This is a genomic window from Chloroflexus sp. (genome assembly GCF_049970315.1).
Taxonomy (GTDB): Bacteria; Chloroflexota; Chloroflexia; order Chloroflexales; family Chloroflexaceae; genus Chloroflexus.
In genome coordinates, this window is record NZ_JBMFNE010000002.1 from 130,622 (window position 1) to 245,964 (window position 115,343).

At 54.5% G+C, this 115,343-nt stretch carries 90 protein-coding genes, 1 tRNA gene and 1 pseudogene (1 of these 92 cut by a window edge); 43 read left to right on the forward strand and 49 right to left on the reverse strand.

Going from position 1 to position 115,343, the window contains the following annotated elements; translation table 11 throughout:
* Positions 1 to 4: 4 nt before the first annotated feature.
* From ACP5OT_RS01860 to cmr1, 6 genes are read right to left on the reverse strand one after another with little or no spacing between them, the layout of a single operon-like run.
* Complete coding sequence (locus ACP5OT_RS01860; protein ID WP_428131157.1) at positions 5 to 841, reverse strand: hypothetical protein; 837 nt, start codon at positions 839 to 841, stop codon at positions 5 to 7.
* A gap of 11 nt (positions 842 to 852) precedes the next feature.
* Positions 853 to 1,308 (reverse strand): hypothetical protein, encoded by a 456-nt coding sequence (locus tag ACP5OT_RS01865; protein WP_428131159.1) that lies wholly within the window; start codon positions 1,306 to 1,308, stop codon positions 853 to 855.
* Positions 1,298 to 2,290 (reverse strand): type III-B CRISPR module RAMP protein Cmr4, encoded by a 993-nt coding sequence (cmr4, locus tag ACP5OT_RS01870; protein ID WP_428112775.1) that lies wholly within the window; start codon positions 2,288 to 2,290, stop codon positions 1,298 to 1,300. Before cmr4 ends, ACP5OT_RS01865 begins: the two co-directional genes overlap by 11 nt.
* 10 nt (positions 2,291 to 2,300) lie before the next feature.
* Entirely contained in the window at positions 2,301 to 5,189 is a 2,889-nt protein-coding gene (locus tag ACP5OT_RS01875) for a CRISPR-associated protein Csx11 (protein WP_428131162.1), read from the reverse strand.
* On the reverse strand, positions 5,186 to 6,490 hold the full coding sequence (locus ACP5OT_RS01880; protein WP_428131164.1) for an RAMP superfamily CRISPR-associated protein: 1,305 nt from the start codon (positions 6,488 to 6,490) through the stop codon (positions 5,186 to 5,188). Before ACP5OT_RS01880 ends, ACP5OT_RS01875 begins: the two co-directional genes overlap by 4 nt.
* An 11-nt stretch (positions 6,491 to 6,501) precedes the next feature.
* Complete coding sequence (cmr1, locus tag ACP5OT_RS01885) at positions 6,502 to 7,569, reverse strand: type III-B CRISPR module RAMP protein Cmr1 (RefSeq protein ID WP_428131167.1); 1,068 nt, start codon at positions 7,567 to 7,569, stop codon at positions 6,502 to 6,504.
* Between the two features lie 327 nt (positions 7,570 to 7,896).
* Here cmr1 and puhE point away from each other — a divergent pair, with 327 nt between their 5' ends.
* The 10 genes from puhE to ACP5OT_RS01935 all read left to right on the forward strand — a co-directional run bounded on the left by puhE (position 7,897) and on the right by ACP5OT_RS01935 (position 16,996).
* Entirely contained in the window at positions 7,897 to 8,652 is a 756-nt protein-coding gene (gene puhE / locus ACP5OT_RS01890) for a putative photosynthetic complex assembly protein PuhE (protein WP_424676841.1), read from the forward strand.
* A 276-nt stretch (positions 8,653 to 8,928) separates the two neighbouring features.
* A complete protein-coding gene (gene acs / locus ACP5OT_RS01895; RefSeq protein WP_424676842.1) occupies positions 8,929 to 11,019 on the forward strand; it encodes an acetate--CoA ligase alpha subunit in 2,091 nt (696 codons plus the stop codon).
* Between the two features lie 11 nt (positions 11,020 to 11,030).
* Positions 11,031 to 12,101: a phosphotransacetylase family protein gene (locus tag ACP5OT_RS01900; protein ID WP_428111296.1), complete on the forward strand. Its 1,071-nt coding sequence runs from the start codon at positions 11,031 to 11,033 to the stop codon at positions 12,099 to 12,101.
* An 8-nt stretch (positions 12,102 to 12,109) separates the two neighbouring features.
* Entirely contained in the window at positions 12,110 to 12,460 is a 351-nt protein-coding gene (locus tag ACP5OT_RS01905; protein ID WP_424676843.1) for a hypothetical protein, read from the forward strand.
* Positions 12,447 to 13,538 carry a quinone-dependent dihydroorotate dehydrogenase gene (locus ACP5OT_RS01910; protein WP_424676844.1) on the forward strand — a complete coding sequence of 364 codons (1,092 nt, stop codon included), beginning with the start codon at positions 12,447 to 12,449 and terminating at the stop codon, positions 13,536 to 13,538. Before ACP5OT_RS01905 ends, ACP5OT_RS01910 begins: the two co-directional genes overlap by 14 nt.
* Positions 13,535 to 13,972: a hypothetical protein gene (locus ACP5OT_RS01915; RefSeq protein WP_424676845.1), complete on the forward strand. Its 438-nt coding sequence runs from the start codon at positions 13,535 to 13,537 to the stop codon at positions 13,970 to 13,972. The genes ACP5OT_RS01910 and ACP5OT_RS01915 overlap by 4 nt, the downstream gene beginning before the upstream one ends.
* 176 nt (positions 13,973 to 14,148) lie before the next feature.
* Positions 14,149 to 14,889: an orotidine-5'-phosphate decarboxylase gene (gene pyrF / locus ACP5OT_RS01920; protein ID WP_424676846.1), complete on the forward strand. Its 741-nt coding sequence runs from the start codon at positions 14,149 to 14,151 to the stop codon at positions 14,887 to 14,889.
* Positions 14,886 to 15,536 carry a phosphoribosyltransferase family protein gene (locus tag ACP5OT_RS01925; protein ID WP_428131170.1) on the forward strand — a complete coding sequence of 217 codons (651 nt, stop codon included), beginning with the start codon at positions 14,886 to 14,888 and terminating at the stop codon, positions 15,534 to 15,536. Before pyrF ends, ACP5OT_RS01925 begins: the two co-directional genes overlap by 4 nt.
* 16 nt (positions 15,537 to 15,552) lie before the next feature.
* On the forward strand, positions 15,553 to 16,254 hold the full coding sequence (locus tag ACP5OT_RS01930) for a YIP1 family protein (RefSeq protein ID WP_428111301.1): 702 nt from the start codon (positions 15,553 to 15,555) through the stop codon (positions 16,252 to 16,254).
* Position 16,255: 1 nt separating this feature from the next.
* Entirely contained in the window at positions 16,256 to 16,996 is a 741-nt protein-coding gene (locus ACP5OT_RS01935) for a YIP1 family protein (RefSeq protein ID WP_428111303.1), read from the forward strand.
* A 48-nt stretch (positions 16,997 to 17,044) separates the two neighbouring features.
* Here the strand turns inward: ACP5OT_RS01935 and ACP5OT_RS01940 are convergent, their stop codons facing one another.
* Genes ACP5OT_RS01940 through ACP5OT_RS01950 form a run of 3 tightly spaced genes read right to left on the reverse strand, consistent with a single transcriptional unit; the run spans position 17,045 to position 18,992 of the window.
* A complete protein-coding gene (locus ACP5OT_RS01940; RefSeq protein WP_424676850.1) occupies positions 17,045 to 17,992 on the reverse strand; it encodes a polymer-forming cytoskeletal protein in 948 nt (315 codons plus the stop codon).
* A complete protein-coding gene (locus ACP5OT_RS01945) occupies positions 17,992 to 18,438 on the reverse strand; it encodes a hypothetical protein (RefSeq protein ID WP_424676851.1) in 447 nt (148 codons plus the stop codon). The genes ACP5OT_RS01940 and ACP5OT_RS01945 overlap by 1 nt, the downstream gene beginning before the upstream one ends.
* Complete coding sequence (locus ACP5OT_RS01950; RefSeq protein ID WP_424676852.1) at positions 18,435 to 18,992, reverse strand: RNA polymerase sigma factor; 558 nt, start codon at positions 18,990 to 18,992, stop codon at positions 18,435 to 18,437. Before ACP5OT_RS01950 ends, ACP5OT_RS01945 begins: the two co-directional genes overlap by 4 nt.
* A 143-nt stretch (positions 18,993 to 19,135) precedes the next feature.
* On the opposite strand from ACP5OT_RS01950, the gene ACP5OT_RS01955 reads away from it, so the two are divergent.
* Complete coding sequence (locus tag ACP5OT_RS01955; protein ID WP_015942526.1) at positions 19,136 to 19,390, forward strand: UPF0158 family protein; 255 nt, start codon at positions 19,136 to 19,138, stop codon at positions 19,388 to 19,390.
* A gap of 219 nt (positions 19,391 to 19,609) precedes the next feature.
* On the opposite strand, the gene ACP5OT_RS01960 is transcribed toward ACP5OT_RS01955, so the two are convergent.
* Positions 19,610 to 20,887 carry an ABC transporter permease gene (locus ACP5OT_RS01960; RefSeq protein WP_428111306.1) on the reverse strand — a complete coding sequence of 426 codons (1,278 nt, stop codon included), beginning with the start codon at positions 20,885 to 20,887 and terminating at the stop codon, positions 19,610 to 19,612.
* Positions 20,888 to 20,977: 90 nt separating this feature from the next.
* Between ACP5OT_RS01960 and scpB the strand changes: the two genes are divergently transcribed.
* Positions 20,978 to 21,547 (forward strand): SMC-Scp complex subunit ScpB, encoded by a 570-nt coding sequence (gene scpB, locus ACP5OT_RS01965; RefSeq protein ID WP_424676854.1) that lies wholly within the window; start codon positions 20,978 to 20,980, stop codon positions 21,545 to 21,547.
* A gap of 449 nt (positions 21,548 to 21,996) precedes the next feature.
* Positions 21,997 to 23,433, forward strand: a complete 1,437-nt coding sequence (dnaA, locus tag ACP5OT_RS01970) for a chromosomal replication initiator protein DnaA (protein ID WP_424676855.1) — start codon at positions 21,997 to 21,999, stop codon at positions 23,431 to 23,433.
* Between the two features lie 50 nt (positions 23,434 to 23,483).
* On the opposite strand, the gene ACP5OT_RS01975 is transcribed toward dnaA, so the two are convergent.
* A complete protein-coding gene (locus ACP5OT_RS01975; protein ID WP_424676856.1) occupies positions 23,484 to 24,875 on the reverse strand; it encodes a S41 family peptidase in 1,392 nt (463 codons plus the stop codon).
* Positions 24,876 to 24,995: 120 nt separating this feature from the next.
* Between ACP5OT_RS01975 and ACP5OT_RS01980 the strand changes: the two genes are divergently transcribed.
* The 3 genes from ACP5OT_RS01980 (at position 24,996) to ACP5OT_RS01990 (ending at position 28,686) form a co-directional block, all read left to right on the forward strand.
* Positions 24,996 to 26,132, forward strand: coding sequence for a PLP-dependent aminotransferase family protein (locus ACP5OT_RS01980; protein ID WP_424676857.1), 1,137 nt, complete (start codon positions 24,996 to 24,998; stop codon positions 26,130 to 26,132).
* Between the two features lie 7 nt (positions 26,133 to 26,139).
* Positions 26,140 to 27,063, forward strand: a complete 924-nt coding sequence (locus ACP5OT_RS01985; protein WP_424676858.1) for an RluA family pseudouridine synthase — start codon at positions 26,140 to 26,142, stop codon at positions 27,061 to 27,063.
* A gap of 93 nt (positions 27,064 to 27,156) precedes the next feature.
* On the forward strand, positions 27,157 to 28,686 hold the full coding sequence (locus ACP5OT_RS01990; RefSeq protein WP_424676859.1) for a hypothetical protein: 1,530 nt from the start codon (positions 27,157 to 27,159) through the stop codon (positions 28,684 to 28,686).
* 4 nt (positions 28,687 to 28,690) lie between these two features.
* On the opposite strand, the gene ACP5OT_RS01995 is transcribed toward ACP5OT_RS01990, so the two are convergent.
* The 4 genes from ACP5OT_RS01995 to ACP5OT_RS02010 all read right to left on the reverse strand — a co-directional run bounded on the left by ACP5OT_RS01995 (position 28,691) and on the right by ACP5OT_RS02010 (position 30,785).
* Positions 28,691 to 29,074: a TIGR04086 family membrane protein gene (locus ACP5OT_RS01995; protein WP_424676860.1), complete on the reverse strand. Its 384-nt coding sequence runs from the start codon at positions 29,072 to 29,074 to the stop codon at positions 28,691 to 28,693.
* A gap of 32 nt (positions 29,075 to 29,106) precedes the next feature.
* Positions 29,107 to 29,364, reverse strand: coding sequence for a hypothetical protein (locus ACP5OT_RS02000; RefSeq protein ID WP_424676861.1), 258 nt, complete (start codon positions 29,362 to 29,364; stop codon positions 29,107 to 29,109).
* A 300-nt stretch (positions 29,365 to 29,664) separates the two neighbouring features.
* The gene (locus ACP5OT_RS02005; RefSeq protein WP_424676862.1) at positions 29,665 to 29,982 is read right to left on the reverse strand and encodes a hypothetical protein; all 318 of its coding nucleotides are present in this window, start codon (positions 29,980 to 29,982) and stop codon (positions 29,665 to 29,667) included.
* A 77-nt stretch (positions 29,983 to 30,059) separates the two neighbouring features.
* Positions 30,060 to 30,785 carry an ABC transporter ATP-binding protein gene (locus ACP5OT_RS02010; protein WP_424676863.1) on the reverse strand — a complete coding sequence of 242 codons (726 nt, stop codon included), beginning with the start codon at positions 30,783 to 30,785 and terminating at the stop codon, positions 30,060 to 30,062.
* Between the two features lie 201 nt (positions 30,786 to 30,986).
* Here ACP5OT_RS02010 and ACP5OT_RS02015 point away from each other — a divergent pair, with 201 nt between their 5' ends.
* Positions 30,987 to 33,755, forward strand: a complete 2,769-nt coding sequence (locus ACP5OT_RS02015; RefSeq protein ID WP_428131173.1) for a valine--tRNA ligase — start codon at positions 30,987 to 30,989, stop codon at positions 33,753 to 33,755.
* Between the two features lie 69 nt (positions 33,756 to 33,824).
* Here ACP5OT_RS02015 and ACP5OT_RS02020 read toward each other — a convergent pair whose 3' ends face one another.
* The 9 genes and pseudogenes from ACP5OT_RS02020 to ACP5OT_RS02060 all read right to left on the reverse strand — a co-directional run bounded on the left by ACP5OT_RS02020 (position 33,825) and on the right by ACP5OT_RS02060 (position 51,209).
* Positions 33,825 to 34,661 (reverse strand): alpha/beta fold hydrolase, encoded by an 837-nt coding sequence (locus ACP5OT_RS02020; protein WP_428131175.1) that lies wholly within the window; start codon positions 34,659 to 34,661, stop codon positions 33,825 to 33,827.
* On the reverse strand, positions 34,658 to 43,009 hold the full coding sequence (locus ACP5OT_RS02025; protein ID WP_428131177.1) for a GAF domain-containing protein: 8,352 nt from the start codon (positions 43,007 to 43,009) through the stop codon (positions 34,658 to 34,660). Before ACP5OT_RS02025 ends, ACP5OT_RS02020 begins: the two co-directional genes overlap by 4 nt.
* A gap of 95 nt (positions 43,010 to 43,104) precedes the next feature.
* Entirely contained in the window at positions 43,105 to 44,049 is a 945-nt protein-coding gene (locus ACP5OT_RS02030; protein ID WP_428131179.1) for a response regulator, read from the reverse strand.
* Between the two features lie 26 nt (positions 44,050 to 44,075).
* The gene (locus ACP5OT_RS02035; RefSeq protein ID WP_428131181.1) at positions 44,076 to 45,572 is read right to left on the reverse strand and encodes a multidrug transporter; all 1,497 of its coding nucleotides are present in this window, start codon (positions 45,570 to 45,572) and stop codon (positions 44,076 to 44,078) included.
* A gap of 113 nt (positions 45,573 to 45,685) precedes the next feature.
* Positions 45,686 to 48,540 (reverse strand): annotated as a pseudogene (uvrA, locus tag ACP5OT_RS02040) (excinuclease ABC subunit UvrA).
* A gap of 150 nt (positions 48,541 to 48,690) precedes the next feature.
* A tRNA-Thr gene (locus tag ACP5OT_RS02045) sits at positions 48,691 to 48,766 on the reverse strand.
* Between the two features lie 106 nt (positions 48,767 to 48,872).
* Positions 48,873 to 49,568 (reverse strand): SDR family NAD(P)-dependent oxidoreductase, encoded by a 696-nt coding sequence (locus tag ACP5OT_RS02050; protein WP_424674674.1) that lies wholly within the window; start codon positions 49,566 to 49,568, stop codon positions 48,873 to 48,875.
* 68 nt (positions 49,569 to 49,636) lie between these two features.
* The gene (gene folE / locus ACP5OT_RS02055) at positions 49,637 to 50,317 is read right to left on the reverse strand and encodes a GTP cyclohydrolase I FolE (protein WP_424674675.1); all 681 of its coding nucleotides are present in this window, start codon (positions 50,315 to 50,317) and stop codon (positions 49,637 to 49,639) included.
* 67 nt (positions 50,318 to 50,384) lie between these two features.
* A complete protein-coding gene (locus ACP5OT_RS02060; protein WP_424674676.1) occupies positions 50,385 to 51,209 on the reverse strand; it encodes a 6-carboxytetrahydropterin synthase in 825 nt (274 codons plus the stop codon).
* 255 nt (positions 51,210 to 51,464) lie between these two features.
* Between ACP5OT_RS02060 and dnaN the strand changes: the two genes are divergently transcribed.
* The 3 genes from dnaN to ACP5OT_RS02075 all read left to right on the forward strand — a co-directional run bounded on the left by dnaN (position 51,465) and on the right by ACP5OT_RS02075 (position 55,494).
* The gene (gene dnaN / locus ACP5OT_RS02065) at positions 51,465 to 52,601 is read left to right on the forward strand and encodes a DNA polymerase III subunit beta (protein WP_424674677.1); all 1,137 of its coding nucleotides are present in this window, start codon (positions 51,465 to 51,467) and stop codon (positions 52,599 to 52,601) included.
* Between the two features lie 89 nt (positions 52,602 to 52,690).
* Complete coding sequence (locus ACP5OT_RS02070) at positions 52,691 to 53,380, forward strand: LuxR C-terminal-related transcriptional regulator (RefSeq protein WP_424674678.1); 690 nt, start codon at positions 52,691 to 52,693, stop codon at positions 53,378 to 53,380.
* 59 nt (positions 53,381 to 53,439) lie between these two features.
* Complete coding sequence (locus ACP5OT_RS02075) at positions 53,440 to 55,494, forward strand: hypothetical protein (RefSeq protein WP_424674679.1); 2,055 nt, start codon at positions 53,440 to 53,442, stop codon at positions 55,492 to 55,494.
* Positions 55,495 to 55,646: 152 nt separating this feature from the next.
* Here the strand turns inward: ACP5OT_RS02075 and ACP5OT_RS02080 are convergent, their stop codons facing one another.
* The 11 genes from ACP5OT_RS02080 to ACP5OT_RS02130 form a co-directional block, all read right to left on the reverse strand.
* Positions 55,647 to 56,354, reverse strand: coding sequence for a hypothetical protein (locus ACP5OT_RS02080; RefSeq protein WP_424674680.1), 708 nt, complete (start codon positions 56,352 to 56,354; stop codon positions 55,647 to 55,649).
* 196 nt (positions 56,355 to 56,550) lie between these two features.
* The gene (locus ACP5OT_RS02085; RefSeq protein ID WP_428131184.1) at positions 56,551 to 59,583 is read right to left on the reverse strand and encodes a S8 family serine peptidase; all 3,033 of its coding nucleotides are present in this window, start codon (positions 59,581 to 59,583) and stop codon (positions 56,551 to 56,553) included.
* A 96-nt stretch (positions 59,584 to 59,679) separates the two neighbouring features.
* The gene (locus ACP5OT_RS02090; RefSeq protein WP_424674682.1) at positions 59,680 to 60,180 is read right to left on the reverse strand and encodes a hypothetical protein; all 501 of its coding nucleotides are present in this window, start codon (positions 60,178 to 60,180) and stop codon (positions 59,680 to 59,682) included.
* Between the two features lie 234 nt (positions 60,181 to 60,414).
* Positions 60,415 to 62,133, reverse strand: a complete 1,719-nt coding sequence (locus ACP5OT_RS02095; protein WP_428131187.1) for a formate--tetrahydrofolate ligase — start codon at positions 62,131 to 62,133, stop codon at positions 60,415 to 60,417.
* Between the two features lie 6 nt (positions 62,134 to 62,139).
* Entirely contained in the window at positions 62,140 to 62,520 is a 381-nt protein-coding gene (locus tag ACP5OT_RS02100) for a M20/M25/M40 family metallo-hydrolase (protein WP_428131189.1), read from the reverse strand.
* Positions 62,471 to 63,400 carry a M20/M25/M40 family metallo-hydrolase gene (locus tag ACP5OT_RS02105; protein WP_428131191.1) on the reverse strand — a complete coding sequence of 310 codons (930 nt, stop codon included), beginning with the start codon at positions 63,398 to 63,400 and terminating at the stop codon, positions 62,471 to 62,473. The genes ACP5OT_RS02100 and ACP5OT_RS02105 overlap by 50 nt, the downstream gene beginning before the upstream one ends.
* A gap of 9 nt (positions 63,401 to 63,409) precedes the next feature.
* Positions 63,410 to 64,474 (reverse strand): dipeptidase, encoded by a 1,065-nt coding sequence (locus ACP5OT_RS02110; RefSeq protein WP_424674685.1) that lies wholly within the window; start codon positions 64,472 to 64,474, stop codon positions 63,410 to 63,412.
* A gap of 164 nt (positions 64,475 to 64,638) precedes the next feature.
* Positions 64,639 to 65,673 (reverse strand): NAD(P)/FAD-dependent oxidoreductase, encoded by a 1,035-nt coding sequence (locus ACP5OT_RS02115; protein ID WP_428111380.1) that lies wholly within the window; start codon positions 65,671 to 65,673, stop codon positions 64,639 to 64,641.
* Between the two features lie 8 nt (positions 65,674 to 65,681).
* Positions 65,682 to 66,953, reverse strand: a complete 1,272-nt coding sequence (locus ACP5OT_RS02120) for a M16 family metallopeptidase (RefSeq protein ID WP_424674686.1) — start codon at positions 66,951 to 66,953, stop codon at positions 65,682 to 65,684.
* Positions 66,954 to 66,983: 30 nt separating this feature from the next.
* Positions 66,984 to 68,483, reverse strand: coding sequence for a GAF domain-containing protein (locus ACP5OT_RS02125; RefSeq protein ID WP_428131193.1), 1,500 nt, complete (start codon positions 68,481 to 68,483; stop codon positions 66,984 to 66,986).
* A gap of 135 nt (positions 68,484 to 68,618) precedes the next feature.
* A complete protein-coding gene (locus ACP5OT_RS02130) occupies positions 68,619 to 69,332 on the reverse strand; it encodes a cysteine hydrolase family protein (protein ID WP_428111341.1) in 714 nt (237 codons plus the stop codon).
* A 237-nt stretch (positions 69,333 to 69,569) separates the two neighbouring features.
* Here ACP5OT_RS02130 and phoU point away from each other — a divergent pair, with 237 nt between their 5' ends.
* The 3 genes from phoU to ACP5OT_RS02145 all read left to right on the forward strand — a co-directional run bounded on the left by phoU (position 69,570) and on the right by ACP5OT_RS02145 (position 76,045).
* Positions 69,570 to 70,229 carry a phosphate signaling complex protein PhoU gene (gene phoU, locus ACP5OT_RS02135; protein ID WP_424674689.1) on the forward strand — a complete coding sequence of 220 codons (660 nt, stop codon included), beginning with the start codon at positions 69,570 to 69,572 and terminating at the stop codon, positions 70,227 to 70,229.
* Between the two features lie 139 nt (positions 70,230 to 70,368).
* Complete coding sequence (metH, locus tag ACP5OT_RS02140; protein WP_424674690.1) at positions 70,369 to 73,959, forward strand: methionine synthase; 3,591 nt, start codon at positions 70,369 to 70,371, stop codon at positions 73,957 to 73,959.
* Positions 73,960 to 74,269: 310 nt separating this feature from the next.
* A complete protein-coding gene (locus ACP5OT_RS02145) occupies positions 74,270 to 76,045 on the forward strand; it encodes a choice-of-anchor Q domain-containing protein (RefSeq protein WP_424674691.1) in 1,776 nt (591 codons plus the stop codon).
* Here ACP5OT_RS02145 and ACP5OT_RS02150 read toward each other — a convergent pair.
* Positions 76,019 to 78,175, reverse strand: coding sequence for a sensor domain-containing diguanylate cyclase (locus ACP5OT_RS02150; RefSeq protein WP_428111346.1), 2,157 nt, complete (start codon positions 78,173 to 78,175; stop codon positions 76,019 to 76,021). The genes ACP5OT_RS02145 and ACP5OT_RS02150 overlap by 27 nt on opposite strands.
* A 135-nt stretch (positions 78,176 to 78,310) precedes the next feature.
* Positions 78,311 to 79,717 (reverse strand): murein biosynthesis integral membrane protein MurJ, encoded by a 1,407-nt coding sequence (gene murJ, locus ACP5OT_RS02155; protein ID WP_424674694.1) that lies wholly within the window; start codon positions 79,715 to 79,717, stop codon positions 78,311 to 78,313.
* Positions 79,718 to 79,922: 205 nt separating this feature from the next.
* Between murJ and ACP5OT_RS02160 the strand changes: the two genes are divergently transcribed.
* Complete coding sequence (locus ACP5OT_RS02160; RefSeq protein ID WP_428131196.1) at positions 79,923 to 81,236, forward strand: DUF58 domain-containing protein; 1,314 nt, start codon at positions 79,923 to 79,925, stop codon at positions 81,234 to 81,236.
* A gap of 6 nt (positions 81,237 to 81,242) precedes the next feature.
* Entirely contained in the window at positions 81,243 to 82,544 is a 1,302-nt protein-coding gene (locus ACP5OT_RS02165; RefSeq protein WP_424674696.1) for a M14 family metallopeptidase, read from the forward strand.
* 35 nt (positions 82,545 to 82,579) lie between these two features.
* On the opposite strand, the gene ACP5OT_RS02170 is transcribed toward ACP5OT_RS02165, so the two are convergent.
* The 4 genes from ACP5OT_RS02170 to ACP5OT_RS02185 all read right to left on the reverse strand — a co-directional run bounded on the left by ACP5OT_RS02170 (position 82,580) and on the right by ACP5OT_RS02185 (position 85,723).
* Positions 82,580 to 83,170 (reverse strand): acyltransferase, encoded by a 591-nt coding sequence (locus ACP5OT_RS02170; RefSeq protein ID WP_424674697.1) that lies wholly within the window; start codon positions 83,168 to 83,170, stop codon positions 82,580 to 82,582.
* Between the two features lie 46 nt (positions 83,171 to 83,216).
* Positions 83,217 to 83,786 carry an AAA family ATPase gene (locus ACP5OT_RS02175; protein ID WP_428111353.1) on the reverse strand — a complete coding sequence of 190 codons (570 nt, stop codon included), beginning with the start codon at positions 83,784 to 83,786 and terminating at the stop codon, positions 83,217 to 83,219.
* A 225-nt stretch (positions 83,787 to 84,011) separates the two neighbouring features.
* Positions 84,012 to 85,286, reverse strand: a complete 1,275-nt coding sequence (aceA, locus tag ACP5OT_RS02180) for an isocitrate lyase (RefSeq protein WP_424674699.1) — start codon at positions 85,284 to 85,286, stop codon at positions 84,012 to 84,014.
* A 128-nt stretch (positions 85,287 to 85,414) separates the two neighbouring features.
* Positions 85,415 to 85,723, reverse strand: a complete 309-nt coding sequence (locus ACP5OT_RS02185; RefSeq protein WP_424674700.1) for a nucleotide pyrophosphohydrolase — start codon at positions 85,721 to 85,723, stop codon at positions 85,415 to 85,417.
* Between the two features lie 96 nt (positions 85,724 to 85,819).
* On the opposite strand from ACP5OT_RS02185, the gene ACP5OT_RS02190 reads away from it, so the two are divergent.
* From ACP5OT_RS02190 to ACP5OT_RS02200, 3 genes are all read left to right on the forward strand, one after another.
* Positions 85,820 to 86,035, forward strand: coding sequence for a hypothetical protein (locus ACP5OT_RS02190; protein WP_424674701.1), 216 nt, complete (start codon positions 85,820 to 85,822; stop codon positions 86,033 to 86,035).
* Positions 86,036 to 86,338: 303 nt separating this feature from the next.
* Positions 86,339 to 87,574, forward strand: coding sequence for a threonine ammonia-lyase (gene ilvA, locus ACP5OT_RS02195; protein ID WP_424674702.1), 1,236 nt, complete (start codon positions 86,339 to 86,341; stop codon positions 87,572 to 87,574).
* A gap of 75 nt (positions 87,575 to 87,649) precedes the next feature.
* Positions 87,650 to 89,068 (forward strand): FtsW/RodA/SpoVE family cell cycle protein, encoded by a 1,419-nt coding sequence (locus tag ACP5OT_RS02200; RefSeq protein ID WP_424674703.1) that lies wholly within the window; start codon positions 87,650 to 87,652, stop codon positions 89,066 to 89,068.
* A gap of 87 nt (positions 89,069 to 89,155) precedes the next feature.
* On the opposite strand, the gene ACP5OT_RS02205 is transcribed toward ACP5OT_RS02200, so the two are convergent.
* The 3 genes from ACP5OT_RS02205 to ACP5OT_RS02215 form a co-directional block, all read right to left on the reverse strand.
* Positions 89,156 to 90,346, reverse strand: a complete 1,191-nt coding sequence (locus ACP5OT_RS02205) for an NAD(P)/FAD-dependent oxidoreductase (RefSeq protein ID WP_424674704.1) — start codon at positions 90,344 to 90,346, stop codon at positions 89,156 to 89,158.
* Between the two features lie 68 nt (positions 90,347 to 90,414).
* Entirely contained in the window at positions 90,415 to 91,110 is a 696-nt protein-coding gene (locus ACP5OT_RS02210; RefSeq protein WP_424674705.1) for a DUF1641 domain-containing protein, read from the reverse strand.
* 121 nt (positions 91,111 to 91,231) lie between these two features.
* Positions 91,232 to 92,632 (reverse strand): MBL fold metallo-hydrolase, encoded by a 1,401-nt coding sequence (locus ACP5OT_RS02215; protein WP_424674706.1) that lies wholly within the window; start codon positions 92,630 to 92,632, stop codon positions 91,232 to 91,234.
* Positions 92,633 to 92,904: 272 nt separating this feature from the next.
* Between ACP5OT_RS02215 and ACP5OT_RS02220 the strand changes: the two genes are divergently transcribed.
* Complete coding sequence (locus ACP5OT_RS02220) at positions 92,905 to 93,801, forward strand: LysR family transcriptional regulator (RefSeq protein ID WP_424674707.1); 897 nt, start codon at positions 92,905 to 92,907, stop codon at positions 93,799 to 93,801.
* Here ACP5OT_RS02220 and ACP5OT_RS02225 read toward each other — a convergent pair.
* The 4 genes from ACP5OT_RS02225 to ACP5OT_RS02240 form a co-directional block, all read right to left on the reverse strand.
* The gene (locus ACP5OT_RS02225) at positions 93,798 to 94,058 is read right to left on the reverse strand and encodes an anti-sigma factor family protein (RefSeq protein WP_424674708.1); all 261 of its coding nucleotides are present in this window, start codon (positions 94,056 to 94,058) and stop codon (positions 93,798 to 93,800) included. The two genes, ACP5OT_RS02220 and ACP5OT_RS02225, sit on opposite strands and share 4 nt — an antisense overlap.
* Before the next feature lie 28 nt (positions 94,059 to 94,086).
* A complete protein-coding gene (locus tag ACP5OT_RS02230) occupies positions 94,087 to 94,707 on the reverse strand; it encodes an RNA polymerase sigma factor (RefSeq protein WP_424674709.1) in 621 nt (206 codons plus the stop codon).
* A 90-nt stretch (positions 94,708 to 94,797) separates the two neighbouring features.
* Positions 94,798 to 95,460, reverse strand: a complete 663-nt coding sequence (gene pdo / locus ACP5OT_RS02235; protein ID WP_424674710.1) for a protein disulfide oxidoreductase — start codon at positions 95,458 to 95,460, stop codon at positions 94,798 to 94,800.
* Between the two features lie 159 nt (positions 95,461 to 95,619).
* On the reverse strand, positions 95,620 to 96,804 hold the full coding sequence (locus ACP5OT_RS02240; RefSeq protein WP_424674711.1) for an MFS transporter: 1,185 nt from the start codon (positions 96,802 to 96,804) through the stop codon (positions 95,620 to 95,622).
* Positions 96,805 to 96,950: 146 nt separating this feature from the next.
* Between ACP5OT_RS02240 and ACP5OT_RS02245 the strand changes: the two genes are divergently transcribed.
* The 14 genes from ACP5OT_RS02245 to ACP5OT_RS02310 all read left to right on the forward strand — a co-directional run bounded on the left by ACP5OT_RS02245 (position 96,951) and on the right by ACP5OT_RS02310 (position 114,450).
* Positions 96,951 to 97,667 (forward strand): esterase family protein, encoded by a 717-nt coding sequence (locus ACP5OT_RS02245; protein WP_424674712.1) that lies wholly within the window; start codon positions 96,951 to 96,953, stop codon positions 97,665 to 97,667.
* 124 nt (positions 97,668 to 97,791) lie between these two features.
* Positions 97,792 to 98,370: a TadE family protein gene (locus ACP5OT_RS02250; protein ID WP_424674713.1), complete on the forward strand. Its 579-nt coding sequence runs from the start codon at positions 97,792 to 97,794 to the stop codon at positions 98,368 to 98,370.
* Positions 98,371 to 98,382: 12 nt separating this feature from the next.
* Positions 98,383 to 98,982, forward strand: a complete 600-nt coding sequence (locus tag ACP5OT_RS02255; protein WP_428111360.1) for a TadE/TadG family type IV pilus assembly protein — start codon at positions 98,383 to 98,385, stop codon at positions 98,980 to 98,982.
* A 47-nt stretch (positions 98,983 to 99,029) separates the two neighbouring features.
* Positions 99,030 to 101,573 carry a pilus assembly protein TadG-related protein gene (locus tag ACP5OT_RS02260; RefSeq protein WP_428131198.1) on the forward strand — a complete coding sequence of 848 codons (2,544 nt, stop codon included), beginning with the start codon at positions 99,030 to 99,032 and terminating at the stop codon, positions 101,571 to 101,573.
* 107 nt (positions 101,574 to 101,680) lie between these two features.
* Positions 101,681 to 104,290, forward strand: coding sequence for a hypothetical protein (locus ACP5OT_RS02265; protein ID WP_428131200.1), 2,610 nt, complete (start codon positions 101,681 to 101,683; stop codon positions 104,288 to 104,290).
* Positions 104,291 to 104,451: 161 nt separating this feature from the next.
* Positions 104,452 to 107,184 carry a phosphoenolpyruvate carboxylase gene (locus ACP5OT_RS02270; protein ID WP_424674717.1) on the forward strand — a complete coding sequence of 911 codons (2,733 nt, stop codon included), beginning with the start codon at positions 104,452 to 104,454 and terminating at the stop codon, positions 107,182 to 107,184.
* Between the two features lie 136 nt (positions 107,185 to 107,320).
* The gene (locus ACP5OT_RS02275; protein WP_424674718.1) at positions 107,321 to 107,959 is read left to right on the forward strand and encodes a cyclodeaminase/cyclohydrolase family protein; all 639 of its coding nucleotides are present in this window, start codon (positions 107,321 to 107,323) and stop codon (positions 107,957 to 107,959) included.
* Positions 107,956 to 108,813, forward strand: a complete 858-nt coding sequence (locus ACP5OT_RS02280; RefSeq protein ID WP_424674719.1) for a bifunctional 5,10-methylenetetrahydrofolate dehydrogenase/5,10-methenyltetrahydrofolate cyclohydrolase — start codon at positions 107,956 to 107,958, stop codon at positions 108,811 to 108,813. Before ACP5OT_RS02275 ends, ACP5OT_RS02280 begins: the two co-directional genes overlap by 4 nt.
* A gap of 63 nt (positions 108,814 to 108,876) precedes the next feature.
* Positions 108,877 to 110,178: a phosphoribosylamine--glycine ligase gene (locus ACP5OT_RS02285; protein ID WP_424674720.1), complete on the forward strand. Its 1,302-nt coding sequence runs from the start codon at positions 108,877 to 108,879 to the stop codon at positions 110,176 to 110,178.
* An 11-nt stretch (positions 110,179 to 110,189) separates the two neighbouring features.
* A complete protein-coding gene (locus ACP5OT_RS02290) occupies positions 110,190 to 110,651 on the forward strand; it encodes a GNAT family N-acetyltransferase (RefSeq protein WP_424674721.1) in 462 nt (153 codons plus the stop codon).
* 156 nt (positions 110,652 to 110,807) lie between these two features.
* Positions 110,808 to 111,287 carry a phasin family protein gene (locus tag ACP5OT_RS02295; RefSeq protein ID WP_012615382.1) on the forward strand — a complete coding sequence of 160 codons (480 nt, stop codon included), beginning with the start codon at positions 110,808 to 110,810 and terminating at the stop codon, positions 111,285 to 111,287.
* 158 nt (positions 111,288 to 111,445) lie between these two features.
* Entirely contained in the window at positions 111,446 to 111,973 is a 528-nt protein-coding gene (locus tag ACP5OT_RS02300) for a polyhydroxyalkanoate synthesis regulator DNA-binding domain-containing protein (RefSeq protein WP_428111369.1), read from the forward strand.
* A 46-nt stretch (positions 111,974 to 112,019) separates the two neighbouring features.
* Positions 112,020 to 113,237 (forward strand): patatin family protein, encoded by a 1,218-nt coding sequence (locus ACP5OT_RS02305; protein WP_424674723.1) that lies wholly within the window; start codon positions 112,020 to 112,022, stop codon positions 113,235 to 113,237.
* A gap of 1 nt (position 113,238) precedes the next feature.
* Positions 113,239 to 114,450: a glycosyltransferase gene (locus ACP5OT_RS02310; RefSeq protein WP_424674724.1), complete on the forward strand. Its 1,212-nt coding sequence runs from the start codon at positions 113,239 to 113,241 to the stop codon at positions 114,448 to 114,450.
* 33 nt (positions 114,451 to 114,483) lie between these two features.
* Here the strand turns inward: ACP5OT_RS02310 and ACP5OT_RS02315 are convergent, their stop codons facing one another.
* Positions 114,484 to 115,343, reverse strand: the 3' portion of a protein-coding gene (locus ACP5OT_RS02315; RefSeq protein WP_424674725.1) for a WD40 repeat domain-containing serine/threonine protein kinase. 1,009 nt of this gene lie beyond the right edge of the window; the window shows 860 of its 1,869 coding nt (coding positions 1,010-1,869); its start codon lies beyond the right edge, outside the window; its stop codon occupies positions 114,484 to 114,486.

The window sequence follows — 115,343 nt, forward strand, 5'->3', positions numbered from 1 at the left end:
CCCCTCACGCTTCCCACACCCCAAACTCCTTTACCGTAAAATGCTGTTGTGCGGTGACCACACTGCCGGGGCTGAAGCAGACACCGCTGAACGCGATGCGCTGACCGGCATACCCATCGGATCGCCATTCGCGGCCAACCAACGGTTCGAGGTTACCAATAATGGCTGCGTTGTCGGCTTTGGTGTGCGCTAGCAAACGCCCGTCTTTTGGTAAGGAAATCGTGAAACTGTTATTACTTTGCTGAAACTGTGCGACACCGCCAAAAAGTTGATCGTCCTTACACGGAGAAATTTGTACTAATTCGGTGGCTCCCCACCCATACCCGCGCTCGCCGCCAATGTGTAGGCGTTTGAGCGCCGATTGCCAAGCCAACGTACACTCTGCTTTTGCAAAGATGTAGCCTTTCAAGTAGACCGGCTGACCGGTATCCAGCGTATAAGGGGCGATGTATTCGACTTCGTGTAGCATGCCCTCAGCGGCTGCATGCTGCGGGTACGTCAAGGCGGTGCTCTGATAACTGCTGAGAAAGCGACGGCGGAACAGGGTTTCGTTGTCCCAGGGCCAGACGACCTTATAGTCATTCCCTGAATTCAGCGCCGGGTAGAAGTAAGTGAAGGCGAGATTCCGGTGAACTTGCTGCCCGATTGCGTCGTACTGGTGGGAGTCGCTGGCTGGCCCACTCCCCTGAGCAGCATCGCGTGTCAGGCGCATCGTCAGGGCGCCCCACAGCGCCCGGCCGGTGACGTAGGGGCGGGTGCGTTGGACGTTGCCCACTTTGCTGTAGCCGATGTGTAAGGGTGCACGGAGGCGCAAGATCACGTGATAGACCTGCCAGGTCATTGCCACCTCCCCTATTCCCGTGCCTTCGCGCCGTAGCGGGCGTAGATCAGCATCTGTTCGAGCGTCTCTTTGGCAAGCAGCAGGCGCTCCAGATCGGTTGTTACCTTTTCGGTGATATGCTTCAGAACCACGTCAGAACTCAGGTCTGACTGCCCATTTCTCATCGGTTTTTCCCATTCAGAGAATAGACCTCCTAGTAAGCTCAGCATCTCGTCCACCACTACGCTGCCGTTCTCTTTCTCGCGCGCCAACAGGTAGAGGAAGCAGGCATAGACGCCGTTTTCTTGCAGGACGCCCAGTGCTTTGGTGATGGTGTTGTCTATGCTCGTAGCCAGTTGCTGCTTGCTTTTCTTCTCATTTTCTCGTTTATTCTTTTGAGTTTCTTCTTCATCGACCACACGGCGAATGATTGCCTGCGCGCACTCCGCCGCCAGCCGATCCAGGTTGAGTTGGGTGTTATTGCTCATTGCCACGCTCCTCGCCGTATTTTTGCTCCAGCGGTTCACCGACGATAACCAGCCGGCCAAAACCGCGCGTGCCCATGCCGCCTACTCCCAGCCACTCGATCATGTGCAGACCGGCTTTGACCACATCCAGCGGCCCATGCCATGGGTCACCGGGCAGCGGGTTGTTCTTGTCAGTCTTTCCTGCGCCACATTTATCTTTGGGAAACGCCTCCCGATAATCGTCCAGCACCACCTCTGTCGTCAGGAAGGTCGCGCGCGGCAGCGCTTCGTAAGTGAAGAGCGCCTTATCCTCCGCTGCACCGCGTTCCGGGTCAATCGCTACCGACGTGCGCACTTCGAGATTGCTGTTGACCACGTGGCTGAAGAGGGATTCGCTCACCAGCACGATGTGATCGTTGATTGCCTGCCAACGTTGTTCCTTTTGCCATTCGACGGGAGCCTCGACGGAAATCTGCGCCTTTACCTCAACCATCAACCAACCGAGGTTCAGGGCATGTTGCCGCGCCCAGGTAAGCAAGACCGTGCCGGTCTGGGGTTCGGTAGCAAGATCGGCGCCGTTGTGCTTCACGGTAAAACCGGCCTCGCGCAGCCGTCCTGGAGTAGTGACCCACACCGGCCCGGTCATCGAATAGACCGGGAAAAGCAGCACGTGGGCGTCAAAGATGTTGACGACGCCGGAGTAGGCTTTCACATCGTTGCCGTTGTTTGTCTTTTTGATGTAGCCGAAGGTGTAGCAGACCGGATTCTGGTCGGGATTCTGCACCTTGTCCTGGCTTTGCCCGGCGGCTTCGGGCGTCTCGTAGAGTTGCGCGGCATATGAACGGGCCGCGCCGTGCAGGCTGGTGCCGGGGATTTTGGGCACGCGGGTGCCCGGCTCACGCACGATGCTGTTGTCCACCCGACCGAGCCGGTACCCGCCGGCGCCGATGTGAACCGGATCAACCGTCATCAACAGATATCGTTGTCGTTGGTAGGTTGCCATCTGGGTCTCCTCACTCTTTCAAGATTTCCATATGCAGTTCGGCTACATCCGCCAGCTCACCGCGCACACCGGCCTGGATGAGCTTTTTCCGCCATTCCTCGTCAATGCTGCACCACGGCTGGCCTTTTGGCCATGCTGCACCGGCTAGTGTGTCGGCGACGAATTGCTCGAATACCTTGTCGGTTGTTGATTGACCATTGTCGTCTGGGCCATACCACGCCTCGCGGGTGGCTTCGATAGTGCGGATCACCTGATGGCGTTGGGTTTTGGTCAGGCGCGTCATATAGCGCCAGAGTTCCTCCAACCGATCCAGGTCTTCGAGGTAGAAGGGGCGGGTACGGCGCGGACGGCGGCCGTGCGCGTCATAGGAGATCTCGAAGCGGCGGGCTGTGGTGTCGAGGAATTCAAAGTCGAAACGGGAAGGAAGGATCCATGTCTTCCAACCCTTATTCGATGGTATTCTAGGGTTTCTTACCCGCAGATCATTCACGTGCTTTGATTGTTTGTTCCCCCAATTGTCGCCCTCGTATGGTCTGGGATACCATTCATCTTTGATTTTGCAATCACCCGTCAAAATAGATATTCGCCAGGTGATCCCATTATCAAAGACCAACTCACATTCAGCGGAATTGGATGAGTTTTTTTTCATTAGTCGCCAACCTTCCCATCCTTTCCCGGTATTCATATCAAACGGACCGGCCATATCCATCATCGAATAGCCGGCTTCCAACACTGCGCGGATGGGGGTGCGGCGCTGGCAAAAGACCAGACCCAAACATAGGGGTAACCGGTCGCGTACCTTGCCCATTTGCTTCTCATACTCGCGCTTCACACCGTGGGCTAGTTCAAGTGCCTTATCGGCCGGGACCACGACCATACAAATGCTCGGCTCGGCCAGCAGGGGAATATACGGATGGTAGCCCTGTAGGGTCTCTAAGCTCTTAATCTGCACTTTAAGTAGCGATCGCCCTGGTCGTCCGTATTCGGAAGGTTCCCGAATATCAAACTCTTGCCCTTTCAAACTGGTATATGGTGCGTTCAGGCTTTTTCCCCAGCGTTGGGCAAAATAGCTCAAGTTCTCAGCGGTCAGAAAGCGCCCGTTCGGTTCATCCCACACCACACTCAAGGCGATGCCGTCTATATCGAGTTCATAAGCGTGAAATGCACCTAGATCGGGCAGATTATTGCTTGGAGGGTACAAGGCCAGACGAAATGGGCGCTGCCCAACACTAGCAGGTGTCAGGTTATCGCGCACTCCCTCCCAGAAAGCGCGGGCGGTTTCGGCAATACGATACAGCCGAGCCGACGATGGAGTTTTAGTGGCATTGCTTGTAACCTGGACGGTATCCAACAACGTCCCGTCTAACCAGCCTTCCAGTCCCAGTTTGCCGACAAACAAGGCCAGACGTCCGTTATCATCGGCTACCTCATCCGTCCAGATTGTGCCGTGTACACCGTGTTCGATCCATTCCTGAGCACGGCGACCACGCCGATCCAGGCAGACGCGACAGATGTTGCGTTGTGCAGCCTTTTCCTGCGTTGCCCAAGGTGCCAGCTCTTGCTCTATGGCCGGAACAGTTCCTTTGCGGGGATAGCCCACCGGTCGGACGCCGCAGACGGTGCAGATTTCGGCGTTGTCCGGCCGCCCTTTGCTCCATTCACCTTCAAACAGGTAAAGATTGTTGTTGGCGCTCACAGGGTGCTCTTGTAGCGCATACTGTCGCGGTTCGGCCACCAGTTTTCTTGACAGCTTTTTGTTGTTGTCCAATTCGCCTGCTGTAACTTGTTCGCACCAATGGACTTGGGGACGCAAATCTGGCGGAAATTGGGCCTGGATCGCCTGGCGCAGTGCGGCCATTTCATTGTCGTTATATCCCAGGTCGGCGAAGAGGTAGTAAGCACCAGTTTCATCATGGTAGAAGCAGTTTCCCAGGGCATAGGTCTCTTCAAGTAACTCCTGCACTTTTTCAAAGGCATCATCGAGCACCTGGCGCACGCCCAACAGGTCGGTGATCTTGTCGCTGCGGGCATAACGTTCCAGCCTGTTTATATTGATGCGCAGGGTGCGAAAAGGTAGGTCAGTAAGGTTCGCTGGCCAGCCGTTCTTGTAAATGTAGGCCGCGGCGGCTTTGGTCATAGTAGCTACGGTATAGCCCCAGTCCCACAAAGATACTTCGTTGTGCGGTCGCCGGTTATCGGCCAGGCCACGGCGCATTCCGGCTCTCATTTTCGCAAGCCAATTCCGTCGCTGAGCCGTGGTAATTTGCTCTATGTCGGCCAGAGGCAAAGCCTTGAGCGCGTCGGTTAATTCCGTCGTCGTTCCGGTCTCTATCCGTTCCTCTCGGCCAAACGGTGAAGCGCGGAACACGTCACTGTAGAGCTGCTTGTACTGTTGAGGGTCGCCTTCCTTCTCGATATGCGCCACACCGTGGAGCGCACCAATCAGCAATCCCGGCTGCATTTCCTTGCCAAGCACCTGGCGCCAGTCAGAAGAAGAGACGGCATTTTGCCCCCAAGCGAGACTTGGCTTTGCCACCAGCGGTGTCAACTCGGCAAATGTATATGCTGTTCCCGTCCAATCGGTGAATTGAACCTGGTTCAAAATGGTAGTAAGATCAGCCCGCTCACCAAAAGCACAACATATGTTGGCTGCCTCATACAACCACTCTTGTACCTGGCTTGTGGCCTGGCTATTTGGAACGGCGGTAACGTTTTTGTAAATCGCAATGCAGCGGGGATCGACCAGGAGATTGTGATTATAAGCGAAAGTAGCGGAGGGTTCCTGGCTTCGTAAAAAAGTATCACTTAGTTTGCCCAGGTCGTGGATCAGTCCCAACGCTTCCAAAAGCAAAATCGTGCGTCGCTGTTCGTCGGATGGTCGCCAGAAGGAACTGCTCATACTTCACCACTCTCTCGCAACTGTTTCGCCACGCGCTGCGCCACATCACCGAGTTCGCTCAGCGTCCGAAACGTGAAGGTTGTGACCGGTGAGGATTCCGGCGGGGCAGGCTCAGGCGTCGGTGTAGGTGTCTGCTGGGCCAACGCCTGCCCTTCCCGCTCCCACCACTTTTCTGCTTTGTCGTACAGTTGTTTTTCCTGCTTGCCGTACTTTCGTCCTTGACTCTCGATGAAGCGCCGGTACTCCGCTTCAGATTTCAGGGTACCATCTTCACGGCGCAGGTCGGGGTGTAGCCGGGTCGGTGATTCGAGGTAGCGAGCTAGTTCGGGTTGCTGTGGCGCTGGCGGAGCAACAGCGGGGGCAGCCTCACCGGCCAGTTTAGCGCGGAGGACGAGTTTGCCCTCGCCGGCTAAGGGTTCTTCGGCGATACCAAACCCGCTGCTGGTCTTGGCGCCAAAGCCGTAGACGGTGAGCATCACGCGTACACTCTCGGCCACTACGTGCAGATCGTCCGCTATCTCGGCGCGTCTGTGGTCGCCAGATTGTTCGAATGGACCGAACGGCACGTAGAGCACGAAGAGATCGCCGCGCGCGCCCTGCGGTACGCATTCCAGCAAGATCGGCCCCCGCGCCCCGACGCCGGTGGTGCGGTCGTGGGGATTGATCACCTCTAGGCCGACCTTGTCAAAGAAGGTTGGAAAAAAGGTGAGGCGGCCGGCAACAAAGTCGCTTTCGGCTGCTCTGACATTACCGAACAACCGTATCATTTGCATATCCTTGGCTTCATCATTGAGCGTGGTGTATCTGCGTTGTTGACGCATAGCGGAACGCAGCGCGCCTTTCCAGCTTGTGGATGCCATCATCGGCGTCTGAAAAACCTTCTCCCGGCGCAAGGGGTTTTCGAGCAGATAAAAATCACGCTCATCTTTGCTGTGGTAGGGTTTGTGCAATTTGAAGGGGATGTGCAGCAGAAAACTGAGCGAAGGCAAATGGGCAACAGCCGATAGGTCTGGGGTAAAGTGAAAAGCCTGTGGGATAGCACTGGCCTTCAAAGACTTCTGCCAAGCATCGCGGATGGAGTTGTCAAGTTCAGAGTCATGGGCTTCAAACCAGAGGTAAGCCAGGTGAGGCTCAATGCTCACTGCTCCGCTGGCGACCTGTTTCATTTGGCTCTCGGCTTTGTCGCGAGCGTTTTTGTCTTTTGCCTGTTTCGCGTTCTCAAGGTCCTTAACCGCTTGTTCAAGGTCATTTAAGCTGCTATTTAGCTCTACTCGTTTGAAAGCATAATAATCTCGCTGCATGGTCTTCCTCCTTACAGCAAACTACGTAGGAACTCACATGTATCGCTAAGGTCCGGCTTTACGCTGTCTCGCGCCGAGTTCATCTCGCGCCAGACCGTCAGGGTGTAATTCGTTCTCAAGTGCTGGTAAATGGCATCTACAACGCTGTCTCGGTTCCAAGAATTTTGATATACGTCTGCCTCTTCAGGAATCCATCCCCATACGCGCATTTCTTGATCATCGCTTTGACCCATGTTGTATGGCCGCGACATCTTGACCTTGGCCGCGATCCGTTGGTCTTTGATCGTGCCCATGATGAAATGGCGCAAGGCTTGGTCATTGGCAAATAACCGGCGCAAGTCGTATTTGAGGTTGAAGGTGTCCTGATCGCTGAATGTTCCGCCATTCTTGGGTGAGATACGCGCCAGAAAGATGTTTTTCAGCGAAGGCAAGCGAGGGTACGCCTCAGTGCCAGCCGCGGCGACGACCTGGTTGTAGAAGGGTGTTGTGTCAATGCGCCGTTCTAGCTTAATCACGCCAAAGCCCATTTGCGCCCTTGCCCCGATGGCGGCCCAGTCGGCGATGAACTGGACCAGGCCGGCGATGATTTCAGGTTGAAAGTTTGGCGCCAGACTTTGGATGCGAAGGGTGAAGGTGCCTGAACGTGGTTGATCGTTTTGATTATTTGGGAAATACCATGTTGGGGTAATTTGCTTTTTATTGCGGGTGTATGTACGATTGACTTGAATTTTGGCCCGGATTGCAGGATCCGGTTGGGTTTTGTCTGCGACAACGGCCAGCCGAAACCGTCGTCGCCACCCCGTTGCGCCGAAGAGTTGGCACACATCGCACAGCCCGGCATCGCGCAGGCGCTGGCGCTCATCAGTTGCCGTGCTCTTCTTGTGTTTCTCGTATTTCTCGGCATCGAAACGGCATTCGCCCTTGCTCGGATCGCAGGCCCTGCCACCTAACCCGCGCACGATGGCTTCGTACCACCAGCGCAGTGAGCCGAGTATGCCGGTTTCGTGGATGCGGTCAACCTTTCCCGTTTCTATGCCGCCGGTCCATAGTGGGGTGAGGGTGCTGATGGTTAGTTCCATACGTTTTGTGCTAGTTTCTATCGGTTCGACGCGGTCGATCTTCAGGTGTTGCCTACGAGGTACGTTGATAATATCACAGTTCACAATCGGACGATGTACTGATATTGTGCCATATCTGCCTGCGGTATGACAACGTGTACCGACCTCACAGGAACGCAAAGGCGCAAAGGCGCAAAGGCGCAAAGGCGCAAAGGCGCAAAGGCGCAAAGAGCGCGAAGAGCGCGAAGAGCGCAACGGGGAGGTGTGCCCACTCTTCACGGATTCCTGCATTTCGTGTACAATTATGACATTAGTGTAACAACATCGAAAGCACCGGCTATGAACTTCATGGAAATTACCCTGTACTACCTGTTGCCACTTTTCACCGTCGTCACGTTGTGGCTTGGCCTCACTTTCGGTCTGATCTGGCTCAACCGACGCGGGCAATGGGTGGCAGGGTGGGCGGTGTTCCTCAGTTTGCCGCTGCTTATCGTTGCGCACAGCGAATTGCTGGTGACCCGCCACGATCTCAGTGCTCTCGGTGCGTACCGGGCGTTTACCGCCGGTCTCGTGGTGTGGGCGTGGCACGAACTGGCCTTCTACAGCGGGTTACTGGCCGGGCCGCGCCGGAAACCTTGCCCACCAGACGCACGTGGGGTGCAGCGCTTCTTCTACGCCCTCGGCACTCACTTCTACCACCAGCTCGCCTTCTTGCTTGAGATGGGTTTGCTGATCTGGCTGTTGCAAGACGCCAGCCATTGGCTTGGCCCGCTCACCTTTGGGCTAAGCTGGGCCTTGCAGCAGAGCGCCAAGCTCAATGTGCTCTACGGAGTGCGGGCGCTGCAAGTCGAACTCTTCCCGGCACACCTTGCCTTTCTCGCCAGCTACTGGCGACCCGGCCCGCCGAGCGCGTTTTTTCGCCCTAGTGTTTCCGTCGCTACGTTGCTCGCGATTATGCTTTGGTTTAGCATTGGGGCGCATCTTGGCGATCCGGCGGCCATTCGCTTGGCCCTGCTCGCTAGTCTGTTTACCCTTGGTGCGCTCGAACACTGGCTTCTGCTGCTCCCTGCTCTTGCTCCCACCACCGCCCCGGCCACCGATTAACCGCGCCGTGTAGCCGCGCTTGTAACCTTGCGTGCTACTCTGCATGCAGGGAGCTGCATGCTCCTTGGTCGTGTGTGCGATACGCTGGAATTGCCGGCAATCCTGCAACCTTCCCCGCATGCCGGTCGCATACTCGTCTGCACTACAGCAATTCACGATCGTCATATTTGCGCACCCTTGCATCATTGCGGTAGTTGCACGAAACATCGCTTGTCGCAATATCGCGTATCGGTTATGATGAATGAGCAAGGTGTGCGGAAAAGGAGCATCCGCGCTATGTTAGAGGCCATTTTTGACCCTCAGTCGGTAGCTGTGCTTGGCGCGTCGCCTGAACCGGCGCGTCTCGGTCATCGTGTTCTGAAAAATATTATCGATCACGGCTATCAGGGTCGTATCTACCCGATCCATCCGCGCGCCACCGAAGTGCTTGGCTTGCGCGCCTATCGCTCGGTGCTTGATGTGCCTGATCCGATCGACTTGGCGGTGATCGTTATTCCACCCCAACACGTCAACGCTGCGGTTGATGAGTGCGGTCGCAAAGGGATTCGTGGCTTGGTCGTGATTACCGCCGGTTTTAAAGAGGTAGGCGGTGCTGGGCGTGAGCTTGAGCGCGAGTTGTTGGCAATCGTGCGTCGTTATGGCATGCGTATGATCGGCCCTAATTCACTCGGCATTATCGATACGATCAGCCAGCTCAATGCCTCGTTCGCCAATGCGATGCCGTTGCCCGGCAATATTGCGCTCATGTCGCAATCAGGTGCGATCTGTACGGCTATTCTCGATTGGAGCTATCAGCAAGGGATCGGCTTTTCGCGTTTCGTCAGTCTCGGCAATAAGGCCGATGTTGATGAGGTGGTGCTGCTTGAAGTGTGGAATCGTGACGAGCATAGCAAGGTAATTTTGGCCTATTTGGAAGCAATTGATGACGGTCCCGGCTTCATTCGCGTTGCGCGCGAGGTGACCAAGTGTACGCCGGTGGTGGCGATTAAGAGCGGTACTACTGTCGCCGGCATCCGTGCTGCCTCGTCCCATACCGGTTCGCTGGCCGGTTCTGAAACGGCGTATGAGGCCGCTTTTGCCCAGAGTGGAATTTTGCGTGCCCGCACGATGAATGAGTTGTTCGATCTAGCCCTTGTCTTTGCCTACCAACCGATGATCCGGGGGAATCGGGTAGCAATCGTGACAAACGCCGGCGGTCCCGGTATCATCGCTACCGATGCCGTTGAACGCAGCGGCTTGGCAATGGCCGAGTTTACCCCCGAAACCATCCGCTGCTTGCAAGAGAAGTTGCCGCCTAATGCGAATTTTTTTAACCCAATTGATGTTATTGGTGATGCGACACCGGATCGCTACGCTTGGGCGATGAAAGCGGCACTGGCCGATCCGAATGTCGATGGCTTGATCGTCCTTTTTACGCCTCAAGCCGTCTCTGATCCGGTAGTAACGGCACGCTTGATCGTCGATCTGACCAAGCAATCCACCAAGCCGGTTGTTACGAGTTTTATGGGTGGGTCGAGTATTAGTGAAGCGGTGCGTGTGCTGAACGAAGCCCGCATTCCCAATTATCTCTTTCCCGAACGGGCCGTTCAGTCTTTGGCTGCAATGTATCGTCAATCGCTCTGGCAGCAGCGTCCGGCTCCGACCTACCGCTATTTTGAAGTGGATCGCGCGCGTGTGGCCCAATTGTTTGCCGATGTGCGTGCTGCCGGTCGCGTGGAGTTGGGTGAGGTCGAAGCCCGACAGGTGATGGAAGCCTACGGAATGCGGTTGCCCAAGAGCCGCCTGGCTCATACCCCGGAAGAAGCGGTTGCGATTGCCAATGAGTTTGGCTATCCGGTGGTGATGAAGATTTCTAGTCCTGATATTCTGCACAAGAGCGATATCGGCGGTGTGCGCGTTGGGTTGTCAGATGCAGCCGCTGTTCGTGATGCATTTGAACTGATCGAATACCGTGCGCGAAAGTATGTGCCTGCGGCACGCATTTGGGGTATACTCGTGCAAGAAATGGTGCGCAAAGGGCGTGAGGTGTTAGTCGGTGTCAGCCGCGATCCACAATTTGGGCCGCTAATCGCCGTTGGTATGGGAGGCATTTATGTCGAAGTGTTGAAGGATGTTGCTTTCCGGCTCGCACCACTGAGTGTCGAGGAGGTACAAGAGCAGATTCGGTCGATCCGCGCCTACCCTCTGTTGCGTGGTGTTCGCGGTGAACCGCCGGCCGATATTGCCGCCCTCGAAGAGACAGTGCTGCGGGTAAGCCAACTGGTCACCGACTTTCCAGAAATTGTCGAGATGGATATTAATCCGCTCGTTGTCCATTATGAGGGCGAGGGCGCTGTTGTCCTCGATGCCCGGATCATCCTCAACTAGTGGAGGCAATGATGGCAACACTGTATGTCGCCTCAACTGAGACCTATGTTGGTAAGAGTGCCGTGTGCGTGGGTTTGTTGCGCCGAATGCAACAAGACGGCTACCGTGTCGGTTATATGAAACCGGTAAGCGTTTCGGTCACCCACACACCCGATGCGGTGCTTGATGAGGATGCCGCTTTTATCCGCCAGACCATTGGTCTTGACGCACCGATGGAGCAGGTTGCGCCGGTGCTCATTACACCGGGCGTTATCGAGTCGATCTTGCGCGGGCAACCCCATTCATTTGCGAAGACCTTGCGCGATGCCTATCTGGCCGTATCACGCCAGAAAGATGTGATGGTGTTAGAGGGAACCAATACGTGGGCCGAGGGCGCGCTGGTCGATCTGACGGCCGATCAAGTGACCGATATGTTGCAAGCGCCCGGCTTGCTCGTGTGTCGCTACACTTCGACACTGTCGGTTGATACCATTCTCAGTGTCCAACGGTACGTCGGGGATCGTTTGTTGGGGGTGTTGATTAATCAGGTAGAAGAGCCGCACCGTGAGTTTGTCCGGAATCGCGTGACTCCGTTCCTCGAGGGACGTGGCATTCCGGTGTTAGGTGTTCTTCCCCGCGATCGTTTGCTGTCAGGAGTGACGGTCAACGAACTGGCTCAGCATCTCGGCGGACAAATAATCGGTCGCCCTGAGTGGGGTGAGAAGATGCTCGATTCCCTGATGATCGGTGCAATGGGTGCCGAAGCTAGTCTCTCATTCTTTCGCCGGCGCGCGAATAAGGCGGTGATTACCGGTGGCGACCGGAGCGATTTGCAGTTGATTGCCCTGCAAACGAGCACGAATGCGCTGGTACTTACCGGCAATATCCGACCAACGATGCAGGTGATGGATCGTGCTGCCGAATTGGATGTGCCGATTATTCTCGTCGCCGATGATACGCTCAGCACCGTTGATCGAGCAGAGAAACTGTTTGGTCGGGTTCGGTTTCATCAAGAAGCCAAGTTGCGCCGTTTCACCGAGTTACTTGATACACACTTTGATTTTGATCGTTTGTATCGCCTCTTAGGACTAAAGATTCATTAGGAAAGGCTATGTCGACCGATCCGTTGCCCGAACAGGCTGAAGTGATTGGGCCGTTGGTGTTTGTTCCCAATCCCGATTACCCTTATCCCTTTCCGGTCCCCCGTCCCCCGCGGTTTTGGATGGAGGAGACAACCGGGCGATTAGCTGCTGCCGTTGAGCATTACATGCAGGGTGAACCACTGACGGCGGATGAGTTAGAGGTAATCAAGATTTATCTGACCCAGTATCTGGAACGGGCAGTGATCGAGGGGAGTGCCGACCGGAAGCGGTTGTTGAGCCGGATTCCGCGACTCCGTACCACCCGCGATATCGAACGTTTTGCTGATGAATTGTCTGAGGTGGGCGTTGAACCGTTCTGAGCTGACGATCTACCGCGTGTTGTTGCGCCCGATCTTGTTTCGGTTGGGTGGAGGTGATGCCGAGACGGCGCACGAACGTACCTTGCATCTGTTGGCGTTGCTGAGCCGTTTACGTCCGTTGTGCCGCACGCTGGAGCTACTGACGACCATTCGAGATCAACGACTGTCACGTACCGTCTTCGGAGTTCAGTTTCCCAATCCGGTCGGTTTAGCTGCTGGTATGGATAAGGATGGTGTGGCGTTGCCGGTATGGGCAGCGCTTGGCTTTGGCTTTGTCGAGGTGGGGACTGTGACGCACCATCCGCAGCCCGGTAACCCCCGCCCTCGTCTGTTTCGGTTACCGACCCACGAGGCATTGATCAACCGTATGGGGTTCAATAATGCCGGTGCAGCCGCCCTTGCCCATCGGTTGGCATCTTTGCAGCCGGCGCCTGTCCCGGTTGGTGTCTCGATTGGTAAGTCGAAAGTGATACCACTCGAACACGCCATTGATGATTATTGCGCTTCGTTTCGCGTGTTGTTTCCCTATGCCGCATATGTGGCGATTAACGTAAGCTCGCCGAATACGCCCGGTCTCCGCCAATTGCAAGATGCCGATCATTTGCGCGCATTGTTGTCAGCTCTGCAAGATATCAACACCGAGTTGGGGCGTACCCATCTGCGCGGGCCGCGCCCGTTATTGGTAAAGATTGCGCCCGATCTCAGTGAACCGGCGTTGGATGAACTCTTGACTGTTTGTGCCGACCATGCCGTTGCTGGGATTATTGCGACCAATACGACGATTAGTCGTCACGGTTTGGCCGGTGCTGACCCGGTGTTGGTTGTCGAGACCGGTGGCCTCAGTGGGCGACCACTGACGTTACGTGCCCGGCAGGTAGTACAGTATATTGCCCGTGCAACCGGTGGTCGGTTGCCGATTATCGGGGTCGGTGGCATTCATTCACCGGACGATGCACTGCGTATGTTCGAGGCCGGAGCGACGTTGATCCAACTCTACACCGGGTTGGTATATCACGGGCCGCTACTGCCGCGGCGGATCAACCAAGCTCTGCTGTCGTATCGTAAGAGAGCTTCATGACCGGTTTTCTTGGCACAAAAGCTACCTTTGCTCAAGATGTCTCGTTAGTAGGCAGCATTGTTGTTGCGATTGCTATGACGATCGGTGCGTATCTTGTGGTACGGGGCTACTATACTGCCCATCGCTGGGTGCAAACCGGTGCTGTCGCAGCGAATCTGATACTGGTGTTTGGCGTCATGATCCCATCGTTACTGTCAGTAACGCCCGATGAAAATCTGAACTTGCCGACAGCCGCGTTTGTGGCGATGCCCGCTCACGAAGTCGTCGGTACGGTGGCGATGCTGTTTGGGGTGTATGTGGTGTTGGTCGGGAATAGGTGGCTACCGGTCCGCTGGCGCTTTAACAACTACAAGCCATTTATGCGGCTGGCGTTTGCATTATATCTGGTCGCTACTATTGTTGGTGTGGTGGTATATTGGTTGATCCATACCTAAGCTGGCTGACAACGATGTGGTAGAATTGGGGAGTATTGTGAGTAGAATAATATTCGGTGCAATCTCTCGCTATCGTTGGTTTGTGGAATGAAAAGGGCCGTTGCATCGCAACGGCTCTTCTCACGAAACTTGTCCAAGTCGGTAAGATGTAACACCGGTTTGTGATCATCAAGCCTATGTCTATCTCGGCTCGTGAACGAATCTTCGTAGCACTCGATACCCCTGAGGTAGCCAAGGCAATAGCCCTGGCCTCCCGGCTACGCGGGTTGGTTGGCGGTTTCAAAGTGGGGTTGGAGATTTGTACAGCAGTAGGTGCTCCACAGGTAGTACAGGCGTTGGCCGATGTTGGCGGAAGCGTGTTTCTCGATCTTAAATTGCACGATATTCCCAATACGGTAGCCGGTGCTGTGCGGGCAGTTTGTGCATTGGGGCCTGCGGTGCGTATGCTCACCCTTCACTGCACCGGTGGCAGCGCAATGTTGCGTGCCGCAGTTGCCGCTGCTCAATCGATGCCACAGCGCCCGTTGTTACTCGGCGTTACGGTACTGACCAGCCTCGATGCAGAGGCGTTGTCCGGCGAATTACGAGTTGTACCCTCAGTGACCGAGTATGTGGTACATTTAGCCCGGATGGCGCAGACTTGTGGTCTCGATGGAGTTGTTGCTTCACCACACGAGGTAGGCGCGATCCGAGCTGCTTGCCCTGATATACTCATTGTTACGCCGGGTATCCGGCCGCAGTGGGCTACTGAGGGCGATCAACGACGGATCATGACGCCGGCTGATGCGCTACGTGCCGGGGCTGATTATCTGGTTATTGGCCGCCCGATTACAAACCCGCCACCGACAATCGGTGATTCGGTGGTGGCAGTTGACCGGCTCTTAGCTGAGATTGAACCAGCGAGTACAATGCAATGAATAGTCACGAACCCGATCTCTTGACCATGCTACACCAATTGGGTGCTATTGTGACGAACGATCACATAGTCTATACCTCAGGCCGACACGGTAGCAGCTACGTCAATAAGGACGCACTCTACCCACACACGACGGCAGCAAGTACGGTCGGTGCGGCGTTAGCGCGCCATTTCGCCGAACTCGATGTGGAGACGGTAGCCGGTCCGACGGTTGGTGGTGTGATTATGGCCCAGTGGACGGCCTACCATCTTTCGCAGCTTTGTGGGCGAGAGGTGTTGGCAGTGTACGCCGAAGAAGAACATACCGACGCCGGCAAACAGCGCGTATTCCGGCGCGGCTATGATGCCTTGCTTGCAGGCAAGCGCGTGCTGGTGGTAGAAGATGTCATGACAACCGGTGGTTCAGCCCGCTTGGTCGTTGAGGCTGTCCGTGCAGCAAGTGGAACCGTTGTTGGGGTAGGTGCGCTCTGTAATCGTGGTGGAATTACTGCTGTTGACCTGAAGGTGCCGATTCTTGTTGCTCTGACCGAACTACCGCTCGAAAGTTATCCTGCCGATGCATGCCCACTCTGTGCCGCCGGTATTCCGATCAATTCTCGCTTAGGCAAGGGGGCGGCTTACTTGCGTCAACACGCAGATCAGTTGTAAATGGTTGGGAAACGCGATGGAGTCACTGAACTATTTCTTGCGATTAAGTACTGCCGGACTGTTGCTCGATGTCGAGAGCTTTCGGATGCAGCGTGATAATCCGAGTACGCTACGCGATGGCTTTGTCGTGGTTCTGCTCATCGGTGTGCTGGTCGGAGTTGCTAGTATCATTGGTAATCTGCTGAGTATGCTGGCAATGCCTGATCCGCAGGCGTTTCTCGATGTGATCAAGAGTCATCTCGAACGTGCAGCATTTGTGACCGAATTGCAGCGCGGGAATCCGGGTTTCAGTCTTGATCCGGTTTTTGACCAACTGACAAGTCTCGTTGATATCTTACGCTGGAGTGGTCTGATCGGTGCTGTGATGACGCCGGTTGTCTATCTCATCAGTTGGCTCGTCTATGGTACTGTTGCCCATGTGGCAGCACGTATGTTGGGTGGTGAAGGGTCATTTGCACAGACCTTGGGTTGCACTGCGCTTGCCAGTGGCGCCAATTGGTTGGCGGTGGTGCAGATTGTGCCATTCGCGCAAGTCGCCGGTACGACGCTGCTTGGCTTAATCGGGTGTTATCTTGGTTTGCGGGCAGCGCATCATCTGCCGGCGTGGCGAGCGTTTTGGGCAACGCTCATCGGGCCGATCTTCCTCGGTCTGTTGCTGATCGTACTCGGCTGTGCAGCGTTGGCAGTGTTGATCGCGGTCGGTCAAGGGGGGCGCTAACATGTCGGTGATTGATACGTTCAACAAAACCTTGATGCTCAACCAGAGTGTCTTTATCGAAATGCGCGATGCTCGTGATGGCGTCCAGCGCGGGCTACTGCTGATTTTAATGGTCGGCTTGCTCGTAGGTGCAATCCAGAGCATTAATGGACTCATCGCATCTATGAATCCCGAACGGGTTGTACAAGATATCTTAACAAGCTATCGCCAAACGATTGAACAGCAACGCGCGGCTGCTACGACACCTGAACAGCACGAAGCCATCAGGATACTCGAAGAGAGCGAAACGTTCATTGCCGATCTCGTGCGCGATCTCCTAAGCTTGCCGTCAACGTTACCGCGACCGGTTGCATTGCTCTTGCAAGTCCTTGGTCAAACCGTCTCAGCGCCGCTAAGCTATCTGGGTGACATGCTGTTGGCAGTGGTATTGACGCATGTTGCAGCGCGTCAGTTGGGTGGTCAAGGCGGTATTCGCGCTATGGTTGCCGTTGGTTCATTGTCGGTAGCACCGCACGCGCTCGATGCACTGACCTTCATCCCTATTCTCAGTTTTCCCTTAGGAGTGATTGCTTGGGGATGGGGATTGATTATCTTAATCAACGGTACGGCGGTGGTGCATCGGTTTGATACCGGTAGAGCAACGTTGGCCGTGCTTCTTTATCCAAGTTTGTTGATCGTACTCGGCATTCTATTCAGTTGTTTGCTCATCGTCCTGCTGACGACGTTGGTAGCGACGGTATAGCGTAAGCGAAGAGAGGTGGGCGCCTCGTCCCACCTCTGTTGATTATGCCTAATCACTACGCCCGTACTCATATACGAGGCGATCTTGCCAAATCGGCAATGCCCCACCACGACTGATCAGCGCTGCCCCTAGCCCCCAACTTGCCACCGCATAGCCTATCGCTAGTGCAACGGTAGGTGCAACCGTACTTACGACAACGAGCGGTGTGATAATGATGAGTGTACCAACTGCGGCAGCCAGTGGTGGTCTGAGTGCCCATGTCGGCGGCCAAGCAGCCGTAAGTGCGCGGGCAACACCGGTAAAGCCAATCGCATATGGGACGTGCAGAAGGAGGCTAAGTGGGAGAAAGAGGATTGGCCCGATCAGGGTTAGCGTCAGGAGGCCAACGACAAACGGTAATGCCGCGAGTATGAGCACGGTCGAGAGAAAACCGACCAGCGCACTGCGCAGTGGTGCGGCACGCAATGCGCGACCAATGCCTGCGGTCCGCCGTGGCCAGATCAGCGTCAAACCTACCGTAAGCAGGATAGTGATAGTTGCACCGATAATACCGCTTATTCCTGTGGGGAGAAAGCGGCGACTTTGCGGTTGACCACGCAGTGCATTGATCAATGCAGTCGTAACCGTTGAACCGGCAAGCGGTTCGATCCCGATCACAGCACCGTTGGCTTCAGCTCCACTCTTCATCTGCACACCACCGGTGAGAGAGAGAACATTCCCTTCCACCACTGCACCGCTGTCTAGCTCAATTGAACCGGTATAACTGACAATATCACCCCGAACGACACCTCGTACCGTGATCGAACCAAACCAGCTCGTTATATCGCCATCAACCTCGCCGAGCACGAGCACCGGTTGATCGAAGGTAGCAATATCACCGTGATACAGCTCATCGACGGCAATTACCAACGGTGCTGGCTCTTGGGCAGCAGCCGATGTTGGCACGGCAACCCACGTCAAGATGATGATAAAAAGAACAAGCCGACGTCGTTTCATCACTCAACCTCAGCTAATGGCGCGTCAATGATCAATGTACGCCAAAGCCAACCACCGCCGATCAAGAGGAAGAGACTTGGAATGAGCCACCAGGCTGTTGTAAACCACAGATTCCAGATCGGTTTAGCGATCAACGTTAGCGTGACAAGCAACCGTCCGGTGTCCGTCTCCAGACCACCGACGAGCAGAGCCGGGCCGGTACTATCAATCCATAGGCCCCACGCGCCAATTGCCAGTAATACGAGTGGTAATACCGGCCAAAGTTGCCACCATGGTCGACGGTATGTCGGCGTCGGCGTTACGCCAAAAAGCTGTCGTACTACCCGTGCCGACAGATCGGGTGGCGGTGGAGCCATCTGTGGCTCACCCCAGCGGGCTAGTAACGCGCGGGTTTCGGCTTCAATTTGAGCCATCTCTTCGTCGGTGAACTCATCAGACCCTCTCATAGCTCCTCCTCCATCGCGAGGGCCTCTTGCAACATTTTACGTGCTCGGTGTAGCCGTGTTTTGACGGTCGCTTCGGTAAGACCGAGGATGGTACCGATTTCTTCATACGATAAATCGTGCCAGTAGCGCAAGACGGTAACACTCCGGTACATTTCGGGCAAACGCTGCAAAGCGCGCTGAATAATTTCCCGACTAGACTGCTGTAGCGCGCTCCGTTCTGGTCCTAGCTGCGTGCTTGGCAACCAAAAGGCGACGTCATCGAGTGTGATCCAGTGAAACCGTCGTCTTCGTAGGCGGTCGATACAGTAGTTTGAGCCGATGGCAAGGAGCCAAGTCGCCAACCGGCGTGACGGATCATAACTCTTCAGATTACGAAACGCGCGCAGGAATATCTCCTGTACTGCATCTTCCGCCTCGAATGCGTCACCGAGCATACGATACGCTTGATTATACAAAACTCCGGTGTAACGCTGTACAATCAGCGCGCAAGCCGATTGATCGCCGGCGCATGCTCGGTTAACGAGGTCAACTTCATCACATTGTGGATCGCTCACACGCGCTCCTCATCGCAATCATGTACGTATTAGTTTACGAAAGGTTACCGTCAGCACGAACTTGCAAGACAACGCAGGTTCGTGTACCATCTTCGTGATGCGGCGGTCTGCCGTCAACCGTTGTCGATCCACTGGAGGAAGTTGTGGCTGCTCATATTAATCGTGAACAAATTCGCGCCGCACTGGCTGAAACCGATCCGGCTGTTAGCTTTTACCTTGATTTGAATTCCGGTGAGGTGTTGCGCGTCCCCGACACCGATCCGAGTGCCGAAGCTGAAGCGCTGCGCAATCAGGTGATGGAAGGGTATGGGGATCGATACCGCTACATTCCGGGCGGAAAAACCAACCCGACCGATAGCGATGTGCAGCTCTGGCTCGAGGCAGAGGGATTAGCCTAAACGCCGGATACCGGCAAAGTGAAGGATCGTACTGCTCCTGGGATACGTCGTACTTCATCCCCTATTCCATCTGGATGGGCGGACATTGGTTTCCGCCCGCTATTGCTTGTACGCTTGCTTTGAACGATATTCAACGGAACCGAACCGCTTCGTCTGTTCACAGAACGTTTACGTATACAGTAGGTAGAGCTAAGGAACTTTCCGGCGATGATGCGTGAATTATTGTTTTTCGTAAGGCTTACCCACTGCCGCCGGTCCAACGGCTCGCCCGATCAGTCCGGCTAGCACGATCATCGTGACCACATAGGGGATCACTTGCAAGAACTGCACCGGTACCGGTCCACCCAAAACTTGTAACTGCAAGATTTGGAAGCGTGTTCCTAACGCCTCGGCGAACCCGAACAGCATCGCACCACCAAATGCGCCAAATGGCATCCATTTTCCGAAGATCATTGCCGCCAGCGCGATAAAGCCCTTACCGGCTGTCATCCCATCGTCAAATTGACCAACGGTCTCGATTGAAAACCACGCACCTCCCAACCCGGCAATACATCCGCTAATGAATACATTGATGTAGCGCATCCGATTGACGGCGATGCCTACCGTATCTGCCGCTTTCGGATTCTCGCCGACGGCTCGTGTCCGTAAGCCCCAGCGGGTCTGAAAGAGGATGATATGGGTGATGACCACCAGCAGAAGCATTGCAAAAAAGATCGGTTTGCCACCAAAGACTAAGGGGCCAATGATGGGGATCGAATCCAGCGAGCGGGCCAGATCGGGAAACCCGGCATTGGCGATCATTGCCGAAAGCGAAGGTAATGTTACCCGTCCACCACCTTCAACGACGATGTACTGACGGCGGAGATAGCCGGTAATGCCAATGGCTAAGATATTAACGACCGTACCGCTAATGATCTGGTCGGTGCGAAACGAGATTGAGAGTACGCCGTGCAGTAATGCCATCATCCCGCCGATAATGACGGCGCCAACCACACCAAGCCAGATATTACCGGTAAAGATGAAAATGGCAAAGCCGAAGGCCGCACCCATTAACATCATCCCTTCAATGGCGATGTTAATGACCCCCGAACGTTCGGCCCAGATGCCAGCTAATGCACCAAGTGCCAACGGTGTGCCCAGGCGCAACGACTCACTTAGCATGACGGTCGCGTTAGTTTGCTTACCGGCAGCGGCCCAGATTAAAATCGCCGGGAACAGGAGCACGGCACCGATCCAAAGCAAGCTATCAGTCCAACGCGAGACGAGATTGCTCAGCCCAAGTACCCCGGCTACCGTTGCAATGAGACCGATCACGCTTAAGCTCCACGCCGTTGGAAAATTGATAATCGGCTGTGGCACGGCCAAGGCAATGCGACTCACTACGTCATCACCTGCCAGTGCCGGCGGAAGATAGTTAAACAACATCAACAAGCCTAATAAGGTAAAAAAGCCAGCGATAATGTGCTGGCGAGTAATGCCACGACGGCTTTTGCTCATTGACAACGTCCTTTCCTGTTCACACTTGCAGCCGATATGATACCATAAGCAGCAAGCTTCTGAATAGATCCTATGGGGGAATGACTAACAATGAGCGATTCGGAACAGCTTTCATCTGTTTCTGATCAACCACCTCTGTTTCCACCTTTACCCACACCCTCATTACTGCAACTTATCGAAGCTGTACTGTTCGTAGCCGGTGAGCCGGTTACACTTGAGCAGTTGGCTCGCGTACTTGAAGTTTCACCAGAGCAGATTGAAGCCGCTATTGAGGAATTGAGTGCGAGCTATGCGCAGCGCGGTATTCGCCTCCAACGCCATGGCGATCAGTTGATGTTGGTGAGTGCCCCAGAGGCAGCCTCGGTGATTCGTCGGTTTCTTGGTAGTCAAAACGGCCAGCGTCTTTCCCATGCAGCACTCGAAACCTTAGCAATTATCGCGTACCGACAACCGATCACGCGCGCTCAGATTGAATCCATTCGTGGTGTTGATAGTAGCGCTGCTCTCCGTGCGTTGCTCGCACGCGATCTTATCTGTGAGGTCGGTCGTCTGGAGACGTTGGGTCGCCCTATCCTCTATGCTACTACTCCGACGTTCCTCCAACAATTCGGTTTAACCAGTTTGGCCGATCTGCCACCGGTTGATCTCCCAGAATCGTAATTGCCTGGTATGTCTATCCACCATCTTCTCCCTATCTGTCCACCCGTTATCCACAAGCGAGGGGTGACAATTCAGCGAGCGTGCGTAGCGGTAATAGGCGCACTCTGATGCGATCAAACGCTGTTGTCTTAAGAAGTGAACTGTCATGTTATCCACATTTTTCCACAGTTCACTCTCAACATAATACGTTCTGTGCTAGATTACGTTCGCAAGAAACTCTCCACGACCATAACTTATCACTATAAGAAACGTTTATAGATTACCCGCGTTATGTTGCTTGAAATATGAGAACAGATCGAGTATGATGGCGCTACATCAATTGAAAACTTGCTGCCCGCGCTGACCACAAGCGCACCGCGCAGACTCAGGTATGGCAACCGATCCCGCGTTTTGGCGCGGGTCGTTCATTGTGTGCGGAGAGGTTGGCGTGGCTTGCAAGGAGGCGCAGCGTGAACCTAACTCAAGTTTGGAAAACAACACTTTCCGCTCTACAATCGCAAACCTCTCGTCACGACTACGAGGCATTATTGCGACCGGCAATGTTGTTGTCGCTCGACAACGGCATAGCTCGGATTGGGGTCTCCTCACCAAGCCAGAAGGAGGTGTTGGAGAATCGATTATTGATGCCGCTGCGCAATGCACTAACCCGTGTGGTTGGCTATCCGGTGCAAGTACAGGTACTGATCGCTAATCAAGCGTTGCGACCCGAAATGACAGCGGCGCCCCGCAACGGTACGCATGTAGCATTGGAGCCAGAACCATTGGTGACCGCGTCACCGACGTCAGCCTTCACATCCGTTAATGGCAACAGTGAACGTGCGGTACAGCTCGATCTCGCCAGTGCAATGCGTTCAGGCATGCTTAACCCGCGCTATACCTTTGCCAGCTTTATTGTCGGTTCGAGCAACCGGCTCGCTCACGCCGCTTGTCTTGCTGTTGCCGATAACCCCGGTCAGGCTTACAATCCGCTCTTCCTTTATGGCGGTGTTGGTTTGGGTAAAACCCACTTGCTGCACGCGATCGGTAATCGCGTGCTCGATCGCGATCCCGAAATTAATGTGCTGTATGTCTCGTCAGAAAAGTTTACCAACGATTTGATTAATGCGATCCGTCGCCAGCAGACCGAAGAGTTTCGGATGCGTTACCGGAATATCGATGTGCTGCTGATCGATGATATTCAATTTATCGCCGGCAAAGATGCAACGCAGGAAGAGTTTTTTCACACGTTTAATACGCTTCATTCCGCAGCTAAACATATTGTGATAAGTTCCGATCGTCCACCGAAGGCTATTTTGACCCTCGAAGAACGGTTACGCTCACGATTTGAATGGGGGTTGATTGTTGATGTCCAGCCACCCGATCTCGAAACGCGCACTGCTATTTTGCGCGCTAAAGCCGAGCAGATGAGCGTGAATGTGCCTGACGAAGTGATCGATTTTCTGGCGCACAAGATTCAGAGCAATATCCGTGAGCTTGAGGGTAGTCTTAATCGAGTGGCTGCCTACGCCGAACTCAATCGGTTGCCGATAACGATTGATACCGCGACGGCGGCACTCGCCGATCTGCTCGGTAATCAGCGACGCCGGCGGATTAGCGCTGAAGCGATTTTACAGATCGTAAGTGAACATTACGGGATTGAGGTGGAACAATTGCGCGCCCGTAACCGTTCACGTCACGTAGTCGTACCACGCCAGGTGGCGATGTATCTGTTGCGTGAAGAGACCGAAAGTTCGTTGGTCGACATCGGCAACCTGCTTGGTGGACGCGACCATACCACCGTTATGTACGGCTGCGAGAAGATCGCCGAGGAAATCAATACCGATAGTCATTTGCGCAGCGAGGTAATGACCATCCGTGAACGCATCCAAATGATGCGTGGCCTGTAACGCCGCACGGCGCGCGGCACACGCCGTGCGGTCCCCACAACAATGCAGGTCTACGATGGTCGAATGCGGGCTAGTGCGGCTTGCAGTTGTGGGTCTTGTTCACGCGGGAAGCGCCACCAATCTACTGCGATCAAGACATCAGGGACAACACCGGTTCCCTCGATCAGAGTACCGTCGGGGAGCTGGTAGGCGACTTCAGCCAGGAGAAGCCGTGAGCCATCATCGAAGTTGTAGCCGTACAGGTTTTCGGTATTCCCCGCCGAGGGCACACCAACAATCATCGCTTGACGCAAAACCCGCATCCCCGCGGCAAACATCTCGGCGGCGCTTGCCGTCTCCTCACTGATAAGTACCACAATCGGGATGTCGGTCAGACCGGCGATAGTTTGTCCACGTGGAATGCGCTGTTCTTCACGCTCGTTACGACCTACCGACGCGCCAATACTGCCTCCGTCGTGAAAGAGGGCGATAATGTTGCGCATGATATGAATATAGCCGCCACTGTTATCACGGACATCAATAATCATCCCGCGGACCGGCCCCTCTGCTAACAGATTAGTCAGGGCGTCGCGCGCTTGGCTGTCGGCATTGTCGACGTAGAAGCTCGGGATGGTGAGCAAGCCAACGTCACCGGCGAGCCGTTCGGCAGTAACTCGATTGAACACGGCAATGTCGATCACCGCTCGGACAACTTCAACCTCTCGTAACGGCTCGTTGCCGCGCTTTATTGCCAGCCGGACACTCGTACCGGGAATGCCACGAACTGCCCCAATTGCACCATCTGGGCCGAATGCGTCGGGATCGTTGAACGGAATCCCATTAACGGCCACAATAATATCGCGCGCAAGAATACCGGCTTGGTCTGCCGGTCCACCGGGCACCACGCGGGTGATGAGGCCGCCTTCATCAATGGTTCGCACACTCACACCAATGCCGCCGTATTGTAGTTGACCACTAGCCTCAGCAAGCTGGGCAGCAACTTCTTGCGGAGACTCGAAGCGTGAGTGGTCGTCACCTAAGCGATTGATCATGTCGCGCACAATCCCATAGAATGCTTCCGGTGTAGTGGCAGCTTCAACTTTTGGTTGTAGTTCTTCCCGAATTGCCTGCCAGTCTAATCCGTTGTAGTCAGGGTATACATACTTGTCACGTACCGTTTCCCAGACTTGCTGAAAGATCTGCAGACGTTGGTCACGACTGAGTGGAGCTAGTGTTGGAGTAGGGGCAATCGTTGCAATCGGTTCGGTAGGGGTTGGTGTTGGTGTTCGCGCGAGATCTGATTCACCGGTAGGAGCTGGCGTGGTGCTTGGTAAAGGAATCCGGGTTGCCGGTGCTGCCGGTCGAGCACCGGTGAAGGTAGGGTCTGCGGTGTGCTGCCCAAAGGTACAGCCGCTCATAATGATCGCGGCCAGCAGTATGAGAAGAATATATCGATGGCGCATAGTTTGTCTGATATGTTCGGTATGTCGGCTACTGTTTAACTGTATGATACCATTAGCACAGTCTTACCACGGTGAGAGCTTGCTGAGGAATTGACACCTTTCCATCAAAGAGCAGACCATATGCTACCGGACATCCAATTTTTCCAACGACCGGGCATGATCGAATTCGGTTGGGGCCATCTAGCAGCCGATCTTCTGCCAAGTGATGAGCTGTTGCGGGCTGTAACGCATACGTTAGTGCATGATGCACCGGCGGCATTGACCTACGGCTTTGCACAAGGGCCGGGGCGGTTGCTGCACCTACTCGCTACCCGGCTATCTGTTTCAGAGGCCGAGATAATGATTACCGGTGGCACCTCGCAAGCACTCGATATGCTGTGTAAGTTGTTGACCAAGCCGGGTGATGTCGTACTCGTTGAAGCGCCTACGTACCATTTGGCACTCCGGATCTTTCGTGATTACGGCTTACGCTTTGTCACGGTGCCAAGTGATCAGCAGGGATTGCACGTCACGGCGGTAGCAACGTTAGTTAAGTTGCTACGTAATCGGGGGGAGCGGATTGCCTTTCTCTATCTCGTTCCTACCTACAACAATCCAAATGGAGTCACCTTACATGCCGAGCGTCGGGCCGAATTAGCACGATTGGCAACAGCCCTCGAGCTAACTGTGATTGAAGATGAAGCTTATGCTGAGTTGTGGTACGATGCGCCGCCTCCACCACCGATTACCAGTTTTGCCCCCGGTGGTCCGCTCATCCGCTTGGGAAGTTTTTCTAAGGTATTAGCCCCCGGTCTGCGTATAGGATGGATGCAAGCGCCGGCTGCCATTGTGCAACGTTGTACGCAAACCGGTATGCTCGATAGCGGTGGCGGCGTCAATCATTTCACCGCTCATGTCGTGTTGGCTCTGTTACAGGCCGGTGATTTTGAACCACACCTGCTTCGTCTCCGTGCGGCATTGCGTGAGCGACGCGATACGCTACTGTCGGCGTTAGCACGGGCGATGCCGGCAGGGGTGACGTGGCGGCCACCGCTCGGTGGTTTTTTTGTCTGGCTCCGTACTCCACCCGATGTCGATACTACGGCTTTGCTCGCCCAAGCCGAAGCTGCCGGTGTCTCGTTTATTCCCGGTGCACGGTTCTACGCCAATGGCGGTGGTCGAAATGAGTTGCGCTTGGCGTTCTCGCTCTTACCCGAGGCTGAACTGATCGAAGGCGCGCGCCGATTGGGTCGGGTGGTAAAGCAGGTGATTGGGTAATACGTTCGTGTCATCAGCGATTATCTCACTTGTCATCACTGAATACGAGGCCGGCCAATCACTTGGCGCCATTGTCGCCAATCGGCTCGGTGAACGTGGTCGTCAGGCAGCAATCCGTGGTGGGTTATGGCAACATGGCCGCCGCGTAACTGCCGACACTCCAGCACGTGCCGGTGAGACCCTCTTGGTGCGTTTGCCGCCGGCCGGTGGCTACCGCGATGCTCCCCTCACCTTGAACCATATCATCTACGAAGACGATGATTTGCTCGTGATCAATAAACCACCTGCCTGTTACACTGGCGACACACCGTGGGATACGCAAGGCAGTGTATTGGCCGTGGCAAGGCGTCTGCTTGCCGAGCGTGATGGTCTGGTGCCTACGTTGCATCTCGCTCACCAACTCGATGCCGGTACCTCAGGGATATTGGTCATCAGTAAACATCCACGCGCAAACGCACCTCTGCAAGCCGCTTTCAATAACGGACAAGTAGCCAAACGTTACCTTGCCCTCTGTGCCGGGCATCCGCCGACGGTAACTGAGCTGATTACCGGTCATGGCCGTGCTGCCGCCGGGCGCTGGCGACTGTACGATCAGACTGAGATCGGAAAGGTGTTACCCAACGGTCAGCGGGTCAAACGCGCTCATACCCAGATCGAGTTACGCCGTCAGTATGGCGATATTGCTCTGGTATGGGCTAGGCCACTTACCGGTCGCACCCATCAAATTCGTTTGCACCTCGCCGCCCTCGGCTGCCCATTGCTTGGCGATGAACGTTATGGTGGACCAACAACAGTCGCCGGTATGAAGATACCGCATCCGCTCCTCCACGCCGCCGAGTTGACCCTTCCTCATCCACGCAGTGGTCGGTTACTTAACATCTTCTGTCCTCCACCATCAATATTTGCCATTGTACTGAAGTGTTTTGTCTAGTATTCTGCATTACAAAAGCCGAACGTAAGGTTGAAGTCTGCTTATCATGGTATAATTGTTAAGAATGCTTCAAGCGAGTGACGTTCTACGCAAATGCACAACGATTCCCAACTAATCGCCGCTATTACTGCCATCGTAACTGCGTTGCAGAATCAGGCCCAGGTCGATGCTTCCTTACGTCATCATCTGCGGGTTCTCGGTGAAGCACTGCTGGCAATAGCCGACGATGCGTCGGCCACAGCGGTGTCCGAGCCGGTACAGCCTGACTACGACGAGCCATCTGCATCTGAGACAGTTGCCGGCGAGGAAGAGGTCGTCGCTGCATCTGCATTATCACAGGCTACCTTGCCACGGGCTACTGAAGCAGATGTATTACGCTTAATCGATCACTTTTCCGGGAAGAAAACGTATTTATCTCCACCTACACCAATCCCGAAGTTGGTACCCAATGTTGTTAATGAAGTAGAGTTTCTCACCAGCCTTAGTACCTGTTTATTTAACAAGGCAGCTTATATCAGGCAAGCGCTTGATGAACCGGGATCGGTACCCGACAAAACTGAACCGTGTACGGAGTGGATTGCCAATCAACTTACACAAACACTTACAACACAACGCGACGATTGGGAGGTGTTGGCCGGTTCGTGCGAAGTGGCAGCCATCGTTGTCGACACTCTAAGTGAAATCGTTGACAATCCATCCTTCAAAAAAGAGTTGAAAGAAGGGTTATCCCTTGCCGCTGAAGCTCAATCAGCGCTCTTTGGAGCAGTTCAACGGTTGCGCAAGACGCCCGATCCAACGCAATTACAGCTCTTTGAGTGGTTGCAACGGCGTACCAAGCAAGATGGTATCTACCTTGCTCGCTATATGCGGCGTGCCGATCAGGCCGATCCGAGCCAATGGCAGACACGGCGAGCACAGGTGGAAGAATGGCGTGCGGCTCTTGATCAAGTGATCTACCGCCGTCGACGGCAACGTAAACTCCTAGACAAATTGCGTTATCAGCTCGATCAAGTTCAACTTGGTGACGATGAGCAGTGGCCTAAGGCGCTCCAAACAATTATCGCTTTGATCGATCTTGGCATACCGCCGAGTGATCGTACTCTGCGCCGCTTACTCCTCCCGTTTCGTGAACGACTACACACGGTAAGCGAGGAGGCGCGTCAGTTGGCGTGGGTTGTGCGTGAGTTAGACCGTGCCGCGCTGACGTTACCTGATGGTAAAGAGGTATCAGTTATCGAAGAGGTGCGTGATAACCCATTGGTGAAGCAGGTGGCTGGGCTGTTGCAGAACAAAAGTGTGGTCTTGATCGGTGGTGATGAGCGCCCGCAGATCAAACAGATGATCGAGGAAGAGTTCAAGCTACGTGAACTGATCTGGTGTGATACGCGACCGCATCACAGTTATGTCTTCACCGAACCATTCATTGCCCGGCCAGAAGTTGTCGTGGTTTTGCTTGCCATCCGCTGGGCCAGTCACGGGTTAGGTGCCGTCAAAGACTTTTGTGATCGATACAATAAACCACTGGTCCGCCTACCGGCCGGCTACAGTGTGAGTCAGGTTGCCTACCAAATCTGGGAACAAGCGAGTAGCCGACTCCGCGATAGTTCAGGCGCAGATGAATAATACGTTAACCGATTTTTGATATCTTGTGCATCCGTCCCGCTATTGCCCCACCTAACGCACCGAGGATGCAGCCAAGCACCTGTCCTAGCAGAAGCAATTGTGGTACCTCAATGCCCACATTGGCCAATGCAGCCACCAAAATCCCGACGACCCCCACCAGCAGCCCGTGAATGGCGAACGCATTGTCGGTCAGCCAACCGGCGACAAAGCCACCTAGACCGGTAAGGCTAGCGCCACAGAGGATTAGCAGCACATGGATCGGATTTTGCCACGATGGCTCGGTAAATACAGCACTTTGGCCGGCAGCGATAATTATCACCTGTAAGATGATGGTCAGCGCGAAATCGGCCATAAACCCGGAAATAACCGCCGTCCAACGAATGTTCACGCCGATACCTTATCTACATCGAGTGCAGTTTCTCAGCCGGCCATGTGCCACACAAAGAGGAAGACCAGCAGTGACACTTGTAATGCGTGGGCCACATCATACCGCGCCGTGTTCCAGAACTCCTCTTGACCAAGCCACCACCAAATCCGGTTCAGGCCAGAACGCACTCGAATGTTGCTCTCCCACCGATGAAGATGAGAGACCCGTGCCAAGCGCATTAGACGACGAAAACCGTTGATGAGCGTAAACATCCACGCTCCCGCAACTAATAGTTGCAGTAGCACCTCCATGTAACGTGCTCCTTCGATGAATGTGATGATGAGAAGATGGGTTTATGAGCGCCGGCGCTGGCGCGGAGTGACAGTATGATCACCCCTTTTATAGTATGCACCGAGTTTGCTCGAAAGCGCAAGGGTGGAGTATGAAAAATTTCCCAACGACGAAGTGAAGTATCTCCCAATCAGCGATACTTCTCTCGTTCGTTGCATTCTCGTATATTAGAGCGAGACCGACAGATAAGGCGGGGTTTGCGGCAGATGAACACGATGAATTAACGTCGTCTACATGACGACCTCATCGCGACCTGTCCCTCACCGATCATCATCGTCGCCGGCGATTCGTCGCATCTGCGCGGCAATCGCTGCTGCACCGAGCAAGGCCAGCGTTGAACTGCACACTATCAGCATGAGCCAGGTTGCATAGCGACTCAGCAACGCGCTGATCAGCCCCATCAGCGACGGCGCCGGTTCTTGAACGAGGCGAGCCAAGGATGTATCGGTAATCGTCCATGACGTGTAATGAGGTGGCACAGATGATACACAGGCGTTGACTACGCCGGTTGGTGTGATGAAGACCATCACGGCGATAGTGCTGACGAGCAGAACATGGCTCAGATAATATTGCAACATACCGTAGAATCCCCCGCGTAGCAGTTCTACGGACCTATGATACCATGTTCAGCTCGCCAGGCGATCACAGCTCACACTCATCCTGTTGCCAGCTCACGCCACGCAATCGTGCGGTTCGTTACCGGTCGGTCGTCGGCAATCAGACCATCTCGCACGCTAATAATCCGCTCGGCATGTTGGGCTACATCGTGCTCGTGTGTCACGAGAATGACGGTGATGCCCTGTTCAGCATTGAGCCGCTGAAAAATACCCATGATCTCGGCACCGGTATGTGAGTCAAGCGCACCGGTCGGCTCATCGGCCATAATGATCCGCGGCTCATTGACCAATGCTCGCGCAATCGCCACGCGCTGTTGTTGCCCGCCCGACAGCTCATTAGGCCGGTGGTGCAGTCGGTCTCCCATACCCACCGCTTCCAAAGCGCGCCGTGCCCGCTTTTGTCGATCTGGCCGTCCCCGTCCGTACAGCATCGGCAGCTCGACATTCCGCAAAGCGGTAGTTCGTTGTAACAGCATGTACTGCTGAAACACAAAGCCGATCTTCTCATTACGGATGATCGCCAGCTCATCGTCACTCAGTTCACCAACATTCACCCCTTCCAGTAAGTATTCACCTGACGTTGGCCGGTCGAGACAGCCGATGATGTTCATCAACGTACTCTTGCCGCTCCCCGACGGTCCCATGATCGCTACCATCTCCCCTTGGTTGATGGTAAGCGATATGCCGCGTAAAGCGTGTACTTCCGTCTCGCCCATGACGTAGACTTTCGTAATATTGTTCAGTTGAATCAGAGGTGGTGTCATCGCCGGTTTATTCCTTTTATACGGTCAAAGCTGCTCGTTTATACTAACCTGCTCAACGTTGATTCGGTTACCCTATCACTGTACATACCTCATAATCATTGTACCTGACATTCATCTGCTTACTCCGCCATCATTGCACCAAAAAGACTGGTATAATAGTGCAGATATGACGTTCGTTTGTGTGATTTTGTTGAGGAATCTATGACCGATCCGACTGCTGCCCGCCCACTTGAGATGGCCAAAGCCTATGAACATCGCCTCGTCGAGCAGCGGCTTTACGATTGGTGGGAACGTAGTGGCCTTTTCGCGCCGCGTGATGATGCTCCCCGACCACCGTTTGTTATCTCGATACCACCCCCCAACGTCACCGGTGAGTTGCATCTTGGCCACGCGATGTTTGTCGCGATTGAGGATCTCATGATCCGCTGGCGTCGTATGCAAGGCTATCAGACGCTATGGGTGCCTGGTACTGACCACGCCGGGATTGCGACCCAGATGCAGGTCGAAAAGCTGCTCGAACGCGAAGGTACATCGCGGCAGGCAGTAGGGCGTGAAGAGTTTCTACGCCGCACGTGGCAGTGGAAAGAGAAGTACGGTGGCGAGATTACTCGTCAGTTACGTCGGCTGGGGGCGTCGTGTGATTGGTCACGCGAACGCTTTACTCTTGACCCCGGCCTCTCGCGTGCGGTCCATACCGCTTTTAAGCGCCTGTATGACGATGGCCTGATCTATCGTGGTACGTATCTCGTTAATTGGTCGCCAAAGCTGCAAACGGCGGTGAGCGACCTTGAGGTCGAATACGAGGAACGTAACGTCTCAATTTGGTATGTGCGCTACCCGATCCGTACCGCTACGTGGACCGGTCCAACTGCGCCGTGGGGGTCGGGTCAGTGGGCTGCCGGTGCTACCGAGTTTATTACTGTTGCCACTACTCGCCCTGAAACGATTTTAGGCGATACCGCGGTGGCTGTCTCACCCGGTGATGCACGCTACGCCCATCTTGTCGGCAAAGAAGCGATCTTGCCGGCTTTGGGCCGTCCTATTCCAATTATCACCGATGAATATGTCGATCCGGAGTTCGGTTCGGGTGCGGTCAAGATTACGCCCGGTCACGACAAGAATGATTATGAGGTCGGCAAACGCCATAATTTGCCGATGATTAACATCATGAACCCCGATGCGACCATTAACGAAGCGGGTGGTCCTTACGTCGGGCTCGATCGCTTTGCGTGTCGTAAGGCGATTCTGGCCGATCTTGAGCGAGAAGGTTTGCTGGTTAAGACCGAACCACACAAGATGAACATCGGGATTAGTCAGCGTGGTGGTGAAGTCATCGAACCGCTTCTCTCCGAGCAGTGGTTTGTTCGGACTAAGCCGCTCGCCGAGTTGGCTATCGCTGCGGTACGGGATGGTCGTGTGCGAATCGTTCCTGAACGATTCGAGAAGGTCTATTTTCACTGGCTCGAACATATCGAAGACTGGTGTATTTCGCGCCAGCTCTGGTGGGGCCATCGGATTCCGGTTTGGTATCTCCCCGATAGCTCTATCGTGGTGCCCGGCCCCGATGAGCCACCGCCTGCCGATGGTGTCCAAGACCCCGATGTGCTCGATACATGGTTCAGCTCCGGTCTGTGGCCGTTTAGTACGCTCGGTTGGCCTGACGATACCGAAGATTACCGCCGGTTCTATCCGACCAGCGTGATGGAGACCGGCTATGATATCTTGTTCTTCTGGGTGGCGCGGATGATGATGATGGGTTGCTACCTTACCGGTCAACCACCATTCCACACCGTCTATCTGCACGGCCTCGTGCGTGACGAACACGGACGCAAGATGTCGAAGTCGTTCGGGAACGTCATCAATCCGCTTGAGGTCGTCGAGCAGCACGGCTCCGATGCGCTGCGCTACACCCTGGTAACGAGTGGTACGCCTGGCCAAGATGTTAATCTCAACCCACAGCGGATTGAAGCGGCGCGTAATTTTGCTAACAAGATTTGGAATATTACGCGGTTTGTGATCGGTAAATTGGGCGATCTGCCCCGTACCGACAGTGTGAAGATTACGCCAGAGATGCTGCACCGCGAGGAGTTTACCCTTGCCGATCGCTGGATTCTCTCGCGCTATGCCTATCTGGTAGCCGAGGTGGATCGGTTAATGGAAGGGTACAACTTCGGTGAAGCCGGTCGTCAAATTCACGACTTCCTGTGGGGTGAGTTTGCCGACTGGTATGTCGAGGTTGCTAAGGTGCAGCTTGAAGGTGATGCCCAACGGGTTAACCTCACCCGGCGCGTGCTCTTTACCGTGCTTGATGGTAGCTTACGACTGCTCCATCCCTTTATGCCCTTCGTGACCGAAGAGGTGTGGCAATATCTCACCGAAGCCTACCAACAGCCCGATCCTACTCCCACCACGCCCTATGCCGAATTGGGTCGGCGTACCCTGAGCTATGCAGCTTATCCAACACCGCTTGCAGGAATGCGCGACGAGGCGGTTGAGGACGATTGGGCGTTGGTGCAAGAGCTGATTGTGGCCATTCGGAATGTACGCAGTGAGTACAAAGTTGAACCGGCAAAGTGGATTGCAGCTACAGTTGTCGCAGGCGAACGCGCTGAGCTGTTCCGTGCTCAGACTTCGTTGATCAGCCGATTGGCCCGCGTTGCTGCCGACGAACTCACCATCGTTACCGATCTTGTCGAACGTCCACGTCAAGCCGCGTCAATTGTGATCGGCACCGTCGAATGTTTCCTACCGCTGGCCGGTCTCATCGATATTGCTGCAGAACGCGACCGTCTCCAAAAAGAACTGGCCCAAGCCGAGACAGACGTTGCCCGTCGTAGCGCTCGGCTTGCCAACGAGAGCTTTGTCAGCAAAGCTCCACCGCACGTTGTCCAAAAGGAGCGCGAGGCGCTTGCAGCGGCAGAGGCAGCGGTAGCCCGTCTACGTGAGCGAATTGCCGAGCTTGAGGCGTAGTGCATGTACAACATTGCAGCGACGTTGCCCGGCAACGTCGCTGCAACAGTGTTCTCCTCTTCGCATCCGCTACAGATATTCACGTTGATTCACCCGTCGCCGCCACTCTTCTTTTATTTCAATCGCCGTTCCCTGTGAAACCAAGAAATCGAGTAACATACGGCCAAACGTATTGGCCTGCTCGAGGAAGGGGAAGTGGCTAGCTTTCGGTAACACCAGCAACTGAATTGGGCGCTCGGCCAGCTCGTTAAGAAATGCGGCGTGCGCCGGATTGACCATCGGATCTTTGCCACCGTATACCGCCAGCAATGGTGTCTGTAACGAAATAATGTGAGGACGCAGGTCTGTCTCGAGCAACGACTCGTGAACCTGGTTTAACACATGTTCGCTCAGGCTGATCGTGTCTTCCTCAATCTCCTGCTGAATCTCGGTGTCCGCTACCTGTAACGAGCGTACCATCCGCGCCCAACCGTTCTGGTTGGTGTTCATGCCTAGCAAGCGAGAGAGCGTCCCCGGCTTGATATGTTGGGCCAACACTTGGCCGTGGAGGGGAGTAGCGACGGTCAGCAATCGGTTGAACCGCTCTGGATGTTGGTAAGCAGCGATAATCGCCACCATCCCTCCCATCCCATGCCCAACCAACGTCGTTCGGGCAATCCCCAGCCGATCCATAAACTGCATCAGCATCGCAACATATGTCGGTACCGAAAACTGATCACCGCGCCGGTCGCTCTCGCCAAAACCCCAGAAATCGAACGCATAGGCGCGGTACCGTTCGGAAGCAAGATCCATGATCGGTACCCAATACCGCCACGAGCCGATCCAGCTATGCAGGAAGATGATCGGCTGACCGCGCCCGAATACTTCGTAGTGGGCGAGCCGATTGTCGAGGTGGATAACACTCATATCTCCACCTCCTCGTGATTGTCGGTAGTTATCGTTTGCTGGAGTGGGATGGCAAACGAGAACGTACTGCCTTTACCTAGCTCGCTGGTCACCCAGATCTCGCCACCATGCATCTCTACCAGTTGCTTGGCGATACTCAGGCCCAAACCGGTACCACCGGCAATATCACGCAGTGGGTTGTCGGCGCGGTAGAAGGGGCGGAAGAGCTTCTTCACCTGCTCCGGTGACATTCCAACACCGGTGTCTTCCACTTCAATTTGCATCATGTTCGCTCGATTAACGAACGCTCGAACGGTAATCGAGCCACCTTCATAGGTGTATTTCACCGCGTTCGAGAAGAGGTTGAAGATAATTTGACTGACCCGCTTCTGGTCGGCAATAACCGGTGGTAGGTCCGGCGAGGCATCGATCCGCACTATCATGCTCTTGCGCTCGTATTCCAATCGTAGCGATTGGACTACTTCCTCGATTACGGTTGGAATATTAACTTGCGTGAAAGTGAGCTTCTTCTTCGAGTCGGGCCGTGAGAACTCGAGAATGTCTTCGATGAGGGCGCGGAGTCGGTTGGTGTTATTTTTGATAATGTTCAGATAACTGAGTTGATCTGACGTCAGGTTCAGACTGGCCGTAAGCAGCAGGACATCGACATACCCTTTGATCGCCGTCAACGGTGTACGTAGCTCGTGGCTGACGTCCGAGATAAACTGACGTTTCTCCTTGTCTGCCTCAATTTCGCGGGTAATGTCGCGTAACACGGCCACGGTGCCGTAATCGGTGTCAAGTCCACGTACCGGTGCGATGTTCACCGCGATCACCTGTGTCGGATCGGTTAAGTCAATTGACGTGCTAAAGATACCTTGGGTCTCGCGCATCCGGCGTAGGCCGTGCAAAATGCCTTGGTAAATCGTCTGCCCACGTCGGCGGCTGATGTCGTCGTTACCAACCTCGGCTAAATGAGCGAGGGGTTGACCGAGAACAAGGTCGGCTGCAATATCGAGCATCTGCTCCGCAGCTGGGTTGAACAGCGTAATCTGATTCGTCGTATCGAGAACAATAACACCTTCCGTCATCGAGCGGAAGATAGCGGCACTCTTCGACGACTCGGCACGCTGCTCTTCGAGGAGCACGGCATTGCGGAACGCCAGATCGTTCACGAAACCGTAAAGCTGGGCATTATAGACGGCAGCAGCGATCACACTCGCAATTGTGCCGAGCAGATTCATTTGCGAATCGCTGAAGTAATCAGGTTGCGGGCTAGACAGAATGATCACACCAATAGTAGTATCACCTGTCTGCAATGGGACACCGGCAACCGAACGGACTGTATTAGCGCGATCCCCTTCCTGAACCCAACGCGGATCCTGCGTAACGTCACGGATGTTCACCGGTTCTTGGTGCTGCATAATCCAGCCCGCCAAGCCCTCGGTATTGTTCGCGAATCGTAGCGGAACATTGGCTGCTTGCACCTGCCCACGACCGTGCAACACTGCGCGGCAGATTAACGCTCCACTTTCCACATCACGCAACATGAGCGACCCGCGATCCACGTGTAGACTGTCGGAGATCAATGCAAGCGCCCGCTGAATGATCAAGTCGAGATCGAGTTGAGTCGTCAGTTCTAGGGCAATTCGGTTGACTGCCTCGAGGCGTTCCTTCTCTTCCGACAGCAACTGGGTCGCTTGTTCGAGTTCGGCGGTGCGTTCACGCACACGCGCATCGAGATCGGCCGCGAGGTTGCTAATTTGATCGAACAGACGCGCATTCTGGATGGCTTGGCTTGCTTGGCTGGCGATGGTAAATACAACCGCTAATGCCTCATCATCGTAGGCAGCCGGTTCAAGATCGTGAACCGTCAATACACCCACGAGTTCATTATCAACCAGCAGCGGCGCTCCGATCCATGCACCATCACACCAGCCCAGTCGGCGTAATTCGTGAAAGCGCGGATCGCGATACGTATCGGCGATCAGGATCGGCTGATGCTCAATCGCCATCGATTGGAAGAGACTACTATTTTCGAGGATCAAGGTGCTATTAACCGGTAGGGTACAAGTTGTGCCACGCACCTCGACTACTCGTAGATCACCGTACCCCTCGTCACGCAGGAGCACTGCTGCGCTATCGTAGGGGACGATCTGCTGCAACTGTTCGAGGACGAGTGTCTGAATCTCGCGTAACGCAAGGGTTGACGTAAACGACTGGGCTATTTCACGCAACATGTCCGCCTGTCGTCGCCGTTTTTGCTCGACGGCGAAGAGTTGCGCGCTCTTCAGTGCCTGTGCCGCTTGGTTGGCCAAGATTGAGAGCAGTGAAATTTGGTGCTGGGTCCATTCAAAAGGTTTCCGCATGCCAACCCAGATCACAGCGAGGCGTTCTTCGATTGGCCCAACCGCAATGCCCAATGCGCTACGTACACCGAGCTTCAATGCATGGTGCCCACCGTCATCGAACTCAGCTAGATCGCTAATGGCAATCGGTTGATCGCGTCGTAACAAGGCGGCAGTCAGACCGTCGCTCCGAAAATCAATGTGAATGTCTTCACGGAATTCAAGGCCATCGATGAGGATCTGGCGCTCAATATTCCCACGCCGGTCGATTCGAAGCACTGCTCCCAGTTCGGCACGCAGCAGGCGCACTGCTGCATCGGCGATAAGCATCTGAATCGTGTCAGGTTCGAGTGTGCCCGATAAGCTCTGCGACACCTCGAACAGGGTGCTCATTTCACTCGCATTTTGGCGGGTTTCGGCAAACAGGCGGGCGTTGTTGAGTGCAACAGCCGCCTGATTCGTTACCGTCGTGACGAAACGCAGATCGTTTTCGTCAAAGGCATATTGCGTATAGCTCTGGATATTAATCACACCTAGTACCTGATCGCTGTAGATAATGGGAACGACCAGATACGACTCCTCGATGGCCGATGTATCGCCGATTCGCCCTTCATCGATCAGCAGACCCATCGCACGGGCGGCAGATGCTGTGCCAAGTAAGAGCGGGCGACGGTTTCGGATGACCCATCCATTTGTTCCATAGCCAAGTGGTTGCGGCTCAAGTGTAATTCGTTGACCGCGGTCGTAGGCAATCGGATAGCTAATCGTATTAGTCGCTTCATCGTAGAGGGCGATCAGCGACGTGCTCACATCGATAATTTCACCGATTCCGGCGTGCAATCGTTCGATCAGTTCAATAACATCAAGCGAAGCGTTTACTTCAGCACTAATTCGGTTAATAATTGTCAGCTCATTGATACGTCGCTCACGCTCCTCAAACAGGCGCGCATTTTCCAACGCTGTTGCCGCCTGATTGGCCAGACCGGCCAGCAATAACATCTCATCGTTCGTAAAGCGACGTCGGTAATTGGTCATCACACTGAGCACACCGATAATTTGCTCGCGGTAGATGACCGGTACACCCATAAATGAGATGAGATTATTGCGCTGCTGGTAGTTGGGGTAGAGCGATCCGCCCTCTTCATTCACATCTTCGATGATCAGGGGCTGACCGGTCTCGGCTACCCGTCCGGTGAAGCCCTGACCGATAGGTACGCGCATCCTACGCCCCTGCTCAGACGGAATACCATCGAGGGCTGCCGGTGTGAGGACATTGCCTTCGCTGATCGTCCATAGTGCTACTGTCGTGACATTAAACTGACGGCTGACCAATTCCATCAGTTTATTGAGCACCTCTTGCGGGCGGAGCAGCGACGACAAGATCCGAGCAGCGTCGAGCAGCGTTGATAGTTCGCTGACCTTCTGCCGGGTAGCCTCAGCACTCCGCTGCGCTTCAGCAGTTGCACGGGCGCGTGCAATGGCGGTACTCGTCTGGTTGGCCAGGGTCTGGCACAACTCGAGGACTTGCGGCGAGAACGTACCCGTTCGTCCGACAAAGTCAAGCCCAACTGTACCGATCACTTCGTCATCCAAGATGATCGGTATGATACCAATGGAACGAATATCAAGTGCACGGAATATAGCATGCGACGGTGCGAACAGTGGATCGTTTTGCGCATCTTCTGAAACCAGCGGTCGTTTCTCGCGGTCGAGCCAATCAACCGAAGGATTGTCGAAGAGTTGGATGCGCAGTTGATCGAGCAGTCCACTATCGACAAACTCGGCGACGGCCGGTGCATAGCCGCTTTCACGGTCGTAGATCACTATCCGTGCCTGATCAACCCCCGTCGCGGTCGCCATTGCATTTACGATCTCTTGGTAAATGGCTTTGAGATCGGTCAGTGCATTGGTTTTGGCTGCAACCCGGTTGATCAATGCCAGTTGCTCAACTTGCGTTTGCGCGCGCTCGAGGAGGCGAGCATTCTGAACGCCGAGCGCTAATTGGCTGGCAACCGTCGTCAGGAAAGCGCGTTCCCGCTCGTGGTAGATACCGGGAGTGTAGCTCATCACCGCCAGCACACCAACGACCGTCTGGTCCCCGATCAGCAATGGCACGCCGAGCCATGCTGCCGAGGGACGTTCACTCCCAAAACGTACCGGCTGAAAACCGGCTTCGGTAGCCTCAATACTAAGATCGGTAAATTGTAAAGGCTGGCGGGTCTGAATAATTCGTTCGGTCAGGCTCCCCGGTTTAGGTGGCTGGCGATGCTCGGTAAATGACTCAACCCCTTCGTTGACTTCGTAACACAACGTCATCTCGCCACTTTCCGGTTCGTACAAAAATGCGACAAATGAGTCGAGGGAAAGGAAGTGGCGTAACTGCTCGTACACATCGCGCAGCATTTGCCGTTGATCGAGCGTTGCCGCGATGATTTGCCCGATTCGGTTAATAATGTTCAGCTCGCGAATCCGTTGTTCACGATCGGCGAAGAGACGAGCATTTTCAAGCGCGATGGCGAGTTGGTTGGCCAGTGCGGCTAAAAAGCGTAAGGTGCGTTCAGAAAAGGCGGCGGCGGTTTCACTCTGTAACGATAGAACGCCGATCACCGCTCCTTGGCTGATCAGCGGCACCCCGATCCATGAGCGTACCTGCCGACCCTCTTCAACTAACAGGAGCGACTGACTGCGCAGATCGGTTGCTGGCAAAAGGTCATCGATCCGAAGTGGCTTACCCTCATCAATAATCTTAGCAGTTAGTCCTTGCTTTGGTGTGATACGCTTATGGTATTCAGGAACTGTCACACCACGTTGCTTAAACAGCTCAAAGCGTATCGTTTCTTGCTCGGCATTGTAGCTAGCGATGTAGAAGAAATCCGGTATGCCGAGGAACGCTGCAATCTCTTCATAGACACGCTCAAGTAAGATGTCGAGGTCGGTTGTCGAAGTTGCTGCGGCGCCAACGTGGAAGAGTGCCGCCATTTCCTCGGCCCGGTCGCGAGCTTCCTGTAACAGCAGATGGTTTTCAATCGCAATAGCAGCTTGATCGGCAAAAATCTCAAGTGGTTCGACCATCCGTGCTGTTGGGCGTTGCCGATCTTCGGTATCACTGGCGAAGATCATCCCCAACAACATCCCATTGGTCGAATAAAGTGGTACGCACAGCCGGTCGTTCAATTGCCATTCGTGCTCAGCCCGCTCATCGCTGAATGGGTGATAGTCAAATATACTCGTGTCGAACCCGGCTTCCAGTACGCGAGCCTCCGTAGCCGGCACAAAGTATGTTCGTCCGAGCCGGAAGCGTAGGTCAAGATAGCGCGTCGCCAGTGTTAACGCCAATGGATGTTCGACCAAGCGCGCTTGTTCCGATAAAGGAATACCGGCAGCCGCCTCCAGATAGAGGTGATTCGGATCATCGGGCCGCGCAAGACAGAACATGACGGTCCGTAGACCGAGCGCTTCAATGATGCTGTACCCGATCTGCTCAAGCACACTCGGCAGCGACTGATCGGCGCGCAGGGCCTGCCCAATCTCCAACACGTCTTTGAGAATATCGGCTCGCCGCTGGAGCATTTTGGCCATATGCTCCAGCTCGAAGTAGTGCTGGGCATTCCCGATCCCAATCGCCGCCTGGTGGGTGAGGGCACGGAGAAACTCAGCCGCGTCGTGGTCGAAGTAGTGCGGTTGTTCCGCAAGCAACAACACTACTCCGTACACACTACCCTGGTAGAAGATGGGTGCTGCCAGCGCTGAACTAGCGTTCGGGCAAAGTAATGCACTGCGCTCATCTTCACTGAGGTAGTCGCCGATCGCAATCTCCCGACGAACGATTGACTCTTGGGCAGTATGTACATCTTGCTCAATCGTGCTACCGAGCAGTCGGGTACGTAGTTGCGGTGCGTAGCCAATGACTTCGACAATCACAAATGCACCGTCTTCACTATCAAGGTCGGTGGTCAGTGATCGGTGCAACAATTCGGTCATTGAGCGGCCACCATTGGTCGACTCCGAGGAATTTACTCGTAATGCGATCAAACCGTGACCGGCGCCGGTAGCGCGTAGTGCTTGCTCAAGTACAAAGGCAAGAATCTCGTTTTGGTTGAGAGTAATCGCTAACTGACTACCGATCCGTTGGAGCGCGCGCAGTTGTTCGATGCGTAAGCGCAAGCTGCTATCAACTTGTGCAAATCGGCTAGCATTGGCGATGGCACGTGCCGATTGACCAGCAATAATGCTCAACAACCGCTCATCTTCGGCGCTAAAGGCTCCCGCTTGCGTCGAAATGAGCTCCAACGCACCCAAGAGTGTGTTGCCACTCCGCAACGGCATGCCCAAATAGCTTTGGGCAGGCATATCGTTAGCAAGGATCAGAATACAGGCATTATCAAGTGCCCCCAACCACACCGGCGGTTGGGAAAGATTTCCGATCCGCAGCGGTCGTTGATGGCGCGCGATCCACAAACTCAGGACATCACCCTCACCACCAACCTGACACCGCAATCCATGCTGGAAAGCGATGCGCATCGTCTGGTAGCGTTCGTCGTACAGGGTAATCCGGGCACCACTGAATCGGACGAGCTTAGCAGCACCGGCTATCGTCGACTCCAGTGTTTCATCGAGCGAGAGATCGGCAGCAAGCGACTCACTAATCTCCTGGAGCCGTTCGAGTTCACCGGCACGTTGTTGAGCTGCATCGTACAACCGCCGGTGTTGTACGGTGGTCGCGATCTGCGCGCTCAGCACCTGTAATAGGTTGCGCTCAATCTGATCGAGCATATAGCTCGAGGCAGCGTAGCCCATCGCCAAAAATCCAACAACCTGCTCTTTGCTCCGTAGTGGTGTCAACCAAAGATTTTGGCAACCAAACATTGTTGCATGAGCAGCTATCGGATTATCTTGCGCGATCAGCGGCGTGTTGGCTATCAGAACCGGCTCGCTTCGCTCCATGAACGCTGTGAGTGCCGGAGTCAGGGTAATGGTATCAAAGCTGCGCACACCACTGAGGTGTTCACTGTGCACAGCAATCGTCTGAGCTTGATTTTGACGGTTCGGATCGATCAAGTACACCGCCCCGAAATCGGCGTTGAGCGCTAATGCCATGTTCTCGGTTGCCCGTGCAATGGTCTCTTCGATGACCAACCCCGATCCGATCTCAAGACTGTTCTCGTACAATACGAACAGTTCACGAGCATGCCGACTTTCGTGTTGTTGTAACGACGTGGTGTGCAGCAAGAGCGCAAGCGGACGGGCTAACGATGAGATGGTGAGTTCCGCATCGGGTCCGGGATCGATGAGGATCAGTAATCCAACTAACTCAACTCCAACACTGAGGGGTTCGACCAGCATCGGCCATTCAGTTGGGACGCCACGACGCGACAAATGATACTGCCAGGTACCATGCTGACCGGTCTGAAACGTGATCGCTTCGGCAATGGCCTCATTGTCGCCAATCGCCAGTCGCGATGGAAACACCGTACTGCCTGCACTACTTACTGCTCGTGAAAGGGTCTGCTCATTGAAGTTAATCCAGTACAGGGCGAGTGCTTTCGCCGGCAACAAGCTGCATGCTTCACGACACAGTTGCTCAAGTGCAGCCGTCATATCACCAAGGCCGGCCTGCTCTAGGGTTGCATAGCCGAGGGATCGCAACCGTTCGATGCGCTCGGCCAGTTGGGATCGTTGCCAGATGCTGAGGAGGGTCGTAATTTGAGCGGTCAGTGCTTTGGTGAATGCCGGATCGAATGTTGCCGCTAAGGTAAGCCGGCCATAGTGATGGTTCGCATCGCGGAGGTCGAGGGCATAGCCATTCGTTGGCGCATCACCCCATGTCACGCTGACCAGCTCGCGCTCACCGGCCAATAACGTCAAGCGCCCGCCGACGCCAAGGTGCCGTTCGAGCAACTCACCGATCAGGCGGCACAACGCTTCCGGCTCGGTACCACCAAGCGGTTGTTGACTATGTAGGGCCAATTGGGTAAGGAGTTCCCAACCTTGGGTTGGGGCTCCAGTGACCGTCGTATCCATGGCCTCGCTCTTGCTAACCGGTTGGGGCTGCATTGACTGCTACATATACCTAAACGAATACAGGGCGCTGTTTTTACAGAATGCCAAACCGTATATTAAGAGCGGCCATACACTACGAAACTACGCTTACCTTGTTCACGTGCCTGTACCAATGCACGCTGACGTACCTCCTCTGCCACCTCACTCAGCTCACGAATATCAGCAAAAGGGCCATCATTGTGAGTTAGTACACCGATAGAGAGCGACATCAGTGGAGCCTGCCGTGGTTCACCGGTTTCATCAACAAACTCGATGTAACCCTGTTTCCGGTGACGGTAGTTGTAGTGTAGGCCAATTTCGTCATCAAATCGGGCAATAATCCGTTCACAGATGGCTTGTGCGCGTTCGGGAAGGGTCGTGATCAAGAACGATTGCCCAACCGATTGTTGACCGACAAACTCCTCATTGCCACCCAGCTCACTCACCACTTCATTGAGCATGAGAGCAACAAAACGTAACACATCTTCGCCAACAACAGCACCATAGACATTGGTAAAGGTCTCAAACCCGTTAATATGCACATTTATGAGCGCCCAATGTGATGCAGTAAGAAGTTGCCGTAGCTGATCATTCAGTAACTCGGCGGTTGGCAAATTCGTGACGGGGTGCAGTTGGTTGCGCCGGCGAGCTTCTTCAAGCTGATTCTTGACGATTGTGTGAACCTCTTCAATATCGAACGGTTTTACGATGTAGTATTGCGCCTGAACTTCTCCCAACCCGATCAAACGATCACGCCGTTCACCGCGTGCGGTCAGAAAAATAATCGGGATATGACGAGTGCGCGGGCTTGCACGCAAGGCTCGTCCCACATCGTACCCCTCCATATCGGGCAGGTTCACATCGAGCAGGGCCAGATTTGGCGGTGTCTTACTGCAAATCTCTAGCGCCTGTTGACCGCGCAAGGCTGTGTAGACCTCGTATCCCTGGGCAGTGAAATAGATCTTCAACAGGCTTGAGATGTCTGGCTGGTCCTCAACCACGAGGATACGTTCCTTGCTCACAGTCGATTCTCCTTGCGATGCGGCGGCTATGACCGCTGGCTCGCACTAATGTGCTCGGGCAGGCGACCATTTCCGGTAGGTTGACTTAGACGAAATGTGCTCATCTGAACCGGTGGCTCGCTATCAGCGGGCGAGCTAGGGTTGGAGTGTGCCGGATCATAATAGACGTTCGGCCAGTGGTAGATAATGCGCCGTGGTTCACCAGTTGCTTCATCAACGTCGTTCAGATCGTGTCCGGGTACCGTCTTTCGTATCAGATTCATCTCATTATCAAAGATGATCACTGCATTTGATTCTATCATACGTCCGGGGTAGACCACAAATCCACTGCCGAGTTTTACGTTGTGACCAACCGCCGAACCCAACACCGGCATATTAACTTCCATCGGAACACCGTCATGAATAACCTTGATCGGCTCACCTTGCAAGTTGAAATCGGTGAAGACGTTATTCGCACCGATGAAGGTATTGCGGCCAACCACACAGAGTTGGAGCGTGCTATTCTGGGCCACCATGCTATTTTCCATCAGTACCGTCATAAATAGACCGGCGTTGAACGGCAAAAAGCAGCGGTCACTTACCACACTCAGCATAATTTGTGACCCTTGCATAATATTGACGTTGTTGCCGATATAGCTATTGGCAATGACTACTCCCGGCCCGATATAGACATCATCACCGATTACCGTAGGCCCGTGGATGATCGCTGTCGGATCGATAGAGCAGCGTTTCCCGACTTTGACCAGCGCACGCGAGGCGAGAAAGTGATTACGCCACTGCTCTTCAAGTGGGTTAATCTTCTCCCAAAATGCCTTAAGTGCGAAGGCAATTTTGCCTGGAAATAAGCGCCAATCTTCCGCCGTCCACTTAGGAAGGTTCTTCAACCGTGCCTTGCTCATCCGCACGTCAAGCGCGGCAGCCCACGAGAAGACCCCCATTAACACGTTAGCCATTAAGACGTGGAGCCAGCTCTCAATCGAGACAAAAGCCCGAATTGGAATCTGATAGGTCAGATCCCCTTTATGCGCCATATAACTAGGGATACGGTAATATCCCATCTCATGGCTGAGCGTGTCAATGACGAGCGGCTGTGCCTGGGTCAGATCGTTCACACCGGCGGGGAGATAGTAGAGATCGGCAACGTAATAATCACCGACCCGCCGAATATGGTGCGAGAGCTGCGTTGCGTGACGCTCGATGCTCGGATCGCCCTTCTGACCGGTAGCCGGGTTACTGGCTTTGAACGCAATCTGTGCCGCTGTCCCCCGTTTACGCGCTTCATGAATGAAGGTGTCGATCAGCTCAGCATTGAAGAAGAGATTATCACGGTACACGATGCGCTCGTCGTGAGCCGATAACTCAGAGACCTCGGCTAATTGGTCGATTTCAACTGCACTTTTACTGTACGCCTTCAATAGATCACGCTGCAAAAGCCAGAGCGGCTTGTTGAGGATGCGCAGTTCACGGGCAGGCTCAGCGAAGGGCGAGATGAGTTTTGGGTCGCGCAGAATGATCCGCTCCATCGAACGAGTCCTTTCTGCCGTTGTCGGCGCGGAATAGTTCAATCATTTGCTGGTACTATAGGCTGTAGCTCCTAGAGACTCAAGGCGTACAGATTACATTCGGATTACCACGTTTATCGCGTCAATGCACGATATAGACGATTTTTCAGATACGGACCGGTTGCCGATTTGGCCAGCATAGCAATAGTTTCGGGTGTGCCGGCACCGATCAGGTGCCCACCGTTGTCGCCGCCTTCAGGGCCGAGTTCGATCACCCAATCGGCAGCAGCGATCAGATCAATGTGATGTTCAACCACGAGTACCGTATTGCCCGCATCAACGAGACGTTGTAAGACGGTTACCAATCGTTCGATGTCGGCGAAGTGCAGGCCGGTCGTTGGCTCATCGAGAATGTAGAGCGTCCGTCCGCTACTCCGCCGGCTCAGTTCGGCGGCCAGTTTGATCCGCTGTGCCTCGCCACCGCTCAGGGTCGGTGCCGGCTGACCGAGTTTGAGATAGCCAAGGCCGACATCGTGAAGTGCTTGCAACCGTTCGGCAATAGCCGGTACGCGCGCGAAGAAGTCAAGCGCTTCTGCTACCGTTAATTCTAACACTTCGGCAATGTTGAGACCACGGTAACGAATATCTAACGTCTCTCGATTATACCGCGTTCCGCCGCAAATATCACATGGTACGAACATATCGGGGAGAAACTGCATTTCGACCTGAATCAACCCTTCACCGGCGCAGTGCTCGCACCGACCGCCCTTGATGTTAAAGCTGAAGCGCGAGGCATCATACCCGCGAGCTTTGGCTTCATTGGTCGCAGCGAATAAGTTGCGAATGGGATCGAAAATCCGACAGTAGGTAGCCGGGTTCGAGCGTGGCGTGCGTCCGATCGGGTTTTGATCGACGACGATCACTCGTTCAAGATGTTCAACACCGAGAATGGCATCGTGATCGCCAGCGTGGACTTTGCCGCCATGCAGCAACTGCATTAAGCGCGGCGCAAGCGTGTCTCCAATGAGGCTACTCTTGCCACTACCGCTGACACCACTAACCGCGACAAAGCAGCCGAGGGGAATACGCACATCGATGTTCTTGAGATTATTGGCTCGACATCCGCGCAGTTCGAGCCATGGCCCGTTGGCCGGACGTCGCCGGTCGGGAATCGGTATCTGACGCTTTCCACTCAGATATTGCCCGGTTAGCGACCGTGGGCAAGCAATGATTTCATTCAATGTTCCACTTGCCAATACTTCACCACCGTGCGGCCCAGCTCCCGGCCCGATATCAACCAGCCAATCGGCAGCACGGATAGTTGCTTCGTCGTGTTCGACCACAATCACGCTGTTACCGAGATCGCGTAATTCCAGCAACGTGGTGAGCAGACGGTCATGATCACGTGGGTGTAAACCGCTACTCGGTTCGTCGAGCACGTAGAGTATGCCGGATAAGCCGGCACCTACTTGCGTCGCCAATCGTACACGCTGCATCTCACCGCCACTGAGTGTCATTGCTGTGCGATCCAGCGTGAGATAAGACAGTCCAACTTCACATAAAAATCGTAAGCGCTGGGTAATCTCACGCACGATTGGGCGCGCAATGGTGCGTTGCCGTTCGCTCAACTCGTGGTATTCGAGCAGAGCACCGGCCCACGCCAACGCATCGGCGACGGTCATCCGGTGAATATCGGCAATCGATGCACCGGCTACCGTGACGGCGCGAGCAGCGGGGCGTAGGCGGGTTCCACCACAATCAGGGCAGGGGTGTGGTGAGGTGTACTGTTCAAGCGGCGATGGGTCATTGCCGTTTCGCTGTTCGTTGAGACGGCGGCGTAGGTTGGGTATGATACCCTCAAATTCAGTTTCAACACTGTGGACTCGCCCCTGATGGTGGTACTGCAAAGTGATCGGTTCACCACCGGTACCGTACAGTAACGTACTTAAGACTTCGGGCGACAGTGCATTGATCGGTGTAAGTGGGTCAACGCCGAAGTGAGCGGCAAAAGATCGCAGCACGTCTTGATAGTAGCGCTGGGCGGTACTATCTCCTTCTCGCCACGGCGCAATCGCTTCGAGGAGCGGTAAGCGGCGGTCAGGCACGACAAGGGTAGGATCGATTTCGGGTACGACACCCAGGCCATCGCAGGTTGGACAAGCCCCGTGCGGGTTGTTGAACGAAAAATCGCGCGGTTCAAGCTCACCTAAGTCTATCGAACCGTGTTGTGGACAAACATACCGTTCACTGAGCAGCCACTCATCGCCGTCGATGACCTGCACCATCAGTTGACCACCACTCAACTTCAGGGCCGTCTCAACCGAATCGGTGACCCGCACACGGTCAAGTGCCGGTGTTCCCTCGGCAGTACGACGAATGATCAATCGGTCAACGACGGCTTCGACAGTGTGCTTTCGGTACTTATCCAACCGGATCGGCTCATCAAGTTCATGCACCACACCGTCGATCCGAGCACGAACGAAACCGTGTCGCCGCAGCTCGGCCAGTATTGTTTCAGCATCACCGGTCAGCGGGGCAAGGAGCTGTACCCGTCGGTCAGCCGGCAGTTCAACGATAACATCAACCATCTGCTGCGGCGTATAGCGACGGAGCGGTGTATAGCAGTGTGGGCAGTGTGGTTGACCGATACGGGCAAAGAGCAAGCGCAAGAAATCATACACTTCGGTGACAGTACCAACGGTGGAACGGGGGTTACGGGCACCGCCTTTTTGATCAATCGCAATCGCCGGTGATAGCCCTTCGATCAGGTCTACATCGGGCTTTTCTAGTTGACCGAGCAATTGACGAGCGTACACCGATAAGCTCTCGACATAGCGGCGTTGCCCTTCGGCAAAGATGGTATCGAAGGCGAGCGAACTCTTCCCGATCCCGAAACGCCGGTCATCACGACCAATGTACCGCGTGGGATGTCGAGATCAATCTGTTTGAGATTGTGAGTGCGTGCGCCGCGGATCCGTATCCATTCCATGGTGCTGCATTGCTTATATTGGTACGAAGTCTAGAGTATCTAGACAGTTCTTTCATGGTACCACACATTAATAACCAGTTTGAAAAGCCTGAGGCCTACTTCGATGACTTGTCATCGAAGTAGGCCTCTGCAATGCAATAGCGCAACGGGTGGAGCCAATGGCCGGACTCGAACCGGCGACCGGCTGTTTACGAAACAGCTGCTCTACCGACTGAGCTACATTGGCAAGATACCGTCAACGATTGTAGCCGAAGTAGACCGGTTTGTCAAGGATGGTGTTGTGTAAGAGATAGGTGAGGCGTTGCCTCACCTTGATACTCGGTGGACGGGAACTATAACCGTCCGACGACATGGCCAATGGTGAGGTCTTCCACCGTCACGTATGGCGGTAGCGCAACAACAGCAGCAACAGCCGCCGCGACGTCGGCCGGTTGTAACATATTATCCCGCGCCCACTCACCGGGAATAGCGTCCCAGATTGCAGTGTTGGTAGCGGCGGGCAAAATTGAACAGACACGGATGCCACGTGGGCGCAGTTCTTCCCGAATGGCGGCGGCAAAACCGAGCGCACCGTGTTTGGCTGCGACATACGCCGACCAGCCGGGAAATGCCTGGCGAGCAGCAACCGAGGCAATATTGATCAATAAACCACCGCGATCCATGCGGGAAACCGCCATCTGTGCCACTAGAAAGAGACTGGTGAGCTGGGTTCGCAGATGCGCCTCCCATTCGGCAAGACTCAGTGCTTCGAGCGGTGCCACAAGCGCGCCGCCGACACTGTGGACCACGACATCAAGCCGGCCGGCGCCGGCAGCGATTGCCACCATTTCACGAACTTGTGCCGGATCGGTGACATCGCACGGAGCAACAATGCATTCAGCACCGGTAGCGGTGACCTGTGCTGCTACAGTTTCCAGCGCCGATCGGTTACGTGCTGCCAGGGTGAGACGGGTACCGGGTTTAGCCAGTGCCAAAGCGGTTGCTGCGCCAATGCCACGCGAAGCGCCGGTAATGAGGATCGATTGCATAAGCGTTCTCTTGGCAGTTATGAAAGATACGTGGACACAACCTGATCGGTCGTGTACACGTCCTTTACCTAATCCTGGCGACTACTTGCCCGATTGACATGGGCCATAAACTCGGCACGAGTTTTCGGGTCCTCACGGAAGGCACCGCGCATTGCCGAAGTCACCATACGGGCATTGGCCTTTTTTACCCCTCGCATCACCCCACACATATGAGTCCCCTCGGCCACGACGGCCACTCCCGCCGGCTCAAGCGTTTCGTTGATGAAATCGGCAATTTGCACGGTCATCCGCTCTTGTACTTGGAGGCGACGGGCAAACATCTCGACGATCCGAGGAATCTTACTTAGTCCAACCACTTTTCCGTTGGGAATGTAGGCGACGTGGACTTGCCCAAAGAACGGCAACATATGGTGCTCACACAAGCTGTAGTAATCGATATTGGTCACCAGCACCATCTCGTCGTAGGCAACATGAAAGATGGCGCCGTTGATCAAGGCTTGTGGATCGATATGATAACCGGCGGTCAGCTCGGCGTACATCTTTGCCACCCGTGATGGTGTCTTCTGCAAACCCTCACGCTCTGGTATTTCACCAATTGCAGTGAGGACTGTACGAACAGCGTCTTCGATCCGTGGATCTGATGAAAATGTCATCCCTTCGAGTTTGCCGCGACCAGGAACGATCAGGTGTTCGTAGTGGTCTTCATCGAGATCGTGATTGTGGGTTAAATGATAACCATTAGTTGACATAATTTTGATACTCCGTTGCAAAACGTATAGCGCGACGGTCGCACTGCAAAAAGGCGTGATACCTATCCTAAGCGGGGATCGATGCCGGACCGGCATAGCTAAAGATATTTTTGCGCGTCTCCCATAGGCGCAGCAGGGCTAGCCGGCCCTCTAGCTTAGGAGCGAGCTCGTTCCACAGATAGACGATAATATTTTCGGCGGTCGAAGGTCGCTCGGCGAAGACCGGAATTTCCCGGTCGAGGTGGTGGAGATGAAGCGGATCGATCACCGAATGTACCGTCTGGTCGAGCCAAGCTAGATCGACGAGCATACCGGTGGCGGGGTCAATCTCACCTTGGACGGTAACTTCCAACGTGTAGTTATGACCGTGGCCATTTGGATTGTTGCACTTACCGTAAATCGCGAGATTTTCTTCGTCGCTGAGCGCCGGTGCATGCAATCGATGAGCAGCGGCAAAGGTGTATAAGCGGGCAAACTGGGTTTCGCCAACACCGTCGTAGTCGACCCAGAGGTCAGGCTGTTCGTATAACCGGAGATGAGCGAGCCGCGCATGAGTCGGTAAGCGTGCTGCGATCAGTCGCCAGAGCACACGAACGAAGTTTTCGGTCGTCGGGATCTGATCGCGGAAATACGGTGTGTCGAGGTTGAGATGCTTGTGATCGAACTCTTCGAGCACTTCATTGACGATTGCCTTGAGTTCGGTCATATTCATAACCATGCCGGTACGCTCATCTAGCTCACCGGTGATGCTCACATCGAGGGTATAGTTGTGCCCATGTCCATACGGGCTTGTATATGGCCCAAAGACTCGCTCGTTTTCAGCGGCGCTCCAGTCATCGCGCCAATACCGGTGTGCAGCAGAGAATTCAAATCGGCGCGTAGCGACTACCATGCTCAAATCCCTTCTGATTGTTGACCATCGTCGAGTCAACCATCGCTATTTAAAATCTTCTTCCCTATAAAACGGTACCACGGCTCTGCAAAAAGTCAAGACCTCTGTTCATACAATGCACACTCTCTGCACGGTTATCTTGCATACGCACCAGTCATGCTGCCGGCAATGATGCCAATATGCTATAATGCGCCACACCCGGATGGTGAGCAGCATTTGCTGCTGCTTGTAAGGTTGTCTCTTTAAGGAGCCACGATGAAACTTACATGCATGCAAGATGATCTGAAGCGCGGTCTGGCGGCGATAAGCCATGCCGTTGCCGGTAAAAGCGCAACATTGCCGGTATTGGCAAATGTGTTACTTGCTACTGATGATGGCCGGCTCAAACTGACAGCCACCAATCTTGAGGTCGGAATTAACCGTTGGATTGGTGCGAACATAGCGCAAGCAGGTGCAGTGGCTGTTCCGGCCAAGCTGTTGGCCGATGTCGTAGGTGGTCTACCGAACGATAAAGTAACCCTCACTCTCGATCCCAAGACCCAAACGTTGCGGGTTGAATGTGGCCGTTTCGTAAGCAATATCAAAGGCGTTGATGCAGACGAATTTCCTTCATTGCCGGCTGTCAATACGCGGGCGCCGCTTGTATCGTTGCCGGCGGTGCTCTGGCGTGAGGCTATTGAACAGGTAGCGTTTGCCGCCGCGACTGATGAGTCGCGCCCGATTTTGACCAGTGTGTTGGTCCGAACGCGCGATCAACAACTGACGCTCGTGGCCGCCGATGGGTTCCGGTTGGCAATGCGTACAATACCGTTGGCCGAAACGGTTGCTCACGCGGTCGATTGCTTAATTCCGGCACGCACGCTCGCCGAGTTGGCCCGCATTATCGGCGATATAGAGGGTGATGTGGCAATGGTGTACACACCCGGTGGTAGTCATGTTCTCTTCCACACTGAAAATACCGAGGTTGTCTCACGTTTAATCGAGGGAAGGTTCCCTGATTTTGAGCGGATCATTCCGCAACAATACGTGACGCGAACGGTGCTCGACAGTACTGAGTTGGCAAAGGCAGTGAAGCTTGCATCGTTCTTCGCCAGCGCGAGCCAAAACGTGGTCAAATTAAAGATCGAGCCGGCCGGTGAGATGGGGCCGGGGAGGATTGTACTGAGTGCCAATTCCGCCGAATTGGGTGATAATACGAGCGAGCTTGATGGGAGTGTCATCGGTGAGGGTGGCGTCATCGCACTCAATGTTAAGTTTTTGGCCGATGCAATTGCTGCGGTTGGCTCAAACCAAATCGCGTTTGAGATGCAGAGTGCGCAAAGCCCTGCGGTGTTCAAGCCGGTGGGGCACGATGACTATATTCACATCGTGATGCCGATGAGTATGCGATAAGCAGTGGCATGCCTTGTGCTTGCCGGTGGGGTGGGCACAAGGTCCGTACCCGTCTTACGTGAGATCACCTGCTGGGGGAGGAGTTACCTGTGAGTGTGACAACGCTGATTATCGTGCATACTGTTTCGCTCTTTCGCGACGGTTTGCGCTATGCTTTGTCGTCAACACCGGAATATCGAGTGATCGGTGAGGCGAGTAATGGTCAGCAGGCGATCCAGTTGGTTGATCAAACCGATTCCGATCTGGTTGTGATGGACATTGATCTGCCCGGTGTCCACGGGTTAGAAGTCGCACGTGTGATCAAGCGTAGTCATCCGCATATTGGTATCATCCTGTTTGGGCCAACCAATGATGGTGCGACGGTCGTCAAGGCGATCCGGGCCGGTGTGTCGGCAATGGTTCCACCCAATATTGAATTTGTCGATTTGCTCGCGACGCTTCACCAAGTGCGTCGTGGTGAGTATCCGATTAACGATCTCGTGCTCACTTCGCCAGAAGTTGCCGCAACCGTACTGGAAGCCTTTCGTCAGATGGTCGGTGATGATGATATTCAGACAGTCTTTTCTCCGCTCTCGGCACGTGAGTTAGAAGTGCTGGAATTGGTCGCTGCTGGGCGAACGAACCGCGAAATTGCGGCTCAGCTCGATATTAGTAACCAGACGGTGAAGAATCACATTTCGTCAATTTTGCGTAAATTAGCCGTCAACGACCGTACCCAGGCTGTCGTGTATGCGATGCGACGTGGCTGGATTAAGGTCGTTCTACCCGACGGTTTGTAAGTTGCCTGAGATTTTGTCAGCGTTGCTTCCGGTTGCGGGGGCAACACGAGGAGACGTTTGTGAGGCGTTTCCGTTCTGTCTACTGCTACCTGACTGTGCTCCTGACTGTCGCGTTGGTTGGATGTGACCTTATCCCATCCGGCCCAGAAGAACCGATCGCCAATATCGAGACTATTATTGCCGGTACGCCATCGGCAACATCGACGGCGACGGCGACGGCGACGGCCACGGCGACCCCAACTGCTACTCCGACGTTTGGGCCTTCACCGACACCAACGGCGACGGCGACGCCTACCGTGACACCACTGCCGCCGACACCAACACCTAATCCGGCATTGGCCGGTTTTGGCTACTGTTCGCAGACGGTTGGCTTTACCATCGGTCGCTTTTCAGCCGCATTGCAAGAGGTGCAGACGAGTGGGAACCCGGCATTCGAGCAGCTCGATCTGCTGTTTGATCTGAGTCCCGGTTCTCCCCCGCTAAGCGCAACCGTGAGTTGTTTAGCCATTGCTGATGCGCTGCTTGTACCGGCACCGGCTGCTCTGAACGCCCCGTATGCGCTGCGGATTGAGTTGGCCGGCTGGATTCGCGATGATCGGTTTACGAATTCGATTACCCCGACGATTTCGTTCACCGGTACCCGCACGCTCTCTCAGGCGTTGATGCTGATTAACCCACAAGCTGATGTCGGTGCGACGATTCTGTTGCCGCTGACCGAGCCGGTACCGTTCCGCGTGACCCTTGCCCCGAACCGATTGTCGGTAGCAGTTGCGCGCTCGCCAACGTTGGGTGCAGCAAGTGATACGTTACGAGTACCGGCCGGCTCACCGCCAAACCGGTTGGAGCCACTCTATATGCTGTTCGATGGCGATGTCTGGCAAGTGACACCACAGACGACAATCGCCGGACCGGGGATGATAGGGCGAGCTGCCGGTGCCGTCAATCTGACCAATTCTGCCGAAACCGAAACGTATCTGGCTGTCAGTCCGCGCGGTGATTACCTTGCTTTCTGCCGAGCTGAACCAGGGCTTGATCCGGCCGATGCGGTTCTGGCGGTACCTTCAACCCTTTGGCTATTGCCGGTAAACGGTGGTGAGGCGCGTCCGTTGGCCCAGCCTGGTGTGAGTTGCGCTGAGCCGGTGTTTAGCCCCGATGGTGCGACCATTGCCTTTGCTGTTGATGAGACCGGTGCAATCCCAACGCAATGGGCGATTTATACGGTGTCGGTTGATGGTGGTGAGCCGATACGGATTGAGTCTACCCTGGATGAGTGGAGTCGGTTTAGGCCACAATGGTTGAGCGGTGACCGCTTGATCTATCGGGTTGAATCCCCTGATGGACGGAGTTCGCTATTCTTGCACTTACCAACCGGTGAAGTGCTTGATGTGGGTGCCGATCTCCTCACCGATGCGCGTCTTGTCGTTCGTTATCGCGGTTTTGGGGAGCTGGTGGCTAGTCCGAACGGTGATTATGTAGCCGTGGAAGCGCTCCGTGCCGATGATCCCGGTGTTGACTTGTTGATACTCAACAGCGCCGGTCAATTGGTTGAGCGGATTGGCGAACAACGGGTGACTCTGCCACTCCCTACCGCCACGCCAACTGCAACTGCCACCGCGACGCCTACGTCGACACCTACCCTAATCCCAACCCCCGATGGGACGACGACCGCGACGCCAGTAGTACCGACGGCAACGGTAACATCAACGGCGACACCAACCGTTATTCCAAGTGCTACGCCAGAACCGTTGCCGTTGCTTCCGTTGCGCGAAGGCCCATTCTGGACACGCCCACTTGGTTGGGATGGTAATGGGCAGTTGCTGTACCTTACCACGCTCTGTGCCAGTGATCTGGTACAAGATTACCAGCTTTATCGCTGGCGCGGCTTGCAACGGAGTGAGTTGTTGGCAACCGGACAAAGTTTGGGTAGTTTTGGCGCGGCGACGGTGCGCGGTCGTCAACTCTTCTACACGACAGTTGATGGTGGTGATGAGGGACCGCGCGGTTCACAGACGCAGAGTCAGCGCTACCCAACGACACTCTGGGTGTGGGATTTCGAGAGCGGTGGCCGGGCTGCATTGATCGAGCTGGTACGTGGAGTGCGAATGGTACGGTAAACGGTGTTACCTCTACATTTGGCAACATTGGCATGAAGCAGACACCCCACCCATTGGAGCGGTGGGGTGTTTGGTATGATAATCGTCTCTTAGGACGTATATTGTCTGCCCGTGATCGGGTTATGGATTGGTGTCAAACGCTGCATCGTGAATTAGCGTTCTAACTTCCACCAGATAACGAACAAATCGCGCCCAAACAATACGAGACGGGCAAGAAAGTAGATCAGTCGGTAAAGCCGGTTGCGACGTACCTCGTCGTAGTCGATTAATATCAGGCGTGGTGGTTGCTCGTCGGTAAGCATAAGATTCTGTGATTGTAAAATTGTACGCTCGACCAAGAAGCTCCATAGACGTTCAGGAAGGTAGCACCACTGCTTACGACGACTGCGCTCGGCGGCGTTAGCACTAACCCGGCCGTAGAGATCGGGGAGATGACCGGTGCGGAACAGACAACCTACAGCGCGAGCGATCATGTGTCGCAGATCACGCCCAATCTGTCGGCGCCGAACTGTATCAACCGATTGCCAGTCAATGCCGGCTAAGACACGCGCATTGACGAGATATGGCTGGATCGCCAACGCATGCACAAATCCTTCGCTATCGCGGCTAAGAAGAAAATAGGTCGGAATTGTGTGGCGTGATCCGAGACAGGCGGCAAAACGCTGGGCCGCCTGTTGCATTCGGCGGGCGTCAGCCAACATTGCCGCAGCGTCGCGGCTAGCTAATTCGCCCTTGAGTTTGACGACGAAGCGACGATCATCACTGCAGTAGACTTCAGTCTCGTTACCGCCGGCTACACGTTCCATGACATGATCGATGTCGATCGGTGCAAATACATCATTATGGTGTTGTTCCGTCATTGGTTTGGTTACTACCGCTTGGAGTATAGAAGGAAGTGTCACCCCTGCCACGTTTCCCAACAAAGGTGACGACAACCCATGCCCGTCAAGACGGTACACTCATCAGGCGCAGCGGCTGTTCAACAGTGCTATCAGCCGCTGCGAGTCCCTTTACCGTATAAAATGATGACGCTATTGGATGACACAATGTTGCAGATTACCGGAATATTAGCAAAATGAGCACTTGATAGGGAGCAGGGGTACCTTCGTTCAGTTGTACACGTACAGTGGCAACCGGTTTCTGCGGATCATTGCTGTAAATCCGTATCCGTGCCTGTGAGGTCGTATACATTGGGGCGACCCACTGCGCAGTGAGCGGGATATTCGTCTGATTGGAAGCGGCTAGCGTGCCACTGTCACCGGACTCAATACTGAGCCATGCCCATGGATTGATCTGAGGTCGTAGCTCGATGACCAATCCATCGCTCAGATCGAGTGGTAGCTCATCCCCGACATCACAAGCCACGTTCTGGCTTTGATCGTCAAACTGGAGACCAATTGTAGCCTGATCGGTGGGCTGCAAATTGGCTACATTCCGGTAATGGAAGCGAATGACACCATTGGGTTGTAAGAGGGCTTGCACACTGAGCCGGCGAGTTGTACCGTATAATGGCACATCATCCCATGTGATAAGTGCGCCGCTGCTCACCTGGGCAAAGCTGATTTCACCGCCATCAAGACTATTAAAATCGACGTGAAGTGGGCTAATCGCCGCCGAGGTAGTTTCAGATAATGGAAAGCATGATGGAATGAAGTAGTTCGAACTGGAAGTAAAGGGAGCGAAGGCGATAATCCCATTTGCTCCAATGTAGACTTTGCGGTAAGACGTGCTGCCAAATGGAAAATCAAAGCCGAGATCGAGGGCACCACTACTCCCATCATCATACAAGTTGAGCACCTGTCTACCGGTTGGTGGATCGATCCAACCACCGCCCGGCCCATCCGGTTCGTCACTTCGCCAGACGCCATAAGGCTCGTTATCAATCTGGACGGTGTAGGAGAGAGGGGCATTGCCATCATTACGCAACGACAAATTGAGCGTGACGGTTTGCTGAAAATCAACGGTAACCGGTATCACATCTTGTAATGTGGTCAAGCGGGGGCGAATCGGGTCAAGAGCAAAGTTAAGGGTTGTCGTGCTCCCATTGCTTGGTGTGATTGTTTGGGTTTTTGCAACAAAGCCACCGGCAGCAGCGGTCACGTGTTGGGTAGAACTGCCGGGCACTGTCAAGCTATAAGTTCCGATAATGCTGGTCGTCAGGTGCACACCGTCAGTCGTTATTATCGTCGCCAGTAATGGCCGACCGGTCTCACTATCGGTCACTGTACCGGTAATCGTCGCGTGTGTAGGTCGCGGTGGTACAGTCATCGTTATTGGTACAGCCAGCGGTGGGTCGGTCAGATTGTTGGCGTAGATCAAAAGACGTGCCGAGTAGATACCCGGTCCAGGCACTTTACGGGCGTCAAGTGTAATAGACAGTGTCGTACTGCTACTACTCATTAGGATTGCCGTAGGTGTTGGGGAAAGAATCAGCCATGGAATATCAACCTTAGCCGCGGCTACCGCAGCAAAGGCATCGAGCCGTCCATAACCGTAGATATTATTGGGAACAGTGTCAGGACGGCAGTCGTTATAGAGTGCACTCATAAACCGTGGGTCATTAGTAATCGGTTTTGCGGTCTGGGTAAGGTAGTTGTAGGTGGTAGTATAATCACCGATCAACTGTGGGTTAGCCGACCAGAGCAGGGCAACCGTACCGGCCACGTGAGGTGCTGCCATTGAAGTACCTGGGAGGGTTTTGTAGCCACCCGTAGATGAAGTTGAATAGATACTCAGTCCCGGCGCGGCCAGATCAGGTTTGATCCGATCATCAATTGTTGGACCGATAGCGCTAAAGTTTGTCAGTTTATCATTTTGATCGGTTGCCCCTACTGCTACCACATCGGCATAATCACCGGGTGATGTAATCGTCCTACACGTCGCATTGCCAGAGTTACCGGCAGCAAAGACGACGAAGATGCCGGCGGCTTGCCACGCTGCCGTATAACCGGTATAGACCGGGTTACCACCACTGCTAAATGCCCATGAATTATTGAGGATATGCGGACGACGACTCGGTTGCGGATTGTTACCGTTGAGATCGGTTGGAGCCAACATCCATTGGGCTGCGGCAATGATATTGCTATCGGTACAGTTGAGCGTATCACAGGCTCGGGCTGCGATCCAGCGTGCTCGCGGTGCCACACCCATCGCCGGTTGGGTAGGTAGGGCGGCAACTATTGTCCCCATCACGTGGGTGCCGTGATCACCTGAGGCAGTTGGTTCGTTGGTGTTACCTACTGGGTCGAACCAGTTATAGTTGTGGTCAAACATACCACCGCCAAGGTTACCACGGTATTGGCCGACGAGCGCCGGATGGGTATACGCAACGCCACTATCGATATTTGCGACGGTAATCCCCTCACCGGTGACACCGAACTCGCGCCAGACTCGGTCAGCGCCGATTTGATCAATATTCCAGCAGACGTTATTGGCAGATGGATTGCAACTACCGGCTGTTGTCGAAAAAGCCGACGGAGCTACTTGCAGCTCGTGGTCGGCACTCAGCATTGCAACGTCGGTGTGAGCAGCAAGGGCTTGGGCCAGGGTTGCGTCCCCTTCAACCAGCAAGGCGTTGACGATCCAGAGCGGAGTGTAACGCACACCGGCGGCATCGAGCAGCGTGCGCACGGCGCGTTGGCTGCGTTCGGCATGTTCGGTCAAAGTACGGTAAACGTACTCACCGCGGGCCGCCCAATCGCGAATCAAGAATGCTGCACCGAGATCGGGTCGGTCGGCGAAGAAGACGAGGAAGCGAGTTGGTCCGTGCACCAACTCGGCTTGTAGGTCAGGATCGATCCGCTCGGCTTGTTGGGGGAGTGGCACCGGCAATGATGGAATCGTCATGCGAGCCGGACTGGCTGTTGGTGGATAGCCAACATAGAGGTGAGGTGTTAATGGATTACTGCCGGTATTGGTGATAGTGAGGTTGAGGGTGGTTGTACTGCCAAGTTCGACAGTGGCTGCAAGGCTGGTTGGGGTAGCGGAGAGTGTAGCCGGATCGGCCTGCACTGAGGTACCCGGCACGAATGCCAGTATGTTGACCAAGCAAGCAATGATGAAGAGGATAAGTGAACTAGATCGTTTCATCACAGTCAAATATAAGATGATGCAACATCGTCTCTCGGTATCTTAACACAACCAGCATAAACTTTGTTTTACAGTTTTATCATAATGTCCAGCAGCTTATTCGATGACCAATGCTGATATACTCGGATCGGTCGGATTGTAGCGTACTTTGACGGTTTTGAGCTGTTGATAGTAGGAGCGGAGGGAACAGTCGATTACTTGTGCTTGGCGCAGACGGCGCTGACCAATCGTGCCAGGAATGATGAGTTCCCAGGCGATTACTGTTGGTTCCTCCGCGGCATTGAATTCAATCCATATGTCGATGATCGGTGCTTCAACAGTAGTGGTTGCTTGGCGTAGTTGGTGGTGAAAGCGAAAACGATGATAGCTTTCAATCAATAGGCTGATGCTAGTGATGGTAAAAAACAGTGGAATGATGAAATGGAAGGGCATTGGATCAAATAACTTGTCGATTATCCAAAAGCTGACTATTGCACCGATCATAAGGATGAGGCTGGCGGTGAGTGCGCCTATACCATTGTGACAACGACGGAGTGCCGCTTTGACGAGTGCTTGACGTTCTTGTTCGGATAGTGTGGGAGGAAGATTGCTGAGCATGTGAGTCTCCGCTGTTGAACCACTCATTGATATGGTATGACAATGGTAGCACCTGATTATTACACACTAAGCACGAGTACAGTTAAAGTGTAGTTGGCGTGGGAAGAGCGGGGTAGCAAGATACGGGTGCAAGCCCTACTGAGGTCGTGGCAGCCCCAGCCCAGGCTTGATGACACTTATGATCCTTTAACCCATATCCCAAGCGTAAAAGAGGGCAAGATAGAGATGTCACTCTCAAAACAAGCCCACGATGTTACCATCATCGTCGATGTCAATTTGATGGGCTGCCGGATGTGCGCCCAAGCCCGGCATGGTCACGGTTGTGCCGGCGATAGGTAAAATGAATCCGGCACCGGCGCTAATCCGTACCTCACGAATAGGAAAAATGAAACCGGCTGGCGCCCCGTGCAATTTAGGATCGTGGCTGAGACTGAGATGGGTCTTCGCCATACAGATGGGTAAGTTACCAAACCCGGCCTCCGTAAAGGTTGCCAGTTGCGTAGTAGCCGTCGCACTTAGTTCGATGCCGGCTGCACCGTAGATGCGGCGAGCGATCATTTCAATCTTCTCGGCTAATGGCATCTCGAGCGGGTAGAGGAATTTCGGTTCGCGTGGGCCAGGTCGTTCGGCGACATGAGCCACTAGTTTGGCCAATTCGATGCCTCCCGCTCCACCTGCAACGTAAACGTTGCTCACGGCCATGCCGGCAGCACCGGCTGCGGTAGCAATCTGGGCGACGGCTTCGATCTCTGTCACAGTGTCTTCGGGATAGGTATTAAGCGCGACAACGACCGGCACACCGAATTGGGTGATGTTGGCAATTTGTCGGCGGAGGTTATCACCACCGGTGAAGACATCGTCGGGATTTTCGTGGAGTAGCGCTGCCGGCAGTGGTTTACCGGCGACGATCTCATACTTGCCGCTGTGCGCTTTGAGCGCGCGAACGGTGGCTACAATGACCGCAGCGTCGGGCCAGAGACCACCGGCTCGGCATTTGAGGTTGAAGAATTTTTCTGCTCCGATGTCGGCGCCGAAACCGGCCTCGGTGATGGTATACTCGGTGCAACGGAGCGCCGCGAGATCGGCCAGAATGGAAGAGTTGCCCTGTGCGATGTTGGCAAAGGGGCCGGTGTGGATCAAGGCCGGTGTGTTTTCGATGGTCTGCATCAGGTTGGGCTTAAGCGCCTCGCGCATCAGCACCGTTGCCGCACCTGCCCCGCGTACATCCTCGGCTGTTACCGGTGTACCGTCGCGGCGAAAGGCCACTACCATCCGGCCGATACGGGCGCGCAGATCGCGGAGTGCCGCTTTTGCGCCTGCGCCACTGACCATCGCGAGGATCGCCATGAGTTCACTGGCGACGCTAATGTCGAAGCCGGTCTGGCGCGGAAAACCGTTTTGCTTGCCGCCTAGCCCGATCATGACCTGTCGCAAAAAGCGATCGTTGACATCGACAACACGCCGAATCTCGATCCGATCGGGATCGATATCGAGAGGGTTGCCGTGATACCAACTGTTGTCGGTCAGGGCCGCCAACTGATTGTGTGCTTGCGAGACGGCGTGAATATCACCGTTGAGATGCAGTATGCTTTCGGCTAAGGGGACGATTTGACTATAGCCACCACCCGCCCCACCGCCTTTAATGCCAAACACCGGTCCTAGTGATGATTGACGTAACGTAACGACGGCGCGTTTACCGATCCGGTTGAGAGCCATCGCCAACCCGATGGCAGTGGTTGTTTTACCTTCACCAAGCGGGGTCGGCGTTATGGCGCTAACCAGAACGTAGCGACCATGTGAACGATTGGGGTGATCGTCGAGAAACGTAAGATCAATCTTGCCGCGGTAGCGACCATACGGTTCGAGATACTCGGCGGGCAGACCGAGTCGTTCGGCGATGACACTGATCGGTTCGAGGTAGGCTTCGGCGGCGATTTGCAGACTGGTTTTCATCCTAATTTATTCCTCGTCGTAACCACAGAAACGGAGCGCAGTGAGGGCAAAGATGCGGGTTGCAGTGAGCAGATCATCAATCGCAACCGATTCGTTCGGACGATGAGCATCACGTACATCACCCGGTCCATACAAGACGGTAGGAATACCAGCGATACTGCTGAGGAGCCGCATATCGGCACCGTAGGGCATTCCTTCGAAGACCGCCTGTGTACCACGCACGGTTTGGTCGCACGTGGCGAGCATCTGCACAATTGGGGCATCGAGCGGCGTGCTGGCCGGGTCAAATCGACCGCCCCACCATTCCAACTGCGGAGGATGATCGCGGAGCCATGGATCATTGGTCGCCGCCGCCATGATCGTTTGTACAAGCTCGGCGCGAGCCATATCCGGGTCTTCGCCAACACCGATCCCGTAACGGCCTTCGGCAATGAGTTGTTCGGCTTCGGACGAAGCCCACTCGCCGGCCCGCACAATAACGAGCAAACAAACCACTTGGATCGTTCATGCGCAACCGTTCATTGCGGGTACGCTCGAGGTCTAATATCGCTTGGTGAAGCGGAATAAATTTATCGATAGCACTAACACCTTCTTCACGCACGCAGCCGTGGGCAGCAGCACCGGAGACGGTCAGGCGAAAATTGTGTGCGCCGGCTTGGGCCGGTGCAATTTTGAGTTCGGTTGGTTCGGCGACAATTGCGGCATCAGCGGTATGGCCGCGTAGAATCGTCGCGAGTGTCCCTAATCCACCATCTTCTTCACCGATCACGCTCTGAATAAGCAACCGACCACGCAGGCGTACTCCGGCAGCGGCGATGGCACGTGCGGCAAAGATGGCGCAGCACAAGCCACCTTTCATATCTAGCGCGCCTCGCCCATATACCCGACCATCAATAACGGTCGCTTGCCACGGATCGCTGCGCCAGTACTGTGGGTCACCTGCCGGTACGACATCGACATGGCCGTTGAGGATCAAGCTCCGCCCACCCCGATCGGCGCCAAGGATACCGACCACGCCAAGCCCACGCTCACGTGGTACTTCCCAGCTACAGACAGGGTGAGCGTACAACGCCGGCAGATCGATCTCCCAACGATCAACGGTCATGCCTTGAGCAGCCAATAGGTCGGCAACGACCTCTTGTGCTTCGTTCTCGGCGGCAGTGCCGTCAAGGCTAGGGATGCTGACCAGTCGCGCCAGCGTCTCTACCAAGCCAGCCTCGTCGATGGCAGTGAGCACTCGTTGCTCGGTATGATTGAGGTGTTGCATATTCGTTGTCTATTCTCCCCACGTTAATCGCAAGACACGTAACCAGTTCTCATAAGCTAGCTTTCGGATCTCGGCAGAGGTAAAGCCGGCATCGGCTAGGGCCTGCAACAGACGAGGCAAGCCACGTACATCACCGATCTCCTTCGGCATCAGCGCGCCATCGAAATCGGAGCCGAAACCAACGTGATCGATGCCCAACCGTTCGACAAGATAGTTGATCTGCTGCACCATAACGCTGAGTGGCATCCTCGCATCACGCTTACCATCGGGGCGCAGAAAGGTGACGCCGAAATTCAACCCGACCATCCCACCCGAATCACGGATCGCGTCAAGCTGTCGGTCGGTCAGATTACGGCTGCTCGGGCAGATGGCGTGTGCATTGGAATGGGTGGCTACCAACGGTGCGTCGCTCAAACGGGCCACATCCCAAAAACCGGCCTCGTTAAGGTGCGAGAGATCGATCATGATACGCAGCCGGTTGCACGCCTTCACCAATGCCTTGCCGGCTTCGGTGAGGCCAGGGCCGATGTCAGGTGAGGCAGGGAAGGCAAACGGTACGCCATATCCAAAGATATTGGGACGACTCCAGACCGGGCCGAGCGAACGCAGGCCGGCCTGATAGAGCACTTCAAGCTCGTCGAGGTTGGGGCTGATGGCTTCCGCGCCTTCGATGTGGAAGATTGCAGCAATGATGTTGTTGGCGAGGCAATCGGCAATGTCGCCGGCAGTACGACAGACGCGCAGCGCCCCTTGGGATTCGGCTTCAATCCGAAACAGACAAGCTGCCATCGCGAGGGTCGTGCGTAGGGCGTAGGTCTGATCGAGGGCGGGTGGAAGGGGCAAATGATACGGTGGTTCGGGTATTTGCTCGACCGTTGGTGAAGAAGTCGGAGGTGGGACGTAAACCGCAAAGAAGCCACCGCCGAAACCTCCAATCCGGGCGCGGGGGAGATCGAGATGTCCATGCGAACTAGGGTGAAAGAAATCGCGTTCTTTACCTGGTTGTGGCCGATAGAGGTCGAGAATAACGTCATTGTGACCGTCAAAGATGAGGGGCCAAGCAGCGGTTGTCATACAAGTTTCCTTGGTTGTGTTCAGTCCTGCCTCTGCTCTATGGTGAGTGTGAGATGTTCGGTTCGAGAGTCGTGGCTCTATCGTGGTGAGCTGCATTGCGACGTGATTGCCTTCGGATTGGGCTACGTCCTCACCGGCAGAGAGACCGGTTCGCTAACCGTGATCTACTCCGTCAGCAATGCGCGGATCTGATCGGCAGCACGCCAACCACTTTCAATCGCCAGGTGGACCCTTCCCTGCCCGACAACCATGTCGCCGGCAATGACGAGTCGATCGATATTGGTCAGTGGGGTGGCTGTATCGGGAAGGGCGTAGCGCCAACGTTGCAGGTTAATCCACAACGGTTCGCCGAGATCACCGACGAGATGCCGGATGGTAGTGAGCACCTCACTGACGGGAGATGGAAGTGGTTCGGTCGGCATGAGCGTGCCCTTCTGCACAGCATCCCAGTGCATTGTCGCCCAGGTATCGCTCATTTGGGCGATCAAGACACCGCAATCGGCGGGGACTCGGCCCGGTTTGTCGTGTTCACAGGCCAACCAACTGATCGAGTGTTGGCGATCAGCATTGACCAGTGCATACCACGGTACTGCCGGGCGGCGGGGATAGGCCACGGTGATACTAATCGAACGCCGATACCGAACGGTCTGTAGACTTGCGCAGAGGGTAGCGACCTGCGGCGGTAGATCGCCGGCGGCAAGGATTGCGACCGTTTGAGGTGCAGGGGCAGTCAGTAAGACCGCCGCGAAGCAGCCAAGATCACGGCCATCAGTAGCCGTCAGTCGGTAGTCATCGTCGCAGACATCAATGCGAGCAACAGTCGTCTCCAACTGTACGGTCAAACCATCGGCAAGGTGTTTCGCCAAGCGCGTAATCCCACTTGGCCACGTCCATTTTTCCTCATCGGCGTGCGATAGGTCACCGGGCGTAATCTGATCGGTCGAAGTTAATACCCACACCGGGCGATCGATTGTCACCGCGTCGCCGGTTGCAACGATCAAGTCGCGGAGTGGTTGGGTAGGCGTTTTCACGTACTGCGCGCCGTGATCAAAACATATATCGCCGATACGGCGGGTGGCAGCACGCCCACCTACACCCCGACTCTTCTCGAACACAACTGGCGTAAAGCCGGCAGTAGCCAATGCATGGGCGGCTGCCAATCCGGCCACGCCGGCGCCGACAATCGCAACAGACTTCATCGTCAAACTTACTCCTCCAATAAGGCTTGCAGATCGTCCATGTCATCCCCGGTGTAGGGACCAACCACTGCCAACCATTGTTGGTTGGTGGATAGTAAACGATGTGCGGCGCGTTGGAGATCGTCGAGGGTCAAAGCATCGATCTCGGCGATAATCTGTTCAACCGATGGCACGGTGTGGTAGCGGAGCAGGCTGGTTGCGTTTCGTGAGGCGATAGCCCAGGTATCCTCAAGTGAGAGTAATAAACTACCCTTAAGCTGCTCCTTTACGGTTGTGAGTTCTTGATCGGTGGGACCGTGCTCAACCACATCGCGGATGATTGCTCGCGTCATTGCGACAGCATCACGTAACGCATCAGGTTCGACCCCGGCATAGATGACCCACATACCGGTATCGGCAAACTCGTTGTGATAGGAACCGATATTGTAGCTCAGACCGTGCTCTTCACGAAGCGTCTGAAACAAGCGTGAGGACATCCCACCACCGAGGAGTGCATCAAGGGCCTGCACTGCCCGCCGATCGGGATCGTGATAGGATACACCGGGGAGACCGAGGCAGAAGTTCCCCTGTTCGATATCACGTGGCAAAAGATTGAGACGGTGTTCGATGGGTAAGGAAGGCGCAGGGAGGGCTGTTGGGCGCTGACCAACCGGCAAATCGGCAAATGCTTGCTCGATAGCCGGGATCGTCTGTTCGGCACTGATATTACCGGCAACTGAGATCACTAGCGTACCGGCATGATAACCTTGGGCAAAAAACTGCAACAGCTCGTGGCGGGCAATCGCGCTAACGGTATCGATCCGTCCGGCAATATCGCGACCGAACGGGTGATCGCCCCACATCGTCTGTTGCAACAACGTATGCACGAGTTCGGTAGGGTTGTCTTGAATCCCACGGATCTCCTCGATGATGACCCGTCGTTCTTTTTCCAGTTCATGAGCTTCAAACAGCGGTCGTTGCACCATTTCGCTCAACACGTGCAATGCACGGTTGAAGTGAATGGTGGCAACCTTCGCATAAAATGCCGTAGTCTCATAGCCGGTAGAGGCGTTCAAATAACCACCCACACCTTCAATTGCCAGCGAGATCGCGTGGGCAGTCGGGTAGGCACCGGTACCTTTAAACAGCATATGTTCGATAAAATGAGCCGCACCGGCAATCTCGGCTGTTTCATAGCGCGCACCGATGTCGATGAAACAGCCAATCGCTATTGAGTGCGTGTGTGGTAGCTCCTCGACTAAAATGCGAATGCCGTTACGAGTTGTGTGCAGGTATGGCATGGAACGTTGATCACCTTTTCCAAAACACGATTACGACTCGCGTCGCCAAAATTCAAGCCGCGACGCCGGCTGGCCTTGTGAAGACGGTACCTCCATTCGTTCGATCAGATAGCTGCGTTCGCCATCGGGTAGCCGCTGTCGCAGTCGTAATTGCTGGCGACCGGGACGGGCCTCAGGCACCAATTCGATCGTAGTCGGCGCAACCCGCTCGATCATACGCAAGAGGTACGCATACGTCTTGCCAACCAGATCTCGAGGATGACGACTGACGATTTGGTTCGCGAAGACCGTATTGACAGCAGTCAGGCGCTCACTTTCATCGAGAAAGACCACGCCTTCCGGTAAGCTGTCAAACACCATGCGTAGCACGTCACGAGAACGCTGCAATTGATCGGTACGCTCGGTAACCAGTTCTTCGAGGAGTTGCGCCTGTTCGCGTAGCCGTTGCACCAATTGCAGGGTTGCACAGACCGTTGCGGTCTGGCGGGCAAACAATTCGAGTAGGTTCCAATCGAGACCACCGGGTGATGGACGCTGAGCGGTAAACCCAAGAGCCAGGCTACCAATTGTCGTACCATCGTGGGTCAACGGTAAGGCAAGACAAGTTACGTCATCACCCAGCGCAACTGTCACAACATGTTGACTCTCGGCAGCAAGCTGAGCGGCGCCACCGATAGCAGTTATCGGGACATCGACGGCAAGGTGAGCCGGTTCAATCCAAGCGAGCTGTGCTTGTGGCGCCGGACGCAAAAACAGCAAACCCCATCGCGCAGCGAACGTTTCGATAGCGATGGTATAACATCGTGCAGCAACGTCACCAACAGTATGGCCAGCAATAGCCAACTGACTGAGGTTGAGCAAGTTGAGAAATCGGTGTTGGCGGAGACGATACTGCTGTGATAGCTGTACAGCACCGAGTGCTACGCTCAATTGCGCAGCAATACTTTCGATCAAGATTAGTTCGTTACTGCTAAACGCATTCGTCGCCAGACGATAGACGATCAAGACACCGGTAGTAGCTGTAGGTTGTCGGATTGGTGTGGCAATCAGACTGCCGCCGGTTTGTAATTCGCGGAGCTGGAAGCGACGCACGTCGTTGGCTAAATCAAAGAGGACAATGCTGCTCCCTTGACGCAACGCCCAACCGGCACTCCCATGATCGATCAGTTCGGCTGCGCGCTCAGGTGGCAACAGACGTGGCGCACCGAGAGCCACGGTCAAGGCATGGGATGGTTGCCGATTGGGACCGATCAGCACGACCGTTGCTTCATCGGCAGGCAAGTCAACGGTCACCGCCTGCAATGTCTGCTGGATCAACGCCATTGGTTCGAGATCGTCACGAAACTCGATACCGAGACGGGCAAGCAGCGCGGTCTGCCGGATGAGTTCACCGGCCAATGCGTGAGCAGCGAGCGGTGGACCGACGGGATGCAACTGTCGGCGCAATTGTGCATTGGCAGCGCGTAATTCGCGAACCTGTTCTACCAGTTCAGCAACGGTCAGAGCGGCAAGGTCTTCTGTATCGGGCATAGTCGTTTCCGGTAACGATGGTGCGTTCGGCAATTAAGTATACCACGATAGGCGTTGGGAGAACATAGTGCAACGAAACAGGCGCGGGCATGCCACTCGCGCCTGCCATTCGGGTATCGGCTATCTAGCGATAGACTACACGATCCTCATGACCTCAACCCCATTTTGGGCCATATGGTGCAAAAACAGGACGTGATGCAGATCGCCATCGTGCGCATAGATACCCAACTCGCGTGCGACCGCGACCGGTGTGTCGAAGGTATCAACGGCATTAGCTGCAACGATCACACGCCGCTTGAGATTAAGCGCATTCGCCTCTAGGCGTAAATGCATTGCCGCCGTGTATACGCAGAGATCGGTGCAATCACCAACCAGTATGAAGGTATCGATCTGTGGATGCTCAGACAGCCATGCGCCGAACCGTGTGCCGATGTGTGAACTAAGCGAGTTCTTCTCGATTACGGTAATCTGATCGGCAAATGGTAACTCGGCAAGCTCACGGATCGTCTGACTCTCGGCGGTGCCGGCAACGCAATGCGGTGGGTATGAGGCAAACTCCGGTGTTGCCGGATCGTGGGTGTCTTGCGTAAGCACAAAAGCACGTACTCCAAGAGCATAGGCGCGGTTGAAGAGCTGCACAACCGGCTCGACCAGCGCACCGACTCGTGGCCCGGCTAACGGTCCCTCTTTACAGAAACCGTTGATCATATCAATCGAACAAAGAGCCACCCGTTCAGGGGTATCGCCGACAATGGTTGCTAACTCAACTTGCGGCAGATTGCGATACCACTGCTCCAGATAGTGCAGGAATGGTACACTGCGCGTTGCCAGATCGTGAATTGCAGGCATCATCGGCCTCCTTTCTGTAGTGTAAAACTGACACTATTTTATCACGCTCTTCCAGGTGAGTCAAGGGGTAATGGATCGGATATGGATCAACCGGAGTTCACCGATTCATCTATCAGATTTTGCATGTTCTTAACCTATTCTATCGATGTTTCAAGTATAATGACACAAATATTGTCCATATCTCATGGATAGCGAGAGGTCAGCGGTTGTATCAGGGCAGCTAAGGAGGATTGATCAATGGTTCGTGAACGATATATTCGCCAGATCAGCGCCCTCCGTGAAGATCTGTTGCGAATGTTTAGTATGGTGGAGCAGCAACTGTTACGTGCAATTCGCTGTCTTGAGTCGTGGGATACTATCGCCGCAGCTCAGATCATACACGACGATCAGCAGATCGATGAGGCCTGGCGGGCATTAGAAGAGAGTGTTATTCACGTATTGGCGACCCAACAGCCGGTCGTGGCGTCTGATTTACGATTGACGAGTGTCGTAACGGCAATTGCCGGTGAGCTAGAACGGATCGGAGATTACGCCAACAGTATTGCCAAGCGAGTACGCCGTGCCTCGCGCCGGTCATCATTTATCGCCCCACCGCCCCAGATTCATGAGATGGCCCAACTGGTCTTGCACATGGTTAATACCAGTCTAGAAGCCTTTCTCCACCAAGATGTCGAGTTGGCCCGTTCCCTGACCGATCACGATGAGCGGGTTGATGAACTCGAAGATACGCTGCGTGCCTTGATTATTAGCGAAGCCCGCCAGGATCCCGACCGCTTTGAGGCAGCAGTTGATCTGCTCGATATGGTGCATGCCCTTGAGCGAACTGCCGACCGTGCAACGAATATCGGCGAGCGGGTGATCTATTTGGCGACGAGCAACCAGACAACACTCAATTAATGTGCAGCACGTTTCGTTGCACGGTAGCGAGATTTTTCGTGTATTATTGCTTATGAAAGTGAGAGCGCCGGTGCTGTTGTGCATTGCCACCGGCGCTTGTCTGTGATGGTAACCATATCGTGATCTAAACGAGGTAGCCGTGACGCGACCAACCTACTTGCAAGCATTGGCTGAACGGGTGTTAGTCTACGATGGTGCGATGGGCACCTCCATCGACACCTTCGATCTTACCGCCGAGGATTACGGGGGTGAGGCAACGTTTGGTTGCCGTGATTATCTAGTGATCACGCGGCCCGATGTCATTGAGTTGATTCATACCTCGTTCCTTGAAGCCGGCTGCGACGTTATCGAGACGTGTACGTTTCAGAGCACACGCCTCCGGTTGGCCGAATGGGGTCTCGGTGATCGTACCATCGAGATTAACCGTGCCGCTGCTGCGCTAGCCCGTCGTGTTGCCGACCGGTTCGAGGCTCGTGATGGCCGTTCCCGCTATGTCGCCGGGTCAATCGGCCCAACCGGTAAGCTACCATCGTCAGACGATCCAGAACTGAGTAATATCACCTTTGCCGAGTTGTCGGATATCTTCCGCGAGCAGGCGATTGGCTTGATTGAGGGTGGAGTTGATCTACTGCTGGTGGAGACGAGTGTCGATATTCTTGAAGTCAAAGCTGCGCTCGATGGTATCCGACGGGCAAAGATCGATCTGAACCGACCGGATATTGCGGTGCAAGCACAAGTCTTTCTCGATCTGTCGGGCCGTATGCTGCTCGGAACCGATGTGCCGGCTATGATCGCGACCCTTGAGGCGATGCCGGTCGATGTGATCGGCCTGAACTGCGGTACCGGCCCGGAACATATGCGTGCTGCTATCCAGTATCTGACCGCTCATTCGCGTAAACCGATTTCATGCATTCCCAACGCCGGTTTGCCGCTTGAGGTCGAGGGGCGTACCGTCTATCCAATGGAACCGGAACCATTCGCGGAGGTGCTGGCCGAATTTGTCCGCGATTACGGTGTAGCGGTGGTCGGCGGCTGCTGCGGTACTCGTCCGGCGCATATTGCTCGCTTGCGCCAATTGCTCGGCAATGATCCAACTCCGAAAGTGCGGCTGGTCGAGTATATTCCGAGTGTTAGTTCGGGGATCCGTGCCACGGCATTGCGCCAAGATGCTACGCTCACCATGATCGGCGAGCGGCTGAATACGCTCGGTTCACGAAAAGTGAAACGACTGCTGCTGCGTGATGACTACGACGGTGCGTTAGAAGTGGCCCGCGAACAGGTCGAAAGTGGTGCGCACATGCTCGATGTTTGCGTGGCAATGACCGAACGCAGCGATGAGCGTGAGCAAATGACCCGCTTGATCAAGAAACTGACGCTGAATATCGAGTTGCCGCTGGTGATCGATACCACTGAGGCTGACGTTCTCGAGGCGGCACTGTCGATCTATCCCGGTCGGGCATTGATCAATTCGGTCTCGCTTGAGGGCGGACGTGGCGCGAAGATCGATAAGGTGTTGCCGTTGGCGGCGCGCTACGGTGCCGCTGTGATCGCGATGACAATCGACGAGGAGGGCATGGCGCACACTGCCGAGCGAAAAGTGGCCATTGCCGAGCGGATTGCTCAGATTGCCCGCGATGAGTATGGATTGCCCGCCGAAGCGCTGGTGTTCGATGTGCTGACCTTCCCGATTACGACCGGTCAGGAAGAGTTGCGTTATTCGGCTATCGAGACTCTCAAAGGTATCCGTTTGGTCAAGCAACGTGTCCCCGGTTGTTTCACGACGCTTGGGGTGAGCAACCTCAGCTTCGGTGTTGCTCCGCATGCCCGCGCCGCGCTTAACTCGGTGTTTCTCTACCACGCGGTAGCAGCCGGCCTCGATACGGCCATTATCAATCCGGCTCATATTACCCCCTATGCCGAGATCGATCCGATGCAGCGCGAGTTGTGTGAAGATCTGATCTTTGCCCGTCGTGACGATGCTTTGGCGCGTTTCATCGCCTATTTTGAGCAGCATACCGCAAGTAGTGATAACGAGCGTGAAGATCCCACTGCCGGCATGACGGTCGATCAGCGGCTACACTGGAAGATTCTGCACCGCAAGAAAGAAGGTATTGAGGACGATATTGATCAGGCGGTTGATGAGCGATTGCAGGCCATTGGACTGCGCCTAAGCGATCCGGCAGCAGCAGTGCGCGATGATCAAGGGGCATCACCCCAAGGCCGCGCGGCAGTTGCGGTACTGAACAACGTCTTACTACCGGCGATGAAGGAGGTTGGCGATCTCTTCGGCGCCGGTCAACTCATTCTCCCGTTTGTGTTGCAAAGTGCTGAAGCGATGAAGAAGGCGGTTGCCCGCCTCGAACGGTACCTCGACCGGGTAGAAGGAACCAGTAAAGCCAAAGTCGTGTTGGCGACGGTGTACGGCGATGTCCACGACATCGGCAAGAATCTGGTTAACACGATTCTCTCCAACAACGGCTATACGGTCTACGATCTCGGCAAACAGGTGCCGATCAATACGATTATCGAGAAGGCGCTAGAGGTGCAGGCCGACGCGATCGGTCTCTCGGCGTTGCTGGTCAGTACGAGCAAACAGATGCCCCTCTGTGTGCAAGAGTTGCATCGTCGTGGATTGCGGATTCCGGTGTTGGTTGGTGGGGCTGCGATCAATCGTCAGTATGGTCAGCGCATCACTTTTGTCGATGATGAAGAACCGTATCCCGCCGGTGTCTTTTATTGCAAAGACGCCTTCGAGGGACTTGAGACAATGGATCGGCTGAGTAATCCGGCAACTCGTGATCAATTTATCGAGCAGACCATCCGTGAGGCGGCGAATGTGCTGCACCGGCGAATGACCGGGCGGGTGGCGTTGGCCGATCTGGGTGAGGCGGCGAGTGCGACGGCTGCCGGAGTACGTTCGGCGGTGCGTACCGATGTACCGGTGCCCGTACCTCCGTTTTGGGGGTGGCGAGCGACGAGCCGAATCCGGCTGCGCGATGTGGTCGAATGTCTTGACCGCAATAGCCTTTACCGTTTGCAATGGGGTGCTAAAAATGCCAAGGGTGAAGAGTGGGAACGATTGCGGGCAGAGTTCGATCAAAAGGTGCGCGAATTGATCGCTGAAGCCGAGCGTGATGGTTGGTTGCAGCCGAAGGTGATCTACGGCTACTTCCCGGTGCAGAGTGATGGTCTTGAACTGATCGTCTATGATCCGGCCAATCGCTCACGTGAATTGACCCGTTTTGTCTTTCCCCGTCAACCGGCCCGTGAACGGCTCTGCATTAGCGATTATTTCCGCAGTGTCGATAGCGGTGAGTATGATGTCGCCGCCTTCCAAATTGTTACGATGGGGAGCGCAGTTGACGAATTAGTTGATACGTTACAGCAGCGTGGTGATTATAGTCGCAGCTACTATATCCACGGGCTTGGCGTCAGTCTCGCCGAGGCGCTAGCCGAATATACGAACCGTATCATCCGACAAGGTCTAGGTCTCGATGAGCGACGCGGTAAGCGCTATTCGTGGGGCTACCCGGCCTGCCCCGATCTCTCCGAACATGCTAAGCTGTGGCACATCCTTCCCGGTGAAGAGATCGGTGTGACGTTGACTGAGGCGTTCCAGTTGGTGCCCGAACAAAGCACGGCGGCGATTGTGGTGCATCATCCCGAAGCAAAATATTTCAGCATCGGCAGCGCCGTCGAACGCGCCGAGACCGACGTTCAGAACCGGTAACGGTTGTTGTGGTGACACACGTTCGTGTGTCCCCGGCCCAATGTTCCCTATCCTGAGCACTGCAAAGCTCTGCCGTGGCTTTCATGACTTCTGTATCAGTCTATGCTTTGGTCTCCATTGATGCGAGTTCCTCTGCGCATACACTCCCCCACACAGATATATGACAATTTTTTAATTCCCAACTAGTACCTTTCGCTCCTAGTCCTACCTACACAGATAGCCAAAAAGTCATGTAGACCGATAATCCGTCGTTTGACTACTGTCAAGATGACGAAGCTGTCATCGAAGCACGGTCAAACGAGGTTACTGTATGAATAATTTGTTATTTTCGGTGCGCTGGCTGATCGTGATCGGTATCGTACTTGTCTGCACAGCAACCCCCGTTCGCGCTGCCGGTGTGGTCGGGAACGGCACGCCGGCAAGCTGCACCGAAACCGCTCTCCGCGCCGCTGTTGCCGGTGGTGGGCGCGTAACGTTCAATTGTGGCTCGCAACCGGTGACAATTACCCTTTCCGGTCAATTGGAATTGCGCCAAGATACCGAACTTGACGGTGGTGGTCCCCAGCAAGGTGGGCGGGTAGCCCTGAGTGGTAATGGTCGTACACGCCTGATTTGGATTTATGATGCTACGCTCACGATTCGCAACTTGACCTTGATCAACGGTCGTAGTGTGGAAGGCGGTGCTATCCGTGCGACCGGTCTGAATACGCGAGTGTTTATCTACAACAGCATCTTCCGTAATAACGATAGTACTGCCGGCAAGGATGAAGAAGGTGGTGGCGCGATTTCAATGCATTTTGGTCAGCTCCATATCGAAGATAGCGTATTCGAGAACAATCGCGGTATTAACGGCGGTGCTATTTACAATCTGCGTTGCCCGATCACCGTTCTCCGTTCGATCTTCCGCAATAACGATAGCTCTTATGGTGGCGTTATCGCCAATTTCGGTTTTGGCGGTGCGATCTATAACGATGGCGCCGGCCCGGCGGGGACGGGTGGTCAGATCGTAATCCGCGATAGCATGTTTATCGGGAATAAAGCACGTAATTTCGGTGGAGCCGTCTACTCGTATCTCTACTACCCCGACCGTTCTGAAATCGAGCGTAGTTTCTTTGCGGATAATATCGTCTATCTCAACAGCAATAATCGCGCGAGCGGTGGTGCGCTGATGCATCACAACGGCCCACTGACGCTGCGCGATTCTACCTTCGTAGCCAACCGCTCAGAAGATGTTGGTGGTGCCATCGTTGTTGCCCAGACGACGTTTGTGTCGGGTTGGAATCGTTCGAACCTGACCAATCTTACCGTGGTTGGCAATCGGGCTGCTGCGGCTACTGCCAATCGCGGGAATGGCGGTGGTCTCTATTTCAACGGTGGGCAGGCAACCGTCACGAATGTTACAGTTGCCTACAATTATGCCGACCGGCTTGGTGGTGGTATATACAATACCTCAACCAACGCAGCAGACGTTGAACTACGCAATACGATCATCGCCGGAAATCTCCTCGGTAGTACGCACGATTCGGTACAGTGTTTTGGGAGCTTGCGCGGCAGTCACAATCTGCAAAGTCCGGTGGGGCATGCCTGCGTTAGTGGGATTGCGCAGGCCGATCCTCGTCTGGAGAATGCCATTGGTTATCACGGTGGAATATTGCCGACTCTTGCCCTACAAGCCGATAGTCCGGCGATCAACGCCGGTGTCGATTGTCCTCTGCTCGATCAGCGGGGAGCGGCGCGGGTTGGTGCATGCGATCTCGGTGCCTTCGAGTATGGTGGCGCAGCACCGGCTGCGCAGCTCGATCCGCCGGTTTTGGTGAGTGTGACGGCTGTGAATGGTGGCCCACTGGTGCAACTGACGTTCCATCCGGTCGCCGGTGCCGGACGCTACGAGCTTGAAGTTCAACGTGATGGGAGTTCGTCGTGGATGCAGTTGTTGAACAATAACGCTGTAGTTCTCGATGTCGGTCAGTATGTCTTACGATTACGTGCCTGTAATGACATAATCTGTGGTGCTTTTGGGAACGAATTGAGCGTAGTTGTGACCCGAGCGCCGCTGAAATCATTCGTCCCGTTCATTGGACGATAGCGTTTGCAGATCGCTAAATTCGACCACCCGATTGCGCCCACTACGTTTTGCCGCGTAGAGGGCCGCATCGGCACGTTGAAGGAGAATGTGTGGCTCGATCTCATCATTTTCGCAGGTGAAATAACCGATTGAGATGGTGACCGGACGTAAAGGTGCGCCGGCAAAGATAATTTGTCGCTGCTGCACGACTTCACGGAGGTGTTGCAAACGTGTCTGTGCGGTTGCCCGATTGACGCCCGGTAGGATTAATACAAACTCCTCGCCACCAAAACGACAGGCTAGATCACTCTGACGCAAGTGTTCGCGAAAGATGACTGCTAGTTCGCGCAAGAGGGTATCGCCCGCATCGTGTCCATACTGGTCGTTAAACTGCTTGAAATGATCGATATCGATTATAGCAACCGTTAACGGAATTTGTTCGCGTTGGGCGCGATGCAATTCACGGGATAGACTCGTCTCCAGATAGCGCCGATTGTAGAGTCCGGTGAGCGGATCGATAATTGCTTGTTCACGTAGCGTAGCGCGCAAGGCAAGATTCGAGAGGGCCAATTTGATGGTGTCACCGGTCATTACGATGAGTTCACTCCGTGGCAGTTCCTCACCGGCAATGTACAGTAAGCCGAAAATATCGCCCTGCACCACGAGAGGAACACAGCACGTACACCTATGTTTGTTAGATGCAATGTGTGCACAACGGATGCTTTCGTGCGGGCAGGTGCGGTGAATCAGACCGCGCCGTAAGGCCCAGCACTGATCGATAGTCATCGTTGCCGGTGCGTCGTTCATTTCACCCCACTGCGCCAGCAATGTCAAATTGGCCGTACCTGCTTGCCGTACCATCACGTATCCGTATTGGCGCGGAAACAGACGTTGTAACCCGAAGGCGATTACATCGGCTGCTTCAGCGAAGGTATGGCAAACTTGCAGGAGATCGTGTAATTCGTTGACCAGCAAGATTTCGGCGGCCTGGCGCCGTGCATCGATAATCGCTTGTTCGAGCCGCTGATTAGCTTTCATAAGTAATTGCTCGAAGTGTCGTCGCTCGCTAATATCACGGTTGACCGCGACGACCCCGGTTGGGGTGCCGTTTTCATCCCGGCTCAACACAACGACGGAATGGATCGGAACGATCTGTCCATCACGTCGTTGCTGCTCGACTTCACCTTCCCAGTATCCAGTTTGGTGTAAGACCAGTGCAGCTTCTTCCATTGTCGTGTTGGTGTACTGGGTTTTGAGAAACGAGCCTAACGGTTTCCCGATAACTTCGTTGGCTGACCAACCGTAAATACGTTCAGCCCCACGATTCCAACTGGTGATATTGTAGTTTAAATCGGTGGCAATCACCGCGTCGGCGATCTGATCAAGGAGCGTGGCTTGTTGACGGATTCGATGCTCGAGCTGGTGTTGGACGGTGATGTCGCGCCAGCTTGCGACAAACCCGTCGTTGAATTTGCCGGCATGAACTTCAAACGTTCGCGTCTTGCCATTCCTATCGAAGAAGGTCGTGATCCGCTGCACCGATTCTCCCGTTTTCAGCAGTTGTTGCAGATCGGTAAAGGTACCATCTTCGTGATAGTGGGGACATAGATCGAGGAGCCGTTGACCAATGAGTTCATGCCGGTGATAACCGGTAATGTGGCAGAAAGCGCTGTTTACCGCCACAATTTGAAAATCAATAAGCTGCCCAGAGCGATTGCGAAGCGCGGTGTAGATGCTAAATGGGTCGGGCATAGCCTCAATTGCGAGGTTGAGGGTGGTGTCTTGCACGGTACAAACCAAAACACCTTTACCCACGCGTTTGATCGTGACCGGCTGAAAGTAGTACGTTATGCCATCAATGGTAAAGATACGGTGTTCGCCTTGCACGGCATGTTCATACTGTTGTTGCCAATGGACTCGACACTTGGGCAATGAATCATCTGGCAACATGTAATCGCCGGCTTCTGGTGTTGCCGGCATACACGTTGGTCTGGTATGTTGGTAGGCAGTATTTGCAACGACGAGTCGGTACTGTTCATCAACAATCCAAACTGCGATTGGTAAACAATTGAGGATGGTGGCCGCAACAAGTGGATCAATGTCTAGCCATGGAGGCTTTGGTTGATCTGACGGAATGTGTGATGCAGCCATCGCATTTCTCCCCATTATCTTTAATCTTATATCATAATCTATTCCTATCTGATTGGACAAAAAGATTCCTTGACCTGATACGGAGAATCCACAAGCGGGTCATTGCAGTGAATTGAGGCGAGATATTGGTGATAGCTAATCGAAGACAACATGCGATTCGATCTGGTCCTCAATATGACTCACACGCCACGTGGTCGGTTTGCGTAACCAGTTGTGTAGCACGCCACCGAGAATGAACGCTTCGATGGCACTGCTGGCAACAGTCGCTACCGGAACGGCCAAGACGCCGATCAGCGGCCAGCACACGGTCGCTACCAGAATCCGACTAACCAACTGTACCGTGTTCGCCAGCAGCGGTGTGCGCGCATCACCGAGAGCGACCAGTGCGCGACCTGTAATCTCAACCATGACGTACAACGGCAGACCGAGGACGAAAATCAACAGAATTGCAAACGTCAGATCGCCGGCGGCCTGGTCGAATGCACCACGCTCGAACAAGAGGGTAATCAGCCATCGTCCGCCGAGTGCCAGTGCTAAGCTACTCAAGGTTGCCAACCCGATAGCCACACCGGTAGCCATCATCCAGCGCTGTCTAAACAGGTGGCGGTTGCGGGCAATCGCCGCGACAGCGAGATGCGGAAACGCGGCTTGACCAATAGCGGTACCACATAGACGTTGGGGAAGGTATCCGAGTAAAAGGGCGTTGTGCATTGCGCCTAAACCGGCAGCCTGCGCGCCAAGGCTAGCAATTGCCGTATCAACTACATTGTTGCCGTAGTTGATGGTACCCGATATAGCGCCGGGAATGGCCAATTGCAGCGTGCCTTGCACCAACGGATCGCGCCATTGCCGATTCGGACGAAGTTGCAGGCGATGATGCATGAGACCCGGTATGAGGATGAGAAGCTGAATCACCGAATCGCCTAACGAACCGATGGCAACGGTTATGATCGTCGCTTGGGGGAGTAACAAGCTGACAATGATCAGCATATTGCGCAGCGCAATCCCCAAAGCCGGTAAGAAAAATTGTCCACGCGCGATCAGAACTGTACTCAATACACCATTCGTGATTTGAAACACTATCTCAGTAGCTAAGATGCGGGTGAGGAGCGTCGCCAGTTCTTGCGTAGCCTGATCGAGGCCAGGTGCGATGATCCAGCGCAAGAGCCATGGTGCGGCTATGACGAGTACAAGAGTTAGCGAAAGAGCAACAACGAGCATGAGACTCAACACGCGACTGATGAGCAGTGATACCGCAGGATGCCCTTGACGCGCTGCCAGGAGAACATAGGGAATCAGTGCATTGGTTAATGCGCCACCGGCAATAAGTGTATTCAACGTCTCTGATAGGCGAAACGCGGCATAGAGTGCTGCCGCCTCTTCCCCAATCCCAAACCGTGCATTGAACAGTATTTGCCGCACGACGCCCATTGCCGCTGAGATGATGAACGCTCCCATAAACAGAACCGACCCTTCTCCGGTGGAAAGTGAAAGGGTTGGCCACAGGCGTGGTGGGTATTGGAGGAGACGAATAAATGTCATGGGTGTGCTTGGTTGGGTGATTGCCGAGGTGTTTCGTGACAGGTAACGTATCCTGTTCAGCTCACGATTGCCCAGAATGTCGGCAACATCATCTGCTTATCATCGGTCACCGAATCGATTATAATGCAAAAACGGTAGTGACGTACACCGCAGTTCGTTCATCGCCACTACTCTGCGCACTATCATTAGGTCTCGCTACAGATATATGCTACCGACACCACGCTTACTATTCCTTGTCTTACTCGCTGCCCCTCTTATCGCTGGTACCGCATTTGCGCCATGGCTGAGCTGGGCAGCGCTTATCTACTTGATCCTCGTTGGCGGGGTGGTGGTGAGCGATATTCTCCTCTCACCTGATCCCAAGGATATCGAAGTCGAACGCTTGTGTGAGAAGCGTCTATCACTTGGAACAGCCAACCTCGTCACAATCCTCATTACCAATGTTTCAGCGCGTGTGTTACGGTTTGATCTGCGTGATGAATATCCGGTAGCGATTCCGGTCGATACTGACCGGCTCAGCGGTGTTGTCGAACCGTTTGGTCTGTGTGAGGTTCGTTACCACTTACATCCACAACGGCGTGGTGATTATCAATTTGGCGACATCGTCATGCGCTACGACGGTGTGCTTGGGTGCCACCGTCGCCAGGTACGCTTTGCCGCAGCTCGTACCGTACCGGTGTATCCAAATCTGCTCGCAGCACGTAAATACGATCGCCTTATCCGCCGTGGTCAGTTGTGTACTATCGGGCTACGTTCGATCCGCCAACTCGGTAAGGGGGGCGAGTTTGAGCATCTGCGTGAATATACGCCAGACGATGAATACCGCCGGATCAATTGGAAGGCGACGGCTCGGCGCGGAAAACCAATTGTTGCCGAAATCGAAGCGGAACGGAGTCAGCAGATTATCTGTGTGATCGACGCCGGACGGTTGATGGCAACGCCGGTGGCCGATCCAATCCAACCCGACGATCCTGGTCTTACCCGGCTCGATTACGTCGTCAGTACGGCATTAATGCTGAGTTATGTCGTAATCGGTAAAGGCGAGCAAGCCGGTATGCTCACCTTTGCCGGTACCGTCGAGAACTTTATCCCACCACGCAAGGGAAAGGTCCAATTCCAACGCTTGCTTGAGGCGTTGTACAATGTACAGGTCCAGCCGGTTGAAGCCGATATTGCTGCGGCCTTGGCCTATCTCGATCAGCGGCAGTCACGGCGCGCACTGATCGTTATCTTTACCGAACAACCGTTGATCGGTCTTCTCCAACGGCTCGCGCGCCATCACTTGCCGCTCTGTGTGACAATTAGCGATCCGCATATCGTTAATGTTGCCGGTCGTCCGGTTACTGATAGCCATGGGTTGTTTCGCTGTTTGGTCGCCGAACAGTTGACCAATGAACGCCGGGCTCTGCTCGACCAGATTCAACGCAGTGGTGCGCTAACACTCGATGTGCCCACAACTTCCTTGACGGTAGCAATGGTAAACACCTATTTGCGCTTGAAAGAAGAGGCTCGGTTGTAGCAATTTATGCCACACGCGCTGTTAACCTTCCTCATTATTATTATAGGAACCGGTTTACATTGGTTGTCTCCGGTCCAAGCTCGTCCCGTTCGCACCGTTGAAATTGGGCGTTCTACAGAGGGCCGTCCGATAGAAGCGGTGATCTTCGGTGATGGGCCACGCAAACTGGTGGTTATCGGGGCTACCCATGGTGGCCCTGAAGCGAATACCTACCAATTGGCTCTTGCCTTGATCGAATACTTCCGGGCCAATCCTACCGCGGTACCGGCCGATGTGCGGCTCGTCATTATCCCGGTCATTAATCCAGACGGTTTGGCCCGTGGATGGCGCTTTGATGCTGCCGGTGTCGATCTCAACCGCAATATGGATACCAGCCTCGATGCTTGTCCCGACAATGATTGGCAGCAACAAGTGCAAGGCGCGCGTGGCATTATCTCCGATACTGGTGGCCCTTATCCAGACTCACAAATCGAGAGTCGTTTGTTGCGCGCCTTCTTACTCGATGCTGCCGGCGCAATTTTTCTTCATTCCAATGCCGGTGTCGTCTTTCCGGCCAGTTGTGAACACCAGCCCTCCATTGCGATGGCCCAAACGTATGCTGCGGCTGCCGGCTACGAATATACCCGGTTTTGGGATCGCTACAGGATTACCGGTGGAATGCACGATTGGGCTGCCGCCTTAGGTATTGCCGCCATTACACCCGAACTGGTGACCGGTAACCAGCCTGAAGTGGCCGAGAATCTAGCCGGATTGCAGGCAGTACTGGCGAATGCCGATGAACTATTACCCTTGCCTACGCCAGGGGTGCTCAACGACATCGAGGTGCCGGCTGTTATATATCGCTTTTGGCGCGCACTCGGTGGCGAGACACGGTTTGGCCTCCCATTAGCGCCGGCGGAAGTTATACCCGGTGGGATGCGTCAAGCATTTACACGTGCGGTGATCGAAATCGATGAGGCGCAACGTGATACGACTGCTTACGTCCGTATGGCATCACTCGGCACAGAAGCTGCCACGGCCCGTGCGTATGGTGGCGAAACGGCAATGGGAATGCCGGAGAGTTGGCCGTCTGGCCCTTTCGCTGTCTACTGGCAGCGCGGTGGGGCGCAGATGGTCTTCGGTCTGCCGCTTAGTGTTACTTTCACCACCCAGTTAGCCAATGGCAGTCGGCGTACTGCACAATATTTCGAGCGCGCCGTATTGCTGCTCGATCCTACCGATGGTCATATCGAACTGGCTCCGTTAGGTAGTTGGGACATAGCACGTCGCCAACTGACTATGCCGCTCACCCCACATACCATTCGCTGATCTTACGAGAAGGGCATAATGTGGCATCTTTCGGTCTATGTATTGCTCCCCACCAACGTCACCCGTCCGCATGCCGGGCAAGTACGCTCCTCACTTGTCGTAGCCGGACCGCCGGGCAGTCGTACACCACACGGACATACATAACCGACCAATCGGGCCGGATTGCCCATCACCAGCCCGTAATCAGGCACGTTGCGCGTCACTACCGAACCAGCGGCTACCATTGCAAAGCGGCCAACCGTTACCCCGCACACAATTGTCGCATTCGCACCGATGCTCGCACCATAGCGCACCAACGTTGGTGTCACCGTCCAATCGTCAATTCCTTTCAGCGTACCGTCGGGATTAATAGCACGTGGCGTTTTATCATTCGTAAAGCAGACGTGTGGCCCGACAAAGACACCATCTTCAATCGTCACCCCACGAAACACCGACACGTTACTCTGAATTTTCACTCGATTACCGACGCTTACCCCGGCATCAAAATAACACCCTTTACCGATGATCGACTCACTACCGATACTCACATCTTCACGAATTTGCGTCCAATGCCAAATGCGCGTGTGTTCACCGATCCGTGCGCGTGGATCAACCGTGGCAGTAGAGTGGATGATGGCCTGATTCATAATGTGCTCCTTGCATGTGCGGGCCTCAGGAGAGTGTAAAAATCACTTATCCGGCGTATTCAAGATGCGTTTTAACCCACGCCAGAATTGTAGACAAGTCAATCTGCTCAGGGATGGTCGTGTCGATGGTGAGTAACGGTCCGCCAATCGGGAGTGGTTCAATCGGGCCTCGTGTGCGCACGGTAGCGAGGTCAGCCGGCGATACATCATCGCAATGACCGGGGTGGCGCTGACCTAAGGTAAGCCGTCGCAGGATTCGCTCAACCAGCACATCACCATCGGCGACACAGCGTATCTGTACCGGGCGAAATGGAGCCATAGTGTGGAGATTCTGTATCCGCGTTGTATCAAGATCAACGCGAAAATTGCTCTCCATAATCAGTGACTGCCCACTGCTTAAGATGGTCGCTGCCGTATGGTAGATGATGGTAATCGCTGTAGTACCAACCTGCCGTGACCATGCCCGATCCGACCAGCCTAATCCATCGAACATCAACTCCTTATAGGCATCTTTACTTAACAACGGTAAGCGCAGGCTGATAGCCAGCGCTCGTGAGATGGTCGTTTTACCGGTAGCTGGATGCCCGGTAACAATAATCAACGTTGGTGTTTGCACAATAGTACATTATACTTTCTCTCTTCGTCATTGGGGAGAGGAGCTGCCCACTGTCTGCCATCCTTTCCTGTGGGGTGGTTGGAGAAGAGGGAAAAAGTGCCCGTACTAAAAGCTATGGAATAAATCACCCCTCGCTTCCCGGTTATGGGGCGAGGGGCAAACGGATAAGGGATGAGAACGCATGCCCCTCTTCCTCCTAGGGGGAGAGGGGCACAGCATCCAAATCTAATGGAACTGCTCTTCCTCGGTGCTTCCGGTCAGCGCCGTCGTGCTGATCTCACCACCGGCGATCACCTGTGCCACCTCGTCGAAGTAACCGGTACCGACCTCCCGTTGATGGCGGGTGGCTGTGTAACCGAACGCTTCAGCGGCAAACTCCGCCTGCTGCAACTCACTATACGCTGCCATACCGTGATCACGATACTTCCGGGCCAAGTCAAACATGCTATAGTTGAGCGTATGGAAGCCGGCCAGCGTCACAAACTGGAACTTGTAGCCCATTGCGCCCAGCTCACGCTGGAATGCAGCAATCGTTGCATCGTCGAGCTTCTTCTTCCAGTTGAACGAAGGCGAGCAGTTATACGCCAGCAGCTTGCCTGGGAATTGAGCGTGAATTGCCTCAGCGAAGCGACGTGCCTCTTCGAGATTTGGCTCACTCGTCTCGCACCAGATCATATCGGCGTAAGGTGCATAGGCTAAGCCACGTGCAATCGCCTGATCAAGGCCGGCCCGTACTCGATAGAAGCCTTCGCTGGTGCGCTCACCGGTGCAGAAAGGCCGGTCGCGCTCGTCAATATCGCTGGTTAACAAGGTCGCCGCGTTAGCATCGGTACGCGCGATAATAAGGGTCGGCACCCCCATGACATCGGCGGCCAAACGGGCAGCCACCAAATTGCGGATCGCAGCTTGGGTTGGGATCAACACTTTCCCACCCATATGCCCACACTTTTTTTCGGACGCAAGCTGATCTTCAAAGTGTACGCCCGCTGCACCGGCTTCGATGTACGCTTTCATAATCTCGAAGACATTGAGCGGGCCACCGAACCCGGCCTCAGCGTCGGCCACAATCGGCGCAAACCAGTAAATATCGTTGCGTCCTTCACTGTGGTAAATCTGATCGGCGCGTCGTAGTGCGTTGTTGATAGCCCGTACCAATTGTGGGCCTGAATTCGCCGGATAGAGACTCTGGTCGGGGTACATCTGGCCGGCGAGGTTAGCATCAGCCGCAACCTGCCACCCGCTCAAGTAGATCGCCTTCAATCCGGCCTTCACCTGCTGCATTGCCTGATTACCGGTTAGCGCGCCTAAGGCGTTGATATACGGCTCGGTGTGCAGCAGATCCCACAAGCGCTCGGCCCCCATCCGTGCTAACGTGTATTCGATCTGTACTGAACCACGCAAACGATAGACATCTTCGGCAGTGTACGGGCGCACAATACCGGCAAAGCGTGGTGTGTTCCAACTGTCTGCAATCTGTTTGATGTGTGCGGCACGATCCATGTGCGTTCTCCGGTTTCCTCATTGAACGTGACGGGCACGGTCAACTTATTTCTATAGATGGGATGCATTGTACTAATGGTCGTTACATCATAGTTACACGATTGTGAAAAGAGGTGCGACGAACCGCATTATCCATCCCACGTGCGTCCGTAGTTTTCGGCCAGTTTGGTCAAGATAGCCTGCTCAAGATCGATGTCGAGCAGGTATGCCAGTTGAAACAGATAGTTGGCAACATCGGCCAGCTCACCGGCCAACGCTGCCCGGTCACTCGGTTCATCGCGAAATTGAAAATGTTCAAGGATTTCAGCCGCTTCCACCGCCACCGAAATCGCAATGTTGCGTGGGGTTTGCGGGAAGATGCTGTCAGGTGCATACCAGCCTTTGTCGGTTACAAACCGGTTAATTGCATCGGTTAGCTCAGCAATACTCATCGCCATCAGTATGACTCCTTTCCCTATCTACGTTTGTCTCATTGTAGAGCAAGAATGGTACAATGTCAGTGGTATGTGCTGGTGCATAAGAAGAGGATGCCTATGCTGACTATCAATGCTATTGCCCAGTACTGTGAGCAAGAAATTGCACGGTTGCAACTGGCCGGTGATCGGGAAGAGCTACGTCGTCTGCAACTCGCGATTGGTGTGATCATGAAAGCTGCCGAGCAAGTAAGTGACCGAGAAACGGCAATGCGCTTTCGCGTACTGGCGGCACGCGCGGCCAATGCCCAAGAGTTGATTGCCGGCGAGGATTAATACGCGGTTACTCCCGCCGCAAGACGGTCATGTTTCCGGTAAGGATCGGCTCTGTCGACTGCCTCATTCCTTGCCTAAGCTGAATGTGTGCCGTATGTTACCTTTCATTCGGGCACGATTCGTACCCCGGCGGTAGCGGCTCATTCGGCACTGCAAAGCGTTCGTTCATTGTACCGTGTGTTACAGTGTTGCCTCAGTAGGTGAGACGTAAACTTCCGGTTATGTCGGCTCACGGTTTCTTTCATCGGCCGAATAGCTATTCATAAACTCTCGCTTAATTTGAATAAGGAGCAATGACGTTCCATGAACCGGTTTGCTATCGAACTCGCCGATATTCAAGCTGCCCGGCGTGCCTTGCGCTCGATAATTTTGCCGACGCCGGTACTGCCTGCTACCCGACTCAGCGCGGAGCTGGGAGGGCCAATCTTTTACAAAGCTGAGAATACTCAACAGAGCGGTTCGTTTAAGATCCGCGGCGCGTATAACACCATCGTGCATCTTTCACCCGAGGAAAAGGCGCGTGGTGTGATCGCACCCTCCGCCGGGAATCATGCCCAAGGTGTTGCCCAGGCTGCACAATTACTCGGCGTAAAAGCAACGATTGTTATGCCCGAACGTGCTCCGTTGACCAAAGTGGTTGCCACCCGTCGGCTCGGTGCCGAAGTCATCCTACAAGGTGCGACGTTTGATGATGCAGTTGCTTACGCTCATACTTTGAAGGAAGAACGAGGTCTGACGTATGTCCATGCGTTTGATCATCCGCGTGTGATTGCCGGTCAAGGAACTATCGGACTGGAATTGGTTGAAGCACTCCCCGATCTGCAACAACTCATCGTTCCGATAGGGGGTGGTGGTTTGATCAGTGGCATTGCCCTCGCCGTCAAGACCTTGCTCCCGCATGTCCGTATCGTTGGTGTACAAGCCGCCGGTTGCGCACCGGTGCCGGCATCACTCGCTGCCGGCCATCCAGTTACGGCACCTACTGCACACACAATCGCCGACGGCATTGCCGTCAAGCGTCCCGGCGAACTAACCTTACCGATGATTCAAGCACTCGTCGATGAGGTGGTCACCGTCGATGATGAAGAGATTGTGATGGCAATAGCCCATGTCTTGCAATATAGCCGGCTAGTAGTTGAGGGTGCCGGTGCAGCCGGCGTGGCAGCGCTGCTTAGTGGGAAGGTGCCGGTCCAACCGAATCAGGTCACCGCGACCATTCTCTGCGGTGGGAATATCGATGCCAATCTGCTCATGCGCGTGATCGAATATGCGCTGGTGCGACAGGGGCGCTACCTCCTGCTCCGGACCAGCGTCGATGACCGACCGGGTGGATTAGCAGCGCTTGTCAATCACGTTGCCTCGACCGGTGCGAGTGTAATGGACCTCTTCCATCGCCGGGGGATGTGGCGAGTGCCGATTGACCGTGCCGGTGTCGAGTTGATCCTTGAGGTGCGCGATGAAGAGCATGCCCAAGCAGTGATCGATTCCCTGGAGCGGGCCGGTTTCCATTGTGAACGCGAATCGAATTGGCCGTTGTGACAGCACGTGTCTCAGCAATAGCTGTAGTGTCTTCACCCTCTCACGGCGAGCAGCGTATTCCCTCAAGGAGTATCTATGGCGACCATCCGTTCCACCTTCAACCAACTGCGCCGTCTCCGCGCTGTCGAGTTACAATTGCTGGTAACGGTACTGCTTTTCTTTGTCGCCGGCTATCTGTTGGTGATAGTGGCTACCGGTCAGAGCGAACTGCAAACGACCCTCAGTGGCTTGGCCCGTCTCCTCTGGCCATCCAGCCTACCCCTGCTGCTCTTTCTGGCGATCTCCCTCGGCCTATCGTGGCGTAGTCCGACCGCCGATCAGTTGATCTTGCCACTGGTTGCCTTACTTGCCGGCCTGAGTCTCATGATGACGGCGCGGTTAGAGCCGGGATTGAATCAGATTGCCATTTGTAGCAATGCTGCCGGTGAGCGCTTTCCGTGCTACGAAGGGATTGCCGCCAAGCAGACCTTATGGGTGACGCTGGGCACGGTGATTATGGCAACCATCCTCTTCACCCCACTCGATCGTATCTGCATCAGACTGTTTCGCCTCTCGTTTATCGACGTGCTCGATCACTACCGCTATCTCTGGTTGTCGCTAGGGCTTCTGCTCATTTTGGCGACGTTTATCTTCGGTGTCGATCCCAATGGTAGCGGGGTGCGCGTCTGGTTCAATCTTGGCTTGTTCTATTTTCAACCGTCGGAATTGCTCAAAATTATTCTTGTCATCTTCATGGCTTCTTACCTTAACGAATACCGTGAGATTGTCCAATCGAGTTACCGACTTGGGCCTTTGAAGTTACCGCCACTGCCCTACTTAGCCCCTCTCGTCATTATGTGGGGGATCGCCATGCTGACCATCGTGTTTCAGCGCGATCTGGGAGCCGCCCTCCTACTGTTCGGTGTCTTTTTAGTGATGCTCTATGTGGCAACGGGACGCGGACTATACGTCCTCGTCGGTATGGCAGCCTTTGCCGGTGGTGCCTACTTGCTCTACCGTTTTTTACCGATTGTCGCTTTGCGCGTCTCGGTCTGGCTTGATCCATGGGCCACGGCCCAAGGGTCGGGATATCAGATCGTGCAAGCAATCTATGCCCTCGCTTCTGGCGGTATCTTTGGAGCCGGTCTTGGTCGCGGTGTGCCTGAGTACGTACCGGCTGTGCATACCGACTTTATCTTTATCGCAATTGGAGAGGAGATGGGCCTAGCCGGTGCGTTGGCGGTACTCATCGCCTACATGCTGCTGATCTTTCGTGGTTACCATGTGGCTCTGACGATTCCCGGTCGTTTCCGCGGTTTTGAGCAGTTGCTGGTGGTTGGACTAACGTCGATCATTGCCGTGCAATCGTTCATTATTCTCGGTGGGAATTTGCGACTCATCCCACTCACCGGCATTACGCTTCCCTTTATTTCGTATGGTGGTTCGTCGATCGTCATCAACTTTCTCATCATCGGCCTGCTGTTACGCATTTCCGTCAGTGATAAGACGTTCTGATCCTTGTTTGCCGGAAACCAATTGCCGCAGCCTCATTGAGTGAGACTGCGGCAGAAGGGGGAGGGAGGAGACCCGGGAAGAAAATCGTTACATCCGTCCGCGGAGCATACCGTTCCAGTACATTGCCGGCAGGCCGTAGGCCTTCAGCGCGTACATGCTATAGCGCTCTTGCGACTGATCGAACGGGAAGCTCTCTTTGGGCTGGTTGGTGTAATCGAACTCGGCCAAAATCAAGCTGCCGTAACCGGTCACCAGTGGGCACGACGTATAACCATCGTAGGTTGCCGGCAGGGTCTCCTTAGCGATGGCTGCCATCAGGTTCGCTACCACCACCGGTGCCTGCTTGCGGACTGCTGCGCCGGTCTTCGATGTCGGCAAGCTCGAGCAGTCTCCAAGGCTGAAGACGTTCGGGTAGCGCTTGTGCTGGAGCGTGTACTGATCCACCTCAACCCAACCACCACTGTTTGCCAACGTGCTGCTCTTAATCACATCTGGCGCACTCTGGGGTGGTGAAACGTGCAGCATATCGAAGTGAACCGTCACCGTCTCCTGGGTCGCCAAGTTACGGAAGACGGCCTCACGCGCCTCACCACGCACTTCAATCAGATCATGCTGATAGTGAACGTTGATCCCCTTCCGCGCCACTACGCGGTTCAACGCATCGGCATACTTCTTAACGGCAAAAATCGCGGCACCGGCGTGGTAGAAGTTGAGCTGGCTTTGCTGACGCACACCCGAACGGCGGAAGTAGTCATCGGCAAGGTAGACGATCTTCTGGGGCGCACCACCACACTTTATCGGCGTGCTCGGATGGGTGAAGACTGCATTGCCGCCGCGGAACGTGCGAATGTTCTGCCACGTATACTCAACCGTGTCATACGAGTAGTTCGAGCAGACACCGTTCTTGCCGAGCGTTTCGGGCAGACCCTTTACCTTGCCCCAGTCAATCTGAATCCCGAGTGCGACTACCAAAAAGTCATACGTGATCGTTTCGCCGTTGCTCAGCGTCACGCTATTGTTATCTGGATCAAACGCAGTAACTCGCTCCTTCAGCCACGTCACTCCCGGTGGGATGTAATCGGCTTCAGGCCGTGCCGACTGCTCGCGTGGGAAGACACCGGCGCCAACCAGCGTCCACAATGGCTGATAATAATGAACGGTCGATGGCTCGATCAGAGCAATTTCCGGCGGATTCGGTTGATCCATCAGTTGGGCGGCAACGGTCAGACCAGCGGTACCGCCACCGGCAATGACGACTTGATAGTGGCTCTTGGCCATAGCATTTCCCTCTCTTCTAGTGTGGGTTAATCCGCATTTTCTATCGTGACATCATGCGACACTACTGACTAACCGGGCAGTTTTTGCCCAAACCGTTCGGCGAAACTGAGAGCGAACCCGAGTGAGCGCTGTACATCGCGGTTGAAGAGTGCGCCCAACAACGACATTGGCCCGGCACGGCGCGGTTCGCGTTGCGCACTGACCAATGCATGGGCAGCAGCCCCCATCACGTGTAGGGTCTTCGGATCGAGCACGCCGGAATTCATCAGCGCCTTCATCTCTTCCGACTCCATCAACGCCACCAGATTGCGCAGTGCCAACAGACCTTGTCGTGCGGTGTCCTCTAAATCGACCCCTTGTCGCTTGATGGCTGCGTACAGCTCGTCAATCATATCGACCGTCATCGCGGCAAAACCAGGAGCTTGCTTCGCCAGATCATTCAGAACCACCAATTGCTCACTCAACCCAGCCAAAGCCCGCAATGTTGCCGGATCGGTCAGTCGTTCGAGGGCGTGGAGACCGATCTTCAACCGCTCATCAATGTCCACTCCGGCGCTTGCTGCATCGCGGTACAAACCGTCAACCGTGTCGGTTGCCATGGCCAGTAGCGCTGGAGCCTCATCAGCCAGCGCATTGACCTTCGCCAGATGTTGTTCGAGCCGATCCATCCGCTCCATCATCTGATTCAGTAGCTCGGCGATGTGCCCTACATCGAGTGACTGCATCTCGGCGGTCGTTCCTCCATTGGTTTGTGTGTAGGTCATAGCTTTTCCTAGTTGTTGGGCTCGAAGATCGTTCGAGCCAAGCCAATCGCCCACTTCTTATGTCCTGCACTTACGACCGGTGGAGAGATGGTCGCAGGTGCAGGAGAAGACCTATCTCTGTTTACACGGTTACAGCCGACACCAGTTCGCGCCATGTGCCTTGTGGATCAACAAGCGTTGCTACGTTGGTGAAGCCCAACCGGTGCAGGACACTCGTACCGACCTGCGAACGATAGCCGGTGGCGCAATGTGCAATAATCGGCGTATCACGCGGGATGTCGGCGAGACGGCGTGGGAGATAGCCAACCGGAATGTGTAGCGCACCGGGCAAGTGAATCTCGTCAAACTCCGTCTGGTTGCGCATATCGAGGATGACTGCCGATTGATTGGCGAGAGCCTCGCTCAAGTCTTTAACCGTTGCAGTGGGTAGTTGGGCCAGATTGCCTCCCAAAGCCGACGCCGGTATGTATCCCGGAATATCATCAACACCGATCGCGCGGAGGTCTTTCAAAATCTGCTGTAAATCGGCATCATCAGGCACCACGAGGTAGGTCGGTTTGCTGAAATCGACAAACCAGCCGACATAAGTGCTGTACATCTTGCGGATTGGGACGCTGATGCTGCCCGGTACGTGGCCGGCAACGAATTCAGCCGCACTGCGGAGATCGAACACCGTTGCCCCTTCGGCTAACGCCTGATCAAGCACGGGCCGTTCGACCTCAACCGGCGTAGCAAGGTCGTGCAAGAGCGCCGGTCCGACCTTGTTCACGTACTTCATGCGGGCGAAGTAGCGTGGTGGTTCGGGTTGACCGTGCAGTAGCCATTTCACAAACGCATCTTCATCGTCGAACTGGAATGCCGGGTTAAAACGCTTTTCGTAGCCGAGTGTGCTCGATGGAATTGCGCCCAGCGCCTTCCCACATGCACTGCCTGATCCGTGTGCCGGCCAGACTTGCAGGTAGTCGGGGAGGGCTTTGATACGCTGCACCGACTGGAATTGGCGGCGAGCACCCGGTTCCTTGGTTCCGGCGATACCGGCTGCCTCCTCCAAAAGGTCAGGCCGTCCTACATCACCAACGAAAAGGAAGTCACCGGTGAAGATACCCATCGGCTGATCGGCGCCGGCAGTATCGGTGATCATGAAGGCAATGTGCTCTGGAGTGTGGCCGGGGGTGGCGATAACCTGCACTTTAATGTTGCCCACCATCCACGTATCGCCGTCTTTGACCAAAATCGCTTTGCTCACTTCGGGGTAGGCATATTTCCAATTCTCATCGCCCATGTCGCTCAGATACATCTGCGCGCCGGTACGCGCAGTCAGCTCGCGAACCCCACTCACGAAGTCGGCGTGGATGTGCGTTTCGGTCACATGCGTGATCCGTAAACCTTCCTTGGCGGCTACCCGTAAATACGGCTCAACATCGCGCATAGGGTCGATCACCATCGCTTCGCCGGTCTTAGCACAGCCAATGAGGTAGGAGGCTTGTGCTAACATCTCGTCGTAGAAGTACTTCAGCAACATTGCTTCTGTCCCCTTTCTGACTACTTGGTGCTTGCAATGCAGTGTGGCGCCAACTGCTTGTTTAGGGTGGTGGGATTTCTTGTACATACGATAACAAAAATTCTCTCTTGGCAGAAGCCGATTCTTGCTTATACTATCTCTAAGTAAGAACTTATACCTGGTAGACAAGTTACTCATTGCATTGTGGCATAGGTGGATTATTCAACTATTGTCAGAGGCATGTATTTCTTCGCTATCACCTATTCATACATTCGTTGACAACGGTTCGTTCGATGATCGATCTTTACAAACTCGATATCTTCACCCGTGTCGTAATGGCCGGTAGTCTCAGTAAAGCTGCTGAGCAGTTGCACATGACCCAATCCGGTGTTAGTCAACATATCCGCGCCCTCGAAGATTCGCTCGGCACCGGGCTGTTTGTTCGTGGTCGGCGTGGTGTTGAGCTGACACCGGCTGGGCAACGGTTGCTGGCCTACTGCGAAGGTATCTTTCGCCTCGTTGCCGAGGCCGAATTGGCCGTTACCGATGTTGCCGGCTTGCGTAACGGTCTATTGACGATCGGGGTTACCCCCGGCGTGAGTGCGTATTTGTTACCGGAATGGGTGCAGATGTTTGGGCAACGCTATCCGAATCTGGCGGTGAGTACCCAGACCGGTACGACGTCGGTGATTGTGGCCGAATTGCGGGCGGGAACTCTTGATCTCGGGGCAATTGAAGGTGAACTCGATGGTACTATCACCGATATTCAGCAGCAGCCGTTGCGTGAATTTGATCAATATGTCGTGGTTGGGCGACGCCATCCGTGGTGGGGACGCCATGAGGTGGCACTTAGCGAGTTGACCGGTCAACCGATGGTGATGCGCCAAGCGAACAGTCAAACACGGACATGGCTTGAGCAAGCGTTACGCGATCAAGCACTGGTGCCGCGTGTTATTGCGGAGCTTGATAACCTCGAGTCGATTAAACGGATGGTGATGATCGGAACCGGTATCACGATTTTACCGCTCTATACTATTACCACCGAGCAAGAACTCGGTGCGTTGCATCCGATTGCGATTACCGGAAGGCCATTGCGGCGCACGCTACGTCTGCTCTGGCGGGCGGCCCGTCCATTGACGCCGGTAGCCTACGCTTTTCGTCAGTTACTCATGACCTATTATGGTCGCTAATGATGCTTGTCCTGTAACCGGCGTTGCATCTGATCGATAAGCCGTTCTTCAAGAGCCGGTGGCAAGGGTGGTAGTACGTCGTCGAGGTGGTGTAGTAGTTCAACCGTTTGACGGAGTGATTCCAATATCTCTTGACATTCGGGGCATCGGCGTAGATGCTCTTCGAGTTCGGCACATGAGGTAGCACTGAGTTCGCCATCAAGGTAATCGTTCAGGACATCAAACTCAAGGCAATGATGGTGATCGAAGCGCTCCATAGGCACCCTCGCTGCACTGCCACTGGCATTAATCGGCTTCCCCGGTCGTTTCCACATAACGGGCCAGCGCCTCGCGCAACCGTAGCCGTGCGCGATGTAACCGAACCTTGACCGCACCGGGACTGATGCCGAGCCGCTCGGCAGTCTCCTCTGTGCTTAACTGTTCAATATCTCGCAATACGATGACGGCTCGCAATGGGTCGGGCAGTTCGGCGATGGCTTGGGTAATTTCGCGTCGCAATTCACCGTCTAACACACTGCGCACCGGATCGATCGTCCATCGCGATATCGTCTTAAACTGACTCGTCGTCTTGTCCGACCCAATCTCACCTGCGGCATCGAGACCAACATGCGCCCGCTTTTGGCGTAAGAGCATCAGTCCTTCATTTGACGCAATCCGGTACAGCCAACTTCGCAAGCTACCGGCTCCGGTATACTCGGGAAGGGCTGCACAGGCCTTGATAAATGTGGTCTGCAACACGTTCTCGGCATCGTCCGCGTCACCGAGCAGATGCAATGCACGCGCGTAGACAAGCGGCGCGAAGCGCTTGACAAAGCACGTACAAGCATCTGGATCACCACGGCGTAACCCAGCTAAGAGCGCTTCTTCATCGTCGTAGAGTGACAGATCGATAATTGGTCCCGGCACAGTATTATACCCTCCATTACAGACGTGATCGTAGTATATCACGCCTGCAACGGCTGGAAGATACTCCAAGTGTCCGACGTGGGCATATCGTTAGGCCGCAGCAGCGATCGCCTCACGTAGTTTGTTGACCATCATACCTTCTGGTACAGCACCTTCAATATGCACCAGATCGTCGATCACGGTCTTGGGGACACCCATCACCGTGTAGCGATCGCCAAGTTCAGGAAATTCCGTCACTTCGATGCCTTCGGCGGTAATGTACGGGTTAGCCAGCGCTAATCGGTACGCCATGACTACTGCACGTGGGCAGTAGGGGCATGTCGGTGTAACAAAGACTTGCAGGTGCATAGGCGCTTTGATGGTCTCTAACAGCGACATCGTTGCCGGTTGCAAATCGGGTTGGGTGGCGCCTCCGGCTAAGCGAATTGCCTCGATCAATGAGGCAAACTCGTAGCCGCTCGGTAGACCGGCAAAGCGCATACCGTTGTCTTTGCGCTCTTCGCCGGACAAGAAGACAATCCCTGGTGCTTTATCAACGCCGAGTTCGGCAGCATATGCGCCATCTTTTTCAAGATCGTAAACGTTCAAGCGCAAGAGCGGGTTAAGCTCTACTACCTCTTGAAGAAGCTCCTGGGTTACTTCACTGTATTCGCCACTGTCCGCTGAGGTAAACAACACCAACTCGACCGCATGTTGTAAACCGCTCAACGCTTCCCGCACCGCTTGCCGATCTTTTTCTTGCATAAGGGCCATCGCTCAAATCCTTTCTCATCATAACTGTCGTCTTGCTACCAACAAGATGCACCTCAAACGCCGGTGGTTACAACGTGGTCTCTGGCAGTGCGGGATCGATCCGGCGGAACCGCACGGCTTTGCCTCTGTATCGTACCATACTCGAATGCCGATTGGTAGTTATGCCCGACCTTCATACATCAACCACCATCCCATCCCAACCCCGATCAATACACAAATCCCGGCCAACGTACTATTGAGCGGATAGCCGGCAATCGTGCTGATCCATGGCCCGACCAGCGATCCGACAATGCGGCCACCGCCGATACAGGCGGTCATCGCCGCTAAAATGGTGCCACGATTCTGAGCGTTCAGGCCACTGATCAAGGGAAACGTGGAGACAATCGCAAACTCGAAACAGAGATCAAATGCCAACAGCAGCGAGAGAAAGACCGGCCACGAATTACTTTGCGGCAAGAGCAGGAGCCAGATGCCGACCAACGTAAAGCCGCCTAACACCGCTCGTCGCTTACCGATCCGATCGGTAAACAGTGTCGCAGTCAATGAACCGAGTAGTTCGACCACGCCGAGCAGACCAAACACAAGACCGAGCTGAGTTGTGGTAGCGGCAAATGCACTACTCAACCAGCCGGCATAACTAACAAATATTAGTTCAACGGCGGCGAGTTGGATGAAGACAAAGCCAAGTGCTGCCAGGACATTCGATTGGCGTAAGGTATGCAACGTACTCCGGAAGGAAGGTGGCACCGTGGATGCCCCGGTAGCATATCGATCGTTTGGTAATACCAAAAACAACAGAATGGTCGCGATTGCAGCAACGGTCAGCACACCAAAGGCAGCGGCGATGCCAAACCGTTCAGAGACCCACGTCACCAATGGTATACCGAGCAATGCCGATAGCGCCCAGCTCAATTCGAGGACACCGAGCATTCGTCCACGATGTTCGTAGCGACTGTGCGTACTGACATAGCTCTGCAAGGCTGGCATTGCTATGGCGACGGCTAAACCAATGACGGCATACCCCAAGAGAAACCAACCAAAGCTACGGCTGAGGGCACAGATCAACGATCCAATGCAGAAGATGATACTGCCCCACAGCATTGTTGCCCGGTCGCCAATCCGATCGCTTACAAAACCACCGAGCGGACTGATCAGCGAGGCTGCCACTTGCACGGTAATTAATAAACTTGCCACATTGAGATCGACGGTAAAGCTTGCCGCAAGCAATGTAAGCAGCGGGTAGACGAGGCGAAATGCCACACTGATGAGCCAGCGTCCCCATACGAGAATCATAATGGTCGGCCACGTAAGGGTGTGAGGTATCGTTGTGGGCAACGTTGTCATGTCATGTTCCTTGTTCACTGTTGAAAACACAGCAACTACCGAAATTAGGCATCGTGATGCCACAAATGTGCATTGACAGATACTGAGGGGTAGGCTATCATTTGAACCATTGTCAGCGAGATTTTGGAATAAAGCCACATTTGCTTATGCACCGACAATATCACGCATGGCATAGCCCTGCCCTCAATCGAACGATGGAATTGTTAGTTTTTGGTCACGCCGGCGCGCCCGTACTCGTCTTCCCTACGTCGCATGGACGGTTCTACGAGTATGAGGACCGTGGCATGGTGGCGGCTTTGGGTCATCATCTGGAGCAAGGATGGATTCAGCTCGTCTGTGTTGATAGTGTGTATAGTGAAAGTTGGTACAATTATAATGCCGATACTGATGCGCGCATCTGGCGGGAAGAACAGTATGAACACTACCTGATCACCGAGGTTCTACCGCTCATTCGCCATCTCAACCCTAACCCCTTTTTTATGGCGACGGGTTGTTCCTTTGGAGCCAGCGAGGCCGTTACCTTCACTCTGCGCCATCCTGGTCTAATCCGGCGCGTGATCGGATTATCGGGATTGTACGATCTCAAACGGTTTTTTACCAACTACACGCAAGGCGTCTACTTTCATAATCCGGTTGATTTTATTCCGAACCTCAACGATCGGTGGGCGATAGACCGCTTGCGCGAGACCGACATTATTTTGGTCACCGGGCGTGATGATCCATCGGCGTGGTCCAATGAACTCCTCTCAAGCCAATTATGGGCGAAGGGTATTGGTAATGCGCTCCGGATCTGGGATGGCTGGTGTCATGATTGGCCGTATTGGCAACACATGATCCTCAAATACATCGGCGGTCATGATTAGCAACTGATGCATACTTATGCGGTAGAGCCCCTCTGAAAAATCCGGTACCTTCGGACTATTCAGTTCATCATCTGCTCATCATATACTAATCACCAGAGGTAAGGTCTGTGCAGGAGTGCGTGCTATGAAACCCAAACGCGGACAATCCATCGTTGAGATGGCGCTCTTGCTCCCCACGATGCTGATCGTGTTGTTTGGGATTATCGAGTTTGGTTATTTGATCTTTGCCTACTCGATGATCTCGCAAGCGGCTCGTAACGGGGCTGAAGCGGCAGCACAGTTGCCACCATACGAGACGTGGTTGCAACTGCGCAACAATCCGCCGGCTAACTTTCCCGGTTTTACTGCCGATGGGTGTGTGCGAGGCATTATGGAAGCCATCCGCTCCGATATTGTCCTCTTCGACGGTTCGGGGAATGAAGGTCGGCGGATTGAGGATTATGTGATTATCCGCTACCCTAATGGCGGGCAGACTCGTAATCTAAAAGATCGAGGCCCTATCGAGATCGAGATTAACTATCCAGTGCGGAGCATCACACCGCTCTTTGACTTGATCGGTCTAGAGAACGGAACAATTAATTTGCGGGTGGTGCAGCGTCGCTCAATTGAAAACCTCGGCGTTGATCCGGCGAGTCCGCGAGGCGTGGCCTGTGCCCGAGATGTTGCCGATTGGCAAGAGTTGCAAGACCTGCGGTCACCATGAGAGAGGGTGTCTATGCAAAGCACACGACGTCGGAAAACTGCTGGCCAAGCCATTGTTGAGTTTGCCCTCTCGGCTACGGTTATTTTCCTCTTACTATCTGCCGCTGTCGACCTTGGCTTGATCTTCTTTACCTTGCAGGCGCTGCGCGCTGCTGCACAAGAGGGAGCGACGTATGGTAGCTACCCGATCATCGTCACCAATAGCAGTGGTCAAGTAACGGCGGTACAGCTTAATTATTCAGAAATTTATAGGAGGATTCGCTTTGCTGGTGGCGACCGACCTTCGGGGATTGCCAATTTGTTCGATTTGAACGGTGATGGGATTGATGATGACCGCCAGGGGTCTGTCATCTTCAATCCGAGTAACCCGACCAACCCCAACGGGTTTGTCATTATTGAAAATCCGAAAGGACCGAATCCGGCTAATCTGAGCGGGACATGCGCTACTACGACACCGCGGGTCGATATGCGCAACGCCGGTCAGAATTGCTGGATCCGCGTCACTATTCGCTACCGATATCGGCTCTTCTTCCCATTTGCGCCGGCGTTTGGGCGAGAGATCATTTTGCGGGTTACTCACACTATGCCGGTCCGGAGCCAGTTTGTAGGGTAGATTATTTGAGTTGTCATTCCAGTTGATACTCAGTTTAGGAGGAACCTATGTTAACCCGTCGTATTCGTGCCTACCGCCCACCACGACGAATGCGAGGGCAGAGCATCCCACTTCTCGCCCTCATGATCGTCGTGCTGATCGGGATGGTAGCATTATCGGTGGATGTAGGGCGCACCTTCTCAGAAGAGCGCCGTGCCGTCGCTGCTGCTAACGCAGCATCGTTGTCGGCGATGAACACTTACATTCGTCGACCGGCCGGTACGACCAATAAAGTTATCTATGACTCTATTGTGAATTCGCTGCGCTCAAACGGGATTGATATCGAAAATAATCCGAATATTCGGATGGAGGCCTACTATCTCAATGGCCGTGGCGAACCGATTGAGGGTGGTGCTCGCATCAATCCCGATGGTACGGTCGCTCCTGATAATGTGGCGTACATCCAAGTAAACCTCGAAGGTGATGTTGATACCTTCTTCGCCCGGGTTGTCAATCAGAATCAGTTGCCAATCGGTGCTACTGCATACGCCGGTACCTGTCCACCGACTGATGGGGTCTACCCTATTGCGGTGAATAATGAGTACATCAGCGGTAATGAGTTTCGTAATCCGGGTGATGCGAATGGTGATGGTAAGCCTGATAATAATTGGCAAAAACTGACGAGTGGTACCTACAAAGGCTTTACCAAGATGCGTCTGTATCCGACCGATGGCAACCTGCCCGGCCAGTTTGGGTGGTTGCGCTGGCTCGATGGGCGCGGGGCAAGTGGTGCAAATGCCAATAGTAACCAAGAGCTAGAGTTAGCACTGACCGGTACCGGTTCACTTTCCAAGGGTTTCATGGAGGTCGTTCCATGGCCGGCTACCAATCTGCCCCGTCCGGCTAGCTACCCTGAACGACCCGGTGAGTTGAATGTTGGTGACTGGGTTTACGGTAGCTCTGGTTACAACAACAGTGTTGGTGTACGCAACGCTCTTGATGCTCACATCGCTGCCGGGACGCGGATGGTCCTGCCGATCTACGATGTTGCTGTTGGTCAAGGATCGAACGCTGCCTTCCGAGTGGTGCGCTTTGGACTGTTTGTGCTGACCGCATATGGACAGGAGCGGGGTAAGCCTTACCTCGATCTCATCTTCCTCGGCGATCCGAATCGCCAAGGTACGGCCTGCTCGGCAACGCCGCCGCCGCCGGAGAATACCAGTGTTGTGCGCCTGACCGGGGGTGTTGAGCTGTGGCCGGAGTATCAGATCGTTGTAAATGAACGTCGTCCGGTGCAATACGTGGTCATTCTTGATGTCTCCGGTTCAATGAATGCCAACTTCATCGGCCAAGGTATCGTGAATGGGCGAGTGACCCAATGCACGAATGGACCGCCCGGGTCGCCTCCGGCCCAAAGCTGTGGTCAGCCCCAATATGCATGGAATCCGGTGCAAGAGCGGCGCATTTACGTTGCCAAAGAGGCGATTAAGCTGCTGATCCGGCAAACGAATATGCCTGGCAACCCCGGCTATGATCCAACGCAGCCAATTGACAGTATGGCACTAGTCTGGTTTACGCATAACGTTCCGAGTACGAATATCTTACCCTTCCAATCGAACCCGAATACTCTGATCCAAGCCGTTAATAATGCCGGTGCATATCAGGGCGATCCATACAAAACGAGTGGTCGTACTAATGGGACCGGTGGATTGTACCGTGCCAGCCAATTGTTGGCCAATGCACCCAGAACCACCAACCAACTTGGTAAGGAGTGGATCTATCGGCGGGCCATTATCTTCGTAACCGATGGGGTAACTAATACCTTTTTCAATGCCAACGACTCGAATGTGAATGCTGGTAGCAGCAGTATGACGACGTATCCCAATGGTCATGCTTGTCGGAAGGATGAGGTACTCGAAGATGCGCTTTGTCAAACCACCGAGGTTGGTGGGAAATACAATGGAATGGATCGGCCGATCACGCAAATGGTGAATATGGCAAACACGATTAAGTCGAATCAGTCGATCCAGACTGACATCTATGTCTTGGCACTCTCGTCGATCCCGGCGACCGGTCTGCGTGATGGCGTTGCCACTACACCGCGCCACTTCTATACCGCCGAAACGCTTGAATCGGGTCCTGATGGGTTGAATAACGTCGACCGCATCATGCTAGCAATCAATGCTGAGATTGAGCGTGGACCATGTATGAGTGGTAGTGATGGTGAGTGGCGCGCCACTATTCCGGGTAATCACTTCCAGTCGGTGGGTGGGCTGAGCTATCCGAATGTTGGTGAGGTGATCTTACAAGACATCTCGACCAATAGCATCTATCGGGCACCGATTGTAGCCGGTACCGATGGTCGGGTACGGTATACCTTCGAAGAGATTCCACGCGGTACCTATCGGATGCAGGCTTACCTCTTCTACCGCCACCCATTGGATCCGCCGACAGCACAACCGCGCATGTATAGCCAGATCTTTACTAATGGCTCGACCCAATCGGATATGGTGGTGGTGCTTGAACCAAATGGTCAGGGAGCTGGTTTCATCTCAACAATTGAGCAGAACCTACGCTTGCGCCTCGACGGCAATGTGTGCAGTGTGAATTAGGCTATCTATGAGTACCGGCGCTATACTTGCTCAAAGTATAGCACCGGTATTGCTCTTATCCATCGGCGAACTTCAACTTCACAGGTATTCTCGTCGGGAGGTCACTGATGACACCACCATTTCTATCTCTATCCCGTCGCACATTACGGGTTATGGTTATATATACCCTCAGTTGCGTTATGCTGGTGACTGCGTGGCCATCAGGGACTATACGCGCTTTGGTTGACGAAACAGGGACCGATCAAATTATCGATAACTCTCAGGCCGATTTTGCCAGCGGGGTGTTTCAGCGCACGGTCGTGGCGGCAGCACCAAGCACGCCGAGTGCTCCAGATGTGGTCGGCGCTGTGGAGCTAGCACCGGTCGGGGCGTTAAATCGTAATAATTGGTCAACCTCAAGCACAACATTGCCATTGCCATTGAGCGATGCTCCTGTAGTGTCACTTAGTAAATATCTGTTTGTTATCGGTGGTGCTACGACAATAGATAGTAATGGTGAGAGTGTCTCCAACTCAAACTATGTCTTTCGTGGTGAAATTAATCAGGCGACCGGTGCATTTGTGACCGATTCATACCCTGCACCGGGCAATGATGCGTTTAAGGCCTTTGCCATCCAGGGCGCTGATCCCGGTCCTGAATGTGACATCGTGATTGCCGGTCGGTCGCGATCGGCAGCCGTAGCTGTGCCGGCAACTACCGGATCGAATCTTGGCTATATCTTTATTGTCGGCGGTAATATGTACGATCAAACTTGCGCGACGTACAACTTCTCGACTAATCTTGTACAACGTGCAACAGTTAATGCTAACGGTGATATTATCGCTTGGAACACACCGGATACTTGGCGGTTTCCTACCCTCGACAGTAATGGTGAGATTATCACCAATCCGGCTTCGTCTGAACTCCGCGGAGTTCAGGACTTACAACTCGTGCATGTTCGGACCAGCGCAGGGAATGACTTTATCTATGCGATAGGCGGCTTAAGTGTTGCGCCAAGTCAGCTTCTACAGCAAGATATTTATCCGTATGTCTTCTACACCAAAGTCGATGCCAACGGTAATCTGACGCATCCTACTAATTCGTCCGCCGGAACGGTTTGGGCAAAGTTGGCCGATTTGCCGTTCCCCCTTCACTCTGGGACGGCACTAGCCGTTAACACCACTCGGATCGAAGGTGGCGCACCGGTACAGAAAGATGCGATCTTTTTGCTCGGTGGCTGTACTACGATTGATTGTACGTTGCTTAATACCTCGGTATGGCGGGCCGATGTCAATCCGACGACCGGTACGTTAACATGGACCGACCAGGTCGCTGCTATAGGTAGTGGGACGCAAGCGATTAACATTCAGGCTCGACATAACGTTACAGGTTTGAGTTTCAACAATCGTATCTATTACATTACCGGTTCGACAGCCAATAGCTTTCCCGGTGCTAGCGGGGCAACTGCGACGATCCCGGTCGCAATCTTTAACGATCAATTCTTGTTAGAAGATTTGACCAATAGTAATATTTACTTCGTCGGTACCAATGAGACGAATGACCGTGTCTTACCAGAACCATACCGACGGGTCGGTGCAGCGGCAGCACTTATCCCGGCAGTACCACCTGATAATGTGACAAGTCAAGTCTATGCAGCGTGGATGTATGTGATCGGTGGGGCTAGTGAGAATAACGAGCCAACGAATACGATCTTTTTTGGTGGTGTAGGCAGTGCAAATGAGACGACCAGTGCGACCCGAGCACCAGAAGGTTGGTACTATTCGCAACCATTCCCGGTACTAACCGACAACGAAACGTCGCGGCTACTGGCTCTCAAGTGGTTTGTTGATCTCAACCGTCCATCTAGCAATCCTGAGGCAGATATCCGCATTCAATTCCGCGCCGCCGTGACAAGTGGTACCTGCCGAGAGAGTGATTTTGATCCTTCGCCTTCCATTTCGAATCCAGAACGGTGGCGAGCAATAGATGCGAATCCTGATCCTGTGTTGTACTCTAAGGACGGGCTTAACCAGGTACGCTTGATCAATGCCTTCCCAGACGAAGAGATTCAAGCAACCTGTATGCAGTACCGGGCTCAGCTCATTCAAGATCCCGGTGATCGAACGTTCTCACCGAAACTTCTCTATTTCGCGGTCGAGAAGATTGTTGCAGCCAAGCCGGACATTATCATCGAGACCTTCGATGTTCAGACGAACAACGGAAGTTTTCGCAATATTGTCTTGACCTTGCGCAATCTGCGGAAGAATAGCCTTGCGGCGACGCGCAGTGTGGTGGCGGCAAGTGGGGGTGGTGGTTTCTTTGTCGATCTCTGCATCGCTCGGCGAACCGATCCGGATGTTCCAGTGCTCACCTCTGTGCCGGCTCCTGATCCCAACGCCGGTGGTTCAGCGACTCCGATATGTGTGACAGTATCGGCACAAGTCCCGAAGGAGCCATTTATACCGGGTGCATCGTACACCGTTCCATTAAATAGTTGGAATAAAGCTAATGGTGAGCCGGCGAACTGGAATACGATTTTCGGTACGCCAGGCACGTATGACATCGGAATTGTGGTGGATTACAATACGATGACCGGCGAAGATGCTGAAGGGCGAAGCAATAACCGTGGTGAAAGTCCATCGGCGCCGAATGGGATTATTCGAACTATCACCGTTGTGGCACCACCCACACCTGAACCAGAGTCGATAAAGGTCTTTGTACCGGTCATTTATCGATAGGTTAGGGTTTCGATCACAGAAGGTTTTGTCTGTGCGCCTTGGCGGAAAGTGTCAAGGCGCACTATTTTTAGTTGTCTTTCCAACCTACTCGACACACATCGATGGATTTGTTATGATGCCAACGGGATCAGGCGTAACGGTAGCGAAAGGTGTTGGTGATCATGCAACCACTCGATCATGCCAAAGCTGAGCAGGATTTTCACTTTTTGCTGAAATGCTTTCAACGTATGCTCCGTGATATTGGTGCGATCTCGGTTGCAGCAGCATTGCCATGGTTGCATGAGGGGACCGATCAGTCGGCAGTGGCGGTACGAGAATTGGCGCAGGCATTTGGGATTGCCTTCCAGTTGCTTAACATTGCCGAAGAGAATGCGGCAGTCCAGCAGCGCCGGATGACCGACCGTGATCCCGCATTACCACCCGAATCGGGGCGTTGGCGTGATGCGTTGTTGAAATTACAACGTGCCGGTTTCACGGCTGATGAGATTGCGGCAGCGTTGCCTGAAATACGAGTTGAACCGGTGCTAACCGCCCATCCAACCGAGGCAAAACGTACTACCGTCCTCGATCATTACCGCGAGCTGTATCTATTGCTCGTCCGACGTGAAAGCCAACGTTGGTCTCCGGCAGAGCAAGCCGAGATCGAGACGGATATCATAGCGTTGTTAGAGCGGTTGTGGCGAACCGGTAACATCTTTCTTAGTAAACCGGATGTGGCTTCAGAGGTACGAAATGTCCTGCACTACCTTGTGAACGTCTTTCCTGACGTATTGCCGGTCCTGGATAATCAATTGCGCTATGCGTGGCAAATGAGCGGATTTGATCCGGCATTATTGATCGAGCGTTGGCCAAAGCTAACGTTTGGTTCTTGGGTCGGTGGCGACCGCGATGGGCATCCGCTCGTCACGGCCGAGATTACAGCGCAGACGTTGCACGAGTTACGTTTGCAAGCTTTGCGCTTACTCCGGCGTCGGATTCGGCAGGCGGTGCGTCACCTAAGTATCTCGGATCTGTTGGTACCAACCCCACCCGGTCTGGCCGAGCAGATTCGGCGGATGACGAATGCCTTGGGGATGCGAGGGGTACAAGCGGTGGCGCGGAATCCGAACGAGCCATGGCGGCAGGCGCTGAATCTGATGTTGGCGAGACTGCCGATAGATGATTCACCGGCGGAAGCGGCCCGGTTGGTTGATGAACCGGGACGGTATCGTAGTGCAGATGAACTTCTGCACGATTTACAAGAATTTGCACAGCATTTACGGTCGGTTGGTTGTGGACGGCTGGCCGAAGCAGAAATTCGCCCGCTCATGCAATTAGTGCAAACGTTTGGCTTTCATTTGGCAACGCTCGATATTCGGCAGAATAGTCAGTTTCATGATCGGGCACTGGCGCAGTTGCTGATCGTGGCCGGTCTACCGACCGATGATCTTCTTGGGGGTGATCCTGAACGACGACGTGCATTGTTAGAGCGCGAAATCGTTTCACCGCGTCCCTTTGCTCATCCTAATACCCCATTGGGGCCAGAAGCGACGGCGGTGGTTGAGTGCTATCGGGTGTTGGCGTCTCATATTGCTCGCTACGGTACGAGTGGTCTTGGCCCGCTGATCATCAGTATGACCCGTGATGTGACGGATGTACTGGTGGTGTACTTGCTAGCGCGCGAAGCTGGACTGGCGTATGCAACGCCGGAGGGGTTGGTCTGTCGGTTACCGGTTGTACCGCTGTTTGAAACCATCGAAGATCTCGAACACAGTCCGCAGATTTTAGCCGAGATCCTCGATCATCCGGTGACCCGTCGTAGCTTAGGGGTACAGTCCCATGATGGTGAGCTGGTCCAGCAGGTGATGATCGGATATAGCGACAGTAATAAAGATGGCGGGATTCTCGCCAGCCAGTGGGCGCTGCAACGAGCACAGCGGGCAATGAGTGAGGTTGGGGCAGCGCGTGGGGTGCGGATTCGCTTTTTCCATGGGCGTGGCGGAACAATTAGCCGTGGTGCGGGACCGACCAATCGGTTTATTGCGATGTTGCCGTCGGGCAGTTTGAACGGCGATTTGCGCTTGACCGAACAGGGTGAAGTCATTGCCCAAAAATACGCTAACCGTCTGACTGCTGCCTATAATCTCGAATTATTGTTAGCCGGAACGACGACCTACACACTGTTACACCGGCGACATCCGCCAACACCGCATCCGCTTGAGCCGGTGATGGAACGCTTGGCCCAACAGGCGCAGGCAGCATACCGTGATCTCATTGAGCGTGATGGTTTTGTCACCTTCTTTCGACAAGCTACGCCAATTGACGTCATCGAGCAAAGCCGGATCGGTTCACGTCCGGTACGGCGCACGGGGCAAGCGACGCTCGCCGATCTGCGGGCGATTCCGTGGGTGTTTAGCTGGAACCAGTCGCGCTTCTATTTGCCGGGTTGGTATGGTGTGGGGAGTGCGCTCCAAGCCTTGCGCGATACCGATCCGGCAGTGTGGGAAGAGCTTTATGCTGCCCAGTGGAATTGGCCGTTCTTGAGCTATCTATTAGCAAATGTGAGTACGAGTCTCCTGACTGCTCATCGTCCGACCATGCACGCTTATGCGTCATTAGTCGAAGATGAGGCGCTGCGTCGAGATTTTCTGATCTTGATCGATGCCGAGTTTGAACGTACTGTAGCAGCACTGGAATCGCTCTTTGGTATGCCACTGGACCGACGGTGGCCCCAACTTGCTGCAACCCTCGCCCGTCGCCAGATCGGGCTAGCACCTTTGCATCAACGACAGATCGAGTTACTCCGGCAATGGCGTGCCCAGCGCGCGGCTGATGATCCGGCGGCGGAAACGACGCTCATCGATCTGTTGCTGCTGGTCAATGCTATTGCTGCCGGATTACGCACCACAGGATGAAGAAGTGCTTGATCGGTGTTGGTATGATGCAAACGAGGCAACTATATCGGTATGGTATAACCTATCGGCTATAATAAATCTCGCTATCGACCATAGCAGCGTTGATGGTGAGCTGTTTCCAGATAAGGGAGGCGTCATGTCCGAATCATTGATGCAACAGCCGCTCGGCGCCATTCTCGATGCGCTTGCCTCACGTGCCCCCACCCCCGGTGGTGGGAGTGTGGCAGCACTTACCGGTGCTATGGCAGCCGGTTTGGTGAGCATGGTGTGTGAATTGACCATCGGGAAGCCGCAATTTGCCGAAGTAGAAAACGAGTTACGGGCTATTCACGCTCAGGCCGAGCAATTGCGTGCCGAATTACAACGGCTGGCCGATGAAGATATTGCCGTCTTTAATCGCCTCGCAGCGGCGTACAAACTACCGCGCACAACCGAGGCCGATGCAGCGACACGCAAGGCGGCAATCCAGCAGATTACCCGTTTGGCTGCCGAGGTACCGTTGCGAACTGCACAGGCCGCAGCAGCATTACTTCCGCTTTGCACGACCTTGGCAAACAACTGTGCGCGCTTGGTGGTCAGTGATGTTGGGGTTGCCGCTTTACTGGTACGCGCCACCGTTCAGAGTGCTGCATTGAACGTTGAGATTAATTTGGCTGCACTTGAGGATCAGATCTTTGTTCGCGAAACGCGCGCCCAGTTGCAAGATTTACTGATCGGGCTTGGTGATGAAGTTGATGGTATTGTCACCATTGTCCGGGGAAGGATGATCGGATGAGTGCGCGTATTCTCGATGGTCGTGCATTGGCACAAGCATTGCGTCACGAGTTGGCAGCACAGATTGCCGAACTACACGAACGGATCGATCGGGCACCGGTGATTGCCGTCGTGCAGGTTGGTGAAGATCCGGCGGCAACCCGTTATGTGCGCAGCATCGATCGGTTATCGCAGTCGTTGGGTGCTGCCTGTCGAACGATTATTCTTCCTGATGTTGTCACCCAGGCTGAACTCGAAGCGACCGTTTCGCGATTGAGTGCTGATGACCGGGTTGACGGCATCTTGCTCCAATTACCGTTGCCGGCCGGTTTGTCCCTCGATGGCGTCTTGAGTCGGCTGGTTCCCGAAAAGGATCTCGACGGTATTCACCCGATCAATGCCGGTCTTTTGGCACAAGGACGCCCGGTGCTAATACCGAATACCCCCGCCGGTGGTATGGAATTGCTGCGTCGGTATGAGATTGAGGTACGGGGAAAACGGGCAGCAGTTGTTGGGCGCTCGGCGATTGTCGGGCGGCCGATGGCGTTGCTGTTGCTACAGGCCGATGCGACAGTCACTATCTGTCATTCACGCACATCTGACTTAGGTGCGGTGTTGCGCGAGTGTGACATCATTGTGGCCGCAGCCGGTCGACCGCAACTGATTACCGCTGAGATGATCAAACCCGGTGCAACGATCATCGACTTTGGTACTAATGTTTTGGCCGATGGCAGTATGGTTGGTGACGTCGATTTTGCGGCTGTGGTTGAAGTGGCCGGTGCGATTACACCGGTTCCCGGCGGTACCGGGCCGGTGACGAATGTGATGCTGATTCAGAACCTGATCAAAGCCACTCGTAGCCGATTAGGCATCTAATCTTGCGCACGAGTTGTACCGCGTTCGCTATTACCAACACGTGTTTGCAAGGAACGGTGCGGCATGAAAGTTCTTGTTCTCGGCCATGATGGTCGCACGCATGCATTAGTATGGAAGCTCTTTGCCAGTCCATCGGCTGATGTTCTGGTAGCGCCGGGAAATGGCGGTGCGTGCCAGATTGCCCCACAGGTTGACCTCGATCCGTTACAACCAGCGCAAGTAGCCCAATGGGCGTTCAACGAGGGGGTTGATCTGATTGTACCGGCGAGTAGCGAACCACTCTGGGCCGGTTTGGTTGATGAAGTGGTAAGTATGCATATCGGTGTCTGTGGTGCATCGCAGCGCAGCACCCGTATTGAGTGGAGTCGCTGTTACGCCAAAGAGCTGCTTTTGCGCTATCAGTTACCAACCCCAGGAGGGCGTTGCTTTACCAGCTTACCGATGGCCGAGAAATATCTCGCCGCGCAACCGTTGCCGGTGGTGTTGCGTGGCGATCATCCTGCAGCCGGTGAGGGTGTTTATGCCGATCGTTACGCCGCGCTCAAAGCGTTGCATGACTTGTTTGTTTCCCGACCAGTTGAGGGGAGCAGTCACGGGGTCATCATCGAAGAATATGTCGCTGGGCCACTCGTCAGTTTTTCTGCCATCACCGACGGGAGTGCAGTGGTGACATTATTGCCGGCGCGTCTCTATGAAGGGATGGGTCCACAACCGAATAGTCCACCGGCACCGGCGATGGGGGCAATTACCGGCAATTCGCCCTACACTCAAAAGCTGACGGCGTACCTAGAACGCCATATTATGCAGCCGCTCGTTGCCGCAATCGCCCGTGAGCAACTTCCATATTGGGGAATCGTTGGGGTCGATTGTATCATCGGTACGCACGGGCCGCGCGTTGTAGGATTACGCTGTAGTTTGCGTGATATGGAAGCGCAGGCAGTTTTGCCACGCTTGATCGATGACCTATTGCCGTATCTGGAAGCGGCAATTGCCCGTCGTTTGCACCGGTTGCCACCATTACGCTGGCGTGAAGAAGCGAGTGTCGCGTTGGCGTTGGTCACACAGGGCTATCCGTATCATTACCCGATCAGCGCTGCCGTTGAAGGGATAAGTGAGGTTGAAGAGGGGGTACTGGTGTTTCACGATCAGACCGAATCTCCGTTTATTCTGCGGTACGATCCAACACACCACGACCGTATCTTAGGTGGTGGCGGTGGGCTATACCTCACCGGTGGTCATGTGGTGACAGTTGTAGCCCTTGGCGCAACGCTAGCCGGTGCGCGAGGTCGGGCGATCATCAACGCTGAGCGGATCCGTTTTCCAGGACGCACCTACCGCGAGGATGTCGGGGCAAGTGAAAGATAGCGAGGTATAGCATGCATAGCGAGACGCCTGCGCCACCGGTGATTGATTTGGTCATTCGTGATGACATAATTGCCACGTGTTATGAGGTGATGCGCGAATTGCGTCCGCATCTCACTGCCGATGAGTTTGTAGCGCGTGTTCGGCAACAAGCAACGGCAGGTTATCGGCTAGCTGCGGCATTTGTTGATGATGAGGTCGTGGCCGTAGCTGGGTTTCGGGTCTGTGAGAATCTCGCGTGGGGGCGTTTTCTCTACGTGGATGATCTGGTGACGCGGAGTGATCGACGGTCACGTGGTTATGGTGCGGCATTACTCGCATGGCTCAAGCAACAAGCCGTTACCGAAGGCTGCGCACAACTCCATCTCGATTCGGGCACATGGCGAACGGATGCGCACCGGTTTTATGAGCGTGAAGGGATGCGGTTAAGCTCGTTTCATTTCGTCTGGGACGTTGTTGGAATGTCAGCATCGTAGAGCACTTCGCAACTATTGCGCCATTGATCTTTATGACGCAGCGTGTTATAATTGATCTGTATAACGCGCTGCGTTATTCGTCTACCAAAACTTGGTAGACTGTGCTATGATACAAGCAGTTAACAACCGGTTACTCGTGAAAAGCAGGAGGTTGCTATGAGCACGGTGGAAGAGATTGAGGTCAACGTTCGCCAGATCGACGAGACACCACCGCCGGTCAATCCGAGTGTCCAGATCTTTGAAGTGGTGCGCAAGCTCATCCTCGCGGGGATTGGTGCGTTTGCGCTCAGCCGTGAAGAAGCCGAAGCCTTCATCAATCGGCTCGTAGAGCGGGGCGAACTGGCGCAGAAAGATGCGCAAAAGCTGTTTGAGGAAGCGGCCGAGCGCTTCCGCAAGACAGCTCTGCCGCAAGTCGATCCGATGCAAACCAATCTGAACAATCTTGCTGCTCAAGTTGAGACAGGGTTTGAGCAGTTCCTCAACCGGCTCAACATCCCCTCGAAGCGCGACATTGATGAGCTCAGTGCGAAAATTGCCCAACTGGCCGCGCGGGTAGAAGAGCTGCGCCGCATTCAGGAGACACCAGCCCGCCACCGTACTCGTGGTGAGGCCAAGGAAGAGGGCGAGACGAAGTAGAGTCGGGTCAAGACAAGCGCCGGCACTGTGGCATTTGCTACAGTTGCCGGCATTGTGGCGCAGCGTGTTATAATTGCCGCTGAGACTATCACCACAACACTCAAAACTATAGCTGCTGCATGGTTGTCTACCGGTATGCAGCACAAGGCGGCAATATCATGCATGTTATCAAAAAATACGCCAACCGTAAGCTGTATCATACTAACGAGAAACGGTATATCACCCTTGACGGCATTGCTCAGCTTGTTCAGAAGGGTGAAACCGTTCAGGTGCTAGATAACGAAACAGGTGATGATATTACGGCCAATATTTTGGCTCAGGTTGTGTTACAGGCCCGTGGCCGCAATTCACCCCTCCCCACCAATTTACTGACCGGTCTGATTCAGGTGGGTGGCGACACACTGTCCACTCTCCGGCGCACACTCTTTAGTTCGCTGGGCGGCGACGATCTGATCGAGGCCGAAATCGGTCGCCGGATCGATATTTTGGTTGATGAAGGTGAGCTTTCACCTGAAGAAGCCGATCGCTGGCGCAGACTGCTGTTACGCCAAGAGTTTGCCCGTGATGCGCATGACCAGCTCGCCAAACGAATCGCTGATGTTCCCACGCGGAACGATGTTGAACGGCTCCACGCACAGATCGACGCGCTTGCCAACATGGTTGAGCAGTTGTTACGCCGGCGTTAGCGTATTGAAGAGCGGCCAATAATACATACACGCAAAGAGGCAGTTTATGCATCGTAGCACAACCGCTCTGGTTCTGGCCGGCGGTGGCGTTGCCGGCGCCGCGTATGAGATCGGTGCCCTTTGCGCTATCGATCAAGTACTTGATCACCTTTCGGTCAACGAGTTTGATATCTATGTCGGTACAAGCGCCGGCGCATTGATCAATGCTTGTCTGGCCAATAATATGTCGCCGCGCACGCTGATTAGCGTGCTCGAACGTTCCTTGCTCGGCATAGATCAACTCGAACCACACCATCTCTATCAGTTGAACCTTGCCGATCTGGTGCGGCGTGGCTCGCAGTTGCCCGGTGCAGTGATGCAAGCGCTCCGGCGTTGGTTGCGCGAGGGGCAGGAGGCGTCGCTGCTTGACCTTATCGAAACGCTGGCAGTGGGTTTGCCGACCGGTATTTACGATTCGCAGGCGCTCGAACGCTATATCCGTGTGGCCCTCGAACAGCCCGGTCGCTCTAATCGGTTTCACGATCTTGACCGTGAATTACTGATTATTGCCACTGATCTAGACAGCGGTGAACGGGCAGTATTTGGTTTGCCACCCCTCGATCAGGTGCCTATTTCATTGGCCGTTTGCGCATCGGCGGCGATCCCGATCTTCTATCGTCCGGTACGAATAGGTGACCGGGATTACATCGATGGTGGTCTCCGCGGTACTGCTAGCCTTGATATTGCGATTGAGCGTGGCGCTGAACTGATCGTTTGTATTAATCCAATGGTACCATTTGACAACCGTCGTCATCCGCCCGGTGCGGCGATTAGTGATCAGGGTATTCAGCGTATCGGCAATCAAGTATTCCGCACCTTCATCCACGCGGGTCTCCATTACCATATCAAGCAGGTACGCCGTCGCCATCCAGAAGTGGATATTATCTTGATCGAGCCTTCACGGCACGACCGCATTATGTTTGCCGAGAATACCATGCGCTTCGGTACCCGTATGCAAATTGCCCGCTATGGGTTTGAGAGCGTCGCCCACCAATTAATTGAGCACTATCCGTACTATCGAACCATGCTTGCTCGGCATGGCATTGCGATTAGCGACGAGCGGATCCGACAGGATCTGCGGAATCTGGCGGTCGCAGGTGATGATCCGCATTTGGTGCGAGCAGCGTTAGTGACCGGTGGATCGTTGCATACTGCGCCGGAGGGGCTCGCCTCAACGCTGGCTGAGTTAGATCGGTTGTTGTCTCGGTTTGAGGTAGCCCGCTGAGATGATTGTTTACATTGCGTATCCAACGAGCCTCAATTTGCAATCGGCCAATGCCCTGCAAACGTTTACCACGTTGCGAGAACTGCGTGCCCGCCGACCCGATACGTTGGCCCTTATTCCGCGCTGGGGTAATGAACCGAGCCGGTTTTTTGAGGTAGGTGCGGTGCATTTACCACGACCAGCGATCGGGAAGTTGTCACGTTTGTACAAGAGCACGTTGCTCTATTACCTTGAGCACTCGGCGTTTGCCGCGATGACGGCAACCGTCGTCGCGCTGCGTCGCCACAACGTGCAAGCGGTGTATATTCGGCAGCCGATTATCGCGGCGTGGTGGGCCGGAGTCTTCGGGCCACGTTTCGACTTACCGGTGATTTATGAAGCCCATGATCTGGAGTCGCGTAACCCATCGCGGGCTAAGGAGCCATGGGCCCGCGGCTTCCTCGATTTGATCGATCGCACGGCGCTCTGTCGATCAAGTGCCGTCGTTTCGCTCACCGATAATTTTCGGCGTTTGTTAGCACAGATTGAGTGGCGTGATCCGGCCGAGGTAGCCGTCATTCCTGATGCGTATGATGAACAGGTCTTTCGGCCACAGGACCGTGCGGCGTGTCGTCGTGGTTTAGGGTTACCTGCCGATGCCCCTATCGTAGCCTATGCCGGTATGACCTTTGCCCATCGTTGGCTCGATGGCCTGCTCAGTGCAATTCGTCGACTCCGGGCTATCCATCCGACGCTGATCGGGATCGTCATTGGTGGGCGACCCGGTGAGCGCGCTGCATTGGCTGCCCATGCGTTGAGTGAGGGGTTGCGAGTTGCCGAAACGACAGCAATGTCAGCCGATCTCTATCTCTTACCACTGCGACCACAAATCGAAGTCGTATCCTGTCTAGGTGCAGCCAATGTATTGGTGATTCCCGACACGGTGACCGATGTAACGGCATCACCGCTTAAGCTGTTTGAGTATATGGCGTTGGGCTTGCCGATAGTCCTACCAGCAATTCCGGCGCTCTACGAGATCTTGCCATCGCATTTGGCTTACAGCTTTACGCGACGCGATCTGAATGGGCTGCAAGCAGCCCTGACGGCTGCGCTGGCGGAGTGTGATCCGGCATTGGCAACGGAACGGCAGCGGTTAGCCGCCGAACACACCTATGGTCGGCGGGCGGAGCGGATCATCGCTTTGGTTGAGCAGGTAGCGCAACGCAAGTTGTGAAGGACGCGGCCTCATCTCTAGAGGATGCAGTACTTACTGTTCAGTTGGTGCTTGCCAGAGGCAGATTCGGCCATCGTGGGAACCGGTAGCCAGCAATTGACCATCGGGGCTAAAATTCAGGCAACTAACACCGGCGCTATGTTCGAGGATCAGCGGTAGCGGTTGCCCGTGTTCGACATTCCAGAACCGCGCACTGCGATCTTCACTGACCGACGCAAGCAAAGGTGCACGAGGACTAAATGCCAGCTCGCGGACCGGTGCAGTATGGCCTTGGAGTGTATCGAGGGGATAACGATCTTTCAGCCGCCATAAGCGAATTGTCGTACCGCTACTGGCGGCAATGATGGTGCTGGCCGGATTGAAGGCAACGCTGTAAATAAAGGTGTTGAAACCACTTATCGGATCAAGGGCCTGCTGATCAGCAATCTGCCAAAGATAGATCGCCCCATCGTAACAGCCAGCGGCCAAGAGTGATCCATTCGGTGCAAAGCTCAGCGAATGCACGAATGGGCAAGAAAACAGGCCAATTGGCTCGATCTTCTCTTGCTTGAGCAGATAGAGCGTGATGGCATTACCCCAACCGCCGGCGGCCAGGTAACGACCATCAGGACTAAAACTAACACTTTCAATCGGGCAACCGGGATGATGCATGACCTGTAGTGTCTGCCAATCGGAGGTGCGCCAGATGCGGATCGTCTCATCATCGCTGCCGGTAGCGATGAGTTTACCATCGGGACTGAACGCAACGGTTCGTACCGTACTCTCGTGACCGCGTAACGTTACCTTCTGTTCACCGGTAGCGACTTCCCACACGCCGACGGTATAGTCGTCGTGACCGTCCAACAACCACTTGCCATTGGGTGAAAAAGCAACGCTCCGCACCGGACTGCCGG

Bases quoted from the DNA above. Each gene is read 5' to 3' on its own strand.
- ACP5OT_RS02295 (WP_012615382.1), top strand. From the start codon at position 110,808: ATGAGCACGGTGGAAGAGATTGAGGTCAACGTTCGCCAGATCGACGAG.
- ACP5OT_RS02240 (WP_424674711.1), bottom strand. From the start codon at position 96,804: ATGACAACGTTGCCCACAACGATACCTCACACCCTTACGTGGCCGACC.
- ACP5OT_RS01880 (WP_428131164.1), bottom strand. From the start codon at position 6,490: ATGCAGCGAGATTATTATGCTTTCAAACGAGTAGAGCTAAATAGCAGC.
- ACP5OT_RS01960 (WP_428111306.1), bottom strand. From the start codon at position 20,887: ATGAGCAAAAGCCGTCGTGGCATTACTCGCCAGCACATTATCGCTGGC.
- pdo (WP_424674710.1), bottom strand. From the start codon at position 95,460: ATGGCCCTTATGCAAGAAAAAGATCGGCAAGCGGTGCGGGAAGCGTTG.
- ACP5OT_RS02035 (WP_428131181.1), bottom strand. From the start codon at position 45,572: ATGGAGCGGATCATTCTGCGCGACCCAAAACTCATCTCGCCCTTCGCT.
- ACP5OT_RS02125 (WP_428131193.1), bottom strand. From the start codon at position 68,483: ATGCCCGATACAGAAGACCTTGCCGCTCTGACCGTTGCTGAACTGGTA.
- pyrF (WP_424676846.1), top strand. From the start codon at position 14,149: ATGTCTATCTCGGCTCGTGAACGAATCTTCGTAGCACTCGATACCCCT.
- cmr4 (WP_428112775.1), bottom strand. From the start codon at position 2,290: ATGGCAACCTACCAACGACAACGATATCTGTTGATGACGGTTGATCCG.
- ACP5OT_RS02025 (WP_428131177.1), bottom strand. From the start codon at position 43,009: ATGGATACGACGGTCACTGGAGCCCCAACCCAAGGTTGGGAACTCCTT.
- ACP5OT_RS01930 (WP_428111301.1), top strand. From the start codon at position 15,553: ATGGAGTCACTGAACTATTTCTTGCGATTAAGTACTGCCGGACTGTTG.
- ACP5OT_RS02105 (WP_428131191.1), bottom strand. From the start codon at position 63,400: ATGCAACACCTCAATCATACCGAGCAACGAGTGCTCACTGCCATCGAC.
- ACP5OT_RS02060 (WP_424674676.1), bottom strand. From the start codon at position 51,209: ATGGTAGTCGCTACGCGCCGATTTGAATTCTCTGCTGCACACCGGTAT.
- ACP5OT_RS02270 (WP_424674717.1), top strand. From the start codon at position 104,452: ATGCAACCACTCGATCATGCCAAAGCTGAGCAGGATTTTCACTTTTTG.
- cmr1 (WP_428131167.1), bottom strand. From the start codon at position 7,569: ATGGAACTAACCATCAGCACCCTCACCCCACTATGGACCGGCGGCATA.
- ACP5OT_RS02020 (WP_428131175.1), bottom strand. From the start codon at position 34,661: ATGAGTGTTATCCACCTCGACAATCGGCTCGCCCACTACGAAGTATTC.
- ACP5OT_RS02085 (WP_428131184.1), bottom strand. From the start codon at position 59,583: ATGAAACGATCTAGTTCACTTATCCTCTTCATCATTGCTTGCTTGGTC.
- ACP5OT_RS02265 (WP_428131200.1), top strand. From the start codon at position 101,681: ATGACACCACCATTTCTATCTCTATCCCGTCGCACATTACGGGTTATG.
- ACP5OT_RS02225 (WP_424674708.1), bottom strand. From the start codon at position 94,058: ATGGAGCGCTTCGATCACCATCATTGCCTTGAGTTTGATGTCCTGAAC.
- ACP5OT_RS02000 (WP_424676861.1), bottom strand. From the start codon at position 29,364: ATGGAGGTGCTACTGCAACTATTAGTTGCGGGAGCGTGGATGTTTACG.
- ACP5OT_RS02185 (WP_424674700.1), bottom strand. From the start codon at position 85,723: ATGGCGATGAGTATTGCTGAGCTAACCGATGCAATTAACCGGTTTGTA.
- ACP5OT_RS01935 (WP_428111303.1), top strand. From the start codon at position 16,256: ATGTCGGTGATTGATACGTTCAACAAAACCTTGATGCTCAACCAGAGT.
- ACP5OT_RS01980 (WP_424676857.1), top strand. From the start codon at position 24,996: ATGCTACCGGACATCCAATTTTTCCAACGACCGGGCATGATCGAATTC.
- ACP5OT_RS02165 (WP_424674696.1), top strand. From the start codon at position 81,243: ATGCCACACGCGCTGTTAACCTTCCTCATTATTATTATAGGAACCGGT.
- puhE (WP_424676841.1), top strand. From the start codon at position 7,897: ATGGAAATTACCCTGTACTACCTGTTGCCACTTTTCACCGTCGTCACG.
- dnaN (WP_424674677.1), top strand. From the start codon at position 51,465: ATGAAACTTACATGCATGCAAGATGATCTGAAGCGCGGTCTGGCGGCG.
- ACP5OT_RS02145 (WP_424674691.1), top strand. From the start codon at position 74,270: ATGAATAATTTGTTATTTTCGGTGCGCTGGCTGATCGTGATCGGTATC.
- ACP5OT_RS02280 (WP_424674719.1), top strand. From the start codon at position 107,956: ATGAGTGCGCGTATTCTCGATGGTCGTGCATTGGCACAAGCATTGCGT.
- aceA (WP_424674699.1), bottom strand. From the start codon at position 85,286: ATGGATCGTGCCGCACACATCAAACAGATTGCAGACAGTTGGAACACA.
- ACP5OT_RS02245 (WP_424674712.1), top strand. From the start codon at position 96,951: ATGCACCGACAATATCACGCATGGCATAGCCCTGCCCTCAATCGAACG.
- ACP5OT_RS01860 (WP_428131157.1), bottom strand. From the start codon at position 841: ATGACCTGGCAGGTCTATCACGTGATCTTGCGCCTCCGTGCACCCTTA.
- ACP5OT_RS01875 (WP_428131162.1), bottom strand. From the start codon at position 5,189: ATGAGCAGTTCCTTCTGGCGACCATCCGACGAACAGCGACGCACGATT.
- ACP5OT_RS02110 (WP_424674685.1), bottom strand. From the start codon at position 64,474: ATGACAACCGCTGCTTGGCCCCTCATCTTTGACGGTCACAATGACGTT.
- ACP5OT_RS02200 (WP_424674703.1), top strand. From the start codon at position 87,650: ATGGCGACCATCCGTTCCACCTTCAACCAACTGCGCCGTCTCCGCGCT.
- murJ (WP_424674694.1), bottom strand. From the start codon at position 79,717: ATGACATTTATTCGTCTCCTCCAATACCCACCACGCCTGTGGCCAACC.
- ACP5OT_RS02160 (WP_428131196.1), top strand. From the start codon at position 79,923: ATGCTACCGACACCACGCTTACTATTCCTTGTCTTACTCGCTGCCCCT.
- ACP5OT_RS01975 (WP_424676856.1), bottom strand. From the start codon at position 24,875: ATGCGCCATCGATATATTCTTCTCATACTGCTGGCCGCGATCATTATG.
- ACP5OT_RS01925 (WP_428131170.1), top strand. From the start codon at position 14,886: ATGAATAGTCACGAACCCGATCTCTTGACCATGCTACACCAATTGGGT.
- ACP5OT_RS02005 (WP_424676862.1), bottom strand. From the start codon at position 29,982: ATGTTGCAATATTATCTGAGCCATGTTCTGCTCGTCAGCACTATCGCC.
- ACP5OT_RS02050 (WP_424674674.1), bottom strand. From the start codon at position 49,568: ATGCAATCGATCCTCATTACCGGCGCTTCGCGTGGCATTGGCGCAGCA.
- ACP5OT_RS01940 (WP_424676850.1), bottom strand. From the start codon at position 17,992: ATGAAACGACGTCGGCTTGTTCTTTTTATCATCATCTTGACGTGGGTT.
- ACP5OT_RS02015 (WP_428131173.1), top strand. From the start codon at position 30,987: ATGACCGATCCGACTGCTGCCCGCCCACTTGAGATGGCCAAAGCCTAT.
- ACP5OT_RS01945 (WP_424676851.1), bottom strand. From the start codon at position 18,438: ATGAGAGGGTCTGATGAGTTCACCGACGAAGAGATGGCTCAAATTGAA.
- ACP5OT_RS01915 (WP_424676845.1), top strand. From the start codon at position 13,535: ATGACCGGTTTTCTTGGCACAAAAGCTACCTTTGCTCAAGATGTCTCG.
- ACP5OT_RS01900 (WP_428111296.1), top strand. From the start codon at position 11,031: ATGGCAACACTGTATGTCGCCTCAACTGAGACCTATGTTGGTAAGAGT.
- ACP5OT_RS02260 (WP_428131198.1), top strand. From the start codon at position 99,030: ATGTTAACCCGTCGTATTCGTGCCTACCGCCCACCACGACGAATGCGA.
- ACP5OT_RS02255 (WP_428111360.1), top strand. From the start codon at position 98,383: ATGCAAAGCACACGACGTCGGAAAACTGCTGGCCAAGCCATTGTTGAG.
- ACP5OT_RS02305 (WP_424674723.1), top strand. From the start codon at position 112,020: ATGCATCGTAGCACAACCGCTCTGGTTCTGGCCGGCGGTGGCGTTGCC.
- ACP5OT_RS02080 (WP_424674680.1), bottom strand. From the start codon at position 56,354: ATGACGGAACAACACCATAATGATGTATTTGCACCGATCGACATCGAT.
- ACP5OT_RS02290 (WP_424674721.1), top strand. From the start codon at position 110,190: ATGCATAGCGAGACGCCTGCGCCACCGGTGATTGATTTGGTCATTCGT.
- ACP5OT_RS02095 (WP_428131187.1), bottom strand. From the start codon at position 62,133: ATGAAAACCAGTCTGCAAATCGCCGCCGAAGCCTACCTCGAACCGATC.
- ACP5OT_RS02220 (WP_424674707.1), top strand. From the start codon at position 92,905: ATGATCGATCTTTACAAACTCGATATCTTCACCCGTGTCGTAATGGCC.
- ACP5OT_RS02090 (WP_424674682.1), bottom strand. From the start codon at position 60,180: ATGCTCAGCAATCTTCCTCCCACACTATCCGAACAAGAACGTCAAGCA.
- scpB (WP_424676854.1), top strand. From the start codon at position 20,978: ATGAGCGATTCGGAACAGCTTTCATCTGTTTCTGATCAACCACCTCTG.
- ACP5OT_RS02150 (WP_428111346.1), bottom strand. From the start codon at position 78,175: ATGGCTGCATCACACATTCCGTCAGATCAACCAAAGCCTCCATGGCTA.
- acs (WP_424676842.1), top strand. From the start codon at position 8,929: ATGTTAGAGGCCATTTTTGACCCTCAGTCGGTAGCTGTGCTTGGCGCG.
- ACP5OT_RS02275 (WP_424674718.1), top strand. From the start codon at position 107,321: ATGTCCGAATCATTGATGCAACAGCCGCTCGGCGCCATTCTCGATGCG.
- ACP5OT_RS02205 (WP_424674704.1), bottom strand. From the start codon at position 90,346: ATGGCCAAGAGCCACTATCAAGTCGTCATTGCCGGTGGCGGTACCGCT.
- ACP5OT_RS02120 (WP_424674686.1), bottom strand. From the start codon at position 66,953: ATGCCATACCTGCACACAACTCGTAACGGCATTCGCATTTTAGTCGAG.
- ACP5OT_RS02250 (WP_424674713.1), top strand. From the start codon at position 97,792: ATGAAACCCAAACGCGGACAATCCATCGTTGAGATGGCGCTCTTGCTC.
- ACP5OT_RS02115 (WP_428111380.1), bottom strand. From the start codon at position 65,673: ATGAAGTCTGTTGCGATTGTCGGCGCCGGCGTGGCCGGATTGGCAGCC.
- phoU (WP_424674689.1), top strand. From the start codon at position 69,570: ATGGTTCGTGAACGATATATTCGCCAGATCAGCGCCCTCCGTGAAGAT.
- ilvA (WP_424674702.1), top strand. From the start codon at position 86,339: ATGAACCGGTTTGCTATCGAACTCGCCGATATTCAAGCTGCCCGGCGT.
- ACP5OT_RS02130 (WP_428111341.1), bottom strand. From the start codon at position 69,332: ATGCCTGCAATTCACGATCTGGCAACGCGCAGTGTACCATTCCTGCAC.
- ACP5OT_RS02215 (WP_424674706.1), bottom strand. From the start codon at position 92,632: ATGTTGCTGAAGTACTTCTACGACGAGATGTTAGCACAAGCCTCCTAC.
- ACP5OT_RS01990 (WP_424676859.1), top strand. From the start codon at position 27,157: ATGCACAACGATTCCCAACTAATCGCCGCTATTACTGCCATCGTAACT.
- folE (WP_424674675.1), bottom strand. From the start codon at position 50,317: ATGTCAACTAATGGTTATCATTTAACCCACAATCACGATCTCGATGAA.
- ACP5OT_RS02210 (WP_424674705.1), bottom strand. From the start codon at position 91,110: ATGACCTACACACAAACCAATGGAGGAACGACCGCCGAGATGCAGTCA.
- ACP5OT_RS02285 (WP_424674720.1), top strand. From the start codon at position 108,877: ATGAAAGTTCTTGTTCTCGGCCATGATGGTCGCACGCATGCATTAGTA.
- ACP5OT_RS02100 (WP_428131189.1), bottom strand. From the start codon at position 62,520: ATGGCTCGCGCCGAGCTTGTACAAACGATCATGGCGGCGGCGACCAAT.
- ACP5OT_RS02170 (WP_424674697.1), bottom strand. From the start codon at position 83,170: ATGAATCAGGCCATCATCCACTCTACTGCCACGGTTGATCCACGCGCA.
- ACP5OT_RS01865 (WP_428131159.1), bottom strand. From the start codon at position 1,308: ATGAGCAATAACACCCAACTCAACCTGGATCGGCTGGCGGCGGAGTGC.
- ACP5OT_RS02190 (WP_424674701.1), top strand. From the start codon at position 85,820: ATGCTGACTATCAATGCTATTGCCCAGTACTGTGAGCAAGAAATTGCA.
- ACP5OT_RS02010 (WP_424676863.1), bottom strand. From the start codon at position 30,785: ATGACACCACCTCTGATTCAACTGAACAATATTACGAAAGTCTACGTC.
- ACP5OT_RS01905 (WP_424676843.1), top strand. From the start codon at position 12,110: ATGTCGACCGATCCGTTGCCCGAACAGGCTGAAGTGATTGGGCCGTTG.
- ACP5OT_RS02300 (WP_428111369.1), top strand. From the start codon at position 111,446: ATGCATGTTATCAAAAAATACGCCAACCGTAAGCTGTATCATACTAAC.
- ACP5OT_RS02310 (WP_424674724.1), top strand. From the start codon at position 113,239: ATGATTGTTTACATTGCGTATCCAACGAGCCTCAATTTGCAATCGGCC.